The 115,343-nt window shown below is 49.6% G+C and carries 107 protein-coding genes and 5 tRNA genes (1 of these 112 running past the window's edge); 16 read left to right on the top strand and 96 right to left on the bottom strand.

Annotated features, from left to right (window positions below):
- The 24 genes from BLU99_RS10900 to BLU99_RS11020 form a co-directional block, all read right to left on the bottom strand.
- A partial coding sequence (locus tag BLU99_RS10900; RefSeq protein WP_144006142.1) for a hypothetical protein occupies positions 1-403 on the bottom strand: 403 nt, incomplete at its 3' end.
- 696 nt (positions 404-1,099) lie between these two features.
- Positions 1,100-1,621 carry a hypothetical protein gene (locus BLU99_RS10910; protein WP_144006143.1) on the bottom strand — a complete coding sequence of 174 codons (522 nt, stop codon included), beginning with the start codon at positions 1,619-1,621 and terminating at the stop codon, positions 1,100-1,102.
- A 242-nt stretch (positions 1,622-1,863) separates the two neighbouring features.
- On the bottom strand, positions 1,864-2,160 hold the full coding sequence (locus tag BLU99_RS10915; protein ID WP_144006144.1) for a hypothetical protein: 297 nt from the start codon (positions 2,158-2,160) through the stop codon (positions 1,864-1,866).
- A gap of 179 nt (positions 2,161-2,339) precedes the next feature.
- A complete protein-coding gene (locus tag BLU99_RS10920; RefSeq protein WP_091902072.1) occupies positions 2,340-2,723 on the bottom strand; it encodes a hypothetical protein in 384 nt (127 codons plus the stop codon).
- Between the two features lie 111 nt (positions 2,724-2,834).
- The gene (locus BLU99_RS10925; protein WP_144006145.1) at positions 2,835-3,509 is read right to left on the bottom strand and encodes a hypothetical protein; all 675 of its coding nucleotides are present in this window, start codon (positions 3,507-3,509) and stop codon (positions 2,835-2,837) included.
- A gap of 71 nt (positions 3,510-3,580) precedes the next feature.
- The gene (locus tag BLU99_RS10930; RefSeq protein ID WP_091902076.1) at positions 3,581-4,165 is read right to left on the bottom strand and encodes a hypothetical protein; all 585 of its coding nucleotides are present in this window, start codon (positions 4,163-4,165) and stop codon (positions 3,581-3,583) included.
- 53 nt (positions 4,166-4,218) lie between these two features.
- Positions 4,219-4,602, bottom strand: coding sequence for a hypothetical protein (locus BLU99_RS10935; protein ID WP_091902078.1), 384 nt, complete (start codon positions 4,600-4,602; stop codon positions 4,219-4,221).
- Positions 4,603-5,372: 770 nt separating this feature from the next.
- Positions 5,373-6,278 (bottom strand): TraB/GumN family protein, encoded by a 906-nt coding sequence (locus tag BLU99_RS10940; protein ID WP_091902080.1) that lies wholly within the window; start codon positions 6,276-6,278, stop codon positions 5,373-5,375.
- A 19-nt stretch (positions 6,279-6,297) separates the two neighbouring features.
- The gene (locus tag BLU99_RS10945) at positions 6,298-7,971 is read right to left on the bottom strand and encodes a DUF6377 domain-containing protein (RefSeq protein WP_091902082.1); all 1,674 of its coding nucleotides are present in this window, start codon (positions 7,969-7,971) and stop codon (positions 6,298-6,300) included.
- 300 nt (positions 7,972-8,271) lie between these two features.
- Positions 8,272-10,554, bottom strand: a complete 2,283-nt coding sequence (locus BLU99_RS10950; RefSeq protein ID WP_091902085.1) for a glycoside hydrolase family 3 C-terminal domain-containing protein — start codon at positions 10,552-10,554, stop codon at positions 8,272-8,274.
- A gap of 37 nt (positions 10,555-10,591) precedes the next feature.
- Positions 10,592-11,827: a glycoside hydrolase family 5 protein gene (locus BLU99_RS10955; RefSeq protein ID WP_091902259.1), complete on the bottom strand. Its 1,236-nt coding sequence runs from the start codon at positions 11,825-11,827 to the stop codon at positions 10,592-10,594.
- 6 nt (positions 11,828-11,833) lie between these two features.
- On the bottom strand, positions 11,834-12,928 hold the full coding sequence (locus tag BLU99_RS10960; protein WP_091902087.1) for a family 16 glycosylhydrolase: 1,095 nt from the start codon (positions 12,926-12,928) through the stop codon (positions 11,834-11,836).
- An 11-nt stretch (positions 12,929-12,939) separates the two neighbouring features.
- On the bottom strand, positions 12,940-14,841 hold the full coding sequence (locus BLU99_RS10965) for a hypothetical protein (protein WP_091902089.1): 1,902 nt from the start codon (positions 14,839-14,841) through the stop codon (positions 12,940-12,942).
- A 53-nt stretch (positions 14,842-14,894) separates the two neighbouring features.
- Positions 14,895-16,427 (bottom strand): RagB/SusD family nutrient uptake outer membrane protein, encoded by a 1,533-nt coding sequence (locus BLU99_RS10970; protein ID WP_091902260.1) that lies wholly within the window; start codon positions 16,425-16,427, stop codon positions 14,895-14,897.
- Between the two features lie 50 nt (positions 16,428-16,477).
- Positions 16,478-19,669 carry a SusC/RagA family TonB-linked outer membrane protein gene (locus BLU99_RS10975; RefSeq protein WP_091902091.1) on the bottom strand — a complete coding sequence of 1,064 codons (3,192 nt, stop codon included), beginning with the start codon at positions 19,667-19,669 and terminating at the stop codon, positions 16,478-16,480.
- 314 nt (positions 19,670-19,983) lie between these two features.
- Positions 19,984-21,210 (bottom strand): sugar MFS transporter, encoded by a 1,227-nt coding sequence (locus BLU99_RS10980; protein ID WP_091902094.1) that lies wholly within the window; start codon positions 21,208-21,210, stop codon positions 19,984-19,986.
- Between the two features lie 113 nt (positions 21,211-21,323).
- Complete coding sequence (locus BLU99_RS10985) at positions 21,324-21,986, bottom strand: ABC transporter ATP-binding protein (protein ID WP_091902096.1); 663 nt, start codon at positions 21,984-21,986, stop codon at positions 21,324-21,326.
- Positions 21,987-22,007: 21 nt separating this feature from the next.
- Positions 22,008-24,425 carry an FtsX-like permease family protein gene (locus BLU99_RS10990; RefSeq protein WP_091902098.1) on the bottom strand — a complete coding sequence of 806 codons (2,418 nt, stop codon included), beginning with the start codon at positions 24,423-24,425 and terminating at the stop codon, positions 22,008-22,010.
- 156 nt (positions 24,426-24,581) lie between these two features.
- The gene (locus tag BLU99_RS10995; RefSeq protein WP_091902100.1) at positions 24,582-25,319 is read right to left on the bottom strand and encodes a porin family protein; all 738 of its coding nucleotides are present in this window, start codon (positions 25,317-25,319) and stop codon (positions 24,582-24,584) included.
- A 140-nt stretch (positions 25,320-25,459) separates the two neighbouring features.
- On the bottom strand, positions 25,460-27,502 hold the full coding sequence (locus BLU99_RS11000) for a TonB-dependent receptor (RefSeq protein WP_091902102.1): 2,043 nt from the start codon (positions 27,500-27,502) through the stop codon (positions 25,460-25,462).
- Positions 27,503-27,600: 98 nt separating this feature from the next.
- On the bottom strand, positions 27,601-28,287 hold the full coding sequence (locus BLU99_RS11005) for a helix-turn-helix domain-containing protein (RefSeq protein ID WP_091902104.1): 687 nt from the start codon (positions 28,285-28,287) through the stop codon (positions 27,601-27,603).
- Between the two features lie 46 nt (positions 28,288-28,333).
- Complete coding sequence (locus BLU99_RS11010) at positions 28,334-30,172, bottom strand: MutS-related protein (protein WP_091902106.1); 1,839 nt, start codon at positions 30,170-30,172, stop codon at positions 28,334-28,336.
- A gap of 73 nt (positions 30,173-30,245) precedes the next feature.
- Positions 30,246-31,499 carry an efflux RND transporter periplasmic adaptor subunit gene (locus tag BLU99_RS11015; RefSeq protein ID WP_091902108.1) on the bottom strand — a complete coding sequence of 418 codons (1,254 nt, stop codon included), beginning with the start codon at positions 31,497-31,499 and terminating at the stop codon, positions 30,246-30,248.
- Between the two features lie 12 nt (positions 31,500-31,511).
- Positions 31,512-32,840, bottom strand: coding sequence for a TolC family protein (locus BLU99_RS11020; RefSeq protein WP_091902110.1), 1,329 nt, complete (start codon positions 32,838-32,840; stop codon positions 31,512-31,514).
- A gap of 218 nt (positions 32,841-33,058) precedes the next feature.
- Between BLU99_RS11020 and BLU99_RS11025 the strand changes: the two genes are divergently transcribed.
- The 3 genes from BLU99_RS11025 to BLU99_RS11035 are packed head-to-tail and all read left to right on the top strand — an operon-like array spanning position 33,059 to position 36,668.
- The gene (locus tag BLU99_RS11025; RefSeq protein WP_091902112.1) at positions 33,059-34,081 is read left to right on the top strand and encodes a YqiA/YcfP family alpha/beta fold hydrolase; all 1,023 of its coding nucleotides are present in this window, start codon (positions 33,059-33,061) and stop codon (positions 34,079-34,081) included.
- Positions 34,078-35,421: a sigma-54-dependent transcriptional regulator gene (locus BLU99_RS11030; protein ID WP_091902113.1), complete on the top strand. Its 1,344-nt coding sequence runs from the start codon at positions 34,078-34,080 to the stop codon at positions 35,419-35,421. The genes BLU99_RS11025 and BLU99_RS11030 overlap by 4 nt, the downstream gene beginning before the upstream one ends.
- Positions 35,418-36,668: a sensor histidine kinase gene (locus BLU99_RS11035; RefSeq protein WP_091902115.1), complete on the top strand. Its 1,251-nt coding sequence runs from the start codon at positions 35,418-35,420 to the stop codon at positions 36,666-36,668. Before BLU99_RS11030 ends, BLU99_RS11035 begins: the two co-directional genes overlap by 4 nt.
- Here BLU99_RS11035 and ald read toward each other — a convergent pair.
- From ald to BLU99_RS11055, 4 genes are all read right to left on the bottom strand, one after another.
- Positions 36,663-37,769, bottom strand: coding sequence for an alanine dehydrogenase (gene ald / locus BLU99_RS11040; protein WP_091902261.1), 1,107 nt, complete (start codon positions 37,767-37,769; stop codon positions 36,663-36,665). The two genes, BLU99_RS11035 and ald, sit on opposite strands and share 6 nt — an antisense overlap.
- Before the next feature lie 113 nt (positions 37,770-37,882).
- A complete protein-coding gene (locus BLU99_RS11045; RefSeq protein WP_091902262.1) occupies positions 37,883-40,879 on the bottom strand; it encodes a PEP/pyruvate-binding domain-containing protein in 2,997 nt (998 codons plus the stop codon).
- A 143-nt stretch (positions 40,880-41,022) separates the two neighbouring features.
- Entirely contained in the window at positions 41,023-41,595 is a 573-nt protein-coding gene (locus tag BLU99_RS11050; RefSeq protein WP_144006146.1) for a hypothetical protein, read from the bottom strand.
- A 7-nt stretch (positions 41,596-41,602) separates the two neighbouring features.
- Entirely contained in the window at positions 41,603-42,415 is an 813-nt protein-coding gene (locus BLU99_RS11055) for a carboxypeptidase-like regulatory domain-containing protein (RefSeq protein ID WP_176771129.1), read from the bottom strand.
- 273 nt (positions 42,416-42,688) lie between these two features.
- Here BLU99_RS11055 and BLU99_RS11060 point away from each other — a divergent pair, with 273 nt between their 5' ends.
- The 6 genes from BLU99_RS11060 (at position 42,689) to BLU99_RS11085 (ending at position 50,220) form a co-directional block, all read left to right on the top strand.
- The gene (locus BLU99_RS11060) at positions 42,689-43,210 is read left to right on the top strand and encodes a sigma-70 family RNA polymerase sigma factor (protein ID WP_091902121.1); all 522 of its coding nucleotides are present in this window, start codon (positions 42,689-42,691) and stop codon (positions 43,208-43,210) included.
- Positions 43,207-43,794, top strand: coding sequence for a DUF4974 domain-containing protein (locus BLU99_RS11065; protein ID WP_091902123.1), 588 nt, complete (start codon positions 43,207-43,209; stop codon positions 43,792-43,794). Before BLU99_RS11060 ends, BLU99_RS11065 begins: the two co-directional genes overlap by 4 nt.
- Before the next feature lie 9 nt (positions 43,795-43,803).
- Positions 43,804-46,341 (top strand): TonB-dependent receptor family protein, encoded by a 2,538-nt coding sequence (locus BLU99_RS11070; RefSeq protein ID WP_091902125.1) that lies wholly within the window; start codon positions 43,804-43,806, stop codon positions 46,339-46,341.
- 121 nt (positions 46,342-46,462) lie between these two features.
- Positions 46,463-46,996: a sigma-70 family RNA polymerase sigma factor gene (locus BLU99_RS11075; protein ID WP_091902127.1), complete on the top strand. Its 534-nt coding sequence runs from the start codon at positions 46,463-46,465 to the stop codon at positions 46,994-46,996.
- A 12-nt stretch (positions 46,997-47,008) separates the two neighbouring features.
- A complete protein-coding gene (locus BLU99_RS11080) occupies positions 47,009-47,668 on the top strand; it encodes a DUF4974 domain-containing protein (RefSeq protein ID WP_091902129.1) in 660 nt (219 codons plus the stop codon).
- A gap of 8 nt (positions 47,669-47,676) precedes the next feature.
- Positions 47,677-50,220 carry a TonB-dependent receptor gene (locus BLU99_RS11085; protein ID WP_176771130.1) on the top strand — a complete coding sequence of 848 codons (2,544 nt, stop codon included), beginning with the start codon at positions 47,677-47,679 and terminating at the stop codon, positions 50,218-50,220.
- A gap of 258 nt (positions 50,221-50,478) precedes the next feature.
- Here BLU99_RS11085 and BLU99_RS11090 read toward each other — a convergent pair whose 3' ends face one another.
- The 3 genes from BLU99_RS11090 to BLU99_RS11100 are packed head-to-tail and all read right to left on the bottom strand — an operon-like array spanning position 50,479 to position 52,521.
- Entirely contained in the window at positions 50,479-51,405 is a 927-nt protein-coding gene (locus BLU99_RS11090; protein WP_091902133.1) for a hypothetical protein, read from the bottom strand.
- Positions 51,395-52,030: a hypothetical protein gene (locus tag BLU99_RS11095; RefSeq protein ID WP_091902135.1), complete on the bottom strand. Its 636-nt coding sequence runs from the start codon at positions 52,028-52,030 to the stop codon at positions 51,395-51,397. Before BLU99_RS11095 ends, BLU99_RS11090 begins: the two co-directional genes overlap by 11 nt.
- Positions 52,027-52,521 carry an RNA polymerase sigma factor gene (locus BLU99_RS11100; RefSeq protein ID WP_091902137.1) on the bottom strand — a complete coding sequence of 165 codons (495 nt, stop codon included), beginning with the start codon at positions 52,519-52,521 and terminating at the stop codon, positions 52,027-52,029. Before BLU99_RS11100 ends, BLU99_RS11095 begins: the two co-directional genes overlap by 4 nt.
- 409 nt (positions 52,522-52,930) lie before the next feature.
- On the opposite strand from BLU99_RS11100, the gene BLU99_RS11105 reads away from it, so the two are divergent.
- The 3 genes from BLU99_RS11105 to BLU99_RS11115 all read left to right on the top strand — a co-directional run bounded on the left by BLU99_RS11105 (position 52,931) and on the right by BLU99_RS11115 (position 56,462).
- Entirely contained in the window at positions 52,931-54,214 is a 1,284-nt protein-coding gene (locus tag BLU99_RS11105) for an O-acetylhomoserine aminocarboxypropyltransferase/cysteine synthase family protein (protein ID WP_091902139.1), read from the top strand.
- Positions 54,215-54,327: 113 nt separating this feature from the next.
- Positions 54,328-55,662, top strand: coding sequence for an NADP-specific glutamate dehydrogenase (gene gdhA, locus BLU99_RS11110; protein ID WP_091902141.1), 1,335 nt, complete (start codon positions 54,328-54,330; stop codon positions 55,660-55,662).
- A gap of 137 nt (positions 55,663-55,799) precedes the next feature.
- The gene (locus BLU99_RS11115) at positions 55,800-56,462 is read left to right on the top strand and encodes a septal ring lytic transglycosylase RlpA family protein (protein WP_091902144.1); all 663 of its coding nucleotides are present in this window, start codon (positions 55,800-55,802) and stop codon (positions 56,460-56,462) included.
- A gap of 22 nt (positions 56,463-56,484) precedes the next feature.
- On the opposite strand, the gene BLU99_RS11120 is transcribed toward BLU99_RS11115, so the two are convergent.
- The 56 genes from BLU99_RS11120 to hypD form a co-directional block, all read right to left on the bottom strand.
- Positions 56,485-57,246, bottom strand: a complete 762-nt coding sequence (locus BLU99_RS11120; RefSeq protein WP_091902146.1) for a hypothetical protein — start codon at positions 57,244-57,246, stop codon at positions 56,485-56,487.
- 258 nt (positions 57,247-57,504) lie between these two features.
- Complete coding sequence (rplQ, locus tag BLU99_RS11125) at positions 57,505-58,038, bottom strand: 50S ribosomal protein L17 (RefSeq protein WP_091902148.1); 534 nt, start codon at positions 58,036-58,038, stop codon at positions 57,505-57,507.
- Positions 58,039-58,080: 42 nt separating this feature from the next.
- Positions 58,081-59,073: a DNA-directed RNA polymerase subunit alpha gene (locus BLU99_RS11130; protein WP_091902150.1), complete on the bottom strand. Its 993-nt coding sequence runs from the start codon at positions 59,071-59,073 to the stop codon at positions 58,081-58,083.
- 14 nt (positions 59,074-59,087) lie between these two features.
- Entirely contained in the window at positions 59,088-59,696 is a 609-nt protein-coding gene (gene rpsD / locus BLU99_RS11135) for a 30S ribosomal protein S4 (protein ID WP_091842887.1), read from the bottom strand.
- A 43-nt stretch (positions 59,697-59,739) separates the two neighbouring features.
- Positions 59,740-60,129: a 30S ribosomal protein S11 gene (gene rpsK / locus BLU99_RS11140; protein ID WP_091902153.1), complete on the bottom strand. Its 390-nt coding sequence runs from the start codon at positions 60,127-60,129 to the stop codon at positions 59,740-59,742.
- Positions 60,130-60,162: 33 nt separating this feature from the next.
- Positions 60,163-60,543, bottom strand: coding sequence for a 30S ribosomal protein S13 (gene rpsM / locus BLU99_RS11145; RefSeq protein WP_073207290.1), 381 nt, complete (start codon positions 60,541-60,543; stop codon positions 60,163-60,165).
- A 112-nt stretch (positions 60,544-60,655) separates the two neighbouring features.
- The gene (gene rpmJ, locus BLU99_RS11150) at positions 60,656-60,772 is read right to left on the bottom strand and encodes a 50S ribosomal protein L36 (RefSeq protein ID WP_009160995.1); all 117 of its coding nucleotides are present in this window, start codon (positions 60,770-60,772) and stop codon (positions 60,656-60,658) included.
- Positions 60,773-60,787: 15 nt separating this feature from the next.
- On the bottom strand, positions 60,788-61,006 hold the full coding sequence (gene infA, locus BLU99_RS11155) for a translation initiation factor IF-1 (protein WP_004341775.1): 219 nt from the start codon (positions 61,004-61,006) through the stop codon (positions 60,788-60,790).
- Positions 61,007-61,024: 18 nt separating this feature from the next.
- Positions 61,025-61,822 (bottom strand): type I methionyl aminopeptidase, encoded by a 798-nt coding sequence (gene map / locus BLU99_RS11160; RefSeq protein WP_091902155.1) that lies wholly within the window; start codon positions 61,820-61,822, stop codon positions 61,025-61,027.
- A 6-nt stretch (positions 61,823-61,828) separates the two neighbouring features.
- Positions 61,829-63,166, bottom strand: a complete 1,338-nt coding sequence (secY, locus tag BLU99_RS11165; RefSeq protein ID WP_091902158.1) for a preprotein translocase subunit SecY — start codon at positions 63,164-63,166, stop codon at positions 61,829-61,831.
- Positions 63,167-63,174: 8 nt separating this feature from the next.
- Positions 63,175-63,621: a 50S ribosomal protein L15 gene (gene rplO / locus BLU99_RS11170; protein WP_091902160.1), complete on the bottom strand. Its 447-nt coding sequence runs from the start codon at positions 63,619-63,621 to the stop codon at positions 63,175-63,177.
- A gap of 24 nt (positions 63,622-63,645) precedes the next feature.
- On the bottom strand, positions 63,646-63,822 hold the full coding sequence (rpmD, locus tag BLU99_RS11175) for a 50S ribosomal protein L30 (protein ID WP_091902163.1): 177 nt from the start codon (positions 63,820-63,822) through the stop codon (positions 63,646-63,648).
- Between the two features lie 15 nt (positions 63,823-63,837).
- On the bottom strand, positions 63,838-64,350 hold the full coding sequence (gene rpsE, locus BLU99_RS11180; RefSeq protein ID WP_091902166.1) for a 30S ribosomal protein S5: 513 nt from the start codon (positions 64,348-64,350) through the stop codon (positions 63,838-63,840).
- Positions 64,351-64,356: 6 nt separating this feature from the next.
- Positions 64,357-64,701, bottom strand: coding sequence for a 50S ribosomal protein L18 (gene rplR, locus BLU99_RS11185; RefSeq protein ID WP_091902169.1), 345 nt, complete (start codon positions 64,699-64,701; stop codon positions 64,357-64,359).
- 19 nt (positions 64,702-64,720) lie between these two features.
- Entirely contained in the window at positions 64,721-65,290 is a 570-nt protein-coding gene (rplF, locus tag BLU99_RS11190) for a 50S ribosomal protein L6 (protein WP_091902171.1), read from the bottom strand.
- A 14-nt stretch (positions 65,291-65,304) separates the two neighbouring features.
- Positions 65,305-65,700 (bottom strand): 30S ribosomal protein S8, encoded by a 396-nt coding sequence (gene rpsH / locus BLU99_RS11195; RefSeq protein ID WP_091902173.1) that lies wholly within the window; start codon positions 65,698-65,700, stop codon positions 65,305-65,307.
- Between the two features lie 111 nt (positions 65,701-65,811).
- Positions 65,812-66,129 carry a 30S ribosomal protein S14 gene (rpsN, locus tag BLU99_RS11200; protein WP_091902176.1) on the bottom strand — a complete coding sequence of 106 codons (318 nt, stop codon included), beginning with the start codon at positions 66,127-66,129 and terminating at the stop codon, positions 65,812-65,814.
- A gap of 5 nt (positions 66,130-66,134) precedes the next feature.
- The gene (rplE, locus tag BLU99_RS11205; protein ID WP_091902178.1) at positions 66,135-66,692 is read right to left on the bottom strand and encodes a 50S ribosomal protein L5; all 558 of its coding nucleotides are present in this window, start codon (positions 66,690-66,692) and stop codon (positions 66,135-66,137) included.
- On the bottom strand, positions 66,692-67,009 hold the full coding sequence (rplX, locus tag BLU99_RS11210) for a 50S ribosomal protein L24 (protein ID WP_091902263.1): 318 nt from the start codon (positions 67,007-67,009) through the stop codon (positions 66,692-66,694). The genes rplE and rplX overlap by 1 nt, the downstream gene beginning before the upstream one ends.
- 21 nt (positions 67,010-67,030) lie before the next feature.
- The gene (gene rplN, locus BLU99_RS11215) at positions 67,031-67,396 is read right to left on the bottom strand and encodes a 50S ribosomal protein L14 (protein WP_091902180.1); all 366 of its coding nucleotides are present in this window, start codon (positions 67,394-67,396) and stop codon (positions 67,031-67,033) included.
- Between the two features lie 2 nt (positions 67,397-67,398).
- Positions 67,399-67,665: a 30S ribosomal protein S17 gene (gene rpsQ, locus BLU99_RS11220; RefSeq protein ID WP_091902182.1), complete on the bottom strand. Its 267-nt coding sequence runs from the start codon at positions 67,663-67,665 to the stop codon at positions 67,399-67,401.
- A 2-nt stretch (positions 67,666-67,667) separates the two neighbouring features.
- Positions 67,668-67,862 (bottom strand): 50S ribosomal protein L29, encoded by a 195-nt coding sequence (gene rpmC, locus BLU99_RS11225; RefSeq protein WP_091902264.1) that lies wholly within the window; start codon positions 67,860-67,862, stop codon positions 67,668-67,670.
- 6 nt (positions 67,863-67,868) lie between these two features.
- Positions 67,869-68,297 (bottom strand): 50S ribosomal protein L16, encoded by a 429-nt coding sequence (gene rplP / locus BLU99_RS11230; protein ID WP_091902184.1) that lies wholly within the window; start codon positions 68,295-68,297, stop codon positions 67,869-67,871.
- Between the two features lie 15 nt (positions 68,298-68,312).
- The gene (gene rpsC / locus BLU99_RS11235) at positions 68,313-69,044 is read right to left on the bottom strand and encodes a 30S ribosomal protein S3 (RefSeq protein ID WP_091902187.1); all 732 of its coding nucleotides are present in this window, start codon (positions 69,042-69,044) and stop codon (positions 68,313-68,315) included.
- Between the two features lie 2 nt (positions 69,045-69,046).
- Complete coding sequence (gene rplV / locus BLU99_RS11240; RefSeq protein WP_091902189.1) at positions 69,047-69,454, bottom strand: 50S ribosomal protein L22; 408 nt, start codon at positions 69,452-69,454, stop codon at positions 69,047-69,049.
- A 45-nt stretch (positions 69,455-69,499) separates the two neighbouring features.
- Positions 69,500-69,766 (bottom strand): 30S ribosomal protein S19, encoded by a 267-nt coding sequence (gene rpsS / locus BLU99_RS11245; protein WP_013065476.1) that lies wholly within the window; start codon positions 69,764-69,766, stop codon positions 69,500-69,502.
- Between the two features lie 27 nt (positions 69,767-69,793).
- Positions 69,794-70,621: a 50S ribosomal protein L2 gene (gene rplB / locus BLU99_RS11250; protein WP_091902191.1), complete on the bottom strand. Its 828-nt coding sequence runs from the start codon at positions 70,619-70,621 to the stop codon at positions 69,794-69,796.
- Positions 70,622-70,626: 5 nt separating this feature from the next.
- Positions 70,627-70,974, bottom strand: a complete 348-nt coding sequence (rplW, locus tag BLU99_RS11255) for a 50S ribosomal protein L23 (protein WP_091902193.1) — start codon at positions 70,972-70,974, stop codon at positions 70,627-70,629.
- Between the two features lie 15 nt (positions 70,975-70,989).
- Positions 70,990-71,619: a 50S ribosomal protein L4 gene (gene rplD / locus BLU99_RS11260; RefSeq protein ID WP_091902195.1), complete on the bottom strand. Its 630-nt coding sequence runs from the start codon at positions 71,617-71,619 to the stop codon at positions 70,990-70,992.
- A gap of 2 nt (positions 71,620-71,621) precedes the next feature.
- Positions 71,622-72,236 carry a 50S ribosomal protein L3 gene (gene rplC / locus BLU99_RS11265; protein ID WP_091902197.1) on the bottom strand — a complete coding sequence of 205 codons (615 nt, stop codon included), beginning with the start codon at positions 72,234-72,236 and terminating at the stop codon, positions 71,622-71,624.
- Positions 72,237-72,546: 310 nt separating this feature from the next.
- Entirely contained in the window at positions 72,547-72,987 is a 441-nt protein-coding gene (locus tag BLU99_RS11270; protein WP_091902199.1) for an HU family DNA-binding protein, read from the bottom strand.
- A gap of 181 nt (positions 72,988-73,168) precedes the next feature.
- A complete protein-coding gene (rpsJ, locus tag BLU99_RS11275) occupies positions 73,169-73,474 on the bottom strand; it encodes a 30S ribosomal protein S10 (RefSeq protein WP_013064715.1) in 306 nt (101 codons plus the stop codon).
- 82 nt (positions 73,475-73,556) lie between these two features.
- Positions 73,557-75,686, bottom strand: a complete 2,130-nt coding sequence (gene fusA / locus BLU99_RS11280) for an elongation factor G (RefSeq protein WP_091902202.1) — start codon at positions 75,684-75,686, stop codon at positions 73,557-73,559.
- Positions 75,687-75,724: 38 nt separating this feature from the next.
- Positions 75,725-76,201 (bottom strand): 30S ribosomal protein S7, encoded by a 477-nt coding sequence (gene rpsG, locus BLU99_RS11285; protein WP_091902204.1) that lies wholly within the window; start codon positions 76,199-76,201, stop codon positions 75,725-75,727.
- A gap of 162 nt (positions 76,202-76,363) precedes the next feature.
- A complete protein-coding gene (gene rpsL / locus BLU99_RS11290; RefSeq protein WP_013063973.1) occupies positions 76,364-76,744 on the bottom strand; it encodes a 30S ribosomal protein S12 in 381 nt (126 codons plus the stop codon).
- Between the two features lie 203 nt (positions 76,745-76,947).
- On the bottom strand, positions 76,948-77,268 hold the full coding sequence (locus BLU99_RS11295) for a DUF3467 domain-containing protein (RefSeq protein WP_091902207.1): 321 nt from the start codon (positions 77,266-77,268) through the stop codon (positions 76,948-76,950).
- Positions 77,269-77,361: 93 nt separating this feature from the next.
- Entirely contained in the window at positions 77,362-81,693 is a 4,332-nt protein-coding gene (gene rpoC / locus BLU99_RS11300) for a DNA-directed RNA polymerase subunit beta' (protein ID WP_091902209.1), read from the bottom strand.
- Between the two features lie 46 nt (positions 81,694-81,739).
- Entirely contained in the window at positions 81,740-85,552 is a 3,813-nt protein-coding gene (rpoB, locus tag BLU99_RS11305) for a DNA-directed RNA polymerase subunit beta (protein ID WP_091902211.1), read from the bottom strand.
- 130 nt (positions 85,553-85,682) lie between these two features.
- Entirely contained in the window at positions 85,683-86,063 is a 381-nt protein-coding gene (gene rplL, locus BLU99_RS11310) for a 50S ribosomal protein L7/L12 (protein ID WP_091902213.1), read from the bottom strand.
- 49 nt (positions 86,064-86,112) lie between these two features.
- Positions 86,113-86,628 carry a 50S ribosomal protein L10 gene (gene rplJ / locus BLU99_RS11315; protein ID WP_091902215.1) on the bottom strand — a complete coding sequence of 172 codons (516 nt, stop codon included), beginning with the start codon at positions 86,626-86,628 and terminating at the stop codon, positions 86,113-86,115.
- 20 nt (positions 86,629-86,648) lie between these two features.
- On the bottom strand, positions 86,649-87,341 hold the full coding sequence (gene rplA / locus BLU99_RS11320; RefSeq protein WP_091842959.1) for a 50S ribosomal protein L1: 693 nt from the start codon (positions 87,339-87,341) through the stop codon (positions 86,649-86,651).
- Between the two features lie 21 nt (positions 87,342-87,362).
- Positions 87,363-87,803 carry a 50S ribosomal protein L11 gene (rplK, locus tag BLU99_RS11325; RefSeq protein ID WP_091902218.1) on the bottom strand — a complete coding sequence of 147 codons (441 nt, stop codon included), beginning with the start codon at positions 87,801-87,803 and terminating at the stop codon, positions 87,363-87,365.
- A 97-nt stretch (positions 87,804-87,900) separates the two neighbouring features.
- Positions 87,901-88,446, bottom strand: coding sequence for a transcription termination/antitermination protein NusG (gene nusG / locus BLU99_RS11330; RefSeq protein ID WP_091902220.1), 546 nt, complete (start codon positions 88,444-88,446; stop codon positions 87,901-87,903).
- A gap of 12 nt (positions 88,447-88,458) precedes the next feature.
- Positions 88,459-88,650 (bottom strand): preprotein translocase subunit SecE, encoded by a 192-nt coding sequence (secE, locus tag BLU99_RS11335; RefSeq protein WP_091902222.1) that lies wholly within the window; start codon positions 88,648-88,650, stop codon positions 88,459-88,461.
- A 16-nt stretch (positions 88,651-88,666) separates the two neighbouring features.
- Positions 88,667-88,739 (bottom strand) — tRNA-Trp (locus BLU99_RS11340).
- 71 nt (positions 88,740-88,810) lie between these two features.
- A complete protein-coding gene (tuf, locus tag BLU99_RS11345) occupies positions 88,811-89,995 on the bottom strand; it encodes an elongation factor Tu (protein WP_091902224.1) in 1,185 nt (394 codons plus the stop codon).
- Between the two features lie 61 nt (positions 89,996-90,056).
- Positions 90,057-90,128, bottom strand: a tRNA-Thr gene (locus BLU99_RS11350).
- A 76-nt stretch (positions 90,129-90,204) separates the two neighbouring features.
- Positions 90,205-90,277 (bottom strand) — tRNA-Gly (locus BLU99_RS11355).
- 17 nt (positions 90,278-90,294) lie between these two features.
- Positions 90,295-90,377, bottom strand: a tRNA-Tyr gene (locus BLU99_RS11360).
- Between the two features lie 114 nt (positions 90,378-90,491).
- Positions 90,492-90,565: transfer RNA gene (locus BLU99_RS11365), tRNA-Thr, on the bottom strand.
- 102 nt (positions 90,566-90,667) lie between these two features.
- Complete coding sequence (gene hpf, locus BLU99_RS11370) at positions 90,668-90,967, bottom strand: ribosome hibernation-promoting factor, HPF/YfiA family (RefSeq protein ID WP_091902226.1); 300 nt, start codon at positions 90,965-90,967, stop codon at positions 90,668-90,670.
- A gap of 36 nt (positions 90,968-91,003) precedes the next feature.
- Complete coding sequence (xerA, locus tag BLU99_RS11375; protein ID WP_091902228.1) at positions 91,004-91,882, bottom strand: site-specific tyrosine recombinase/integron integrase; 879 nt, start codon at positions 91,880-91,882, stop codon at positions 91,004-91,006.
- 74 nt (positions 91,883-91,956) lie between these two features.
- The gene (gene rpsU, locus BLU99_RS11380; RefSeq protein WP_013065274.1) at positions 91,957-92,148 is read right to left on the bottom strand and encodes a 30S ribosomal protein S21; all 192 of its coding nucleotides are present in this window, start codon (positions 92,146-92,148) and stop codon (positions 91,957-91,959) included.
- A 229-nt stretch (positions 92,149-92,377) separates the two neighbouring features.
- On the bottom strand, positions 92,378-94,183 hold the full coding sequence (locus tag BLU99_RS11385) for an aminopeptidase P family protein (RefSeq protein WP_091902230.1): 1,806 nt from the start codon (positions 94,181-94,183) through the stop codon (positions 92,378-92,380).
- A 43-nt stretch (positions 94,184-94,226) separates the two neighbouring features.
- Complete coding sequence (locus tag BLU99_RS11390; RefSeq protein ID WP_091902232.1) at positions 94,227-95,147, bottom strand: glycyl-radical enzyme activating protein; 921 nt, start codon at positions 95,145-95,147, stop codon at positions 94,227-94,229.
- A 1-nt stretch (position 95,148) separates the two neighbouring features.
- Complete coding sequence (hypD, locus tag BLU99_RS11395) at positions 95,149-97,551, bottom strand: trans-4-hydroxy-L-proline dehydratase (protein WP_255397558.1); 2,403 nt, start codon at positions 97,549-97,551, stop codon at positions 95,149-95,151.
- A 166-nt stretch (positions 97,552-97,717) separates the two neighbouring features.
- Here hypD and BLU99_RS11400 point away from each other — a divergent pair, with 166 nt between their 5' ends.
- Positions 97,718-98,704: a malate dehydrogenase gene (locus BLU99_RS11400; RefSeq protein WP_091902234.1), complete on the top strand. Its 987-nt coding sequence runs from the start codon at positions 97,718-97,720 to the stop codon at positions 98,702-98,704.
- Between the two features lie 56 nt (positions 98,705-98,760).
- Entirely contained in the window at positions 98,761-99,276 is a 516-nt protein-coding gene (locus BLU99_RS11405) for a gamma carbonic anhydrase family protein (protein WP_091902236.1), read from the top strand.
- A 391-nt stretch (positions 99,277-99,667) separates the two neighbouring features.
- Here the strand turns inward: BLU99_RS11405 and BLU99_RS11410 are convergent, their stop codons facing one another.
- From BLU99_RS11410 to gltX, 3 genes are all read right to left on the bottom strand, one after another.
- Entirely contained in the window at positions 99,668-100,783 is a 1,116-nt protein-coding gene (locus BLU99_RS11410) for a metallophosphoesterase (RefSeq protein WP_091902238.1), read from the bottom strand.
- 63 nt (positions 100,784-100,846) lie between these two features.
- A complete protein-coding gene (locus BLU99_RS11415; RefSeq protein ID WP_091902240.1) occupies positions 100,847-102,073 on the bottom strand; it encodes a 3-deoxy-D-manno-octulosonic acid transferase in 1,227 nt (408 codons plus the stop codon).
- A gap of 3 nt (positions 102,074-102,076) precedes the next feature.
- Complete coding sequence (gltX, locus tag BLU99_RS11420) at positions 102,077-103,594, bottom strand: glutamate--tRNA ligase (RefSeq protein ID WP_091902241.1); 1,518 nt, start codon at positions 103,592-103,594, stop codon at positions 102,077-102,079.
- A 106-nt stretch (positions 103,595-103,700) separates the two neighbouring features.
- Between gltX and BLU99_RS11425 the strand changes: the two genes are divergently transcribed.
- Both BLU99_RS11425 and BLU99_RS11430 read left to right on the top strand, forming a co-directional pair.
- A complete protein-coding gene (locus BLU99_RS11425; RefSeq protein ID WP_091902242.1) occupies positions 103,701-105,752 on the top strand; it encodes an HD family phosphohydrolase in 2,052 nt (683 codons plus the stop codon).
- Positions 105,753-105,932: 180 nt separating this feature from the next.
- Positions 105,933-107,492 (top strand): OmpP1/FadL family transporter, encoded by a 1,560-nt coding sequence (locus BLU99_RS11430; RefSeq protein ID WP_144006147.1) that lies wholly within the window; start codon positions 105,933-105,935, stop codon positions 107,490-107,492.
- A gap of 99 nt (positions 107,493-107,591) precedes the next feature.
- Here BLU99_RS11430 and priA read toward each other — a convergent pair whose 3' ends face one another.
- The 6 genes from priA to BLU99_RS11460 form a co-directional block, all read right to left on the bottom strand.
- Entirely contained in the window at positions 107,592-109,862 is a 2,271-nt protein-coding gene (priA, locus tag BLU99_RS11435) for a replication restart helicase PriA (RefSeq protein ID WP_255397559.1), read from the bottom strand.
- Between the two features lie 7 nt (positions 109,863-109,869).
- Positions 109,870-110,481, bottom strand: a complete 612-nt coding sequence (locus BLU99_RS11440; RefSeq protein WP_091902245.1) for a porin family protein — start codon at positions 110,479-110,481, stop codon at positions 109,870-109,872.
- A 116-nt stretch (positions 110,482-110,597) separates the two neighbouring features.
- A complete protein-coding gene (gldN, locus tag BLU99_RS11445) occupies positions 110,598-111,695 on the bottom strand; it encodes a type IX secretion system ring subunit PorN/GldN (protein ID WP_255397560.1) in 1,098 nt (365 codons plus the stop codon).
- A 40-nt stretch (positions 111,696-111,735) separates the two neighbouring features.
- Complete coding sequence (gldM, locus tag BLU99_RS11450) at positions 111,736-113,301, bottom strand: type IX secretion system motor protein PorM/GldM (protein ID WP_091902246.1); 1,566 nt, start codon at positions 113,299-113,301, stop codon at positions 111,736-111,738.
- Positions 113,302-113,304: 3 nt separating this feature from the next.
- Positions 113,305-113,994: a type IX secretion system motor protein PorL/GldL gene (gene gldL / locus BLU99_RS11455; protein ID WP_091902247.1), complete on the bottom strand. Its 690-nt coding sequence runs from the start codon at positions 113,992-113,994 to the stop codon at positions 113,305-113,307.
- 36 nt (positions 113,995-114,030) lie between these two features.
- On the bottom strand, positions 114,031-115,343 hold the 3' portion of the coding sequence (locus BLU99_RS11460; protein WP_091902248.1) for a T9SS ring complex lipoprotein PorK/GldK. 124 nt of this gene lie beyond the right edge of the window; the window shows 1,313 of its 1,437 coding nt (coding positions 125-1,437); the start codon falls outside the window, past its right edge; the stop codon is at positions 114,031-114,033.

Below are 115,343 nucleotides of genomic sequence, written 5' to 3' on the forward strand. Positions count from 1 at the left end.
GTAGTTTCTTTAGCAAATGAGGATCCGTTACCTTGTATAGCGTGTCTACCCAATGAAATTCATCATATGTTACAATCAAGAATGTATCATTCACAATGTTCAATTTCCAATTGAGGTCACCCATCTTAATTACAGAATCATTCACCAAAGACCATCTCGGAGTAACTACCACATCATCTATCTCATAGAGATAGCATTTCTTGTCGGCATACCTTTCTGCGAGAGTATACATTTTCCCCTTACGATCAAAGTACATGTAGAATTTTGTCTTGATATAAGGATCAAAATGCGCATAATACCAATACTGGCAGCTATCGCCAGCTATCAATTCTACTCTATCATATCCTTTTGAGCAGGACATGACACCTAACAAAAATAATGATATATATACAATCTGTTTCATCTGGTTTTCTTATCTAATTCATAACTATCAGTACCACCTCCGGTTCTTTCAAATACAATCTGTATCCCGGTTCCTTTAAGACCTTTATTTGCAGCGCTTATTAAAGATATAATGTCTTTATCGGTTGTTCCTTCTTTTATTGCCTTTTTCAGATATATCCCACATGATGCTGTTATACGTTGAAGCTAAGCTATCCTTCACTTCCATTATCTTATCTGTATCATCAACATATTTATATGCCGCTTTAATCGCACCTCGGGGCCTGAGAATATAAAAATAGTCTGTCAACCGAAGTTCGTGTATCTCTTTATTGTGTTGACGAACTATGACCTTTGACCCATAATCATCTAATACAAATATTACACGTTTAATCCTTTCCCACGGAACAAAGACTTCTTCATTCTTCTTACGGCATAGCAACATACCATTGTCGTCAATCTTTAAAACTAGAAAGTTTAAACTTTTCCTTAAGTACTTAATCAGATAAAACAATATATATGGTACTATGATGTAACTACTCACGAATGAGGAATAATTCCAAGAATAACCTTTTATGGCAATTAGAAGGAAAATAGGAATACAACATATAACGCTACACGCCATTCCAAAGAATACACATCTTTTATAATAAATATTTCTATATATAGTATACATATAAGTTATAGCTTCTCATTTAATCCCTTATTACATATTTGTCTAATTCTTCAACATCTTCATGAGGGCCCTCATGAAAGTATCTCTTTTCCATGAGTAACCCAATTCACCCAAGACCTCTTTCTCGAAAACACTCTTATAGTATTGGTTTTTCTCCTTCACTAAATCATCTGTATTTATCTCTTTCCACCGTAAAGACCTGATACCTTCCGACACGGATACAAGGGAAAGTTTCACCTCTGAAGAATCAGAGACAGACTCACTCATGTTAATTGCACACCTATATGCTATGGTGTCATTATGACTATCATGTATCTTAAAATGCATCATGTAGAAAGAAGATGAAAGCCCATCAATATTTGCTAATGTGTCCATCTCAGGAACTCTCTCAAACAAATCCATACCACGAATCTGCTTGAAAACCTTTATTCTATGTACAAGGCTATCTCTTGATGGAGAATCAATTATATAACTCTCCGCATATGTATACGATCCAGCAGCAACAAAACATGAAGTTAATGCTACCGACGATATAAATAATAATATGTGATAGAACTTCTTCATAACTAATTCTTCTCTAACACTTTTTTATAGAACCCACCTCGCGCCCCGTGCCAAGATGGTCCTAGTTCTGGTAGTAGAACGCATTCTTCAGGCGGTTGGCCACATCGTAGGTGAACTTATAGCTATTGCTTATCATCTTCCAAGCCATATGGTTGATATCGAGGGCAAATATAGGCAACTTGTTTTTCCCTGTTACTGTACGTAAGGCGGGTTGATGCGACAAAAGGACGATTCTCTTACTATTATGGAATTCGAACCTCACGTAGTTTCTTTAGCAAATGAGGATCCGTTACCTTGTACAGCGTGTCTACCCAACGGTCTTCGTCTGTCGTAATGATCAGGAATGTATCATTCACAATGTTCAATTTCCAATTGAGGTTACCCATTTTAATTACAGAATCATTCACCAAAGACCATGTAGGGATATATTCCACATCCCCTCCGTCATAGAGATAGCATTTCTTGTCGGCATATCTTTCTTCGAGAATAACGCGTTTCCCCTTACGATCAAAGTACATGTAGAATTTTGTCTTGACCATAGGATCTGAATTCACACAAAACCAATACTGGCAGCTATCGCCAGCTATCAATTCTACTCTATCATATCCTTTTGAGCAGGACGAGAATAACAATACTATAAATAATGATATATAAACTTTCTGCATAACTTATTAGAACTCTTTTTCAAATATAATTCCCATACCGTTTGCTGTGTTATTTATCGATAAGACTTCTTATCTACTCGAACAAGCTCCTCGTTCCATACGGCCTCGAATTCTTCTTTGCTGATATATTCGGCGTGCATATGCTCGATGTAATCATTTATTCCCCCATAAACATCAGTCCAATACCCATAATTCCTGTCATCAGGGTCTTTAACAATAACCCTTCCATAAGTGTCTCTTCCTACTTCACGGCAAACTCCATCATTTTCACACGTCTCATCGTATTCGATATACCATGTTTCGACTAAGTGGTATGATTGCCTAAAATCCGGATTCTCTTCTGGGATAATAATCCTTATTAACTTTATCAGAAGCTTTACGAAGAAAGAATACTCTGGGATAGGACCAAGATTATAATTGAATTTTAAATATTTCATATGACTTCATTTTACCACACAAAAAAAGTTTATTAGCAACCCCATGCGACATATGGTTGATATCGAGGGCAAATATAGCAAAAGCGTCCCAACGATCCAGCATAATAATTCCTATTTCACATCCATACTTTCTAATCCGACATAGATCAGAACACCAATAATCTTCTCTGGGAGGCTATCTCTTGAGAGATTGTACTGCTTGGCATAATCTTCGGCATCTACAGGAATGATCATATCTACGCTCATCATCTCTCCGACACACAAATGATATCTCTGCAGAATCCCTTCCAAATCGCTTTTGAGAGAAGTGTGATACAAAGCAGAGTCAACAGCTGAATGGTTAAACATATTCTCTTTCGTCAGTTGGCGACTAACAGCAATGGCAATGTCAGGAAGGTTGTCCAACAAAAGAATTTCCATAGAACCAACACGAGAAATATCAATATCATTCCTTGCCTCTTTTAAACATTCTCCGAACTGTTGGAGGAACTCTTGGTAAGTAGAGACCTTATACTTCCCTCCGCTCTTCTTTCTCCCTTGCTGAAAGTGCTTTATGTCTTGGTTAAAATCGACACTCAGTTGGAGACAATCTCCGCTCCATCGCTTAAAAGAGAAAGAAGCAGCCATGGTGTCATTATCAACAGACACGAAATATTCACGCCATTGTTTAAAACCTGTCGAAAGAACGTCTTCCTTATGCACCACATAATGCCTGTCACCTGTACAACAGACTATCATGAGTGGCATAAAAAAGGCACATAATAAAGTGATATAATTATTCTTCATAAATTTACCATACTTATGTTTTGATTTCTTTTCTTGACTGGTATATACAAAGTAATGATTAGGTGCAGCGATCACAGATAGACTTCCTCGCCATTAAGCTTTACAGGGATTTTGTCTCTTATCGAACCACGCTTAAAAGTCTTATCAATCAAGCTGTCTCCAAGGAATGTCAGATAGCAATTCTCAGGCTCATCTAGGTCTAACCACTTCCCTTTATTATTCTCTTCATATTCCTTTGGGAAGAGTATCTTTGAGAATTTGACATATGCCGTATCCGAAAGTATGCTAAACCTATTTTCTAATCGAACCTTCATAGACAAGATAGCATGTGAGAATATCACATGATGACCATTTACCTTGCACAGATCAAAAGGAGCAACAATCGGGAGTACCAACATGCCACGCACAGGGGCTAGATAATAACGATATATACTATCATTAACGTCTCTTGACCATACTCCCACATAGACTGAGTCACCACGCTCTATGTCTGCCTTTCTATCCTTATATAGAAAGTCCTGATATTCTGTAATAGCTTCTACCAGATCCTTGTTGTTTATCTCGATAGGATATTCAAGTTCTGCATCTTTGCTATCCGAAGACGTGCAGCACGAGAATAACAATACTATAAATAATGATATATAAACTTTCTGCATAACTTATTAGAACTCCTTCTCAAATATAATTCCCATACCGTTTGCTGTGTTATTTATCGATAAGACTTCTTATCTACTCGAACAAGCTCTTCGTTCCATACGGCCTCGAATTCTTCCTTGCTGATATACTCGGCATGCATTTTCTCGATAAAATCATTGAGCCCCATATTCGTGTCGTTCCAGAAACCATAGTTCCTTTTGTCAGGATCCTTGACGATAATCCTTCCGTAAGCGTCTCTTCCCACTTCACGAATTGTCCCGTCTTCTTCATACGTCTCATCGTATTCTATATACCATGTATCTACCAAAGAATATAATCCCCTAAAATCCGGATTGTCCCCCCAAAAGATGATTCTTAAGAAACTGAAGAGCACTCTTTCAAAAAAGGATTCTTTTAATACTGAACCAATATTATCTTTAAATTTTAAATATTTCATATTACTTCTTTTTAACACACAAAGATAGTCTATTTGCAATCCCGTGCGATATATGGTTGATATCGAGGGCAAATATAGGCAATTTGTCTGAAACGGCCAAATCTGGGAGATAAATTGTGAGGGGCGGTTCTCCCTTCGACAAGCTCAGGGACCGCAGTGGGGTGCTCAGAGAGCGGGGGGCGGTTCTCCCTTCGACAAGCTCAGGGACCGCTGGGGGATTGTAGGCTCAGGGACCGTAGATGGTGAGCGGTCCTTGAGCACCCTACCGCGGTCCCTGAGCCTGTCGAAGGGACTTACGAAGAGTCTGTGGTGATATATCTTTACAAATGGGCGCTCATAACTCGCGTGGTGGGCAGGAACATGGGAATGTGGGGCGTAGGCGTGAGTTTTGGGCCATTTTGATAATCAACTGATAATAAAGCAATTACGCCCATGCAAGAAAGGGGTAGGATTTTACAGTCGTGGAGATAGGGTCTATGAGTCGTGGAGATAGGGTTCACGAGAGAAGGAGATAATCCCTATACCCTATAAGAGATTATCTCCTTCTCTCGTAGATGCCATTCCTTTCGGTCGTGGAGATGATCTCTTTGACTGTTAGAAGGCACCCCTATCCAAAGTAGCCCACATCACGACTCCAGACAGGTCGAAAGTACACCATAATAAGACAAAAAGGGGACTAAAGAGCCCCCTTGGTTTTTCTGGTTCGCAACTTCAGACGAACGTTTTTTTAGGCAGTTTTTTAGGACAAAAGTCTGTCACGGGAGGGGTGGTTACTTGGTGACGCCCTCCACGGTGTAACCGGCGGTGCGGAGCAGGTGCAAGACACCCTTCTCGCCATATAGGTGGGCGGCGCCGACGGCAAAGAGCGTCGGTTTCTCTGCCATGATGGCGGGCATCTTCGTCAGCCAGTCGGCATTACGCTTGTCGAGGATCTCCGCATCCTCTTCCGGCGTGTTGTCGCAGCTGTTGTTCAGCTTCGCCTCCATCGCCTTCTGAATAGCGTCAAGGTCCTGCGCAAAGAAAGCACGGATGACGTTCTCGGCCATCTCGTCCATGAAGTCGGCATGATCGACCAGGCACATCAGCAGCTCCTTCTGGCGCTCGAGCGTCTGTCCCTGGAAGAGCGTCTTGATCTGGAAGGCCACCGTCTCCAGTCCGCCCACGCCCTTACCCTGAGCCCGGGCCTCCTTCTGGAAGTAGTCGTCGAAGGAGTTCTGCAAGTCTATGCTACCACTCTTCTTCATATAAGAGAGCGCCGACAGGGTCGTGCTCAGGGCCGACGGTGTCATCCTGCTCATCTGCTGGGCTATCATCGGGTTGGTCATGTCGAAGCCAATCAGTTGTTTCATATAGGCATTCAGACGTCCCATCTCGTCGGTATCCAACAGATTGTCGAGTGTCATACCCTCGGGCAGCAGCATCGCCAGCTGAATCTGCGCCAGACTGTCGGAACCAAGCAGGTCGGCCATCACCAGTTCGCCGTACACCTGCTGGCAGTCGGCCATGACCTGACGGATGCCAGGGATGGAGTCAACGAACGACACGGGGGCCAGATGATAGGTGCCCACGATATAAGAGGGTGCGGTCAGTCCACGACCAGAGATCTTGTACAGGATCTGTGCCTGTGCGCTCATGAGTGCCACCATGAGCGTAAGCGTGAAGATTATTCTTTTCATTATTGATAATATGGTTAAGTTATTGAATTATTCCCAACTGCTTGATGCGGCGCTCGAAGCTCTCACGGTTGTCGAGGGCACCGTTCTTGATGCGCGCCCGATAGTTATAGATTGTGTTCACGCTGTAGTGCAGGAACTCCGCGATCTTCGAGGAGTCCTCGATACCCAGACGGATCAAGGCGAAGATACGGATCTCCGTCGTCAGCCGGTTCTCCTCTTTCGGACGCACCTGCATGTCGGGCTGCAGCAGAGCATTGAAGTCGTTGACGAAGTTCGGGAAGAGATGCAGGAACACAGAGTCGAAGTTCTGATAGAGCTCCTCCAGCTCATGCTCCTTCAGCTCGGTCGACTTCGAGAGGCGGAACAGCTCGTCGAGCTCCTTGTTCTTCATCTTCTTGTTGACCATCTTCCGATAGTCGTCGATCTTGTCGATATACTGTGAGCAGAGACTCATGAAGCGTCCGATATACTCCTCCTTCACACGGTTGCTCTCGGAGAGCTGGGAGTTCAGCATCGACAGCTCACTGTTCAGTGCCGACAACTCATCCGTCTGGGCGGCCAACTGCTGATTGGCCGACGCCAGTTCGTCGTTCGAACCCTTCAGCGCCTTACGGGCGGCATTCAACTGACGGTTACGGCGATGGAGGAACAAGAGTACGCCCAGCAACAGCAACGCCAGTACACTGATACCCGCCAGGGCCATGCGCAGCTGAGACGTGGTACGCTCGCTCTGACTCTTATAGTTCTTCGCGATAGTGGTGAGCAACGGAGCTATCTGCCAGTTACGCTGTCGCGACCCGTACCTGTTGGCACAGTCGCTGGTAAAGCTGATATAGCTCGAGGCCTTATCGATATCGCCATTCAGCATCAACTCATTGGCCAGTTCCCACATCGACCCCTGGTCCATGGCGGCATGTCGGATATCGGCCAGCACCGACTCCACCAGCCAGTGCATCATCTGCACACTGTCGCGCCGCAGCTTATACTCAATATACCGATAGAGAGCCACCATGGCATACGGATGAGAACCGGGTTCCACGGTCTTCAGCCACTCGTCGTTGATATGCATAGACTCTTCCAGCCTACCCTCGCCCTGAGCACGCTGCTCCCTGCGCAGGAAGCACGACTCACTGGTCGGTGGCAGAGCGTCCATCATCAACTGCTCATAATGATAAGCCTTCTCCAGATAGTTCTGGTGCATATAGTCCAGATGAGTATAATAAGCCAGTTCGCTATACACGTTGTTGTAGGCCTCGTAATAGGTGCCCAGCGCCAAGGTGTCGACGTTCAGGTTCTTGATGGAGTCGAGGATGCTCAGTGCTTCGTCGTACATACCGATGTTCGAACAACGGATAGCCAACTGCGAACGACATTTAACAGCCGACGACACATCGCCCATGCCATCGGCCAAGGTAATACACTGACGAAGGAAATACATGGCGGAATCGCTCACGAAAGGCTTGTAAAGCTCGTACAGCTTATAGTTACATTGATACTTCCCTTTCGCTGAGGTCTCATACGCCAGTTCCCGTCGGGCCACGCCGATCTTCTGTTCATGAGCCGCCACATAGTCGGCAGAGTGGGCAATGGCCTCGTCTACCGCCTTGCAATAAGACGTCAGGTCATGATGGCGAGCCGCAGAGCCGACACCCACGACCGTCAGCAGCACCAAGAGCAACAGTATCTTCTTCATCGTTTCCACTTTCGTGGGACAAAGATACGAATAAGCGAGAGAAAAACCAAATTTATTTGGATTTTTCCGAGCGTGAGTGTCTTCGTGCTCGCAGAGCACAGAGATACGAAAAGTTGAGAGAGTTTATAACAAAAGAGACATCTCTCGAGACGGAGTATCTTCGCGATTAGAATCGCAGAGGTACGAATAAGCGAGAGAAAAGAAGTCCGGGAAAGTATTCTTCCCCAGACTTCCTCTTGTCAACTCCTAAAAACAATCTTCCAATTACCAACTTCTATCAATATATGCATTCTAAATTCATCATTCCAATCTGAATATATACTTGGCAGGCAAGCGGTCGGAGGCAGAGCCTACGAGAGCCTCGAACTCGCCCGGTTCGGCCTTCCAGGCCTGTGTAGTCTCATCATAGAAGCTCAGGGCATCACGCCCTATCGTGAGCTTCACATCGGTAGTCTCGCCCGGCTGGAGGAACACCTTCTGGAAGGCCTTCAACTCCTTCACGGGTCGGTCGACCGAGGCTTTCTTGTCAGCGATATAGAGCTGGACGGTCTCGCTGCCAGCCCGGCGACCGGTATTGGTGACACTCACGGTGAAGGTGATCTGCTCATCAGCGGTGAGACGCTGTCTGTCGGCGGTGAGCTTACCAAACTTAAACGTGGTATAGCTCAGGCCATGACCGAAGGCGAAGAGCGGACGCACCTTCTGCTTGTCGGTCCAACGATACCCCACATAGACACCCTCCTTGTACGTCTCGTCGATTACCTGATGGTCGTCGCGCCACGTACCAGGATAGGTGTTCAAGGCATGAGCACCACAGTCCTCCAGACGCTGATACCAGGTGAAGGGCAGTTTGCCGGAAGGGTTCACGTCGCCCATCAGCACAGAGACCAAAGCCTCACCTGCCTCAGAGCCGATAAACCAGCCCTGCACGACGGCAGGCACCTTGTCGAGCCAAGGCATGGCGACGGCATTACCAGAGATATTGACATAGACGATATCCTTGTTGACTGCGAGGAGCGCCTCGAGGAGCTCATCCTGTCCATAAGGCAGACCATACTGGCGACGGTCGTGTCCCTCACTGTCCTGATAGTCGCTCTTGTTAAGTCCACCGAAGAAGATGACCACATCGGCCTCCTTGGCCTTGACCACAGCCTCAGTCCTCAGTTCCTCGGCCGAACGAGCCTCATAGAGCGAGCGCCCCACGGTCACACCATCGTAGCTCTGGATGGTGTCACCGACATAGCCACGGGCGTAGGAACATTGAGCTTTGAACTTTGAGCATCTGGCCTGAATGGCATCAAGGGGGAGAATCTCACGCTGAACCTTCAACGAGGAAGAGCCTCCGCCGACCGTCATCATCTTGATGGCGTTCTCGCCGACCACGAGGATACGTTTCTTCTTTGAGAGATCAAGAGGTAGTAGCGGAGCGGTCTCCTTTTTCCCCCCAGCCTTGGCCACCCTATCATTCTTCAACAGTACGATTCCCTCCTGGGCAATCCTCAGGGCTGCGTCGTAATGACTCTCCGAGCAGAGGAAACCAAACGGTTTCTCGCGCCTCATCGTCGTACGATAGAACAGGCGGAGCACACGGCGCACCTTCTCGTCGAGCTCTTTCGTGGTGTATCTGCCCTCACGGATGGCCTGCTTATAGGCTTCGGCCAGATGATAACTATCGTAGGCATTGGTGCGCCCCATGGTCAGTCCGTCGGTCCAGGTTCCGAACTCAAGATCGAGCCCATTGGTGACGGCCTCGTCGGTATCGTGACAGCCACCCCAGTCGCTGATGACCACACCGTCGAAGCCCCAGTCTTGTTTCAGTATCTTGTTGAGCAGGATGCTATTATGACAATTGTGTTGGTTCCGATAGAGGTTATAGGCACCCATGATGGCCCATGCCCCACCCTCTGTCACCGCTGCCTTGAAGGCAGGCAGGTAGATCTCGTGGAGAGCACGGTCGCTCACGACGACATTCACCTGATGGCGATACTCCTCATCGTTGTTCAGGGCATAGTGCTTCACACAGGCGGCCACGCCCTTCGACTGGAGACCCTGCACATAGGGCACCACCATACGGGAGGCGAGCAGGGGGTCCTCACCCATATATTCGAAGTTACGTCCGCCGAGAGGCGTACGATAGATATTGACACCCGGACCGAGGATGACACTCTTCTTACGATAGAGGGCCTCCTCACCGAGGCTCTCGCCATAGAGACGGGCCATCTGAGGGTTCCATGTGGCCGCCAGACAGGTCAGCGCAGGAAAGGCTACGCACGAGTCGTTGGTCTGTCCGGCCTGCACCCACTCGTCCCAGAGCACATCGGGACGAACACCATGAGGACCGTCATCAGTCCAGAGGTCAGGGAAGCCCAGGCGCTTCACACCAGGACTGGAGAACTTAGACTGTGCATGGATCACGGCGATCTTCTCGTCGAGCGTCATCCGGGCCAGGGCATCCTCGATACGCTGCTCCACAGGCTTCGACTCGTCGAGATAGACAGGCACAGACTGTGCCTCGCCTAAAGAGGAATGGCCGATAAGGATTGTGCAACCGACCAGAATTCTCCTGTATGTCTTACTAATCATATTATCCTAACTTTTATTTCTTGGTTCTTAACTTCTGTCACTCCTTCATCCCCATCGTTCGGATATAATCCGTCTGAGGATGGCAGTTCTCAATGCGACAGTTCTCGGCGAACTGCATGAGCAGTTCACGGAAACGAGTCTGGTCGGGACGTGCCTCTCGCCATTCTTGATAGGTGTTACGCGAAGTCTCAGCGTATCTGACGACGATACCATCCCACCCGTCAGGGCGCTGGATACCCATCATACATGAGTTGTCCACCTTCTTATAGGGCCAGAAGGTATAGCCGATGTTCACCTCCTTAAGCACATGCACGAAGTCACTCTGCCACTCCATGGTATTATGCCCGAACTCACCCATATACATGGGGCGGTTGACCGAGTCGCGGAAGTGGATATAATGAGCGATGGCCTCCTTGGTGGCCGGTCCTCCGTAACGATGACAGGTATACATCAGCTTGTCGTCGTAACTGGTATCGTCGAGCATCCAGAAGAAACTGTTCCAGTGTGCGCCACCCAACAAGATGATATGATTCTTATCAACCTCCCGGATAGCCTTCACACAACGCTTGTAGAGAGGCTGCAACAAAGTATAGAGAGAATCCTTGTTGGCGAAATAATGTGCGATGGGCTCGTTCATGAGCTCATATCCGAGGATCGTGGGTTCGTCCTTATAGCGCCCGGCAATCTCGCACCAGATGTCACAGAACAGTTGCTGACTCTTCTCGCTCTCGAACAGCCAAGGATAGCCATGCCCGTCGTCGATATTATCACCCGTCTGTCCACCAGGACAGTCATGCATGTCGAGGATCAGATACAGATTGTTGGCCTTGCACCAGCTGACCACCGAATCAATGCGCTCATAACCATCCTTCTCACCCGTCTGTCCCATATAGTCCTCGTCGGTGAAGAGCTTATAGTTGAACGGCAGCCGAATGGTATTTGCGCCCTGACTGGCGATGAAATTGATATCAGCACGGGTCACGTAGTTATCCTTGAATCGCTGCCAGAACGCTGCCGTGAAGTCTGGTCCCACAGCCTCCTTGAACATCAAGTCTATCATCCAGGCCGAATTGGTGCGACTAAACCCGAACATATAGCCTTCAGGATTGAGCCAGTTACCCAGGTTTGTACCCTGAATAAAGAGCTTTTCGCCATTAGGTTTGATCAGGTCATGCCCTTTTATGGTTACAAATCCCGCATCGCCTTTCTGTCCGCTGCCAGCAGTACAAGCAGCAAGCAGAAGCACGATGAGGTATAAGAAAGACTTTTTCATCATCAATTACTTCTTTTGGAATACACGCACATAGTCTACTTCCATGGTGGCAGGCAGGGCACCCTCGTCAACGCCTTGAGCACCGCCCCAGTCGCCACCCCACGCCAGATTGAGGATCACATAGAAAGGCTCATCATAGGGCCAATCGTCTCTACCCAGTCCTCGGTTGTCGTAGCTGAGCTGAACCTTACCATCCACATAGGTGGTGATATTATTGGCCGTCCAGAGGATCGCATAAGTATGGAACTCACCCTCGGCACCTGCACACTTCATCTCGTGGGTAACCTGCGTGTTGTTCGAATGCACATGTGCATTGGCATGCAGGCTCGACGATACGTAGTCGGGGTGATAGCCCACCTCCTCCATGATATCGATCTCGCCATCGGCAGGCCACGAACGGAAGTTGACCGGCATCATCCAGAAGGCGGGCCATGTGCCCTTACCCTTGGGTAGTTTGATGCTGGCCTCGATATAGCCGTACTTCCATCCCTCCTTGACATGGGCATATACACGACCAGAGTAGATCTTACCGTTCTCCTTCAGGGCCGTGATACGCAGGGTACCGTTCTTCACTTGGGTGACCAGCGCACCATCGGGCGTCTTGTGGTTCACGTACTCTTGCAGTTCGTGGTTCACCCATCCCTTGCCTTTCACCTCATGTGTCCAGTCGTCAGCGTTCAGCGCTGTCCCTTCATCAAACTCATCCTGCCACACCAGCTTATAGCCTTCGGGGGCATTGTAGGCCGACTTCTCGGCCGCTGCCTGGGTGATGCGGATGCTCTTGCGGGCAGTGCCTGACATGATAACGACGTTACCGGTACGCTCTGTGGTGTTAGGGTTCTCGTCGACAGTCACTGCCACCGCGTTTGATGCATACTGGGCAGTGGCCTTTATGAAATCACCTTCAGCATACGCGCCCCACTCTTTGCCGGTGGTGGTAACACTGATGGTATAAGAGCCCCCAGTTGCAGGTGCACTGATGGACTCCACCGAAGTGGTGATTGACGGAGCAACGGGCTCCGGTTCATCGCCACCCCCACCGCAGCCCCAAAGGGCCACGGTGAGTGAGAGCAATAGCGTGTTAAGCATGCAACGTTTCATTAATTATTCTGTTATTGAGCTTCTATAAGCGTAATCTTACTGATCTTGATGTTGGTGCCTGCGGGCGAACCTCCGAAGTCGAAGAACAGTCGGACGGCATCGGCATCCTTGCCCTCTTTCAGAGTAGCACCCTTCAGAACGAACTCGAACGGTTTGCCGCCTTGGATATCGTGACGACCCTCGCAGAAGAAGTTGGTATCGCCAGCATCGGTCAGTTTGATGGTTACGCCAGGACAATCATCGTCGGCCTCAACGACCATCTTAAAGTGATAAGCCTTAGCAGCTGATGCCGTGAGCTTGGTATCGATATGGAACTGACCTTGCCACTGACTGCCACCCATGCCCTCGGGCAGTGTGATCTCGTAAGTGTCGCCGCTGTGCTTTGCCACAGGCTGTGTGGGCAGTGCTGTCCAACTGTCGTCGGCGAACCAATAGCCGAACTCACTGCCTACGGTTCCTTCGTCAACCCCCTTCCACAGGTTGTTGGCATCATCGTACTTGATGGCAACGTCCTCCTCGAAGTAAATCTTACTGATCTTGATGTGAGTACCAGCAGGTGCACCACCAAAGTCGAAGAACAGTCGGATGGCATCGGCATCCTTGCCTTCCTTCAGGGTCACGCCCTCGCGCTTCAGTACGAATGGCACGTCGGCCTTTACGTCGTTACGCTCCTCGATGAAGAAGTTGCTATCGCCAGCGTCGGTCAGTTTGAAGGTTACACCCGGGCAATCGCTGTCGGCCTCCATCACCAGATAGAAGTTGTAGGCTTTGGCTGCGCTTGCCGTGAGCTTGGTGTCGATATGGAACTGACCCTGCCACTGACTACCGCCTGTTCCCTCAGGGATGGTGAGTTCGTAAACATCGCCGTTGTGGGTTGCCTCAGGCTGCGTGGGCAGTGCTGTCCAACTGTCGTCGGCAAACCAGTAGCCGAAGGCCTCGAACAGTGTACCGTCGTCAACGCTCTTCCACAGGTTCGCACCACTGGCATAATCCCAGTCGGCACTTGGGGTGTCGTTATTATCAGGCTCATCCTCGCCGTTGGTCAGGACAAAGCGCCAGGCTATACTACGGTCGGGGGCGTCGTAAACCAATATCATCTTCTTAGCCGTCAACTCCTCGATACGGAACTTAGGATTCTCGTACTGAGCATCGCCAGAGATATACGGGAATAGTGTGTTGGCGGCCAACTGGATGTAGGTCTGCTTGGAAACGTTTCCATCCGCATCCTCCCAATCGTAAACCTCAAAGGTCCATGTTGAAGTCTGGTTGCCCAGAGCAACGTCGATATCGGCATCGGCACCTGCGCCCCACTTGGTACCCACGTTTACATAGGTCATACCGTCCTCGCCAGCACTGTAGGTATAAGAACCACCCTTGCGGGTATCGGCGGTGAAGGTGATGCGGTCGTCGTAGACACCGAAGTCCTTCTTATCGTCGGGCTGAGCACTCCACCAGCCAGCACCGTCGGTTCCGGCAGGACCACAACCCATGTGAGCCACCTCGCGGTTGGCGATGCGCCACTCCTTATCACACAGACGTTTGAAGTCGGCGCTATAGTCGATCTTGGTCTCATTGAAAGTGAAAGACTTAGACACGACGCCCTGACTGAAGCCATTGCGGTTACCCAGCTTCAGGTCGATGGTATAAGAACCAGCCTCAGGATTCTGATAACCGACCTCCTGCAAGGTAGAATATGTGGTGCCATTTATGATCCACACAGGGTATGTACCAGGCTGCGGTGTATATGTGGCAATCATCTGGTTGGTCTCCTGATCAACGTTGATGCTAAAGTCGACATCGCTTACTGACGGAATACCATTGGGGTCTGCGCCGTCGAAGCTTTCGGGCGAGCAGGCAGTCATCATCACACCTGTCAACAGAACTCCTATTGAATATATAAACAGATTCTTCATAATCTTTTTGCTATTTCAAATTTCTATTCTTTAATTCTTCCATTCTTCAACTATTAATAGTTGTTCTGAACAAGTGTGTTATCAGCATCGAGCTCACTCTGTGACAGAGGAATGTACTTCTTGCTGGGTGTCCATGAGTTCGTGCGATAGCCATAGCTGTCGGGCACAAGTATCGTTGATGCCTTCTGTGTGGCGCCGCTGATACCCTCGGCACGTACCAGGTCGAAATAACGCTTACCCTCACCGCAGAACTCCAGGTGACGCTCGGTCAGGATGTCATCGATGGTGACACTACTCAGGTTGCTCAGACCTGCACGAGCACGTACCTCGTTGACATAACCTGCAGCCTCGGCAGCACTGCCACCAGTCTGCAACAGTAGCTCGGCGGCGTTCAGCAAGGTCTCTGCATAGCGATAGATACGTTTGTTGTTGTTATAGTTCAGGTTCTTCGATGCAGGGCAGTCCTGATTATTAGCGCTCTGCGGACGATACTTACCATGCCAGATGTGCGTATCCTGATAACGCTCTGCGTAGGTGTAGCTACGTACGTCCCAACAGGTCACGTCACGGCGCTTGTCGTTCTCGGCATACATGTTGTAAGCCTCAAGTCGCATGGGCAGGAATCCCCAGCCGTCGTTACCAGTATCCCAACCGTCACCGCCAGCCCAACCGTTGGGCGAGCAAAGCGTTGGGAACACGGTACCACCTGCGTGCAACGGAGTGCCCCAGTCGCGCTGACCGTTATCATCCTCATAGTTGATCTCGAAGATGCTCTCGGCACACCACTCACCACTCTCATCAAACAGATCCTTGAAGTCGGGGTTCAGCTGATACTGAGAGTCGCTGATAATCTGCTTCATGTAGTTCAGGGCAGTAGGATAGCGGGCCGAGTCGTTCTGGTACATCACCATCTCAGCATACAGCATGTAGGCCATTGCCTGTGACACGCGACCGCTCTCGGCCACATCCCAGCGCATGGGCAGTATGTCCGATGCGATAATAGCCTCCAGCTCAGGCATCAGTTGGGCATAGATCTCATCGGCCTTCATCTGCGGAGCCGTATATGGCTCACTCAGGTTCTCAAGATAGAAGGGCACATTGCCATAGTAATGCCACAAGATATTATAATAGTAGACACGCAACAGTCGGGCCTGCATCTCATACGACTGGCGGTTCTTTCTGTCACCACCACCCCAGGAACAGTACTTGATCACGTCGTTACAACGCTTGACACCACTATAGAAATCACCCCAGAGGGTTCCCAGTGTGTTGTTGCCGTCGCCCTCAAAGTTGAAGAGCTTATGCCAGTGCTGGTTGTCACTGATGCTGGCGCCACCTACCCAGAAGTCATCGCCCATGATCTCAGCATCACAAGTCAGGTCGTTATAGGCACTGCCATCCCAGTCGGGCCAGTGCAGAGGGGCATAGGCCGAAGTACAAGCCTCGCTCAGATGCTCGTCGGTCATATAATATTCCTCCAGAGGCTCTCCGGTAGGATTCGTCACCTCCAGGAAATCGTCGCTACAAGCGGTCAGCGCTACTGCTACCACTCCAGCGCACATCACTTTATATATCTTCGTATTCATAATACTTCTTTTAATGTATTTCAACTTTAAATCCTTCAATCCTTCCATTCTTACAACGAGAGGTTAAATCCTACAGTAAAGATGCGTGCCTGTGGATAAACACCGTAGTCTACACCCATTGAGGTGCTGCCCGTACCAATCTCAGGATCGAATCCCCAGTACTTAGTCCAAGTGAACAGGTTCTCGGCACGTACGTAAACGCGGAAGCGTTCGATGCGAGCCTTTTGCGTAAGCTGACGGGGCAGCGTGTAGCCCAGTGCGAGGTTCTTCAGGCGCAGGTAGCTGCCATCCTGTACGTAGATGTCGCTAACCACCCAGTTCTTCGAGTCGCCCAGTTTCAGCATAGGTAACTTGTTCGACGTACCTTCGCCAGTCCAACGATTCAGCACCCAAGTGGGATAATTACCCGATTCAATGTCCTGTCGCCAGGTAGCGTCGAAGATATCGGCACCACTCACACCCTGGAAGAAAAGGTTCAGGTCGAAGCCCTTCCACTCAGCGTTGAAGTTCATACCGAAAGTCCAATCGGGTGTCGGCTTACCAATCTTGGTGCGGTCGTTGCTGGTAATGAAGCCATCGTTGTCCACATCAACAAAGATCAGGTCGCCAGGGTTAGAGCTCGTACCGTATTTCGCATTATAAGCATCGGCCTCGGCCTTGTTCTGCAGCACGCCCGCCGTCTTGTATCCATAGAAGTACGGGAAAGGCTGACCATTCTCGGCACGTGTGCCACCATCGCTGAACTGCGAGATACCGTAGTTCAGGAAACCGGTGTCGTTACCCAGGTTCTTCAGTTTGTTCTTCAGATAAGAGGCGTTACCCTTGATAGCGAAGTGAGCATCGCCCACGTTCCACTTGTAACCCAACTCAAACTCGATACCACTGTTCTCCATGTCGCCGACATTACCGATAGGCTTGGTCTCGCCGACATACGATGGGATAGGCATGGTCATCAGCATACCGTTGGTCTTCTTGATATAATAGTCAACGGTGAAGGTCAGTTTATTGTTCCAGAATCCGAGGTCGATACCCAAGTCGGTCTGCTCGCTCTCTTCCCACTTCAGGTTCTCGTTGGCCAGTCCATTGGCTTTCGAACCGTAGACCATGGCTGCCTGACGTCCGAAGTAGTAGTTGCTGGTGCCACCTGTGGTGGTCAGCACCGTGTAGCGGAAGTCACCGATATTCTCGTTACCGTTCTTACCCCAACTGGCACGGAACTTCAGGTTGGTCAGCCAGTCGCGTGTGCTCTCCATGAACTTCTCGTTCATGATGTTCCATCCAATTGAGAATGAAGGGAACACACCATATTTATTATTCGATCCGAATCGGCTCGATCCGTCACGACGGATCGTGCCTTGGAACATATATCTCTCGTCGTAGTTATAACTCAGACGTGCAAAAAGCGATGCAAGGTGATGCTCAACGTATGGACCGGCCCATCCATTGACCAGACTCTTCACGCCTGTGATATGTCCATCAGCATCGGTAGTCGTCTCAATGCTACCGCCAGTGGTATAGTCAACATATGGCTTACCTATGTTGATCAGGTTCCAATGCGATGCACCTACATAGCTACCCTTGTACTTCAAGGCACTCTGTCCCAGCACAACACCTATCGAGTGCTTGCCAAACTCCTTATCGTAGGTCAGGGTGTTCTCCACCTGCCACTGTGTGGCATTGGCCTTCTCGGATGAAGCCTGCGTATGGTCGGAGTTGTTGTTACCCGAGAGGTAGTACTTCGTAACCGTTGCAGCATCGCTGCCCCAGAACGACTGCTCTGCGCTCCATGTAAAATGATACTTCAGGTTATCCCACAGCTGCAGGTCAATCGCGAACTTAGGCATGAACTTATGACTCCAGCCCTTGCTGGGGTTGCCCTGCATCATGGCGATGGGGTTATTCTGCTCCTGATAGCTACCCACATAGTTCGGAATCGTATAAGGATCACCGTTAGCATCGCGGTACAGATCATACGCGCTATAACGGTCAATCATATCCTGAGCCACATCACCCGTGAGCGTTACTGGCAGCAATGGAGCCAGATAAAGGGCAGAACCCAGAGGCGAGCCCCATGTAGAGTTGGTATCGATGCCAGTACTATGCGTACGCATATAACTGAGGTTGGCGCTGATATCAAGTTTGTTCAGGAACGAACGTTCCTTAGAGTCGTCAAAGATATTGAACTGGTTGTTTGAACGTAGTGTCAGACGATCATAGTTCGAGCGGCCATAGTTTCCACCCACAATACCATCCTGAGTGTAATAACCCATAGAAAGGTAATAGTTAACCTTCTCGGATGCACCGCTGACAGACACGTCGTGTTGTACGACAGGGGCATTATCGTTAAACAACAGTTCCTGCCAGTCTGTACCGAAGCCTACGATCTTATTACCATTGGCATCGATCAGGTTGTAAGGGTCGGCATACAGGGGTTTCTGTCCTCCGTTCACATACTTCTCGTTCTGCAGGATGGCATAGTCGGTAGCGCTGGTCACATCACGGTGCTTCCATGCGCTCTGGCATCCGTAGCTGAAGTTATAGTTAATCTGGGTTTTACCTATCTTACCCTTCTTGGTGGTAACCAGAATAACACCGTTGGCGGCACGGGCTCCATAGATAGCGCCCGAGGCTGCATCCTTCAACACCTCGATACTCTCGATATCGTTGGGGTTTACGCTCTCAAGACCATACTGGTCGGCAGGCATACCATCAATGATATAAAGTGGGTTGGTGTCGTTGATTGTACCGGTACCACGCACACGTATCATCGACTGCGATCCAGGCTGACCATTGGCCGACGTGACGTTCACACCTGCTGCCAAGCCCTTCAGGGCATCATCGGCGCGCAGACGGGTCTTTCCTTCAAGGTCCTCTGAGCTAACCTTGGCGATAGAGGCGGTAACCACACTCTTCTTCTGCACACCGTAGCCGATGACGACCACATCTTGCAGTGTCTGTGCATCTTCCTTCATCGTGATGCGCATGTGACTGCTGGCCTTCACCTCTTGAGTGGTGTAGCCGATATAAGTAATAATAATAGGTGTACCCTCGTTGACCTTCAACGTGAACTGACCATCAAGATTGGTGATGGCACCGTTCTGAGGATTACCTTTTTCGACAACAGAGGCTCCGATTACGGGCTCTCCGCTCTCGTCGATCACAGTTCCCAGAATTCCCTGGGCAAAAGATGTCATCGACACCAGGAGTGCCAACAACATCATCATGAACCTGCTTTTTTTCATACTTTGTCTGATTATTGTTAATATTTAAGTTAGAATGTAGCCATCAGTTTTTCTCTTCCTCGACATGGGGGCCGGTCATTTTCAGGTATGTTATGAAGGCCTATCTCGTCTTGTAGCTTTCCGAATGCAAATTTATATAAAAAAGAGACTCTACTCATGAGCATGAATCAGAAAAGTGGATTCGCACGCCACACAAGAAAGACTAAGACGTTTATAATCAGACATATAAAAAGTCCACCCTTTCAAAAAAGAGTGGACGTAATATAGAGGTGTATAAACTACATTAATGATGCATTCTTTACAAATGCATGGTTTCAGACTTTATTCTCATCACGATGTACCACCAGTCCGAAGCCGAAGAGTCCTACAATGACATAACAAACCAGAGGGATGATAAAAGGGATGACGAGGTTCGTCGCATCGGCAATGATACCCACAAGCAGGAAACCACAACCGCCCACAGGGGTCATCATCAGAATCGACGAGGCACTCTTCGTCAGACTGCCTAAGTCGCGGATGGCAAGAGAGAAGATAGTGGGGAACATCACCGCCTCGAAAAGATAGATACCCAACAGGCCGATCATCGAGTACATACCGAAGTTCATGAGCACCAGCATGGTGCTGGCTACACAACCACAGGCACAGATCAGGAGCATGGTCTCGGCCGGGAGGCGACGCATAATCAGACTACCGCCAAAACGTCCCACCATGAAAAAGGCCAGAGCACCGGTCAGCACCATGGAGGCCGTACGATCGTCCATCCATCCCTGTCCGGTGACATAGTTAATGAAATAACTGTTGATGGATATCTCCGCTACCTCATAAGCGAGTAGTGCTATCAGACCATAGACGAAATAACGCTGCTTCCAGATTCGCAATAACGGCTCACGTCCATACTTTGCCTTCTCCTCCAGTCCGTCGTCATGCCGGATCTCCGGCAGGTTCACCCTTGAGAAGAGTAGTGCGATCACCAACACCACCATCCCGAGGATCACATATGGCAAGGCCACACTCCCCTGTCCGTTGCTACCAAACAGGAACTGTCCCACGGCAAACGTGGCGAAGAGGCAACCCAGTCCGTTGAACGACTGTGAGAGGTTCAAGCGACTGGAAGCCGTCTCCTTGGCACCCAGTTCTGTCACATAGGGGTTGGCTGCAGTCTCCAGAAAGACCAGCCCACAGCTGATGATGAAGAGGGCAAAGAGATAGGCATAGAGTGTACCTGCCTCGGTACAGGGTACAAAAAGCAGCGACCCGATAGCGAATAGTAACAGTCCGAAGACGACACCACGGCGATAGCCGAAACGGTTGATGAACAGACCGGCAGGTATTGCCATCAGGAAATAGCCCATGTAGGTTGTCACCTGTATCAGCGACGACTCGGTGATGGAGATATGCAACTGGTTCTGGAAGTGCTTGTTGAGCACATCAAGGATAGCTCTTGCAAACCCCCAGAGGAAGAAAAGGGTGGTAATCAGGATGAACGGTACCAGATAATTGATGCCGTTCTGACGGAACAATCCGTTTTTTTCGTCTCTCATGCTGCAAAGGTACGAAAAGTCGAGAGCAAAACAAAGAAACTTGTTTCTTTTTTACCGAGACGAAGTATCTTTGCGCTTTCTAAGCGCAAAGATACAAAACATAACAACAATCTTTATTTCACGATCTCTCCGTCGAACAGACGGATGACACGATGAGCAAATGAAGCATCGTGTTCAGAGTGAGTCACCATGATGACGGTCGTACCCTCACGGTTCAACTCCGTCAACATACTCATCACCTCGGCACCGTTCTTCGAGTCGAGATTACCCGTCGGCTCGTCGGCAAGGATCATTCTCGGATTGAAGACAACGGCACGGGCGATGGCCACGCGCTGCTGCTGACCACCTGAGAGCTGATGAGGGAAATGTCCGGCACGATGAGCAATATTCATCCGGGTCATGATGTCCTTGACCCGCTGTTTACGTTCTGCCTTCGGTACGCCCAGGTAGGTCAATGGCAGTTCGATGTTCTCTGCCACGTTGAGCTCGTCGATCAGGTTAAACGACTGGAACACAAACCCGATCTCGCCCTTGCGCACTTCCGTGCGTTCCTTTTCTTTGAGGCCTGCCACCTCACGGTCGCCGATGAAATACTTGCCACTGGTGGGGTTGTCAAGCAGACCAAGGATGTTCATCAATGTCGACTTGCCGCAACCGGAAGGTCCCATCACGGCCACGAACTCGCCGTCGTTCACCTCAAACGACACATTGTTTAAAGCAATCGTCTCCACCTCCTCTGTGCGGAACGACTTACACAGGTTTTCTACTTTAATCATAACTATTATTTCTTTATTATTTTATTCTGTTTTCAGATAATCTACAGGGTTACTATTGGCAATCTTATAACAATTGGCTACGACCACGATCACAATTACGATCAAGAGAACGAGGATACATAGCAAGAAATAGATCGGATTCAGCGACACTCTCTCAGAGAACGTCTGTAACCATTCTTTAGCAATATAATAAGCGATTACCGCTCCCATGACGAGTGCCGGTAGTGCCACCACCGTCACGTCCTTGATGAACATCCGTAGGACGTTGGTCAACGTGGCGCCGTTCACCTTACGGATAGCGATCTCCTTACGTCGGCGATTGACCTCGTCGATGACATAACCGATAAGTCCAATCAGCGAGATTAACAGAATCATCAAGCCACAGATCATCACGCCCTTACGGAAGTGGTTCTGAACAGTATACTGTTCCCACACATAGAAGCTATAGGCCGTCACGTCAACCTCATGATTCGGGTAGAGTTCCTCCAGACGATGTTTCACCGTCTCGATGTTCTCAGGTGTCAGCTTGTGGAATTTGACCATCTGATGCGTTGCTCCATTGCTTGAATAGAAGAGCACGCTTGGGCGCTGATCGGTATACATCAGCGAACCAATACGATAGTTTCTATACACACCACAGATCGTGTGGAAGACATCGCCACTGGTTAGTACATTGTCGTTGGCCAATGCCGCAGGACTCATGTTATGCTCCGTTATAGAGATCCGCTTGCCAACGATACTACCCGTCCAACCAACAGTTTTCTTCATTTTTTCTACAAAGCGCTCATCGACCATCACCTCGTGGAGAGAGTCGCTATGTGCCGTGAAGCCACGACCTTCTACGATGGGGATGTTCATCAACTGGAAATAATTGTCGGTGACTTCGTACTGATCGGCCACGTTGAAGAGTTCCTGGGCTTCACCAGGCAGATATATGTTATTGCCACTGGCTCCATGGATAGGCAAGCTATGAGCCGACGAGACCATCTCTACCTCAGGCATCTTACGGAGTTCGGTCTCTGCTCTCTTACGTGCGGCTCTATCAACACCATTGACTGTTACCACGGCCAGATTCTCGTAGTCGTAACCGGGATGATCGTTTACCATCATCTGATACTGACGATGCACCACCATCAGCAGACAGAACAACAGACCAACTGCTAGGAACTCGAAAGCCAACAGACCAAGTTTCCAACGATGCTTCGCCTCACTCACCCCACGGAAGGCTGCCGTCACGGGAATCCGTGCATAAAGCCAACCCGGTAGCACGCCACCAACGAGGATCACCACAAGAACCATCAGTCCCAACAGCCATGCACCACGGTTGAATATCAGTACCTTAAGCGGCGCTGAGATCAACTCCTCAACCGTACCCTTACAGAGAAAAAGTAATAAGGCAGCTACACCAATGCCAAGTACCACATGGACTATAGCCTCTGTCAACACAATCGCGTGGACGTTCTTCGGGGTTGCACCATAGCACTTCCTGACAGCCATTTCACGGAAGCGTCCGACCATATTACCAATCACGATGAGCAGGTAGTTCATCACCGTTGAGAACAGAAGGATGACCGCCAATAGCGACATGATCCAGCACATACGCTTCACAATATCCGATTGACGATAGGCATCCGAGATCTGGGTAAAACTGAAATCCATATCTACGCCCGCCTTCTTTGCTTCGGCAAACTCTCCATGAGCATCTTTCATCTTCTGTATATTCGGCTTCAGATCCTCGGGCTTCACACCTGACTGCAAACGAACATAGGAATGAAAACGGTCTGCTCCAATCCACATATTGCTAAAATCCCTACTGGCCTTGAAGGTATCAAAAGCAAGTATCACGTCTATCCCATGGAAGGACGAGCCGTAGGGGAAGTCCTCATAGACCCCGCCTATCGTCAGGTAATCCTCCTTTTTATTCTTATTGGTCAGATGCTTGCCAACAACATTTCCACCGCCTATCTTCTCGGCAAACGAGCGACTGACGACGCAATGCATTGGAGTGTCAAGCGACTTCTTGAGATCGCCATGCACAACACGATTGCCAAACACGTCAAAGAAGCCAGGATCTGCAATCGGGATGGTGAGCTTAAACTCTTTCTCATCATCGGTTATGAAGTACATGTCGTAGATTGCATCACCTATCTTTGTGGCAGCCTCGATCTGAGGACAGTTATCTTTCAATCCTTTGGCGATAGCGCCCGAGGTCTGGGGATACTCCTTATACTCCCCGTCATGAACAATCATCTCATTAACGAGGTATGTCCTCTCATGATTCGGGAACCATGTATCATACGTCTGTTCGTAATACACCTCGGCTATTATCACGGCACCCATCGCCATGCCGGCACCAAGACAAAGGATTTTCACGATGTTGTGCCGTCCCTTACGAGGGATATTCAGCACGGCCATTTTTAAATTCTGTAATAGTTTCATCTTTATCGTTACGTTTCTTTTCTTAACACTCTATCAAACGCCGTGCCAGAAACGTAACACACTGATAATCAACATGCGGTATAATTGACAGGCCAAAAACATGTCCAGAAATTAGACACTTGCTGTCTAACTTCTGGACAAAAAAACATAAAGCCATCAGAACTGATAGCCGAGAGAGAGTCCTACTGTAAAATTCTTGGGATGACGACCAAACATCAATGAGGTCAGGACATTGGCGACAGGATTTCCCATAAAGCCAGACCTACAGAGTGGTGTAAGACCATAAAAGAGATTCACACCTACTATAACATGGTTGAGCGTCAGATCGATGCCCTCTGCAACCCCCACATCCCAACGATTAAGTTTCGGATAGTCCACATGACGTTTCTCCTTATCGTAGGCATTACCATAGAAGTCGCATGACTTACTGAAGTGGTTCGCCTTGAAGGTCTCCTTGGCATCTGTGTTCATGACCTCCATGGTAGTCTTCGCATTCAAGCCGTACGCCACATAAGGTCCAAACTTAAATGTGACAAAACACTCCTTTCCTATACGCAAGCGGACCGCCAACGGCACAGGAAGTTCCAGATAATGTAACCGGGTACTATATTTTGCTTCCAGAATCTGTTCGCTACCATAATAGCCATCAAATGTCCACCCCTTCTGTGAGAACAGAAGAGAGGGTTGGATACGTAAGACGCCATCTTCTCTCAAAGCGATATCAGCCGTACCTCCGAGATGATATCCAAACTGGGTATCGATATTGGTCACGCCACCAATGATGGTGGCACAGTCACCTCCGCCCCTCACCTGCCAGTTAACATCCTGGGCTTTCACCACAAGGCCAACACACACCAACACCAGTCCCAACAGACCAACTCTCAATTTATTCATAATGCCTTTATTAACTACTTTTCTTACTAGAACCAAGCATGACAGGATTTCTTGCAAGATTATCCGTTAATTATCCTTAACTCCCCATGCCTCGCTCTCATCAGCCGAGCACTGACAGGAGTAAAAACCCTCGCATAGAATTAGTCGTTTTGCAAGATACCAGTATCTGTATCACGATGGTTCATCGTACGCTGGATATCCCGGTACTTACGACCAGACGAGATGGTCCATGAGAGGTTAAAGGTGATCATATTACCAAAGTCGCGGTTATGCATCGTTATCTCTTTCCGGATATAGCGATTGAACACTTCGGTCTTGTTGGAGAGTGGGCGCTTACAGAAGGGATGCTGGACATAAAGTGAGAGCGTAAGTTGACTGAGGCGGTATGAGGCTGTAAAATACCACGCGGGCGCTTGATGTCCCCGATGCTCCCCTTCCATGAAGTTCCACCCATTATCCACATCGGCCGTCAATGTCCACTGGCCCAAATAGGCCTCAAGACCGGCACCGCCGTTGAAGGTGGTATAGGTATGGCAATAGTCGTCGGTGAAGTTGAAGAAACGATAGAGTCCTCCATAGATAGTAGCAGAAAGGATTTCCGGCACCACATCCCAACGGTTATAATCCTGGATGAAAAAGAAACTGCATGAGTTGTCTGCGTTTGTCTGCGTCTGATAGAAATGACCATCCCGACGGGTATATCGTTCCATATTACAGTTGGCATTCAGACGATAATAGCCCTGCAGTTCCGTTGTCAGACGCGGTGTCGAATAAGTCAGACGCAGATCATGGGCCATCACACGATTCGGGCGGATGTCTGGATTGCCGACAAGTGTCTCCAAGGCATTCTGTTTGATGCTCACATCGCTCACAAGGGCTATCTGTGAGACATGCTGTGACATCACGAAGTCATATTTTACCTTGAGACCACTCATCAATGGATAGGCCACAGTAAGTTTCGGCCGGAACAACCAGAAACGTTGGTCGTTCGTGCCCTGCCGGTAATAACGGGTGCTCGCGCCAAGGCCTGCCATATAACCGAGTTTACCAAGATGACCTTTCAACTGACCGAAGAGATAGATACCTGAAGAACGCATATCGTTCAAGGCTTCGGTATCACCTACATACCGGTTGTGGACATTTTTTTGCTCGTACTGTATACCCGCAGAAAGAGTGAAGGGCTTCAAGCGGTTCTCGTAAATAGCCTCGCCCCAAAGACTATAAGTCTGTCCCTGTACCGTATAGTGGTAATCGCCGCCCTCGTTTCTCTCGGCATATTGATCACTATCAATATAGGTGCCTACGACATTGGCTGTTAACGACTGTTGATGGGCAAAGTCACGGTGAAGATAGAGATCAAGCACAGGAGAGGTAGTACACGAAGATGAATGTTCATCGTAAATACCATTTCCTGTCTGCATACGGCTATAGTCTCTATGGGGACTGATGTCTCGTTGAAGACTGAGTTTCGTTTGGAACACATAATCGGAGTCGCTCAGGTTGTAATTCAACTGGGTTTGATGACGCAAGCTCTTGTTCTGCCCCGCCAGCTGCTGGCGATGAATCTGTCGACATTCTCCCGACTCCAGTTCATAGGTCGCTAGCTCTTTATACTTTATCCCTTTGAAATTCTGATATTTCAATGAATAGCTGGCTCCAAGCTCGCTTTTGCCGCTGTTCACCTTTCCATAGACGTTCTCATTGCCATTCACCGTGGTAAGCGTATTCGTCAGGTCGGAACCTACCACATAGCCACTAACAGGTTTCTTCACAATGAAGTTCACCACACAGGCGATACCCTCTCCATAACGCACTCCGGGATTATCTAGATACTCAACACGCTCCACCGTCCTCACATCAAGCGACAGCAAGTCTTCCTGTGACGCAATCATATCATTGATACGCACCTGAACAGATCCTGTATTATTTAATGCCGTGATGGTATGCATCGTCGGGTCGATACGGAGATGGGACAATGCGAGCTTCGACAGCAGAGAATAACCATTGGTCGATCCCGCAATCTGTTGACGCGTAGGATAGAACCATTGGCCGTCCGTACGCTGTACCATCCGGGCACCCTGCACGGTCACCTCTTTCAACTCAATTTCTTTCGCTTTTTCCTCATTCTGTGCCGTGATGGTCAGTACGACCGTCAACAGAGGTAAAAAAAGTAATCTCTTCATATGCTTCACTGTTTTTTCCAGCAAAGGTATGAAGAGATTGTCTCTTAAGGGAAGAATCTGTCTGACATTTGTCTGACATTTACATGACAATCCAGCAACTATCTGACTTTCAATTCATAGGCACGTCCCCTTTCGGCCTCGATCTTCAGGTCTGAATGCTGTTCGAGGACGGGTTTAAGACGACGTACAAGGGTGTAGAGCGTCTCACTGGCATCCTCCTTCTTCGGCCAAAGGGTATCACAGATCTCCGTCTTCGAGAGCGTATGACCAGGAGCACGGAAGAAGAGTTCCATCAACTGCTGCTGCATCGGCGTCAGTCTGATACGCTCACCTACTTGGTTGAGGAAATGTCCGTCAGTCTCAGAATAAGTGATTCCGCCATAGCAGACTATAGGTTGAGACTGTATGGAGACCGGTTGTCTGCGATACAGACAGAACATACCCCATAGCAATGTCAACGTCCACAGCACCGTCGTCGGTCTCTGCTCCGATATAGAGAAGATGGTTGCCACCGAGCATCGGGCCTTCGGACAAAACCCCTTCTGACAGGTATCCACAGCCAACAGGGCCTTACCTCGCAGTTGTGAAATCTGCAAGTAACTATTGAACACCTGAATTGTGTCGCTACTGATAACATCGCTCCCCTGCGCTGCCAATGTCTTAGTCAGCGCCGTTTTCATATCATTCTCTACCAGACGCTCCGTCGCCCGATAACTACTGAAACTCGTCAACCCTGTCACCACGATCAGGGCAAAGAGAATAATTACTGCATGCTTCTGTGTCATCCTTTTATATCATAGATATGATGAATCATCGTTTCCTTGGTCTACCTTATACCTGTTCGATCCGCCAGAGGCCTTGCTCTTGCAATATATTCTTTAGCAAATACGTGGCGTTCTGATTGCGGGCAACCCCTTCGGTAATATGATAGGTATAGGTAATCTCATCGGAGAGCTGGATCTCAAAACAGAAGTTGTGGAAGCGCCCAGACTGACAGTCGGCCATCCGTGACAGTTCAAGGTCATGGGTAGCAACGATGCCTGTGACGGGGAGATCTGAGATTGACTGGAGGAACAGACGTGATCCGTTAAGTTTGTCAAGTGAGTTTGTACCTTTAAGGATCTCATCGAGGATGATAAGAGTATGATGATTCTGTTTACAATACCTTATCAGTTGCTGCAAACGTATCAACTCAGCATTGAAATAGGAGATGCCATGTGTCAGGTCGTCTGTCGTTCGCATGCTACTGAACAACGAGAATACCGACACCCTCAGCTGTTTAGCAAACACGGGCATTCCACATACAGCAAGGATATAGTTCACACCGATCGTGCGGAGGAAGGTACTTTTCCCCGCCATATTCGCACCTGTGATGATATAGTAATGACCATCACTCAGGTTAAAGTCGTTCGCAACAGCCTGACCACCGAGGAACGGATGCGAAATACTCTCTGCTTCATAAATCACCTTGTCAGATTCTACAATCTCTGCATCTATTGCCGATGGTTCGTTGTAACGAAATGTCGCCATAGACACCAAAGCATCGAAATGACTCACGGCACTAATCCAATCTTCTATCCGGAAAAGATCATGCTCCCGCCAACGAAGGAAGCGCCGTACCAGAAAATAGTCGGAACAAGCAAAGGCATCAGTCAGGAAGAGTCCCAGTTGGTTGCCTCGTCGATCCAGTCCGTCAAGGATACTTTGTAACTCCGCAAATGAGGTCAGCGCTCCATGCCCTTCTCCTCTCAACTCAGCAACAATATCCTTGTTCACCTTACTCTTTAGGTCGGAGTGGACAATGAGCAAGATCAGTGCGATATACTTGCTCAACTGTTGATGGATCTTGTTGACTGCCTTATCGGCCTCTCTCAACGTCCGAACATGAAGGACATAGACGATACAGAACTGAGCCACCATCCAGATAATCGGGATTTTTGCAGCAATGGTTCCAAGACCAGCCAATACGATGGACAGAAGGAGTCCTGCAATAGCCACGCATACAACCAGCCATGAGATTAACGACTGGGGCCATCTAGGCAGGCGCACCTTCCCTATCCCCTGCAGGGCTTTCAACACCTCGTCTGTGTTGATAACCGACTGCTGACCGTACGACAAGAAACGGGTACGCAAAGGTTCTGCCTCCGCCAACTCACGGATAGCCTCCCGTTTGTCTGATATCTGTTGACAAGACCAGTCATCCTGTTCATTCTTGAATTCACTAGCCAACCAGTCGCTACCCCCTGTCGTGATTGTGCGGTTAACGCGGTTGAATAACGAGTCACGCCCGAAAACATCCAGATCGAACGAATATGGATGCTGAGGATCAACATAGTCCTCTCCATCACCAAACACACTGAAATTCTTATCCAGATAAGCGAGTTCTTTCTGATAGACCCGATGGGTATTCTCCAATCTCTCCGTTCGGTCACTATTTCTTACATCCTGCCTGCGGATTACGATATACGCCATCAGCATCAGCACTGCCAGATACAAACAGGTGTACCCCGTATCTGTAGAGAGATATGCCACGACCGACACTATTATCAAGGCAAACGACACCAGTTCTGCGATGACGAATGTCGTGTTCCTTTTCCTAAGTCTCCGTATCTCTACAGCCAGATTCTCCGCCTGTTGCTGGTAGAACTGCTTTCTTTGCTCTTTGTCCATATTACAGACAAAGGTAATTATTTCCTCCGAAACATCTGCCCGGCATTAGGATAAGATACCGTTCTTTAACAATCTATTGCAGTTTGAGGATCTCGTTGTCCTTGTAAGCCTCGTAACCGCTGACAATCACCTTTTCACCAGGCTCCAGACCTTCGAGTACCTCATAGTACTGCGGGTTCTGTCGACCGATACGGATATTGCGACGGTAGGCACGCTCACCACTCCTGTCAAGCACGAAAATCCACTGTCCGCCTGTGACGCTATAAAAGGTTCCTTTGGGAATTATAAGGGCTTTCTTCGAGGCACCAAGCTGCAGGTCGACATAGTAGGTCTGCCCCGTACGGATATTCTTCGGGCGTTCACCATCAAAGACGAAGTCAACCTTAAAGTGTCCTTCACGCACCTCTGGGTATACTTTACGAACTTTCAGAGTATAACGCTTACCCTGTTGTTCGAAGGTGGCAGTGAGTCCTTGATGCACGCGGTCGATATAATGCTCGTCGACTTTCGCCTGCACTTTATAGTCAGAGAGATCGTTAACAACACCTATTTTCTGTCCTGGCTGAATATTCTGACCAAGCTCCACATCAAGCAAGCCCACCTCACCCGAGATCTGAGAGCGGATATTCAGATGCTCCTTACGCTCCCGAACCAACAACACATTCTTACGCATGGCATCAAGATTGTCCTGCATCTGATCCACCTGCGCTTTGCGGAACTTGTCGTCCTCAGCCAGTCGTCGGGTAATCAACTGGTGTTTCTTCTGCGAGAGCTCATAGTCCTCTTGTGATTTCAGATAGTCTTCCTTGGCCGTCAGCCGTTCGTCATACAACCGCTTTTGTTGATTATACTCACGTTGTTTGCGCTGCATATCCATCTCCAAGGAGAGTTTCTCATTCTGATTGTTCAACCGGTCCTGTTCCATCGAAATCTGTGTATTACGGAGCATATTCTGTTTCTCAGCCAACTCGCTCTCCGCCTGTAAGATCTGTAGGTCGAGGTTGGAGTTAGACAGACGCACAAGGATATCACCCTTATTCACATGAGCCCCCTCTTCCACGACACGCTCCGTCACGATGCCTCCCTCTTCAGGAGACAACTGTACGACCTGAATCGGCGCCACCTGTCCGTCAAGCGATACATAATCGTTAAACTGTTCGTTCTTCACCTCACCAATGCCTAGTCCGCGGCGATCAACTTTCAGCACCGAAGTATAGTTGCTGATGCCGAGCCATGCCAATAGAATCACGAACACCATTCCGCCAATGGCATAAGGCCCATACTTCTTGATGTAGAATCGTCTGTTTTTCTCAATAATCTTATCCATATCTGTTATTCTTTATATTCCTTCACCTTTATAATAGTTCACAAGTTTACGTTTGATAATATACATCATCTGCATCTGGAGCAGACGGATGCGGGAGTCGAGCAACGTATTCGACGAGGTACGTAGTTCAAAGGTTGAGAGCATACCTTCCTCGTACTTGCGATAGGAGAGATGATAGGCGAGAGAGTCGCTTTCAACCTTACGTGCCATCTTCTCCACCTCCTTCGCATATCCCTCACAATCGAGTACAGCCTGAGTGATATCATCGTGGAGCTGACGCATCGTCTCTTCACGTTCAAGCTGAGCAAGTTCAATATTCCGCTTCGCTTTACGCACATTCTTATATCGTGAGAACTCGAAAAGCGGCAATGATAGGGATGCCGCTAACCCCTCACCAACGTTATCCCAGAACTGCGTATGAAAGGGCGGGGCGGAGCCTCCACCAGAGATATTACGGAAATAGCCGGTGGAGACAGATGCCTGAAGGGAAAGAGATGGCAACAACCGCCCTTTTGCAATTATATGATCGAATTCAGCCTTGCGGACATTCATCTGAGCCGACACAGCTTTCGGGTTGTTCTGCAAGGCATAGGTATAAATATCATCAGAGATGCGAGGAACCTCTACTTCCCCAGAAGGGTGATACGACACCGCCAGACTGTCGTCCACAGGATAATTCATCACACTCTTCAAGGCAAGCATTGCGGTCTGGAATTGGTTCCGGCTATGTGTCAGGTTATAGTCATCCTCTGCCACCTGCGACTCAACCAATGCCACATCGGGCAGACTCTTGATGCCCAACTCCTCCATACGTTTCGTCTTCATCAGCAGACGGGTGCTCTCATCGTACTTCTCGCTGGCCAACTCCACACATCGCTGTGCATAGACGACATCCACGAATTTCTGCATCACCTCGATGGCTTTATCGTCACTCGCCTGCTGCAACTGAGTCTGTCCTTGTCGGCGAAGCAGTTTCGCCTGCCGGAATCGGTTAATAGTCTGTCCGCCGTCGAACACAGTAAGAGTGGCATAAAGACTATAGTAATTATTAAATGTGGTATAGTTATTGTAAATATTCGTTTCCGGATCGATATTACGCCCCCAGGAATACTGTCCGTTCACGTTACCCGTCACAGAGGGAAGGAAGTCACTCAACACGGTCTGCACTTCGGTTTTGGCAATTTTTTCCTCCATGACCTTCCGCCGTACATTGGTAGAATGAACGATGGCATAGCGGATACAATCATCCATCGTCCAACTCTTCTCACTTGACTCTGTCTGGGCATGACCCGATGCGATCATGGTCATCATAACAGACAAAACGATTATCTTTTTTCTCATATTGTTTCTTTTCTGTTTATACTATCAAAAGCCATGCCAAACAAGACGCTACACTGATATTCAGGCATTTACAAAATTCCGTCATCTTTTTGATGTCCAATAATTGGACACGTGCCGTCTAAATTCTGGACATCGTGAAAGAAAATACGCCCTTAGTCTCCCTTTATTCGTAAAATCTTCGTAACTTTGCGACATCAGTTGCAAACTATCATGATTTAATGGAACAGATAAACCAATATATCAAACAGTTTCCCGAGCTGATGAAAGGGAAGAAGATACTATATGTCCATGGTTTCGGAAGCAGTGGACAGTCTGGGACTGTCGACCGTATCCGTGAGGTTCTGCCCCATGCGATGGTCATCGCGCCTGACCTGCCGATCCGTCCACAGGAAGCAATAGACTTGCTACGTCGTATCTGCACCACCGAACAGCCAGACCTCATCATCGGCACCTCCATGGGCGGCATGTATACGGAGATGCTCTACGGCTACGACCGCATCCTTGTAAACCCCGCCCTGCAGATGGGTGACACGATGAAAGACCATGGAATGATCGGAGCACAACATTTCTCCAATCCCAGACAGGATGGAGTGCAGGATTTCATCGTCACTAAGGCTCTGGTAAAAGAATATAAAGAGATGACCGAACATTGTTTCGAGGGAATCACCCCCGAGGAACAGAGACATGTCTGGGGCCTCTTTGGCGACGAGGACACCACGGTGAACACTTATGACTTGTTCCACGCGCACTACAACACAGCCATCCGATTCCACGGAGAGCATCGTATGAACGACAACTCGTTCATGCATGCCGTCATACCTGTGATTCGTTGGATAGACGACCAACAGGAAGGACGTGAACGTCCGATTGTCTACATTGACGTGAACACGCTCATCGAGAAATGGCAAGGCGTTGGCGAGCCGATATCGAGAATGAAACCACAAAGTTCATCGCAGAAAGCTGTCCGACTGCTACTTGAGAACTACCAGTTGTTCTTTGTGTCTCCAGCCCCAGTAGAATCTCCCTACTATACTGAGATCAACCAATGGCTTTACCAATATATTAATGTACCAGCATATGGACATACCGTTTTTACCAATCAGAAGCATCTGCTCTACGGCGACTACCTGATAGATGCGGAAAAGACTGAAGGTATGGCGACACTGATCCAGTTCGGTTCAGACACATTCAAGACTTGGGATCATATTATTGACTTTTTTACCAGACTTAAAGGACAATGAAGAAGAAAGGAACATTACTCATCGTCGATGATAACCGTAACATCCTTACCACTGTTAAAATGCTGCTTGAAGATACCTTCCAAAACATCTTCATGCTGGCCAACCCTAATGCGATACCCGCAACACTCAGAGAGAAGCATCCCGACGTAGTACTACTCGACATGAATTTCCGTAGCGGCATCAACACAGGTAATGAAGGACTCTACTGGCTCCGTGAGATCAAGAAATTACAACCCGACACGCAGGTGGTCCTTTTCACGGCCTATGCAGACATCGAACTCGCCGTAAACGGACTGAAGGAAGGAGCCGCAGATTTCATTGTCAAGCCTTTCGATAATGCCAAGATGATACAAACACTTAGCGACGCTTATGCCAAGACCGCTCACACCCCACAGATCTCAGTCGTCAAGCATCAGAGTCAGATGTACTGGGGCGAGAGCGAAACGATGCAACAACTCCGTATCATGGTTGAGAAAGTCGCCATCACTGATGCGAATATCCTCATCACCGGCGAAAATGGAACAGGTAAGGAGATGTTGGCCAACGAGATCCATAGACTCTCTGCGCGTAATGGTGGACCGATGATGCCAATCGACATGGGTGCCATTACGGAGACCTTGTTTGAAGGTGAGTTGTTCGGACATATGAAGGGGGCCTATACCGACGCACATACTGATCAGCCAGGTAAATTTGAGCAGGCAGAGGGCGGCACGCTCTTCCTCGATGAGATAGGAAACCTCTCGTATGCCTTACAGGCCAAACTGCTGACCACCATCCAACGCCGCACCGTCGTGCGCCTTGGTAGCACGAAAGAGATTCCCATCAACGTACGTCTTATATGCGCCACCAACCGTGACCTACCGGAGATGGTACGTCAACAACAATTCCGCGAGGATCTGCTCTACCGAATCAACACTATCCACTTAAGACTTCCTGCCCTACGGGAACGTCGAAAAGATATCGTTCCTTTAGCAAAGTTGTTTCTCCAGAAATATGCTGAGCAATATAATAAGAACGACATCTCTTTTGATAAGGATGCAGAGGAGAAGTTGACTAATCACTATTGGTCGGGAAATATCCGTGAGCTTCAGCATACTATTGAGAAGACGGTCATTCTCTGTGACCACCCCGTCATTGCATCTGCCGACATCGAACTGATCGGACCATCCGAGAAAGTCGGACTATCAGGGGAGGGTGTTCCTCAGACCCTCGAGGAGATGGAACGCGAGCAGATAGCCCGAGCTATCCGCGAATGCGAAGGCAACCTCTCCTTCGTTGCCAACCGGCTGGGCATCTCCCGACAGACACTTTACAACAAGATTAAACGATACGGCCTATGATCATCACGATTGTCCTCGCCGTCCTGTGTCTGATCCTTGTCATCATGCTGCGCCATGAACGACAGCAAAGTACCAAGAAGACGAACTTCCTTCTTGACGCGATTTCAGCGGGCGACTATTCCTTTAAATTCTTGGAGAAACAACGAATAGGCGACTCCATATTAAGACTAGGCGGATCTTCCTCTCGTGAGATCGGCATGAATGCAGCCCTCAACCGCATTACTCGAATCATGCAAGATGCACGAACCGAGGCACTAGAACGTGAAAAGTATTATGAACTGATTATCAATCAGGTGAACACGGGCATCATTGTTGTCGACGAGAAAGGGAATATCCTTCAGAGCAACCACGAGGCACTGCGCTTATTAGGGATGGAGATCCTGACGCACACCAAACAACTCTCCCGTATCGGAGAACAGATAGAGAAAGTTATCAGCACCATCCAACCAGGTGAGAAGTCTCATGCCACGTTCCTTAACGAGCGCGGGAATGTAGAACTGAGCATCCGTGCCTCTTCTGCCACCATCAAAGGGAAACAAGTGCGTATCATCGCCCTCAACGACATCAACTCAGAGATGGACGACAATCAGATGGAGTCATGGAACAAACTCATCCGAGTACTCACCCATGAGATTATGAACACCGTCACACCAATCACCAGCCTCAGCGAGACACTACTTGGAAAAATCGCAGATGGCGAGGTAAAAGACGGATTAGAGGTCATCCACACCACTAGTGCCGGTCTGACGGCCTTCGTGGAGAACTACAGACGACTCACCCATATCCCGACTCCACAGCCAAGCCTATTCTATGTCAAACAATTCGCAGAACGGATGCGGCACATTGCTCAGGAACAGACTGGCGCTCAGAATATCGACATTTCCATCGACACCGAGCCACTGGACCTACTGGTCTATGCAGACGAGGGGCTCATCGGCCATGTGGTCACCAATTTATTCAAGAATGCCATCCAAGCCATCACCACCTCGGGCGAAGGATCTCATATCTGGCTTCATGCTTACAGCAACCAAGACGATGCTGTTGTTATCGACATCGCCAACGACGGCCCACTGATACCACAGGATGTTGCCGAACATATCTTCGTACCTTTCTTCACTACTAAGGAAAAAGGATCTGGTATAGGCCTCAGCATCTCCCGTCAGATTATGAAACTGAGCGGCGGCACGCTGACACTCAAGAGTGATAGTACGCACCGCCGCACAACCTTCTCACTTACATTCCTATAAGACGATTGGTTCGTAGGGCAGGCCGAACACATCGGCTACAGCCTTATAGGTAACCTTTCCGTTCACTACGTTTAGTCCTTTTGCCAATGCCGAATCATCCTTGCAGGCCTGTCGCCAACCTTTGTCGGCAAGAGCGAGCGCGTAACGCAACGTAGCATTCGTCAGAGCCAATGTCGAGGTATGAGACACTGCGCCAGGGATGTTTGCCACGCAATAGTGCACAATACCCTCCTCCACATAGACAGGATCGCTGTGGGTTGTTGGACGGGAACTCTCGAAACAACCGCCCTGGTCGATGGCCACATCGACAAGCACCGTTCCCGGTTCCATCAGTCGGAGCATATCCCTTGTTATCAGATGCGGGGTCTTGTCGCCCGGCACTAACACTGAGCCCACGACGATATCAACCGTCGGCAACAACTGACGGATATGATGTTCCGACGAATAGAGCGTGTGCACATTGGAAGGGGTTTCAAGATCAAGTTGACGCAGACGAGGCAGCGAGATATCGGCAATCGTCACGTCAGCACCAAGACCGGCAGCCATCAGTGCAGCCGCTTCACCGACGATACCACCACCAAGCACCAACACCTTTGCAGGCGACACACCGGGAACGCCACTGATCAGTTTACCCTTGCCACCTTTTGTCTTTTGCAGGTAATAGGCACCATTGAGGGTTGCCATACGTCCTGCCACCTCACTCATTGGCTGCAACAAGGGCAGTGAACCGTTCGGTAACTGCACGGTCTCATATGCCAGACAGACGGCACCGCTCTTCAACATAGCATCCGTCAGCTCCTTCTCACATGCGAAATGGAAATAGGTGAAGAGTAGCTGCCCCGGTTTCACAAGTCCATATTCAGGTTCAATAGGCTCTTTCACCTTCACAATCATGTCGGCTTCACGATACACCGCCTCTATCGTCGGCAGGATCCGTGCACCGGCAGCCACATAGTCGTCATCAGAGAAACCACTGCCTTCACCGGCCGTGTGCTGCACACTCACCTCGTGACCGCGACGTGCCAGTTCGGCCACACCGGCCGGTGTCATTCCCACGCGGTTCTCATTGTCCTTGATCTCCTTTGGAATTCCTACTTTCATATCTTTACGATTTTTGTTAAACACTCTATTCTGGGTGTAAAGATACGAAAAATATTCATATATTGTTCTTAAGAAGAAAAAAATTCCCTGCTTTTGCCAAGCAGGGAATTCTTTTATTCCGGCAGTAGGACAACGCCGTGTTGTTTCTTACCGTCCATCATAATCTTCAGCGGACAATCGAAACGCACATGACGCACATATTCCGTCTCTTCTACGGCAGGCATGGCATCAAGTACCTCCTTCTGGAACACGCCGTTACCCGTGTAGGTATTAATGGTGAAATAGCCGACACCAAAAGATGTGAGGTTCTGGAAAAAGTGTGTCCCTTGAGAAGGATCGACATGGTAGTTCTTCAAACCCGACTCCACGATAACACGAGCAGCAGAAATATGCGGCCACTTTACGGGGATACCCAGCCAGTAGTCGCTGGATCCCCAACGCCCCGGCCCAATCAGCACATAGTTCTTCCCCTCATTCAGGAACTTACGGTTGATCTGTTCTATATGGTCGGCTATGATTGGATTATTGACAGCCGTAAAGTCGTCATCGGTTTTTACATAGACCACATCCACTACATCCTCCGAGATACCATGCCCAAGCGAGTTATTCGAGCGGAGCAGGCAGCGTTCATCGGAAATCTGCAACAGATCCTCGTCAAGCATCTGCTTACTATCAACAATCGGGCGGATCTGTAGCAGGTAGAATTCTCCGGTACGATCGTTGTTCAGATTACATGCGAACTCAATCTCAACAGGTCGGCGCATCTCCTCAGAACCGAACTTCTGCACCATCTGGAGCAGTTCAGGCAGGGGGAACACCCCGTGTTGAAGGAGTCCGCAGAAGGAGATAATCTTACGCCCCCCCTCATAGATACCATCACGGATTACCTGATCTACCGGATCAAAGGTCGAGGCAATAAAAGTCAACGAGCCATCAGCATCAGCCTGCTTCACACGAAGCTTTTTGATATTGAAACCATCGTCAACCTTAAAATCATCGCCGACATGATTCATATCGAGGGCATAAAAGCGCGTCTGCGTCTCACTCAGTGCAGTTTCCATCTCGCTCGTCTGTAATACCTGAGTCGGATGGTAAGGCGAAACGCGCAAGGTCTGTCCGCCATCCACAATATACTTACCTAGTCCAAGGGCCAAAGATGCGATACCCTCCTCAGCCGTCTCTTCACCAATAGGATAGTAATTGAGTGAGCGGAGCACTCCCGAAAAGTTCGGATAGTAGAGGTCACCATATTGCTTGCCCACCACCTCTTGGAGGATCACCGCCATCTTTTCTTGATCGATAACGTTCTGTGTTGCGAGCATATAGGCTTTTGAGTCCTTATAGTAGACAGAGGCATAGACACCCTTGATGGCACAGGCCAACATCCTCAGCATCTCATACTTATCATCGAGATAAGGAATCATATAAGTAGAATAGATGCCAGCAAACGGCTGGTAGTGAGAGTCTTCAAGCAACGACGACGAACGCACGGCTATCGGTGACTTCACAGCATCGAAGAACGTAAAGAAGTCGGCAATCAAAGAATCAGGTAACTGAGCTTTCATAAACTGCTGCAATATCTCGTCATCAGACGCATCACTCAAAGCGATGGGATAGAGGTTGTTCTTCTCCATGAACTCATCAAAGAAATCGGTACAAAGTACTACTGTCTTCGGTATCGACACGCTCGCGTTCTCATACTGGTTAAGTTCCGGATGGCGTTTGATGATATTATCAAGGAAAGCCAGACCACGTCCCTTACCACCTAAGGAGCCTTCACCGATACGGGCAAAATGAGCATAGCGGTCGAACTTCAAACGGTCAAACACGGCTACCACACCGATATTCTTCATACGACGATACTGTACGATGGCGTCGAAGATAATCTTCCTATGGGCATCGACATCCTGCAGTTTATGCCAGGTAACATGCTTCAGGAAGGCCGAGACAGGGAAGATAGCACGGGCACAGAGCCAGCGACTCATATGGTTCCGCGACACATGGTAGAGCATCGAGTCACGCGGAATCTTGAAGATATTGTCCTGTAACTCTTTCAGTGAGGACACTCGGGCCACCTCCTCCTTCGTTTTCGGATCGCGGAAGATGAAATCACCGAATCCCATATGCTCCTCCATCAGCTTATGTAGGTCGACGTTCATCTTCGTCGAGTTCTTGTCAATGAAATGGAAGCCCTCAGCCTCAGCCCTGGCACGGTTAATGGTCTCCGACGAGTCGAGGATCAGCGGAACATACTCGTCGCGGCGACGTATCTCCCTCAACAACTTCAGTCCAGCCTCTGCGTCACCCTCCTCCACATGAGAGAGCCGACCCGGCACGCTCTTCATCGGGAACCGAGTATCACTGATGACACCAAGGGTATTCTCATGATATTTCTCAAACAGCGCCATCGCCTCCTCATAGTTCGTGGCCAGCACCACCTTCGGACGCCCACGTTTGCGCTGGGCGGCGGCATGGGGGTTCAGGGCCTCGGTAGAGAAGCGCTTGCTCTGTGCAAGGATATAGTTATAGAGGTTCGGAAGTACCGAGGAGTAGAAGCGGATATTATCCTCCACAAGCAGGATCATCTGCACACCAGCCTCCTTGATATCGTGCTCGATGTTCATCTTGTCCTCGATCAGCTTGATGATCGACATGATGAGGTTGGTATTACCAAGCCAACAGAACACGTAGTCGAACACCGACATATCCTCATTCTCGATACGTTTCGTGATACCATGCGAGAAAGGTGTCAGTACCACGCACGGGATATCCGGATGTGCAGCCTTTACCTCACGTGCCACGGTAAACGCATCGTTATCGGCATTACCTGGCATACAGATCACCAGATCGATATCCGTCGTCTGCAGTACCTCGTTGGCCTCCTCGGTCGTAGATACCTGCGTAAACGTGGGCGGATAGCGCATACCCAGTTCCATATACTCGTCAAAGATCTTCTCGTCGACTCGTCCGTCATCCTCCAACATAAAGGCGTCATAGGGATTGGCGACGATCAGTACATTGAAGATACGCCTCGTCATCAGGTTGACGAACGACACATCTTTCAAATAGAATTTATTCCACTCCTGTGGTATTTTGATTTCTTCGTCCATATCGCTCCAAAACATTCTGATGACAATGATACAGAGTTTTCTCGCCATCTTTGATGGCAAAGGTACGGAAAAACGAGAGAAATACAAAAGGAAAACATGTTTTTCTTTATATTCTCGAACGCAGAGTAACTTCCGGGCACTCCTTATTTACTGGCTATGCCAAGTGAGTCCCACTTCTCTTGAAGCAACTGTTCCTGCCTACGAACCTCCTTCAAGGCTCGTTTCCTACGAGCTCGTTCCTCAACAGATTTACGAAGAGTAGCATCATAAAGAAAGCCTATAAGAGCGACAGGATTGATGCCCTGCGGTACAAACTTCGGCAACTTGTCACGCTCTAGCTGCTGCGGTGAAGGTGTCATCATACTAGACATCCGCTCGTCAAACCGACGGTGCCCGTAGATGACTACCTCTTTCAAAGCATTGACATTCGGAATAAGGAAGATGGTATCGCTCTTCAACTCCGATGTGAGCACATAGCGTTTCACGTAGTCTGGATGGACAAACGTGATCCGCTTGTAACCATCACGAAGCGTGAACGTGCCATCCCAACGGCTTTTTGTCTCTTGTTGATTGTCGGTATAGATTTTGATGTCACGGACAGGAACATGCGACTCCATGTTCGCCACGACCAGCTGGCGCTGAGCCATCACTTTATGCGCCAACACAAAGAGGAACATCACATATAAAGGACGCGCCAACATTGATACAAATGCCATACAACAATTATTCTACTTCGTAGCCCTTGATCTGAATGGCCGGACAGATGGGGAGTTTCTTGGTCTTTCCCTTAACGGCATTACGATAAAGGCCGTTCTTCAAGTAACCTTTCATATACAGATATCCTTCTCCGTCGCTATCCACAACTGCAATACTGAGATAATAGTCGGTCTTGGGTTTCAACACAATATTTTCTTCTGGTCGGATATCCAAAGTGTGTGCCCCTGCCTCTTGCCTGATAATCTCATAGATTGGCTTCTGATGAATATTCACGAGCTGTCCGCCTTTTCTCTCATAGATGTTGACACTCAGCGTGCACTGTTTGTAGCTTAAGCCAGAGACATTTACCAGGATGTCGCTAATTACATAGCTCTTACTACAAGAGAAGGTGGGACCGCCCTCTGGACCGTCTGCAATGCCTCGCCCTGAGATGCCAAAGACCCCAGGAGCAGGAATACCCTTGCCTACGATGGTCTTGGGCTTGTTCTTCTTCCCGATGACCACCTCGGTCAGCTCCACGACTCTGTCTTTCAGCACAACTGTCAATTCCTTACCACCGGCATACTCCTGATAGGGGACATCTGTCGTCTGGTAAGACACATGACTAAACGACAGATCTTTGGTCCTACCCTTGGGGATCTGCAGCGTAAAATATCCTTTGGCATCTGAGATCGTACCCACGCTATCCTCCTCAAAGCCGATACTAACATACTCGATGCTCTCCCCCCGTTCATTCACTACATGTCCCTTGACAGTAGTCTGAGCAAGACATACCGTCTGCATGACAACCGTCAGGAACAGTACGCCTAATTTTCTCATGCCTAATTTTCTCATATAAAGTCTGTTATAGTTTAATTCGACCGCAAAGATAACGTCTTCGTTCTAATCTGCAGTTCTTTTTTAACATCTTGCCATAAAATCTAACATAATTAACCTTTTAAAGGGTAATAAAAAATTATCAAACAATAACGAATTTTATCTAACCACAGGCGTTATTCTATCTTTTTTTGTATTTTTGCATCATAATCCGTCATAAGGGGGTGATGATTTCCCCCACTCGTCTGTATATAAGATAAAAAAGCGACGAAAAAGATGCAAGAAAAGACAGTCGACCTTTGGTCGCCCGCAAGGCGAGAACAACAGTTTGAGCAACTCTTCTATTCGGAGTACGACAGGATGTACCGAGCAGCTCACATCCTATTGGGCAACGAAGACGAGGCGAAAGATGTCGTACAGGACGTCTTCGTCCAGCTATGGACAGGTACCAGTCCACTGCGTAAGGAGTCCATCACCGCGTTCCTGCTTACTTGCGTCCGAAATCGCTGCCTCAACATCATTGCACACCGTCAGACAGAACAGAAGGCCATGCAACTGCTGACTCCCGAGACCGTCGATGAGGGCAGCCACGATGACGAGCTCGTCGAGGTCATCAAGACCTACATCGACGAACAGCTGACCCCTCAGACCAGTCGCATCATCCAGATGCGCTACTACGAGGAGCAGTCGTACAAGGAGATTTCCCAGTCTCTCGGCGTCAGCCTCTCTGCCATCAACAAGCACATTGTGCAAGGAATGAGGAAGTTACGTTCAACCTTTAAAAACAAGGAAGCATGAAAGAAGAAGAACAACTGCGGATGCTCCTGCACCCCGAGAAGTATACAGACGAACAACTCGCCCAGATGCTGGATGAGACCAGAGTTGACATTCCTGACACCAACAAGGAATGGCAAAGACTTACAGGAAGAATAAAGGAAGAGGAAAGAAGTCCCTTCAGCTCTCCTACCCTCCGACTATTCACCCCCACCAAGAAGATCGCGGCCATCTTCATCGGACTGCTGATGCTCTCAGGCATCACCTATGCCGCCATTCATATCGTCAGAACCATCGACTCCAAGCCACAGACAGCCATCACAGAACGCAAGCCCGACGTGAAGAAGATCGAAAAGGTATATGGTGGTACCATTGCTCCGACACAGAAGACACCTGTCATATATAATAATGTGGAACTGGGTCAGATCATGCAGTATATCGCCGACGGATACGACGTCAAGGTGGAATTCAAGAATGAAGCCGCCCGTACCATTCGTTTCTATCTGCAATGGGAAGCAGACGACACCCTGCAGGATATCATTAAAAAGATCAACCACTTTGAGAAAGTCACCTTGACACTCAACGAGGATACTATCACCATCGAATAGAATACCACTATGCAACGACTTTATATACTCTTATTGTGCCTTGTCGTCATGAGCGCGAAGGCACAGCGACTGACGCACAACTTCCAGAACACCTCGCTCAGTGAGGCACTTATATGGATTGACAACGCTCAAGACAACTACAAGTTGAATTTCATCTTCGACGAGCTCGAGGACTTCACCGTAACCACCTCACTGAAGAATACCACAGTGCGCGATGCCGTGCGCCAGGTCTGCGGGTTCTATCCTATGCATCTGACCTTCGACGAACAGGACATCTATATCGAATGCACCCAGAAAGCCGATACGAAACTTTCTGGACGTGTCGTAGACGAGAAAGGACAGCCTATACCCTACGCCAGTGTCGCACTGCTGTCGCTAAGCGACTCGATGTTCCTGACAGGCGGTGTGAGTAATGAGGCAGGCGACTTCGTCATCCCCTGTACCCTGAAGCGTGTCATTGCCCGTATCAGCTGTATTGGTTACAAGACCATCGAGCAACCGTACGATGTAGGCCATATCGGTAAGATTCGTATGTATCCAGACCAATACATGGTAAAAGGCGTAGAGGTGAAGGGATCCAAGCGTATCGTGTACACCTCAGGCAACAACCTGATAGCAAACGTACAGGGTACTGCACTGGAACTGTTCGGTTCCGCCTCGGAGATGATCACTCATCTGCCATTGATGATGAGCGACGGCACCATAGCCGGTCATGGAAAACCCGTCATCTACATCAACAACAAAAAGGTACGCGACGAGGCAGAACTTGAGCGCCTGCGCTCTAATGAGATTCTGACAGCAGAGATTATCACCAATCCCGGATCGGAATACGGTGCGGAGGTTACATCGGTCATTAAGCTGAAGACCATCAGGCGTACTGGCGAGGGATGGAGCGGCAACTTCAGCGCCGGCTATCATCAGGGGAAGGGAGAGCAGGCCGACGGGAACATCTCGCTGAACTATCGCACCAGGAACGGCATGGACTTCTTCGGCGGGGTGAACATCAGCCATCTCAACCAGTTTCTCTGTGCCACTGCCGACGACCAACTGCAGGCCTCGAGCATCTGGGACTATCACCGCGATAATGAAGTCTTCTACCACTTTAACTATTTCTTCGGCAGCTTCGGCTGGAACTGGGACATCAACGACCATCACTCCGTCGGTATCAGCTACACACCATTCAGTTATCTAGGCAATAAGCCCGACCTTCGCGCCAGCGACGAGAAGACCTATCGCGACGGACAGCTTGTCGATGGCGGACACAGTGAGACGAACACCACCCGCAAGCCTCTGGTAAGCCACAGCATCAACGCCTACTATGCGGGAAGGATCGGCCAGTGGGGCATTGACTTCAATGCCGACTATTACAGGGCCCCGTCTGTCTCGGAGATGGAAGGCGGAACAGTAGGCGAACCGATCATCAGCAGCCGTAGCGACGCCATGAACAAACTGGTGGCAGAGAAGCTGGTCATCAAGGCACCGGTACCCAAAGGGAGCCTGACATTCGGAGAGGAGGTCTCTGGCGTGGACCGTACCTCCGACTTCACACAGAGTGGCTATGCGGAGGACAACCATATCCGTCAGCAGACCACCACCTGGTCGCTGTTCGCCGACTATTCCATCACGCTGGGCAAGTTCAGTATCAACGCAGGCTTGCGCTGGCAAAATGAGCTAAACAACTATGACGTCGATGGGCAGCGCAACGATGAGATGAGTCCGGACTACCACATCCTCATCCCCCGCGCATCGGTGACCTATCAGACACAGAGATGGAAGCATAAACTGGCATTCTTCACTTCACGTGTCAATCCGCAGTATCAGCTGATGTCGTCAGACATACACTATCGCAGCAAGTACGAATACGACATGGGTAACCCACTGCTGAAACCGACCACCAGCCGTCAGCTGTCATGGACCTCGCAATGGAAATGGATCTACGTCGAAGCCTTCTATCAGCATCTGAAACATGCCATACGATCACTCCAGTATGCTTACGACGATACGAACCATCCCGGTGTGATGATGATGGACTATCGCAACTCTCCTAAGCGACAGGTCTATGGGGTCAACCTAAACTTCTCGCCCAAGATCGGCTTCTGGCAGATGAACTACACCGCAAGCTTGTACTTCGACGATGAGGACCTGAGACCGATGGGGATCACCCACGACTGGAACGGTCTTTGCACGGACTTCGTGCTCGACAACTCACTCATGCTCCCGAAATCATGGGCACTGAATATCCAAGGCTGTGTCACACCATATCGGAAGTCGGGCTGCTCACAGATCGAGAGTACAGGTTTCCTGAATATACGTCTGAGCAAGCAGTTCCTGAAGGATAAGAGTCTCAGCGTGGCAGTCACCGCCAATGACATCCTGCACACGCAATACAAAGAGATGACAGCCTACGGCGGCATTAACATACGCACCCATTTCCGAGAGTACGATGACAACCGCCGCGTCGGCATCGATGTCTCATGGAAATTCAATGCCACAAGAAGTCGCTACAAGGGTAGCCACGCTGGTCAGAGCGAACGCGACCGTCTATAAAAATCCAATCCTCGAATCTTTCCCGATTCGGGGATTTTTTATATCTTTGCAACAATTTGTTTCTCCAAGGGGTTAGTAAAAACCACCTCAAGGGATATTAGGGATAAAAGAAACCCATTACATGACAAGCAAGGACGATTTGAAAGCGCTCTTCATGGAGCATTACGACAGGATGTATCTGCTGGCACGGGTCATGCTGCACGATGACGAGGAGAGTCGCGACGTAGTGAGCGACGTGTTCGCCCAGATTGCCGAACGGATGCAGACTGCTGATCAGGTCCCGGAGACGGACGGCATCGACCTGCGTCCCGAGACTGCCAAGAGCTATCTGCTGACCTGTGTGCGGAACCGATGCCTGAAGGTCATCCGTGCCAAACAGGTAAGACTGCGCGCCAGGAAACTTCTGCAACTGGATGACGGCATCGAGATGATACCCATCGAGGCACAGACCGATCATCTGACAGAAGTGCTCCGCTACAGCGAACAGACATTCACTCCGCAGACCCTCCACGTGTTCCGGTTGCGCTATCAGCAACGGAAGAAGTATACGGAGATTGCTTCGGAGCTGCAGATCAGTGAGGTGGCTGTCTACAAGCACCTCGCCCAGGCACTAAAAAAGATCAAACAGCATTTTTGCCAAGTCACAACACTTTAATCCCTAATAGCGATGGATAGAACAGAAAAACTTCTAAGGATGATGGAACATCCGGAATTGTATAGCGACGAGGAACTCCGCGAGTTACTCAGCGACGAGGAATGCCAGGAACTCTACGACGCCATGCGTCTCAGTGCAGATGCCTTTGAGATGGAAGATGCCAGAAAGAAACTGGCCGACGGTCTGAAGGAAGAGGAATGGGCTAGACTCGAAGGAAAGTTGAGCCCCCAGGACTCTAATACGAAGATTCGCCAACTCTTCAGTTCTACCAAGAAGATCGCGGCCATCTTCATCGGGCTGCTGATGCTCTCAGGCATCGCCTATGCCGCCATTCATCTATGGAGCACCGGTCAGCGCACGACATCCACAGAAGAGGAGAGTCAGCAGACCGTCGTCACGACAAGCTCCACCTCTATGGAGCACTCGGAAGAGGTTACCGACAGTATCTCGCAGACCCGTATCTTCGAGGATACATCCCTCGACGAGATTGTCAACGAGTTGGGCGCCTATTACAAGAAGGAGGTCGATATCCAGAACACCCAGGCACACGAGCTGCGGATATTCTACAAGTGGAACCGTAAGGACAACCTCGAGGAGATTGTCAGCGACCTGAACCACTTCGACCATGTGAACCTCGCCATTGAAGACGACAAACTGATTGTAAAGCCATGACAACCATGATGAGAAAGATCTTTTTCCTGCTGTCACTGTGCATAGCAGTCGGCACCATCCATGCCCAGAAGATAACACGTAGCTATCAGAGAGAGTCACTGAGTCGTGTCCTCGAAGACATCAACGCAGCCACAGGGCAATACGAGATATCATTCGTCTATAACGACCTCGAGGACTTCACCGTCACCTGCCACTTCGAGCGCCTCAGCCTTGAAGAGGCACTGATGAGGGTCGTGGGCTTCTACCCCGTTCGCATTGTCAAAGACGGCGCCAAGATATTCGTGGAGTGTACCCACAAGACAGAACGTCACCTGAAAGGACACCTTGTCGACGAGGGCGGACAACCGCTATCCTATGCCAACGTCTCTCTGCTCAATCCCGCCGACTCCGCCCTTATCGGTGGCGGCGTGACCAACGAGAACGGCGACTTCGTCATTCCCACCGAGGCCTACCGTGTCGTTGTCAAATGCTCCTTCGTGGGTTACAAGACCGCCTGGCGCAACTGCGAGGTGGGTGACCTCGGTACGATCCAACTACTACCGGCCCAGTACACCATCAAAGGCGTCACCGTCGAAGGCACACATATCATGAACTATGTCGACAAGTCCGTCCACACGTTCTCCCATGAGCAGATCAGACAGGCCCGCCATGTACACGACCTGTTGGAGCATGTGGAAGACCTGAGGATCGACCCCCTCAGTAATAAGATCAAGCGTATCGACGGCGGCAACGTGAAGATTCTGCTCAACGGCATCAGCGCCTCGGATATCGACCTCATAGGCATCCCAGCCAACAAGATCGCCAAGGTGGAATACTACAATATCCCCCCCGCCCGCTATGCCGACGCCGGCACGCTCATCAATGTCATCACAAAGAAACTGGATAATGGTGTGAATGCAGGTATTGATAGTAGGGCGGCCTTCACGACAGGCTTCACCGACGACGAGGCGTACCTCAACCTCACATCAGGTAACCACCAGTTATCACTCTCCTACTGGTTCAGTCTCAGGGAATACACCAAACGATTCGGCGAGCGGACGTGCGACTATCTCCTCAACGGAGAGCAGACCCACTATGAGAGTCTTTCGCGCGATAAGTTCGGCTATAGAGATAACAACCCTGTCATCAAGTACACTTACAACAAGCCCGACGATATAGCCGTGCAGATAACGGCCACCCCGTACTTCAATACATATCACAATCATGGTACTAAAGACATCGAGATCCTTTCTGCCAGCACCAGAACGAAAGGCGAAGGAACGTTCAATGGCAAGAGAAACACATTCGGTCCCAGTCTGAATGTCTATCTTCAGAAGACCCTTCCCAAGAATCAGGAGCTCGCCATCGACCTGCTAGGCACCTATTATCACGGTAAGTCTAAGGATGAGAAGGAGGAGATCGACCTCAGCGACAACAGCAGCCTACTTTCTGACAAGGTAAACCAGAAGAACAAGAAATACTCCTTCATCGGTGAGCTGGCCTACACCAAGAAGTGGGAACAGGGAAGCCTCAGCCTCGGTTATCGCGGAAGCTTTGGTCGTTCGAAGGCCACCATCAGTAACGTTCTGTCCGACTATGAGGACTATGACTACGCCTCGGCCAGCTATCAGCACTATATGTATGCAGAGTATAGCGGCACATGGAAGAAACTGATGTATCGCATCGGAGCCGGTGCCACGCAGGTGACACAGGACAATGACGATGCCCACGACTCCCACTGGCTCTTTACGCCGAAACTCATCCTGAGCACCAACCTCTCAAAGAAGATGAGTCTTCAGTGGGAAACCACATCATGGTCATCAATACCGACCATCTCCCAACTCAGCAACAATGCGAGCCTGTTCATCCCCGGTGTCATGAATGTGGGCAATCCATCGCTGAAGAGCTACAACAACTACTCGTCGGCACTATACCTCCGATGGAACCTCAGTTGGCTGAATGCCGTCATAGGCTTTTCCTACGATTACAGCGACTCGCCCATCAACAAATACTATACGGAGCAGGAGATCAATGGAGAGAAATACATTGTTGGAATGATGGAGAATGCCAACTATTCGTCGAACGCAGGTGGATTCGCCCGCCTGAACATCAACCCCTTCAAGAACGACCTGCTGACTATCTATCTGCAGAACGACCTCGTATACCAGACCGTGAGCAGCCCGATCATCGGACAGTATCACCATACGTATGCGCCATTCTACTATAGCATCAGATTCAGGAAAGGCTGTTGGGGAGCCAGCTATAGCGGCAAGATTGTGTCGAAGCAACTGTGGGGCTCAACCCTTGACGCGGGAGAGAATTTGTCTAACCTCACCGTGTTCTGGCAGAAGAAAGGCTGGCGGATCTATGCCACCGACATCTGGTTCCTCACCCGTTCACGGTACTCTTCCAACAGTCTGCCAACAAGCATCCTGCAAAGTACCAGCAAGACATGGATCAACGACAACAAGTCGATGTTTGTCATTGGCTTCAGTTACGACTTCTCCAGCGGTAAGAACCTGAAGCTGAACCGCAAGCTGCAGAACAAGGATACCGATACGGGTGCCTTCTAACCGAAGGGCACCGCCATATGATAACCCTGCGACATCGTCTTGATACCAGCCATCCGGAACACGAAAAGACCGGCGCCGGTAACGACGAAGAGACCAGGCCTTAAATAGTAAAACAACTTGTTTTACCTTCGTTAAGATAGTCTTTTACCAACAAAGAAGCTATCTCTTTCAAGGTAAAACAAGTTGTTTTACTGTTAAGAAGATTATCTCTTTCTCTTGATACCCCCTACTACATCATCGTTATCGATGCTATGTAGGTTACTTCTTGAGTCGTTCGATGCTCATCTCAAACAATTGCTGGACGAAATCATCCTTGGTTTTGTTTTTCAGTTTCCGGATCTCTTTGATGACCAGTTCCTTCTCCGCATCGTCCAGTTCGTCTGCTTTCTTGCAGAGATTGTAGATACGTGATGCATAAACGTTTGCCGCTGTCCCTTCGGGATTCTTCAGGAAAAGGTTCTTATAGTTATTGAAATTACTCAACCAGTCTCCGAAGACGACGTCGAAGGGGTTACCTATATTACCAACGTCGATACTGCGGTCGACGGGAACAGAGGTGATCGAATCCGATGGGGGCGTCGTTGTCAGAACGGAACGTAGTCGGCGTTCAAACATAAGTCTCGGGTCATCCACATTAATCTCTTTGCCATTGACGATGATCTTACTGATCCTATGAGAACGGCTCTGCTGGGAGAGTGCATATGTGATGGCCAAGCGAACTTGTGTTCTCTCGCCTTTCTCCACCCACTCCAGGGCATAGGCATAGCGATGCTTCTTCTCGGGATCGTCCTTGTCGAGGAAGCAGGCATAGATAAACTCTGAGCCGTCGATCGCTCCGATAGCTACAGGCTGGCTACCTTCGCCAACTGCCAAGGCAGTATAATTATCGCCGACTTTACTACCAGACCTGACATGATATGCCGAATCCTTGTCTTTCTCAAAAGCCTTCCGGACATCATTGATACGGCCGAGACCGGTAGCAGTGGATACTGTGAAGTCATAGACATCGGCCTGTTCGATCTTCCTACCCGTTTCAGAATCGACTTCCAGACTGTGCTGTGTCTTGATTTCAACCTTCTCTTCGTTCAGCAGTGCATCAAAAGCCTTTTGTATGTTCTGCTGCGCCATCATGGCTGAAGGCAGTGCCGTCAGCATGGCTGTGAGGATCATGACTTTACTCTTCATATGCGTAATAATCTGTTTGTTCGTTAATATATATAATGGTACCATCTTCTTGTGTTACTGGGATATAGCCGTAGGCGGCAAGCTGTGCCTCGATCACCTCCATCTGGCATTCGGTCAACTGCTGCTCTGCCTCCTGTTGCTCCTTGACAACCTGAGCCATCTGGGTGTAGACCTTGTCGTAGTCGTGGATGGTAGGCTGTACCTTACGCAGGCCTTTTTTCTTCGACTGCATCGGCTGCACTTCTTCCTGACGCAGAGAGGTCGTGTCGGTTTGCTGTATCGGCGATACCACCGCCGTATCCGTCTGTGCCACCAAAACCTGTTTATCAGGCGAGGCGGTCTGCTCGGACGGGATGGCCAGATAGAGCACGCCTGCCACGACGGCAGCTGCCACGCTCCAGCCTATCCACCGTCGACTGGCCCTCGACTGGGGTGCCACCGTCTCAGGCGAGACGGCCGAGGTCTGTTCGATCTCAAGGAACAGTTGCCGATAGTCTTCCCACTCCTGAGGAATGTCTTCGCCCCGGAAGTAGCCTACGAGGATATCCTCCTCTTCCAGTGTGGTCATGCCGTCCATATATTTGTCCAGCAGACTCTTGATATATGCCTTCGTGTAATGTATCATATCTGGTTCCTCCGTTTGATTTCTTCTAACATTGTTCGTCGAGCCTTTGCGAGCAGCGTACTGACTGAGGTGATCTCGATGCCCAGCAACGTGGCAAGTTCTTCGTGACTCTTACGCTCCACCTGTCTCAGATACAGTAAGGTGCGCTGTGTGGTGGGCAGTTGTTGGAGTCGGGCCGTCAGCCACTCGTCGTTCTCCTTGGTTTCCAGTTCCTCGTGCGGACTGGTATTGAAGCCTACCACGACGGCCTCGTTCAGTGTTTCCGACGGTCGCCGTCGCTGACGGTTCCTTAGCAGGTGTTTCGCCATCAGGACCACTATGGCCTCCGTCGAACGAAAGCGCTCCAGTTCGTCGTGCATCTGCCACAGACGGAGCATCACATCCTGTGCGATGTCCTCTGCCTCATCTGCGCCCGCCCCATAGTGCCGACTCACCTCAAGGGCCTTCTGCCGCCACGAGCGGGCTTCTTGTTCGAATGCACTTCTTTCCATTCTTTACTTACGCTTTACACTTACCAGACACACCGGTCCATAAAAACCAAACTCTAATTAACTTACCTTAACATATCTACCCTTTCTTCTCTATCATAGACATAGGAGGGATTATCGGTGTAAAATTACAAAATACATTCTATTATACCATTTATTATACCATGGTTTTTAGCTTTTTTATGTTTCTCTGCCGACAGCGACAGGGATGGTGGGCATCATAGAGGAAGGTTCAATAAATTTGGTACTACCGTTCGGAAAACACCAAATAAATTTGGTTTTTCGCTCACTTATTCGTACCTTTGAACTTCATTCGAAAGTACTACCGTTCGGAAAACACCAAATAAATTTGGTTTTTCGCTCACTTATTCGTACCTTTGTCGTCTGAAAAAAGCTAAACCGACATACAATTATGGAAAAGAAATTCAGACAGGGCACGCTCTGCGTGCAGGCAGGCTATAAAGCCAAGAACGGAGAACCGATCGAGGTTCCCATCATCCAATCGACCACCTTCAAGTATGACGACTCCGACGAGATGGCGAAGTTGTTCGATCTGGAGAAAGAGGGCTATTTCTATACCCGCCTGCAGAACCCGACGAACGACGCTGTGGCCGCTAAGATCGCTACCCTCGAGGGCGGCGTGGGTGCCATGCTGACTTCCAGTGGACAGGCAGCCAACTTCTACGCCATCTTCAATATCTGTCAGGCCGGCGACCATTTCGTGACTTCCAATGAGATCTACGGCGGCACATACAACCTCTTCGGCGTGACGCTGAAGAAGCTCGGCATCGACTGTACGTTCATCTCCCAGGATGCCAGTGAGGAGGAGATCCAGGCCGCCTTCCGTCCGAACACGAAGGCGCTGTTCGGCGAGACCATCTCGAACCCCGGCTGTGCCGTGCTCGACATCGAGAAGTTCGCTAGGATTGCCCATAAGAACGGGGTGCCCCTGATTATCGATAACACCTTCGCCACGCCCGTGAACTGTCGTCCGTTTGAGTGGGGCGCCGACATCGTCACCCACTCCACCACGAAGTATATGGACGGTCTGGCCACACAGGTGGGCGGTTGCGTCGTCGACAGCGGTAACTTCGACTGGATGGCTCATGCCGACAAGTACCCCGGTCTCTGCACGCCCGACGAGTCGTACCATGGTCTGACCTACGTAAAGGCCTTCGGTAAGATGGGTTATATGACGAAGCTCGTAGCCCAGCTGATGCGCGACCTCGGTTCGATTCCCGCTCCGCAAAACTCTTTCCTGCTGAACATGGGTCTGCAGACACTCCACCTCCGTATGGCGCAGCACTGCAAGAACGCACAGAAGGTGGCTGAGTTCCTGCACGACAACGAGAAGGTGGCATGGGTACACTACTGTGGTCTGAAGGATGATCCCCACTATGCTCTGGGACAGAAGTACCTGCCCAACGGCTCATGCGGTGTTATCGCCTTCGGCCTGAAAGGAACACGAGAGACTGCCGTCAAGTGGATGGACTCGCTGAAGATGATCAATATCGTGACCCACGTGGCCGATGCGCGTACCTGTGTACTCCATCCCGCCAGTCACACCCACCGTCAGCTCAGCGACGAGCAGTTGCTCGAGGCTGGTGTCGCCCCCGATCTGATTCGTCTCTCCGTGGGTATCGAGGACGTGGAAGACATCCTCGACGACATCAAGCAGGCTCTGGCTCAGATTTAACAAAATGTAACTTAACAGGAAAAATATTCGGTATTTCCCTTGGAGCATATCGATATTTTTCCTATTTTTGCGTCATCTAAGATAACATTTTGTAACTAAAGACGATTGACGCTATGGAAGTTGAGAAGATCATGCAAGCCTTGGAGCAGAAGCATCCGGGCGAGTCAGAGTACTTACAAGCAGTAAGAGAAGTGCTGGAATCAATCAAGGATGTGTATAACCAACATCCGGAGTTTGAGAAGGCAAAGATTATAGAACGTATCGTGGAACCCGAGCGTATCATCACGTTCCGTGTGCCCTGGGTCGATGATAAGGGCGAGATACAGGTGAACCTCGGTTACCGCGTACAGTTCAACAGCGCCATAGGACCGTACAAGGGCGGTCTGCGCTTCCACTCATCCGTCAACCTCAGCATCCTGAAGTTCCTCGGATTCGAACAGACCTTTAAGAACGCCCTCACGACGCTGCCGATGGGTGGCGGTAAGGGCGGCTCCGACTTCAGTATCCGCGGTAAGAGCGACAATGAAGTGATGAAGTTCTGTCAGGCATTTATGACCGAGTTGTACCGTCATATCGGTCCCGACGAGGACGTGCCGGCAGGCGATATCGGCGTAGGTGCCCGTGAGATAGGTTACCTGTTCGGCCAGTATAAGAAGCTGACCCACCAGTTCCAAGGTGTGCTCACCGGTAAGGGCATGGAATGGGGCGGCTCTATCCTTCGCCCGGAGGCGACCGGCTACGGAGCCCTGTACTTCGTGAACCAGATGCTCACAGAGCATGGACTCGACATCAAGGGTAAGACCGTTGCCCTCAGTGGTTTCGGCAATGTGGCCTGGGGCGCTGCGAAGAAAGCTACCGAGCTCGGTGCGAAGGTTATCACGATCAGCGGTCCCGACGGTTATATCTACGACCCGGCAGGTCTCGACGCAGAGAAGATCGAGTATATGCTTGAGCTTCGAGCCAGTGGTAACGACGTGTGTCAGCCCTACGAGGAGGAGTTCGACGGTGCCACGTTCTTCGCTGGCAAGAAGCCTTGGGAGCAGAAGGCCGATATCTACCTGCCCTGTGCTACCCAGAACGAGCTGAACGGCAGTGATGCCGACCAGATTCTGGCCAACAAGCCGCTCTGCGTGGCTGAGGTATCGAACATGGGCTGTACGGCCGAGGCTGTGAACAAGTTCATCGCCGCCAAGCAGTTGTTTGCCCCTGGCAAGGCTGTGAATGCCGGTGGTGTGGCCACCTCGGGTCTGGAGATGACACAGAACTCCATGCGCCTCGCCTGGAGCAGTGAGGAGGTGGATCAGCGCCTGCATCATATCATGTCGAGCATCCACAACCAGTGCGTGAAGTACGGCAAGGAGGCTGGCTACATCAATTACGTGAAAGGCGCCAACGTCGCCGGCTTCATGAAGGTAGCTAACGCCATGATGGCGCAGGGCGTTGTGTAGCTCGGCGAAGCCAAGGTACAAAAGACGCCAGAATCACGGCGTTGTGTAGCTCGGCGAAGCCAAGGTACAAAAGACGCCAGAATCACGGCGTTGTGTAGCTCGGCGAAGCCAAGGTACAAAAGACGCCATCAAACTGAATGAATATCAAACCATATATTGCATTCATCGCATTCCTATTCAGCTTTACCGCTCTGCAGGCCCAAACGCAGAGCGGTAATGCCTCGTTCTATGCTAAGAAGTTCACAGGCCGTCGCACGGCCAACGGTGAACGGATGCATCATGACAGTCTGACGTGTGCCCACCGCACCTATCCTTTCGGCACATTGTTACGGGTCACCAACCCGGCCAACGGCAAGCAGGTCATCGTCCGTGTGACCGACCGCGGTCCGTATGTCAAGGGAAGGATCATCGACCTCTCAGCACGTGCCGCCAGAGAGATTGGCATCCTTGCCCAAGGTATCGCCCCCGTCATCGTGGAGCGCTACAGTTCTCCTGTGATCCCCTTCAAGCCTGAGGAGAACATCGATCTGCCGGAGATGGAGATGGGCGCCAACGAAGGTGCCGACACGAAGCCTCTCTGGATGCTACTAAAAGAGAGCCGTGACCAGCAGGCCAAAGAAGAGGCCCTGGCTAAACAAGAATCACAAGCTAAACAGGAGAATCATGCCAGACAGAAGACGGTCGTCAAGCACGACAATCCGACGACACACGCCACCAAGGCCGGCACCCATGACGATCTGAAGGAGATCAACAACAAGCCCAACCGTTCGAAGGCATACATGAAACGCTATAGGAAATAAAAAGCAAGCAGGCAATAGGATTCTATCGCCTGCTTGTTTTAATGGTGAACTCCTGTGTCTGCGAGTTCACTTCTCTGTTACCCTGAAATACTCCGACGCGTATCACCGCGTCACCGTCGCGCAGACGGTCGTCGGCCTTAAGGACCGCCGTATAGCGGATGCCCTTTCCTGGCCGAATACTCTCAACAAGCACGTTCTCCGAGATACGTATGTGACGGTTGCCTGTCACCTCTGCTACCGACGGTTGTACTCGGTAGACTGTCTCAGACGAGGTGTTGAAGACCTCGAACACCACCATGGCCTCTTCGCCACGGTTCAGCACACCGTCACGGTTTTTGTCGATAACACGGGCATGACGAATCTCCAGTACAGAGGTGTTCGCGGGCGTTACCGTACTGCTAAGATCCTCGCCAAACCCATAGAGACAATCGTCCCCGCTGTTTGTACTGTCGAAGCCACTCTCATCCGTATAACCATCGTCATAGCGACGCTGGTCGGGGCGCGCCTCCTCATATCTCTGACGACGTGCCGCCCGGTAGTCCTCATAACGGCGCTGCTGCGCATCGTCGGCAGCCGCACCGATGACTGCTCCGACAGCCGCACCACCAGCCATACCAATCAGCGTACCGACATCACTGCCCCGGGGACCACCCGTGATACCACCGATAGCAGAGCCGATGATTGACCCGAAGGTGCCACCCGTATAGGCTCCCTCCGCCGTATAAGTACCACAACTGCTAAGCAGCAGCAAAGCACCAACCGATAAAACCAATGTCTTCCTCATGACCGATACAATTTAATAATTCACGATGCAAAGATAATCATTCCTCACCAATAGTTCAAAGGGAATTTCCCCATAAAACCATAGGGGAAACCCTATCATATACCTCTTGTCTCTCATCTTCATATACGATATTAGACGCACGAGGGCGAATAACGATCACGACTCGCCCTCGTCTGGATGACAACAGGAGCATATGTCACGGAACAAAAAAGCCCGCATCCTTGTGGGGATGCGGGCTTCTCTATAAAGAGTGTGAGATTATTCAGCCTTTGCCTCTTCTGCGGCAGGAGTCTCAGCAGCAGGTGCCTCCTCAACGGGAGCCTCTGCCTTTGCCTCCTCAGCGGCGGGAGCCTCTGCGGGAGCAGCCTCAGCCTTAGGAGCGGCCTTACGAGAACGACGGGTCGTCTTCTTCTTGGTCTCCTTGGCCATAGCCTCGTCGAAGTCTACGAGCTCGATGAAGCACACCTGAGCAGCGTCGCCCTGACGTGTACCGAGCTTAATGATACGGGTGTATCCACCGGGACGGTCGCCTACCTTCTGGGAAACGGCTCCAAAGAGCTCCTTGATAGCTTCCTTGTTCTGGAGGTAGCTGAATACGACACGGCGAGAGTTGGTGGAGTCTTCCTTTGCCTTTGTGATCAGGGGCTCCACATACTTCTTGAGGGCCTTAGCCTTTGCGACGGTCGTAGTGATTCTTTTGTGCATGATCAGAGAGACAGCCATGTTAGCGAGCATAGCGCTGCGGTGAGATGCAGTACGACCGAGATGGTTGAATTTCTTATTATGTCTCATTTTTGTTCTTTACTTTTATTGGGCATTCGGTAGTCTCAACGATTACTCCCTGTCCAGTTTATACTTTGAAATGTCGGTTCCAAACGACAGATTCAGACTCTCGAGCAAATCATCAAGCTCAGTGAGCGATTTCTTACCAAAGTTACGGAACTTCAAGAGGTCGGTCTTGTTGTACTGTACCAGATCGCCAAGTGTCTCAACATCGGCTGCCTTGAGGCAGTTGAGGGCACGAACAGAGAGGTTCATGTCTACGAGACGTGTCTTGAGCAGCTGGCGCATGTGCAGGATCTCCTCATCGAACTCCTGATTGCCCTCCGTGTCGTTGTTCTCGAGCGTAATCTTCTCGTCGGAGAACAGCATGAAGTGGTAGATGAGGATCTTGGCTGCCTCTTTCAGTGCATCCTTCGGGTGGATGGAACCGTCCGTCGTCACTTCAAGCACGAGCTTGTCGTAGTCGGTCTTCTGCTCGACACGATACGGCTCAACAGCGTACTTGACGTTGCGGATCGGAGTGTAAATAGAATCGATTGCAATTACATTCACGTCGGTGCAGAACTCGCGATTCTCATCAGCGGGTACATATCCGCGACCTTTGTTGATTGTAAGATCAATCTGCATCGATGCCTTGGAATCTAAATGACAAATCACCAAATCGGGATTCAGCACCTCAAATCCAGTCAGATACTTGCCGATGTCTGCGGCTTTGAATTCGGTAGAATTCTCGACCGTGATACTGACTTTCTCGTTCTCGAATTCTTCTACTACTTGCTTGAACCGAACTTGCTTCAGGTTCAAGATAATGTTGGTAACATCTTCCTTTACTCCAGGAACTGAAGAGAACTCATGCTCAACACCAGCGATACGGATGGTGTTGATGGCATAACCCTCCAGCGAAGAAAGAAGGATGCGGCGCAGGGCGTTACCGATGGTTACACCGAAGCCAGGCTCCAAAGGACGAAACTCGAACTTGCCGAATTTGTCGTTGGCCTCCAACATTACGACTTTATCAGGTTTTTGAAATGCTAATATCGCCATTAATTTAAATGATTTTAGTTCTTAGAGTACAACTCAACGATTAACTGTTCCTTAATGCTCTCAGGGATATCGGCACGCTCCGGCTTGTGCAGGAACTTACCGCTCTTAGAGTTCTCATCCCATTCGATCCAAGGGTACTTGCTATGGTTGAAACCAGCAAGGGCAGCCTCAATCACCTCGAGAGACTTTGACTTCTCACGAACAGCGACGACCTGACCGGGCTTCACACTATACGAAGGGATATTAACTACCTGGCCATCTACAGTAATGTGCTTGTGACCCACGAGCTGACGAGCAGCTGCGCGAGTAGGAGCAATACCCAGACGGAACACTACATTGTCGAGTCGGCTCTCCAGCAACTGGAGAAGCACCTCACCGGTGATACCCTCAGCCTTGGCTGCCTTCTCAAACAAATTACGGAACTGACGCTCAAGTACTCCATATGTATACTTGGCCTTCTGCTTCTCTGCCAGCATGACTGCATACTCCGACATCTTACGACGACGGTTGTTGCCATGCTGTCCCGGGGGGAAGTTCCTGCGGGACAAAACTTTGTCTGCGCCGAAGATGGGCTCACCAAAACGACGCGCAATTTTTGATTTCGGTCCTAAATATCTTGCCATAATTTAATAAAAAAATGTTCAATTGAATGTTCAATCCTGAATATTATACGCGACGACGCTTCGGAGGACGACATCCGTTGTGCGGCAGCGGAGTAACGTCTACAATCTCCATAACCTCGATTCCTGCACCATGGATGGCGCGGATAGCGGACTCACGGCCGTTACCCGGACCCTTCACATAAGCCTTCACCTTGCGAAGACCCAGGTCGTAGGCAACCTTAGCGCAATCCTCGGCTGCCATCTGAGCAGCGTACGGAGTGTTCTTCTTAGAACCGCGGAAACCCATCTTACCAGCTGACGACCAAGAGATAATCTGACCCTCGTCGTTTGCCAGTGAAACGATAATATTATTGAAAGAACTGTGTACGTGGAGCTGACCGATAGCGTTCACTCTCACGTTTCTTTTCTTGGAAGTGACTGTTTTCTTTGCCATAATTCTCAAATCTTTTAGATGTTCAACTTAGAATTACTTCGTAGCCTTCTTCTTGTTAGCAACAGTCTTCTTCTTTCCCTTACGGGTACGAGCATTATTCTTTGTGCTCTGACCACGAACAGGAAGACCATTACGATGACGGACTCCACGATAGCAACCAATATCCATCAGTCGCTTGATATTCAACTGGATCTCGCTACGGAGATCACCCTCTACTTTGAATTCAGCGCCGATGATTTCACGGATCTTGGCTGCCTGGTCGTCAGTCCACTCGCTGACCTTCAGGTCGCGGCTGACACCTGCCTTATCCAATATCTTTGCTGAACTACTTCGACCGATACCATAGATATAGGTCAATGCGATTTCGCCACGCTTATTCTGGGGCAAATCTACTCCAACAATTCTTATTGCCATTTGTTAATAAAAGAAATAAAAAAATTTAGTTTAAATTTCGAAATTCCGCTAAAAAGCATGCAAAGGTACGAAGATTTTGCCGAACCTCCGCCATTTTATGCTTATTTAACATTTAACCCTGACGCATCTTGTACTTAGGGTTCTTCTTGTTGATAACGAACAGGCGGCCCTTACGACGCACAATCTTGCAGTCTGGGGTACGCTTCTTCAATGATGCTCTTGTCTTCATATTAGTTCCTTTTGTTTATTTGTATCTGAATACAATTCGTCCCTTTGTCAGGTCATACGGACTCATCTCGACCTTGACCTTGTCGCCGGGGAGGATTTTGATATAGTGCATTCTCATCTTACCAGAGATATGCGCAATAATCTGGACTCCATTCTCTAATTCTACACGGAACATCGCGTTCGACAGCGACTCGACGATAGTTCCGTCCTGCTCAATAGCGGATTGTTTTGCCATACTTAACTTTAAATATCGTTATACTTGACCTTCTATGCTTTCTGCTTCCTCGAACGAAGACAGGATCTCAGCCTTGCCTCGGCGAACGGCAATCGTGTGCTCGAAATGAGCAGCGGGTTTACCGTCCTGCGTACGGATAGTCCAACGGTCCTGATCCATCCAGATGGCGCGGTCTCCCATCGTGACCATCGGTTCGATGGCAAGGCACATACCGGCTTTCAGCATGACACCATTCCCCCGACGTCCATAGTTGGGTACCTGCGGATCCTCGTGCATCTCCCGACCGATGCCATGACCTGTAAGCTCACGAACGATGCCGTAGCCTTGGGCCTCGCAATGGTCTTGGACCGCACTGCTGATATCGCCCAGATGTTTTCCTGCCACCGCATTCTCTATACCGAGATAGAGCGCTTCCTTGGTCGTCTTCAACAGTTGTCTCAACTCTTCGGAGACTTCACCGACACAGAACGTGTAGCAAGAGTCGCCATTGAAACCGTTGAGGAGTGTACCACAGTCGATAGAGATGATATCTCCGTCTTTCAGGATCGTCTCCTCGTTGGGGACACCGTGTACCACCACATCGTTTACCGATGTGCAGATACTGGCAGGAAACGGCCCTCCATATGGATTGGGGAAACCCTTGAACGTGGGAACGGCACCATGATCTCTGATGAACTCGTCCGCTATTCTGTCCAACTGGAGGGTCGTTACTCCAGGTTTTATATGCTTTCCTAATTCGCCAAGTGTCTTACCAACGAGTTGGTTTGCCTGGCGCATCAGGTCAATCTCATCTTCAGTCTTCAGGAATATCTTCATAGAAGATTAGTATGCAGCCATTCCGCGGCCGTGGATACGACCAGAACTGAGCAAACCGTCATAGTGGCGCATCAGCAGGTGGCTCTCGATCTGTGCCAGTGTGTCGAGCACGACACCGACGAGAATCAGCAGTGACGTTCCACCGAAGAACTGAGAGAACGCGTCTTGTACATTCAGCAGGCTTGCAAAAGCAGGCATAACGGCGATGAAGGCGATGAACAGAGAGCCCGGCAGGGTGATGCGAGACATCACGGTGTCGATATACTCAGCGGTATCCTTACCCGGCTTTACACCAGGGATGAAACCGTTGTTACGCTTCATATCTTCTGCCATCTGTGTCGGATTCAGCGTGATAGCCGTATAGAAGTACGTAAACGCGATAATCAGAATCGCGAAGATGACATTGTACTGCCAACTGTGATGATCCATCAATGCGTGGGGAATCAAGGTACTCTCAGATGTCAGCCACTGAGCGACAGACAGAGGAACGAACATGATAGCCTGTGCAAAGATGATTGGCATCACATTGGCGGCGAACAACTTCAAGGGGATGTACTGACGAGCACCACCCACCTGTTTGTTGCCTACAATACGCTTCGCATACTGTACGGGCACCTTGCGGACGCCTTGTACCAGAACGATAGCTGCGCAAACAACAGCATAGAGAATGATAATCTCAGCAAGGAACATCACCAGTCCACCACCTGTGATAGCTGTGAACCGAGAGGTCACCTCCTGGATGAATGCCTGAGGCAAACGGGCAATGATACCGACCATGATGATCAGTGAGATACCATTTCCTATACCCTTATCCGTAATGCGCTCACCAAGCCACAGGATGAACATACTACCTGCAGCGAGAATGATAACGGCGGGCAGCATGAAGGTCGACCAAGAAATACCCGAGGCAAGAGCCTGACCTGCCTGCATCTTCAGGTTAATCAGATAACCTGGAGCCTGGAACAGCAGGATAGCCACTGTCAGATAACGGGTATAGGCACTGATCTTCTTGCGCCCACTCTCACCCTCGCGCTGCATCTTCTGTACATAAGGCACAGCGACTGCGAGGAGCTGCATTAAGATAGAAGCTGTGATGTATGGCATGATTCCCAGTGCGAAGATAGACGCATTGGAAAATGCACCACCGGAGAACATGTCAAGCAGCGACATCAGACCGCCGGCAGTCTGCGACTGCAACTGGCTCAACATGGCCGGGTTGATACCTGGAAGTACCACAAACGAGCCAAAACGATAAATCGCCACAAACAGGAGCGTGATCAGGATGCGCTGGCGCAGATCCTCGATCTTCCAAATGTTCTTCAGTGTCTCTATTAACTTCTTCATCTTACAGTTTAGATTTTTGTTGCGTTACCACCTACTGCCTTGATAGCCTCTTCAGCAGCCTTTGAGAAAGCATTTGCCTCTACGTCGACCTTGGCCTTCAGCTCACCATTGCCCAGAACCTTTACCAGTTCCTTACCGTTAGTGAGACCAGCAGCCACGAGCTCTTCGATACCGATCTTAGTGAGGTTCTTAGCCTCAGCAAGCTTCTGAAGTGTAGAGAGGTTAACCGCAAAGAACTCCTTGTGGTTGATGTTCTTGAAGCCACCCTTCGGCACACGGCGCTGGAGAGGCATCTGACCACCTTCGAAACCAATCTTTTTCTTATAACCAGAACGAGCCTTGGCTCCCTTGTGACCACGGGTAGAAGTACCGCCCAGACCAGAGCCTGTTCCGCGACCGATACGACGACGTGAGTGGGTAGAGCCTTCTGCCGGCTTTAAATTATTCAGTTTCATATTCGAATCTTCTTTTAATTGTTATTACTCAACTACGGTCACCAGATGATGTACCTTGCGGATCATACCACGGATAGAAGGATTGTCCTCTACCTCAACAACCTGGGAGATCTTGCGCAGGCCGAGAGCCTCAAGCGTGCGCTTCTGGTCTACCGGATAACCGATCTTACTCTTAATCTGCTTTACCTTAATTGTTGCCATAATCAAATTCTCCTTTTATCCTCTAAATACTTTTTCCATACTGATACCACGTGTACCTGCTACAGTGTAGGCATCACGCATCTGGCTCAGGGCCTCGATGGTAGCCTTCACAAGATTGTGGGGGTTAGAAGAACCCTTGGACTTAGCCAGCACGTCCTTCACACCTACGCTCTCCAGCACGGCACGCATAGCACCTCCGGCCACAAGACCGGTACCAGCTGCTGCCGGCTTCAGGAACACCTGGGCACCGCCGAAGCGAGCCTCCATCTCATGAGGGATGGTGCCCTTGAGTACAGGAACCTTTACGAGATTCTTCTTGGCAGCCTCAACACCCTTGGCAATGGCTGCTGTAACCTCACCAGCCTTACCCAGACCCCAGCCGATGATGCCGTTGCCGTCACCGACAACAACAATGGCTGCGAATGTAAAGGTGCGACCTCCCTTTGTTACCTTGGTAACACGGTTGATGGCAACCAGTCTGTCTTTCAACTCTACGTCACTATTTACTTTAACTTTGTTCATTGCCATAATCGTTTAGAATTTAAGTCCACCTTTACGTGCTGCGTCTGCAAGAGACTTTACACGGCCGTGATAAAGATAGCCGTTACGGTCGAAGACCACGGTGCTAACACCTGCCTCCTGAGCCTTCTGGGCTACCAGCTCGCCGACCTTCTCAGCCTGCTGGATCTTCGGCATAGCCTCGAGACCCAGAGAGGATGCAGATGCGAGTGTTTTACCTTCCAAATCATTGATCACCTGAGCATAGATCTGCTTGTTGCTGCGGAAAACGCTCAGACGAGGACGCTCGGCTGTGCCGAATACGTTCTTACGAATTCTATATTTGATCTTAATTCGTCTTTCTACTTTCTTCGTTGTCATAATCTTCAATCAATTAAAGTTACTTAGCTGATGCTGACTTACCCGACTTACGACGGATAACCTCACCCTTGAACAAAATACCCTTTCCTTTGTAAGGCTCAGGCATGCGGAAAGAACGAATTTTAGCGCAAATCAGACCGAGCAGCGCCTTGTCGCAAGACTCCAGGATGATCTGAGGATTCTGGTTACGCTCAGACTTGGTCTCCACCTTAACCTCCTTCGGGAGTTGGATGAAGATCGGGTGAGTATAACCGAGCGCGAACTCGATGATGTTACCCTGGTTGGATACACGGTAACCTACACCGACGAGCTCCAGCTCTTTCTTGTAACCCTCGCTCACACCTACAACCATGTTGTTGACAAGTGCACGATAGAGACCGTGGAAAGCCTGCTTCTGCTTAATGTTCACAGGACTGTTCTCGTCAATCTCAAATACAATATGACCATCTTCGACCTTCATCTTAATCGAAGCGTCGACTTTCTGTGAAAGTTCTCCCTTGGGACCCTTGACGGTTACGATGCCGTCCTTATCCTGAGAAACGGTAACGCCAGCAGGGATACTAATTGGCAATTTTCCTATTCTTGACATATGCTATCCTCCAATTAATATACGTAGCAAAGCACCTCGCCGCCAATCTTCAGGGCTGCAGCCTCTTTGTCTGTCATTACACCTTTGGACGTGGAAAGTATAGCAATACCCAGTCCGTTAATTACTCTCGGCATGTCTTTGTAACCAGTGTACTTACGAAGACCTGGTGTAGACACTCTCGTCAGGCTCTTAATGGCGTTCTCACGAGTTGCGGGGTCGTACTTCAGGGCCACCTTGATTGTTCCCTGAGGACCATCCTCAATGAACTTGTAGTTCAGGATGTAACCCTTCTCGAAGAGGATCTTAGTGATCTCTTTCTTCAAGTTAGACGCAGGAACCTCAACGACACGATGATGTGCCATGATTGCGTTTCTGAGTCTGGTCAGATAATCTGCTATTGGATCTGTCATAAAAATAATGTTTTAATTAATCGGGACTGTCCCGACAATATTAAATAATATACTATTTGCCTCTTGTGCCTGGCTCTTGGCCTTTATTAACTGCTAACAGTTAACAGCCAATTACCAGCTTGCCTTCTTCACTCCCGGAATCAGACCGCTTGATGCCATCTCACGGAACTGGATACGAGAGAGACCGAACTGGCGCATGTATCCCTTCGGACGACCCGTGATCTTACAACGGTTGTGCAGACGGATGGGGTTCGCGTTCTTGGGAATGCTCTGCAGCTTGCGGGCAGCCTCATAGGCGGCCATTGCGCCCTCTTCAGTGTTCACATCAGCGGTAGCGATGATCTTCTTCAGAGCTGCACGCTTCTCAGCATAACGGGCTACGAGCTTGGCGCGCTTCACCTCGCGGGCTTTCATTGATTCTTTTGCCATATCTCTTAATCGTTTTTAGCGTTCTTGAATGGAAGACCGAAAGCCTTCAGCAGAGCATAACCCTCCTCGTCGGTCTGAGCCGATGTAACGAAGGTGATGTTCATACCCTGAATGCGGTCTACTGAATCGATATTGATCTCCGGGAAGATAATCTGCTCCTGGATACCCAGAGTGTAGTTTCCACGGCCGTCGAACTTGCTCTCGATACCCTTGAAGTCACGGATACGGGGCAGTGCGATGCGAACGAGCTTCTCAAGGAACTCGTACATGCGCTCACGACGGAGAGTCACCATCACACCGATAGGCATCTTCTTACGAAGCTTGAAGTTGGCAATATCCTTCTTGGAATAAGTTGCCACTGCCTTCTGACCACAGATGGCACTGATCTCATTGATAGCCACGTCGATGATCTTCTTGTCCTGTGTAGCGTCACCCAGACCCTGGTTAACGACAATCTTCTTCAGGACAGGAGTCTGCATCTTAGAAGAATAGTTGAACTGCTTCTGCAGAGCCGGAGCAATCTTCTCCTTGTACTCTTTCTTTAACTGTGCTGTATTTGCCATTACTTAATCTCCTCCCCTGATTTTTTAGCGATACGAACGACCTTCTTGCCCTCGCGCTTGATGGCGACACGGGTAGCCTTGCCACTCTTCGGATCAATCAAACTAATATTCGAGATGTGAATAGGAGCCTCCATCTTCACGAAGCCTCCCTGAGGGTTCTTGGCACTCGGCTTAGCACTCTTGTTGACCATGTTCACACCTTCAACAAGTGCACGCTGCTTGTCGGTCAAGACCTTCAGCACCTTACCAGTCTTGCCCTTGTCCTCACCGGCCAGGACGATAACTGTATCGTTTTTCTTAATATTGAACTTTGCCATTTCTTGTTTCATTTTAAAATATTAAAGTACCTCAGGTGCCAAAGAAACGACTTTCATATTAACGGCACGGAGCTCACGGGCAACGGGGCCGAAGATACGGCTACCACGAAGCTCACCGGCATTGTTCAGCAGCACGCAGGCGTTGTCGTCGAAACGGATGTACGAACCATCAGCACGACGAATCTCCTTCTTTGTGCGAACAACCAAAGCCTTTGATACTGCACCCTTCTTCACGTCACTTGTAGGGATCGCGTTCTTGACAGAGACGACGATGATATCACCTACGCTGGCATAACGGCGCTTTGTTCCGCCCAATACACGGATGCAGAGAGCCTCACGTGCACCGCTGTTGTCAGCTACTGTAAGTCTTGATTCTGTCTGTATCATAATTACTTAGCTTTTTCTACGATTTGAACTAATCTCCATCTCTTTGTCTTGGACAGAGGACGGGTTTCCATAATGAGCACGGTATCACCTACGTTGCACTCGTTCTTCTCGTCGTGTGCGTGATACTTCTTTGTCTTCTGGACAAACTTACCATAAATAGGGTGCTTCTCCTTGAACTTAGCGGCAATAACAATGGTTTTATCCATCTTGTTGCTGATAACAACACCCTGTCTTGTCTTTCTTAAATTTCTTGTTTCCATATGGACCATTGTTATTTTTTAAGTTCTCTCTGATGAAGTTCTGATTTCATACGTGCGATATCACGACGAGCAGCCTTAATCTGAGACGGATTCTCAAGAGGAGTGATGGCGTGGTTCAACTTCATCTGGTTGTACTTTGCTACCTCTGCCTCAATGCGCTCTGCCAAATCCTTGGTCTCGAGCTCTCTTACTTCTTTAATCTTCATACTCAATTAAGCGTTTTTATCGTAATCACGTCTAACAACAAACTTTGTCTTAACCGGCAGTTTCTGTGCGCCGAGGCGGAGAGCCTCCTTAGCAACCTCGAAAGGAACGCCTTCTACTTCAAAGAGGATACGGCCCGGTGTAACAGGTGCAACCCATCCTGCGGGATCTCCCTTACCCTTACCCATTCGCACGTCAGCAGGCTTGCGAGTGATTGGTTTGTCGGGGAAGATGCGGATCCATACCTGACCTTCACGGTTCATATAACGGTTGATGGCAACACGGGCTGCCTCAATCTGGCGGCTGTCGATCCACTTGGCGTCCATAGTCTTGATACCGAATGAGCCGAAAGCCAGCGTTGTACCTCTGTGGGCGTCGCCTTTGTTGCCGCGTCCGTCCTGAGGTCTTCTATATCTTACTCTTTTTGGCTGTAACATAATAAGCTTCTACTTTTAACGGTTATTATTCTTCTTATTACGGAACTTCCTGTCACCGCCACGGCCACCATTGCCACGACCGCCAGACTTCTCCTGAGCGAAGTTCGGAGCCAGGTCTACGTCTCCGTAGATCTCACCGCGGCAAATCCAAACCTTGATACCCAGCAGACCGACCTTGGTCAGTGCCTCTGCATGGCAGTAGTCGATGTCCGCACGATAAGTATGAAGCGGCGTACGGCCTTCCTTCAGCATCTCGCTGCGGGCGATTTCTGCTCCGTTAAGACGACCTGAGATCTGTACCTTGATACCCTCGGCGCCAGCGCGCATCGTATTCTGGATAGCCATCTTGATGGCACGACGATATGCGATCTTGCCCTCTACCTGGCGAGCGATGTTGTTGGCAACAATCGTGGCATCGAGCTCTGGACGCTTTACCTCGAAGATATTAATCTGGATCTCCTTGTCATAGAGCTTCTTCAGCTCTTCCTTCAGTTTGTCAACATCTTGACCACCCTTACCGATGACGATGCCCGGACGAGCCGTGCAGATAGTAATGGTAACCAGCTTCAACGTACGCTCGATGACAATCTTCGAAACGCTGGCCTTTGCCAGACGCTCGTTCAGGTACTTACGGATTTTCTGATCCTCTACCAGGTTATCTCCGAAGTCCTTGCCTCCGAACCAATTTGAATCCCAACCTCTAACAATACCAAGACGGTTGCTTATTGGATTAACTTTCTGTCCCATACTTATTCTTTTACGTCATTAGTTTTAGCGTCTACAAACAGAGTCACGTGATTGGAACGCTTGCGGATACGATATCCACGACCCTGCGGTGCCGGTCTCATTCTCTTCATTGTAACGCCCTCGTCAACGAATACGCGGGTGATGAACAGCTCACCGTCCTCAGCCTTGCGGTCATTCTTAGCTTCCCAGTTGGCGATAGCCGAACGGAGGAGTTTCTCTACTTGAGCTGCTGCTGCCTTCTTGGAGAACCTCAGCACGCCAAGGGCGCGATTGACCTCCATGCCGCGAATCATGTCTACGACATAGCGCATCTTACGAGGTGAAGAGGGACAGCCTTTCAGCTTGGCAAAATACTGTGTCTTAAGTGCTGCCTTTCTTTCTTCAGCCTTAATATGTTTTCTTGCTCCCATTGTAATTTCTAATTCTTAATTCTTAATTCTTAACTACCCCTGGGATTATTTCTTGTTACCGGCGTGACCACCGAAGCGACGGGTGGGTGCGAACTCACCGAGCTTGTGACCAACCATGTTCTCAGTAACGTAGACAGGGATAAATTTATTACCGTTATGAACTGCAACAGTGTGTCCCACGAAGTCCGGGGAGATCATTGATGCTCTGGCCCATGTCTTAACGACATTTTTCTTACCACTCTCATTCATAGCGAGAATCTTCTTCTCGAGTGAGACGTTGATGTACGGACCTTTCTTTAATGAACGACTCATAATTTACTCTTCTAATTAACTTCGTGATTACTTCTTGTTAGCTCTTTCAATGATGTATCTGTTTGAAAGCTTCTTCGGTGCACGAGTCTTAAGACCCTTAGCGTACAAGCCCTTGCGTGAACGTGGGTGACCTCCAGACTGACGTCCTTCACCACCACCCATCGGGTGATCATGCGGGTTCATAACAACACCACGGTTGTGCGGGCGACGACCCAGCCAGCGGCTGCGACCAGCCTTACCAGACTGCTCAAGTGCGTGGTCTGAGTTACCTACACTACCTACAGTAGCCTTACAAGCGGAGAGAATCTGACGAGTCTCACCTGAGGGGAGCTTGATCACACAATAGCTGCCCTCACGAGAAGTCAACTGAGCAAAGTTACCAGCCGAACGAACGAGCTTGGCACCCTGGCCGGGACGCATCTCAATGTTGTGGATGACGGTACCGACGGGGATGTTAGCGAGCGGGAGAGCATTACCCACCTCGGGCACTGCCTCAGCTCCTGACATCAGGGTTGCACCAACCTGCAGTCCATTAGGAGCAATAATGTAACGTTTTTCACCATCAGCGTAGAACAACAGAGCGATACGAGCCGAACGGTTCGGATCGTATTCGATTGTCTTCACTACAGCTGGAACACCATCTTTCTCTCGCTTGAAGTCGATCAGACGATACTTCTTCTTGTGGCCGCCGCCCATGTAGCGGACAGTCATCTTACCGGTGTTGTTTCGACCGCCGGTTGAACGCTTACCGAAGACGAGAGACTTCTCTGGCACGGATGCAGTAATATCCTCGAACGTGCCAATAATCTTGTGTCTTTGACCCGGAGTTACGGGTTTTAATTTACGTACTGCCATTTCTATTATTGAATATTGCTATAAAAATCAATTGTATCGCCCTCCTTCAAGGTAACGATAGCCTTCTTGAACGCGTTCTTCTGACCCTTGATCAGACCTGCCTTGGTGTAGCGAGAGCTACGCTTTCCGGCATAACGGCACGTGTTCACATCGATCACTGTAACATTGTACATGCTCTCGACCTCATTCTTAATCTCAAGCTTATTAGCCTCGGGACGAACGATGAAACCATACTTAGCCTCGGCCTTCTTGGTCCTCTCCTCACCCTTCACCTTATAAGTTTTCTCTACAGAAGACTTGTCTGTAATCTTGGTCATCTTCTCAGTGACCAGAGGTTTGATGATAAATGCCATATCTTATTGCCTCCTTTATTTGTTTAAGATACTGTCGATAGTCTCCAGAGACTTCTCGGAAATAACAAGCACATCGGCATTCAAAACTTTGTACGAATTGACCGTCGATGCCTCCATCACTTCTGCGCCCTGCAGATTGCGAGCCGACAAATATACGTTATTATTTGTTCCTGACAAAACGAAGAGGACCTTCTTACCATCCACTTTGAGATTTTTTGCAATGTTTATGAATTCTTTAGTCTTCGGAGCCTCCATAGTGAAGTCTTCTACAACCACGATTGCATTCTCCTGTGCCTTGTAAGACAGAGCGGACTTACGAGCAAGAACCTTTACTTTTTTGTTCAGTTTGAAACTATAGTCACGGGGTGTCGGACCGAACACGCGGCCACCACCACGGAGCAGCGGAGAGTTGATATCACCATGACGAGCGCCGCCGCCACCTTTCTGACGACCGAGCTTGCGAGTAGAACCAGAGATTTCGCTTCTCTCCTTCGACTTAGCTGTACCCTGACGCTGGTTGGCCAGATACTGCTTAACATCCAGATAAAGAACGTGGTCATTAGGTTCAATGCCGAAGATAGCCTCGTTCAGAGTCACCTTTCTTCCGGTCTCCTGACCTTTGATATTTAATACGCTAACTTCCATCTTTACTTGTTGATTATTACAGTTGAACCATTGTAACCAGCGCAGCTACCCTTCACAAGGATCAGGTTGTGCTCCGGTATTACCTTTAACACTTTGAGGTTCTGAGTTGTCACTCTGTCGCCGCCCATCTGGCCGCCCATGCGCATTCCCTTGAACACCTTGGCGGGATAAGAACAGGCACCGATAGAACCCGGCTTACGCAGACGGTCGTCCTGACCGTGTGTAGACTGGCCTACGCCACCGAAACCATGGCGCTTCACAACACCCTGGAATCCCTTACCTTTAGACGTACCGACCACATCAACAAACTCGGCACCTTCGAAGATGTCGACCGTGATGGTGTCGCCGAGGTTATACTCCTCGTCAAACTTGAACTCGGCCAAGTGGGCCTTTGGTGTTGTGTTAGCCTTCTTGAAGATACCCATCATTGGTTTGGTGGTGTTCTTCTCCTTCTTCTCTCCGAAGGCGAGCTGAACGGCCTTGTAACCGTCCTTCTCTACAGACTTAACCTGAGTTACAACACAAGGACCAGCTTCGATGACAGTGCACGGCACATTCTTACCGTCGGCACTGAAAACGGATGTCATTCCGATTTTTCTTCCAATTAATCCTGGCATTTCAGTTTAAAATTAATAATGATGTTAATATATAAAGTTTCTTTTTAAGTGTCATCTCGCTATTCCCGATGCATACAAACTCACTTAAAAAGGAACTTCAACTGCTTCATTTTTGAAGGCTAAGTCGCTCTTTACCAGAGTATTGATAGCATACAAGCCAGCGCAATACGCACTTTCGCGGGTGCAAAGGTACTACTATTTATTGGAACACGCAACATTAATTAGCTTTCCAAAGCAACTTTTAAGGTTTTTTATAATTTCCACACCCTATGGCACAAGAGGAACGACCTATCTGATAAGCATATCAGCATCACTTGGCCTTACTTCCGGAAGGTGCTTCTATGGCCTCGCACTCTTCCAGCAGGCCACGCCGGATATGGCCGGCCAGGGCACCGTCTGATGGCTTGTAGCGCTCACCGTGAGGGGTATAGTTGCACTTGAACCCAGTGATATGCCGGTCACGACGGAACTCCTTCGGGTTGTCCACGCAGACGCTTTTCACAGAGATTGAGAGTTTACCCATCTCTTTCAAGTCGACGACGTAGCCATTCTGCATGTAATGGCGCACGGTATCAAACAGCTCACGCAGCACCAGTCTCACGTCCGAGGCCTTTGCCGAGCAGTTCGTCTCGATCATCCTCTCTATCTCCTCGAGCGAGATTTCACCTTGCTTGACGGTGTGGGCATAGTATTTGCCGTAGTTCCGGTCGCTCTTAATCTTGTTCTGAACCAGTCTGTAATGAATAGCCATACTTCGTTTTTTGCTTGCAAATATAAGGATTATTATTCAAACTGCCAAACCTTACAGTCCAAAATCGGCGGAATTGCTGACCAAATCCGCCGGTTTTGACGACCAAATCCGCCGATTTTGACCAAAACAAAAACAGCGCGCCCGAAAGAGCACGCTGCCTATCATAAGGATGAGTACGATCCTATACCTTGATCTCAACCTCAACACCGCTGGGGAGCTCGAGCTTCATCAGGGCATCGACGGTCTTAGCTGTAGAGCTGTAGATGTCGATCAGACGCTTGTAGTCTGACAGCTGGAACTGCTCACGAGCCTTCTTGTTAACGAAGGTAGAGCGGTTTACAGTGTAGATACGCTTGTGTGTGGGAAGGGGGATAGGACCGCTGATGATAGCACCGGTAGCCTTCACAGCCTTCACGATCTTCTCTGCTGACTTGTCCACGAGTTTGTGGTCGTAGCTCTTCAGCTTAATACGAATTTTCTGACTCATTTGTTGAATTATTAATAATTGATTATGAAAAGTGGAGGCCGCTAAAGAGTCATTTACTCAGCGGCACTCCGTATTGTCTCTTTTACACGAGGTCGGCACGACCCTTCACCTCCTCGAGCACTGCCTTGGCGATAGAGCTTGAGAGCGGTGCATGGTGATCGTACTCCATAGAACTGGTAGCACGGCCTGAGGTGATGGTACGAAGAGCGGTCACATAACCGAACATCTCTGACAGGGGAACCTGAGCCTTCACGACACGGGCACCGCTGCGAGCCTCTTCCATGCCCTCTACCTGACCACGACGCTTGTTCAGGTCGCCGATCACGTCACCCATGTTCTCCTCGGGTGTCACCACCTCGAGTTTCATGATGGGCTCCATCAGCACAGGCTTAGCCTGAGCGCAGACAGACTTATAAGCCATCTGGGCTGCGATCTCGAACGAGAGCTGGTCAGAGTCAACGGGGTGGAACGAACCATCCACGACAACGACCTTCAGCGAATCCATCGGATAGCCACCGAGGATACCATTCTTCATGGCTGCCTCGAAACCCTTCTGGATAGAGGGGATAAACTCCTTGGGGATATTACCACCCTTGACCTCGTTCACGAACTGCAGGCCACCGTCCTTAGCGATATCCCAATCGTCATCGACCGGACCAACGTTCACGATGATATCAGCGAACTTACCGCGACCACCAGACTGCTTCTTGTAAACCTCACGGTAGCCCATGACGGTCTTCGTGATAGCCTCCTTGTAGTTAACCTGCGGCTTACCCTGGTTACACTCAACCTTGAACTCGCGCTTCAGACGGTCGATGATGATATCGAGGTGAAGCTCACCCATACCTGAGATGATGGTCTGACCACTCTGCTCGTCGGTACGTACGGTGAATGTCGGGTCTTCCTCAGCCAACTTGGCGAGACCGTTATCGAGCTTAGCCACGTCGGCCTGGCTCTTCGGCTCAACTGCGATAGAGATCACAGTATCGGGGAAGGTCATGGACTCGAGCACGATAGGATGTCCCTCGTCGCAGAGGGTATCACCTGTGCGGATATCCTTGAAGCCTACACCTGCGCCGATATCACCGGCATCGATGGACTCCATGGGGATCTCCTTATTTGAGTTCATCTGGAACAGACGGCTGATACGCTCCTTCTTACCTGAACGGGGGTTGAACACATAGCTTCCGGCAGTGATCTTACCCGAGTAAACACGGAAGAACACCAGACGGCCCATGTACGGGTCGGTAGCGATCTTAAAGGCCAGAGCCGATGTCGGCTCGTCCTCAGAAGGCTTACGATCCTCTTCCTCTTCTGTGCTGGGGTTGGTACCCTTGATCACCTCTACGTCGACAGGAGCCGGCAGGAAGGCGCACACATAGTCAAGGAGGGGCTGAACGCCCTTGTTCTTATATGAAGAACCAAGCAGCATCGGGGTGCACTGCATGGCGATGGTTCCCTTACGGATAGCGGCGATAATCTCCTCCTCTGTGATTGAGTTAGGATCATCGAAATACTTCTCCATCAGAGCCTCATCGTACTCGGCAGCAGCCTCAAGCAGCTTATTACGCCACTCGTCGCACTCAGCCTCAAGGTCTGCAGGGATATCCTCGACATCATACTCGGCACCCATGGTCTCATCGTGCCACAGGATAGCCTTCATCTTGATCAGGTCTACCAGACCCTTGAAGTTCTCCTCAGCACCGATGGGCACCTGGATAACAACAGGATTAGCGCCCAGGATGTCCTTCATCTGCTGCACAGTCTCGAAGAAGTCTGCACCAGAGCGGTCCATCTTATTAACATAGCCGATACGGGGCACATTGTACTTGTCGGCCTGGCGCCATACCGTCTCTGACTGAGGCTGTACGCCATCAGCTGCAGAATATGTAGCCACAGCACCGTCGAGCACGCGCAGTGAACGCTCCACCTCAGCTGTAAAGTCGACGTGTCCCGGAGTGTCGATCAGATTGATCTTGAATGTCTTGTTATTCCATGTCCAGTTACAGGTTGTTGCAGCAGAGGTAATTGTAATACCACGCTCCTGCTCCTGAGCCATCCAGTCCATCGTTGCAGCTCCATCATGTACCTCACCGATCTTGTGCGTCTTACCTGTATAGAACAGGATACGCTCAGAAGTCGTTGTCTTACCGGCATCGATGTGAGCCATAATACCGATGTTTCTCGTCAAATGTAAATCGCGATTTGCCATTCTTGTTTATCCTTTAACTACTTTACCTTAAACCTATCTTAGAATCTGAAGTGAGCAAATGCGCGGTTAGCCTCAGCCATACGGTGCATATCCTCCTTACGCTTAAAGGCGCCACCCTGGTTGTTATAGGCATCCATGATCTCGGCTGCAAGCTTGTCAGCCATAGACTTACCGCTGCGCTTACGGGCGAAAGAGATCATATTCTTCATAGACACGCTCTCCTTACGGTCAGGACGGATTTCCGTCGGAACCTGGAACGTAGCACCACCGATACGGCGGCTCTTAACCTCCACCTGAGGAGTGATGTTATCGAGGGCCTGCTTCCAAATCTCGAGGGCAGACTTCTCCTCGTTGTTCATCTTAGCCTTCACTGTCTCCAGTGCATTGTAGAAGATCTCATACGACTTGGTCTTCTTACCATCAAACATCAGATGGTTCACAAACTTCGACACTTTCTGGTCGTTGAACACGGGATCCGGCAGGATCACACGCTTCTTGGGTTTTGCTTTTCTCATTTTGTTTTGAATGATTAAATTCTGCTTGGGCTGTTCTTACTTGTTCTTCAACACTCACACGAGAGTATTTACTCAACCTTTTAACATCTGTCGGTAAAACCGACGCTCCAGCAAAACGATTTTTACTTTTCTTTGTTTGGCCTGACTAACCTTCTCCGGTCATTACTTCTTAGCCTTAGGACGCTTAGCTCCGTACTTTGAGCGACGCTGTGTGCGATTTGCGACACCAGCTGTATCGAGCGTACCGCGAACAATGTGATAACGTACACCTGGCAGGTCCTTTACACGACCACCGCGAACAAGCACGATAGAGTGCTCCTGCAGGTTGTGTCCCTCTCCAGGGATGTAAGAGTTAACTTCCTTCTGATTTGTCAGACGAACACGGGCTACCTTACGCATAGCCGAATTAGGCTTCTTCGGGGTTGTTGTGTAAACACGTACGCAGACACCACGACGCTGAGGACAGTTGTCCAAAGCCGGCGACTTTGACTTGTCAACAATCACCTTTCTGCCCTTTCTTACCAATTGTGAAATTGTAGGCATAATACTTTTAATTTAATAATTTAATATGTTTATTCTGTTTATATTCAGCACTTTACACGCCGCTTCTCGCTTAAAGAGGCGTTTCGGGCTGCAAAGGTACAACTATTTTCCGAAACCACCTAATATATAAAAAAGAAAAAGCGTTACACCCTGTCTGATTTAACAAGATATAACACTTTTTGAATTAATTAGCAATAATTACCCTACGACGCCTCCCCTTTCGAAAGGTCGAATGGGGCGATTGCCTGCGGTTCTTGAGTTGGGATTCTTATGGTTCCGAACTCAGCCTCGTAGCGCATGATATTCTCCTGAAGAGCGCCAAGCAGTCGCTTAGCATGTTCAGGGGCAAGTATCACACGGCTGCACACCTGAGCCTTCGGCACTCCAGGGAGCACCCTGGCGAAGTCAACCACGAAGTCACTTGAACCATGTGTAATGATGGCGAAGTTTGCATACTCGCCCTGTGCCACATCCTGCGGCAGGTCAATCTGCAGTCCCTGCTGTCTGTTGTTATTCTCGTTCATAGTATATCACGTTTTGCATACATTTAATCTTTGGGCAAAAAGGCGCTGTACAGCTAACTGTACAACGCCCTTTCAGTATTCATGAAAAGAAAATTATTTCTCGTCAAGCACGGTCTCCTCAGCGAAGTCAAGAACATTCTTGCGGTTAGCCTGAATACGCTCATACTCCTCCTTGGAACCAACAATAATCTTATCGAACTCACGCAGACCCGTACCGGCAGGAATCAGGTGACCGCAGATCACGTTCTCCTTCATACCCTCCAGATGGTCTACCTTACCACGGATAGCGGCCTCGTTGAGCACCTTCGTCGTCTCCTGGAACGAAGCAGCAGACATGAACGACTTCGTCTGGAGTGCGGCACGTGTGATACCCTGCAGAATCTGAGTAGATGTGGCGGGTACAGCATCACGAACCTGTACGAGACGGAGGTCACGACGCTTTAGCATCGAGTTCTCGTCGCGGAGCTTACGCGAGGTTACGATCTGTCCCTTCTGAAGATTCTCGGAATCACCGGCATCGGTCACCACCTTCTTACCCCAGATACGGTCGTTCTCCTCAGCGAAGTCGAGTTTGTCGACAATCTCCTGCTCAAGGAAAGAGGTGTCACCTGGTTCATTAATCTGAACTTTACGCATCATCTGACGAACAATGATCTCGAAGTGCTTATCGTTAATCTTCACGCCTTGCAGACGATACACATCCTGTACCTCATTCACGATATACTCCTGAACGGCGGTGGGACCCTTGATAGCCAAGATGTCGGCCGGTGTGATCACACCGTCAGAGAGCGGTGTACCAGCACGAACGGCATCATGTTCCTGTACCAGGATCTGCTTTGACAGGGATACGAGATATTTACGCTGCTCACCTGTCTTAGAGGTAACGATGATCTCACGGTTACCGCGCTTAACCTTACCCATGGTAACCTCACCGTCAATCTCGGAGACGACAGCAGGGTTCGACGGGTTACGAGCCTCGAAGAGCTCAGTGACACGCGGCAGACCTCCAGTGATATCACCACCCTTGGCGGCAGCGCGCGGGATCTTCACGAGGGTCTCACCGGTCTTAACAGTCTGACCGTCTTCAACGACCACGTGACCACCCACAGGGAAGTTATATGTTCCGATGACCTCGCCATCAGCGCCGATCACATCACAGGTAGGAACCTTCGACTTGTCCTTCGACTCAGTAACAATCTTCTCTGTCAGACCTGTTGTTTCGTCAGTCTCAGCACGGAAGGTTACACCCTCGATGACATCATTGAATTTCAGGCGACCAGCATACTCGGTAACGATGACCGCATTGAACGGATCCCACTGGGCAATTTTATCACCCTTAGCTACCTCATCGCCATTACGGAAATAGAGAGAAGAACCATAAGGCACGTTCACCGTAGAAAGAACAATCTTCGTGTTCGGGTCGACAAAGCGGAGTTCACCCAGACGGCTAACTACCATCTCACAGTCACGACCATCCTCATCAAACGGAACAGTACGAACTTCCTCCATCTCAATCATGGCACGATCATACTTCGATACGATACTTGCATTGGCAGCTGCGTTGGCAGCAACACCACCGGCGTGGAATGTACGCAGAGTCAACTGTGTACCCGGCTCACCGATAGCCTGTGCAGCAATCACACCGACAGCCTCACCCTTCTGTACCATACGACGGGTAGCGAGGTTACGTCCATAACACTTCATGCATACGCCCTTCTTCGACTCGCAGGTGAGCACAGAACGGATCTCAACGCTCTCAATGTCAGCCTTCTCAATTGCATCGGCTACACTCTCAGTAATTTCCTCACCAGCCTCAACAATCACTTCACCCGTCTTCGGGTTAATGACATCGTGTACAGACACACGACCCAGAATTCGCTCAGCCAGGCTAGAGATAATCTCGTCGCCGCTCTTTAAAGCTGTACACTGCAGGCCACGCAGGGTTCCGCAGTCCTCCTCAGTGATGATCACGTCGTGAGACACATCGACCAAACGACGAGTCAAGTAACCAGCGTCTGCCGTCTTCATAGCGGTATCAGCAAGACCCTTACGGGCACCGTGAGTAGAGATAAAGTACTCAAGCACAGACATACCCTCCTTAAAGTTCGACAGGATCGGGTTCTCAATAATCTGGTGTCCTTCAGCACCAGCCTTCTGAGGCTTAGCCATCAGACCGCGGATACCGGAAAGCTGTTTAATCTGGTCCTTAGATCCACGGGCACCAGAGTCAAGCATCATGAACACAGCGTTAAAGCCCTGATCAGCCTCGGTCATCTGCTTCAGCAGGATATTACCAATATCGTTGTTGACATGAGTCCAAGTATCGATTACCTGATTATAACGCTCATTGTCGGTGATGAATCCCATATTATAGTTGTCAGTAATCTGACGAACCTCCTCATTACCCTTCTTGATCAGATCAGCCTTCTCTTTCGGAATAATGATATCATCGAGATTGAACGACAGACCGGCCAGATAAGCCATACGATAACCGAGGTTCTTAATGCCATCAAGGAATTCACAAGCCTCTGCAAAGCCCACGTTCTTAATTACATCAGCAATGATATCACGCAGACTCTTCTTAGAGATAACCTTGTTGACAAAACCTACCTCGTTCGGGATGATGCCATTCACGATGACACGACCGACGGATGTCTCCACCATATGGCGCTCAGCCTTACCGTCAACAACATCGTCAACAACAACCTTCACCTGAGCGTGAAGGTCACATTTACCCTCATTATGGGCAATGATAGCCTCTTCGGGGCCATAGAAGGTTAAACCCTCACCCTTGGCACCCGGACGAATCTTCGTGATATAATATAGACCCAGCACCATATCCTGAGAAGGCACGGTAATTGGTGCGCCATTGGCAGGATTCAAGATGTTATGGCTCTGGAGCATCAGCAACTGCGCCTCGAGAACAGCCTCATTGCTTAGCGGGAGGTGGACAGCCATCTGGTCACCGTCGAAGTCGGCATTGAACGCCGTACATGCCAACGGATGCAACTGGATGGCTTTACCCTCGATAAGCTTTGGCTGGAAGGCCTGGATACCGAGACGGTGCAGTGTTGGTGCACGGTTCAGCAGAACAGGATGACCCTTCATCACGTTCTCAAGGATATCCCAGATGACCGGTTCACGACGATCAACAATCTTCTTGGCGCTCTTCACCGTTTTCACAATACCACGCTCGATGAGCTTACGGATGATAAACGGCTTATAAAGTTCGGCAGCCATCAATTTCGGCAGACCACACTCGCCCATCTTCAACTCAGGGCCGACGACGATCACCGAACGGGCTGAGTAGTCGACACGCTTACCGAGCAGGTTCTGACGGAAGCGTCCCTGCTTACCCTTCAGTGAGTCAGAAAGAGATTTCAGAGGACGGTTGCTGTCGCTCTTGACAGCCGATGACTTACGGCTATTGTCGAAGAGAGAGTCGACAGCTTCCTGAAGCATACGTTTCTCGTTACGAAGAATCACCTCAGGAGCCTTGATCTCCATGAGTCTTTTCAGACGGTTGTTACGGATAATCACACGACGATAGAGGTCATTCAAGTCGGATGTGGCGAAACGACCACCATCCAGTGGCACCAACGGTCGGAGCTCGGGAGGTGTGACAGGGATAATCTTCATAATCATCCACTCAGGACGGTTGATTCCCTTCTCCACACTCTGACGGAAAGCCTCAACCACCTGCAGACGCTTCAGGGCCTCGTTCTTACGCTGCATAGAAGAATCGCTATTGGCACGATCGCGTAACTCATACGACAGAGAGTCGAGGTCCAAACGTACGAGCAAGTCGTAAATGGCCTCAGCACCCATCTTAGCGATGAACTTATTAGGATCGCTGTCGTCCAAATAGTCGTTCTCAGGCGAGACATGATTATCCATAATCTCGTTATACTCATCTTCAGAGAGCAGGTCGTACACATTTGAGCCGATGACATCATTGCCTTCAGCATCCTTCTTACCAGCCATAACACCCGGCTGAATCACAACATATCGCTCGTAGTAGATTACAGCGTCGAGTTTCTTGGTGGGAAGGCCGAGCAAATAACCAATCTTATTGGGAAGGCTACGGAAATACCAGATGTGTGCGACAGGTACCACCAATTCGATGTGACCAGCACGCTCACGACGGACCTTCTTCTCCGTCACTTCCACGCCACAACGGTCACAGACAATGCCCTTATAACGGATACGTTTATACTTTCCGCAGGCACATTCGTAATCCTTCGTCGGACCAAAGATGCGTTCACAGAACAGACCGTCGCGTTCCGGCTTGTACGTACGATAGTTGATGGTTTCAGGTTTGGTAACCTCACCGAAGCTACTCTCGAGGATTTCTTCGGGCGAAGCAAGTCCAATGGTAATTTTCGTAAAATTACTCTTAACTTTTGAATCTTTCTTGAAAGCCATATATATTATCTTTCTCTTAATTCGTAACTTTTAATACTTAACTCGCTTAATCGAGCGTGATGCTCAGACCGAGACCGCGCAACTCATGGAGCAGCACGTTGAGAGACTCAGGAATTCCCGGTGTCGGCATCGGCTCACCCTTGACAATAGCCTCATAAGCCTTGGAACGACCAACAGTATCATCCGACTTGATAGTCAGAATCTCCTGAAGAACATGACTGGCACCAAAAGCCTCCAGTGCCCAGACCTCCATCTCTCCGAAACGCTGGCCACCGAACTGGGCCTTACCGCCGAGAGGCTGCTGAGTGATCAAACTGTACGGACCGATAGAACGGGCGTGCATCTTATCCTCTACCATGTGACCGAGCTTAAGGAAGTAGGTGATACCCACCGTTGCAGGCTGGTCGAACATCTCACCCGTCTCACCATCATAGAGGTGTGTAGAGCAGAGACGCGGCAGACCTGCCTTGTCGGTCCACTCGGCGAGGTCATCTAGTTTGGCACCGTCGAAGATCGGCGTAGCAAACTTCACGCCCAAACGTTTACCGGCAGCACCGAGGATAGCCTCGAAGATCTGACCGAGGTTCATACGTGAAGGCACACCCAGCGGGTTCAGCACGAGATCAACGGGACGACCGTCCTCGAGGAATGGCATATCCTCCTGACGCACCACCTTAGACACGATACCTTTATTACCGTGACGACCGGCCAACTTGTCACCCACACCAATCTTACGTTTCTTAGCTACATATACCTTAGCCATCTGCAGGATACCAGAAGGCAGCTCATCACCAATAGTGATGGCAAACTTCTTACGCTTCATCTCTGCATCCAACAGCTTATATTTCTTCATGAAGTTGATGATCAGCTTAGCGATCAACTCATTCTTATGTTCGTCATTCGTCCAGTTGCTGATCTGGATATCACCATACTCTAGATTTCTCAGAGCAGCCGCAGAGAACTTACTACCCTTGGTGATGATTTCAGCACCAGTATAGTCCTTGACACCTTGAGAGGTCTTGCCCTTGGTAAGTTCGAGTAACTTATCGATAAGAATGTCCTTCAGGTCGTCTACCTTTGCCTCATACTCTTCGTCAATCTTAGCCAGCACAATCTTATCTTGCTGCTTTGACTTACGATCCTTGATAGCACGTGCAAACATCTTCTTATCGATAATGACACCAGTCAGCGAAGGATTTGCCTTCAATGAAGAGTCCTTCACATCACCAGCCTTATCACCAAAGATAGCACGAAGCAGTTTCTCCTCAGGAGAAGGATCGCTCTCACCCTTCGGTGAAATCTTACCAATCAGGATGTCGCCCGGCTCTACACGTGCACCAACACGAATCACACCATTCTCGTCAAGATCCTTCGTAGCTTCCTCACTGACGTTAGGAATATCTGCGGTAAACTCCTCGACACCACGTTTGGTCTCACGAACGTCAAGCGAATACTCATCCACATGAACAGAAGTTAGGATATCCTCACGAACGATGCGCTCGTTAAGAACGATGGCGTCCTCATAGTTATAACCCTTCCAAGGCATGTAAGCCACGAGCAGGTTACGACCCAGAGCCAATTCACCATTCTCGGTGGCATAACCCTCAGTCAGAATATCACCCTTCTTCACACGCTGGCCCTTCTCACAAATAGGACGCAAATCGATGGTCATATTCTGGTTCGTACGACGGAATTTAGCGATACGATACTCCTTCAGAGCAGGCTCAAAACTTACAAACTCCTCGTCCTCAGTACGGTCATACAAGATACGAATGGTTGTCGCATCAACATACTCAACGACACCGTCACCCTCAGCGGTCACCATCGTGCGAGAATCCTCACAAACCTGCTTCTCGATACCAGTACCCACGATAGGAGCCTCATTGTGAAGCAGAGGCACAGCCTGACGCATCATGTTCGATCCCATCAGTGCACGGTGAGCATCATCATGCTCCAGGAACGGAATCAGAGAGGCTGCGATAGAGGCAATCTGCTGCGGAGAGACGTCCATCAGATCAACATCCGTCGGTGGAACAACGGGGAAGTCGGCATCTTGACGACACTTCACGACCTCACGGATAAATGTACCGTCATCGTTCAACGGTGCATTACCCTGACCGATGATGTGATCGGATTCCTCCTCTGCGGTAAGATAGACGATCTCGTCATTATTCAGGTTGGCAACACCATTCTCTACCTTACGATACGGAGTCTGGATGAAGCCGAGTTCATTAATCTTGGCATATACACACAGCGATGATATCAGACCGATGTTCGGACCCTCAGGGCTCTCAATCGGACAAAGACGACCATAGTGTGTATAGTGTACGTCACGCACCTCAAAACCGGCACGCTCACGAGACAGACCGCCAGGACCGAGAGCCGAGAGACGACGCTTATGTGTCACCTCTGCCAACGGGTTCGTCTGATCCATGAACTGCGACAGTGGATTCGTTCCGAAGAACGAATTAATGACACTAGAGATTGTCTTGGCATTGATCAAATCCGTCGGAGTGAACACCTCATTATCACGCACATTCATGCGCTCACGGATCGTACGGCTCATACGTGCCAGACCGATAGAGAACTGATTCGACAACTGCTCACCCACTGTACGCACTCGACGGTTTGACAGGTGGTCAATATCATCGACGGCAGCCTTGGAGTTCACCAACTGAATCAGGTACTTGATAATCTCAATAATATCCTCCTTCGTCAGGACACGGACATCCATATCAGTATTCAAGTTCAGTTTCTTGTTGATGCGATAACGACCCACATCACCCAAGTCATAGCGTTTGTCAGAGAAGAACAGGTTCTGGATGACCTCACGAGCACTGGCATCATCAGCAGGGTCTGCATTACGTAACTGACGATAGATATATAGGACAGCCTCTTTCTCTGAGTTACTGGGATCCTTAGCCAATGTATTGAAGATAATCGAGAAATCCTGGGCGACAGCCTCATCTTTATGTACGAGGATGGTCTGGGCACCACTCTCAAGAATCTCCATCATATTATCTTCGGTGATCTCCGTCTCACGCTCCATGATCACCTCGTTACGCTCGATAGAAACAACTTCACCGGTATCCTCATCAACGAAATCCTCGTTCCAACTCTTCAGCACACGTGCAGCAAGCTTACATCCAAGCACCTTCTTCAGGGCACTCTTGTTCACTTTCACCTCCTCGGCAAGATTGAAGATCTGGAGGATGTCCTTATCCGTCTCAAACCCGATAGCACGGAGCAAAGTCGTTACTGGCAATTTCTTCTTACGGTCGATGTATGCGTACATCACATTGTTGATATCCGTAGCAAACTCAATCCACGATCCTTTGAACGGGATGATACGTGCGGAGTACAGCAGTGTACCATTGGCATGTACGTTCTGACCGAAGAATACACCAGGAGAACGGTGCAACTGAGATACAACGACGCGCTCAGCTCCATTGATAACAAAAGTACCGTTGGCCGTCATATAAGGAATCGGGCCCAGGAACACGTCCTGGATTACTGTTCCGAAGTCCTCATGATCCGGATCCGTACAATACAGTTTCAACTTAGCCTTCAAAGGCACGCTATATGTTAGTCCGCGCTCCAGACATTCGTCAATAGTGTAGCGGGGAGGATCAATATAGTAATCCAGGAACTCAAGAACGAAATTATTACGTGTGTCGGTGATAGGGAAGTTCTCCGCGAACACCTTATACAAACCGTCATTCTTGCGTTCCTCAGGCGGAGTGTCCAACTGCAGGAAGTCTTTGAACGACTTTAATTGCACATCAAGGAAATCCGGAAACGGCATTGGATTCTTGACGCTGCCAAAGTTTACTCTGTTATCTACTAATTTTGAAGCCATATTCTTTTGTTGTTGAATCTATGAACCGGTCTATTCCCGGAGTTATCCGGAAGAACCGGATTATAAGACAGAAAATGGTCGGGAACCCTCGACTGGAGAGTCCCCAACCACATCAGTATTGTTGTGCGAATTACTTCAGCTCAACCTCGGCACCAGCGGCCTCGATGGTCTTCTTCAAGTTCTCAGCCTCTTCCTTAGACAGGCCTTCCTTTACAGTTGCGGGAGCACCGTCAACCAGATCCTTAGCCTCCTTCAGACCAAGACCACAAGCCTCCTTAACGGCCTTCACAACCTGAAGCTTTGCAGCACCTGCTGACTTCAGAACAACGTCGAATGAAGACTTCTCCTCAGCAGCAGCGGCCTCACCACCAGCTGCAGGACCAGCAGCTACAGCAACGGCTGCAGCAGCAGGCTCAATTCCATACTCGTCCTTCAGGACTGTTGCCAACTCGTTAACTTCTTTTACAGTAAGGTTTACCAACTCTTCTGCAATAGCTTTAATATCTGCCATTTTATTTAAAAATTTAATTGTTTTTTAATGATAATGTTACTTCTTTCGCTTATTTATTACGCTCAGCGATAGCGTCAAGCAGTCCATGCACCTTGCCACCAGCATTCAAGCCAGAGACAACATTCTTGATCGGAGACTGCAGCAGAGCTACAACATCTGCGATCAGTTCGTTCTTGCTCTTGATTGCAACCAGCTCATCAAGTTTGTCAGCACCAACGAAGAAGCTCTCCTCTGCATATGCACCCTTCAGGGCGGGGATACCTTCTTTCTTGTACTCCTTAATCAGCTTAGCAGGGACATTGGCCGTCTGTGCGAACATGATAGCCGTATTTCCCTTCAGGCAGTCATACAACGGAGAGAAATCAATCTCTGAAGCCTCAAAGGCCTTGTGGAGAAGTTTGTTCTTCACAACCAGCAATTTGATCTCGCTCTTGAAGCACTTCCTACGGAGCTCACTGGTCTTCTCTGCATTCAAGCCGGCGATATCCACCAGATAGAAATGCGGGAATGCCTTCAGTTTCTCTCCAAGTTCTACGATGATAGTATCTTTTACTTCCTTTTTCATTTGTCTAATCTTTTAACGAGTTATTCAACTGATTTAGGATCTACCTTGATACCCATACTCATAGTGCTTGAGAGGAAGATACTCTTGATGTATGTTCCCTTTGCAGCTGCAGGCTTCAGCTTGATAATGGTAGAGATGAACTCTTTAGCATTTTCAAAGATCTGATCAGCAGTGAAAGTTACCTTACCGATTGACGTATGCACGATACCTGCCTTGTCAACCTTAAAGTCGATCTTACCCTGCTTCACCTCCTTCACAGCCTTAGCAACATCCATTGTTACAGTACCGCTCTTTGGGTTAGGCATCAGGCCACGGGGACCGAGTACACGGCCGAGAGGACCGAGCTTACCCATACAAGACGGCATCGTGATGATTACATCTACATCTGTCCAACCGCCCTTGATCTTTTCGATATACTCGTCAAGACCAACATAGTCGGCACCTGCTTCCTTAGCAGCAGCCTCCTGATCAGGAGTACAGAGAGCGAGCACGCGTGTCACCTTACCAGTACCGTTCGGCAGCGAAACAACGCCACGAACCATCTGGTTAGCCTTACGCGGATCTACGCCCAAGCGTACATCGATATCGACAGAAGCCTCAAACTTGGTGGTGGTAATCTCCTTCACCAGCGCAGCGGCTTCTTTCAAAGAGTATGCTTTCCCTGCTTCAACCTTATCAGCTACCAACTTTTGATTTTTTGTCAGTTTACTCATTGTCTTAATTGAAGTTATTAATTATTTACCAGGGAACTCCCCTTCTACAGTGATACCCATACTACGCGCTGTACCAGCGACCAACTTCATAGCCGACTCAACGGTAAAGCAGTTCAAGTCCTTCATCTTATCCTCTGCAATAGCACGAACCTGATCCCAAGTTACCTTGGCGACCTTCTTACGGTTGGGCTCAGCAGAACCGCTCTTAACCTTTGCAGCCTCCTTCAGCTGAACAGCTGCAGGAGGAGTTTTGAGCTCGAACGAGAATGACTTGTCGGTATAGTAAGTGATAACAACAGGAATAATTTTTCCTGCCTTATCCTGGGTTCTGGCGTTGAACTCTTTGCAGAATCCCATAATATTAATACCCTTAGAACCCAATGCAGGTCCTACTGGGGGAGAAGGATTCGCAGCGCCACCTTTAATCTGTAATTTGATTAATCCAGCAACTTCTTTAGCCATTTCTGTTATTTATTATTTGAATTGTTATATAAGCCTTAGGAGTGGAAGCCTCCTGCGACCGTATATAGAGAATCGGGCGAACCGTAACATTAACGCCCTATTCTTTTTCTACCTGATTATAACTCAGTTCTAATGGAGTTTTACGACCGAAAATCTTAACCATGACCTTCAGTTTACGCTTCTCGGCATTCACCTCCTCAATGACACCGCTGAATCCACTAAACGGACCGTCGGTCACCTTCACAGCTTCATCAACAGTGTAAGGAACAGCAATTTCCTCACTCTTGATGATAGTCTCCTCTGCAGTACCGAGAATCCTGTTAATGTCAGCCTGACGTACCGGTGTAGGATTATCCAAACCACCCAAGAAGCCCAACACATTAGGCATGAAGCGCAACGTGTGAGCAATTTCGCCCTGAAGATTTGCCTCTACGAGGACATATCCCGGGAGGAACAGTTTCTCCTTAACAACACGCTTGCCATTACGAAGCTGTGCATATTTCTCCGTAGGAAGTAAAATCTGACCTACATTCGCAGCAAGCATCGTATCATTCTTCATAAGAGCCTCAAGGTATTCTTTAACCTTAGCCTCTTTTCCGCTGACAGCGCGCAGCACATACCACTTCATTCCCGTCTGAGCCATCTTATCTGATTATTATCCTGGATAAACCAGGCTCATTACTGACTTGAAAACGAAATCCATTGCCCAGACCACAAGTGCAATAATCAGGGAGGCCGAAAGAACCACCACTGCACTATGGGTCAACTCCTTGCGAGTCGGCCATGTAGTCTTATGAGCCAACTCGTCATAACAAGCTTTACAGTAATCGAAAAACTTCTTAAACATATCCTTTGTTATTTTGCACGGGAAGGAGGACTCGAACCCACGACCCTCGGTTTTGGAGACCGATGCTCTACCAACTGAGCTATTCCCGTAAGTAAGCCCCCACCACCTAAGTGTGGGGGCTCTTATCTATTCTTATAGACAATCTAAAGAGTAGTGAGGATTAGTCCTCGAATACCTCTGTGATCTGACCAGAACCTACGGTACGACCACACTCGCGGATAGCGAAACGAAGACCTGGGTTCAGAGCCACAGCGTAGATCAGCTCAACAGTAATCTCCACGTTGTCACCAGGCATCACCATCTCAACGCCAGCAGGGAGTGTGATCTCACCTGTGCAGTCCATGGTGCGGAGGTAGAACTGAGGACGATACTTGTTACCGAACGGAGTGTGACGACCACCCTCTTCCTTCTTCAGGACGTAGATAGAAGCCTTGAACTTCTTGAAAGGCTTGATCTGACCCGGATGGCAGAGCACCATACCGCGCTTGATCTCATTCTTATCAATACCACGGAGAAGCAGACCTACGTTATCACCAGCCTGACCCTCGTCAAGAATCTTACGGAACATCTCAACGCCAGTAACAACCGACTTCTTGTCCTCACCAAGTCCGAGCAACTCAACCTCGTCACCTACGTGGATCACACCAGTCTCAATACGACCAGTAGCAACAGTACCACGACCAGTGATAGAGAACACGTCCTCAACAGGCATCAAGAAAGGCTTATCGGTAGCACGAGGAGGCTCCTGGATCCAAGTATCACAGGTGTTCATCAACTCCATTACCTTCTCCTCCCACTTAGCAACACCGTTCAGTGCACCAAGAGCAGAACCACGGATAATAGGAGTATCATCCTCGAACTCGTACTGAGCGAGAATCTCCTGAACCTCCATCTCAACGAGCTCCAGCATCTCCTCATCCTCAACCATATCGCACTTGTTCAGGAACACAACCAGACGGGGAACGTTCACCTGACGAGCGAGCAGAACGTGCTCACGAGTCTGAGGCATAGGACCGTCAGTTGCAGCAACAACAAGGATAGCACCATCCATCTGGGCAGCACCGGTTACCATGTTCTTCACATAGTCAGCGTGTCCCGGGCAGTCAACGTGAGCATAGTGACGAGTAGCTGTCTCGTACTCAACGTGAGCGGTGTTAATAGTAATACCACGCTCCTTCTCCTCGGGAGCGTTGTCAATCTGATCGAATGACTTAACCTCAGAGAGACCCTGCTTAGCCAGTACGGTGGTGATAGCAGCAGTCAGAGTTGTCTTACCGTGGTCAACGTGACCAATAGTACCAATGTTTACGTGCGGTTTGGTGCGCACAAAATTCTCTTTTGCCATTTTTCTTGTTATTAACTTTATGAATAATTCGAGTTTCCTGCTCCTCCTTACCATCCAAGAGAGCTGTAACTGAGAGTTGAACTCAGGACCTCTTCCTTACCAAGGAAGTGCTCTACCACTGAGCTATTACAGCAAGTTGCACTTCAAAGTGCGAAACTGCTCGTGCTCGGCATTAGCGAGTTTCCTACTCTCGCGTCATCGCAACTTTGAGCGGAAAACGGGGCTCAAACCCGCGACCCCCAGCTTGGAAGGCTAGTGCTCTATCAACTGAGCTATTTCCGCGAAACATCTCTTGAGAGTGGGTGCTGATGGATTCGAACCACCGAAGTCGAAAGACAGCAGATTTACAGTCTGCCCCATTTGGCCACTCTGGAAAACACCCATTTGCCATTAGCTGTAGGCTGGTAGCGATTAGCTATTAGCTGTTAGCTGTTAGCTTTAGCCGTTCCCGATCATTTAGACTTTAGGCGATTTTGCTCACCCTCTGGTCTCCTTGAGCCTCTTGTCGGATTCGAACCAACGACCCCGAGATTACAAATCACGTGCTCTGGCCAACTGAGCTAAAGAGGCTTTTCTAAGCAGCCGCTCTCTGTTTCAGATTTACGACCTGTCGGAAAACGGCTGCAAAGTTAGGCATTATTTTTGAATTACCAAAACTTTTCCAAGTTTTTTTTATCTATTCCTTAATTTTTCCTTGAATTTCTGGAGTTGAGCCCGCATGGAGTCAACACAAAGGTCTGTGCTTTCCTCAAATGTGTCACTTATCTTTTCCACGAACAATGTACTTCCTGGGACTGCCACAGACAGGCTTACTTCTTTATTCTGGGCAGTAGCGGGCTTCACCACTTTCAATTGCACCTCTACTTTCTGTATATCTTCAAAAGACTTTTCCAACTTGGCGATCTTCTTTTCAACGAACGCCTGTAACTTCTCGGTAGCGTCGAAGTGAATCGACTTAATCATAATCTCCATAGTTACCTCCTATTTTAAAATAGTTATTAATAAGGTTCAGGCTCTTGGGTGAGCCTCTTTATAAACTCGCTTCAGCTGTTCAAACGTAGTGTGTGTATAGATCTCTGTCGTACTGACACTCTCGTGTCCCAACAGGCTCTTGATACTCTCTAATCCCGCCCCGTTATTCAACATCGCAGTTGCAAATGTGTGTCTGAGTACGTGGGGAGAACGTTTTTTCAGAGAAGTGACTGTCGTCAGATATCGGCGTACCAAAGCATACACCTGACCACCTGATATCCTTTCGCCCTTATCATTCAAGAACAGCGCATTACTATTGCGCTCTATCTGACCACGGATCGTCCGATAACGAACCAAGGCTTCCGACAATTCCTCCCCAAAGGGAATCACACGCTGTTTGTTTCGCTTACCTGTCACTTTAAGTTGCCTGGCAGTCAAGTCGACATCCTCATCGTTCAACCCAACAAGTTCTGAACGCCTAAGGCCTGTCTCATAGAATAATAATAATATTGTACGCGCACGTACATCATTATAACTATCCCCCCATTCCTGCATGTCGAGCAACTTGTCCATTTCCCCCTCTCGGAGGAACTGGGGCAGCGGTTTTGACTTCTTCGGTCCTGTCACACCATGTGCAGGATCCTTGGCAACCAACTTCCGTTGAAGGGAAAAGCGATAAAAGGAACGCAATGCACTCAATTTCTTATTCATCGTTGAAGCAGAGTTTCCTTTATCCATCAGACTCTCCATCCAGTCACGGATCAGATCGGCATCTGCCGTCTCTAAAGAGAGTCCGTTATCCCTAAAAGTCAGATACGATTCAAATTCCCGAAGGCTTTCCTCGTATGTCTGCGCTGTCTGCGGAGATGCGTTCCGTTCATAGCGCAGGTAGTTCAGAAATTGGTTAATCAGCATAAACCGCGCCAATAAGTCTTTCGGCTACGAATTTACGGAAATTATTCGAAACTACCAAATTTTTGAGGATCTTTTTACTCCTCGTTAGCGCGAAGCTGCTGTACGTAAACGGCGTGCTCCATCTTCAGGCGCTTCAGGACAGACGGCTTGTCAAACTGCTGACGACGACGCAGCTCCTTAACAACACCTGTCTTCTCGAACTTTCTCTTAAACTTCTTGAGGGCCTTCTCGATGTTCTCGCCTTCTTTTACCGGTACAATAATCATTTGCTTTTGACTTTTAATATTTTACGTTAAACTTAATGCCTTCGGGCACAGCGCCACGAAAAGCGGCTGCAAAGTTACGACATTTTCACGAAACAAGCAAATCTTTTGCCGATTTTTATTTATTTTTGCCCAAAATTGGAGTCGTCAAAGTCATCATGAGCTCATACAAGCACCAAGAAAGAGAGGATACTGGCATGCAAATCACGAGCATGTTTTTCCAAACAGCTGATTATGAGAGCGGAGAGGTCGAGTCGATTGGAGCACAGGCCTCACGCAGCCAGACAGTCTCATCGGCATCAAGATGTGGCGAAAGGGTGTCGAACACATGCTGATGATAAGCATTGAGCCAGTCGATCTCCTCTGGCAGGAGCATGCTCCTGACGATAGGAGTCTTGTCGATGGGACAGAGTGTGAGCGATTCGAACTGCAGGAACTTACCGAACGCCGTCTCCTTGTAAGGGATCATCAGCAAAGTATTCTCGATACGCACGCCAAACTTCCCTTCGAGATAGATGCCCGGTTCATCTGTGATGGTCATGCCTGCCACAAGCGGAGCCGGCTTCCATTCCATACGGAACTGATGAGGTCCCTCATGCACATTCAGATATGTACCGACGCCATGCCCCGTACCATGTAGGTAGTTCAGTCCCTCCCGCCACATATCCTTGCGAGCGAGAATATCTATCTGCGTACCGCTGGCACCAGACGGGAACTTACAGAGTTCGATCTGTATATGTCCCTTTAACACCAATGTATATGCCCTTTTCTCCTCGTCCGACAGTGGACCGAGGGCGATGGTCCGGGTGATATCTGTTGTACCGTCGAGATACTGCGCACCACTGTCGAGCAAGAGCATTCCCTTGGGTTGCAAGGGGACATCCGTCTCCGGTGTTGCCTCATAGTGCACAATGGCGCCATGAGGACCATAACCTGCTATGGTATCGAAAGATATGTCACGATAAAGTGGCTGTTCGGCACGGAAGGCCTTCAGCCTCTGGTCGATGGTGATCTCTGTGAGTTGGCCGATCTCGGGCTTGCCGACATAGGCAGAGAGCCACTTCAGGAACTTCACCATAGCGATGCCATCCCTCAGCATCGCATTCCTGAAGCCCACGATCTCCGTCTCATTCTTCACGGTCTTCATCCGTTTCACGGGAGACTCCTCTTCTACCCTCTCACGGACAACGGTCTTATACAGGGCATAGTTCACCTCGTCGGGGTCGAGAAGGATATTGTATTCAAAATAATCATTCAGCCCTTTGGTCACATTCTCATAGCTATCCACCATCACCCCCTCTGTCTTCAGGTATGCCATAACCTCCGGCGTGAGTTTCTTCTGGTTGACATAAAGAGTAACATCCTTTGAAGAAATCAAAAGATAAGCCACGAAGACAGGATTGCAGTGGACATCCGTTCCCCGCAGATTGAGTGTCCATGCAATATCGTCGAGGGCAGCCATCAGCATTCCGTCGGCATGACGTTCACGCAAGGCCTGACGAATTCGACCGATTTTCTCATGAGCAGACTCCCCCGCATACTCCACTGGGAATATCTCCACAGGATTCTCTGGGATTACAGGGCGGTCGGACCATATCAACTTCAGTGGGTCCATATTCGTACGCACAGTGATGCCCCCCTCCTTACGCAGTTCGACTATCAAGTCCTTCACGGCATTGGCTGAACTGCACCAACCGTCGATACCGACCTCGGAACCGGCCCCACATGTCCTGCCCAACCATTCCGGAATGGTCGGAGTACCCTCCATCTTCAACCTCATCAGCCGGAACTCCGTCCCTTTCAGTTGTTCCTCGGCAGCAATGAAATAACGGGAATCTGTCCAGAGGGCGGCAGAAGTCATCGTGACCACCGCCGTGCCTGCCGAGCCGTTAAAGCCCGAGATAAACTCACGACCCTTCCAATGGTCAGGGACATACTCGCCCTGATGAGGATCCGTACTAGGGAAGATGAACGCCGCCAGATGCTCACGGCGCATCACCTCTCGAAGGTTTTCTATTCGTTGGTTGACATCATTCATATCACGTTCCAGTTTATGTCATTATATCCATACCCTATTTTACCTATCCACCAACGACAACATGGAGCCCATGGGCTTCCATCTGTGCGGCACAACGCTGCAGGGTCTCCTCCGACGGTGTACTCATCGAATACCCTTGAGGGTTGTAGGTACTCCACATACGGCGGTGTTTGTCTTTGCCCACATCATGATAAGGCAACAGGTTGACAAAGCGCCCGCACTTGTCTTCTGACGAGGGAAGTCCCCTCAAGAAAAGAGCCGTTTGTTCTATATTCTCCTCGTCGGCATTGACGCCCTCAATCAAAGGGATGCGGATGCGGAAAGATTTCCCCATCTCAGTCAGGAGACGGATGTTACGTAGGATCAGTTCATTGGGAACACCCGTATACAGACAATGCTTATGCGAATCCATCAGCTTCAGGTCGACGAGGAAGAGTTCGCACAAGTCAGCAACGGCTCTCACGACATCAGATGATGCATAGAGCGTGGTATCAACAACACGGTGCAGGCCACGAGCACCCAACTCCCTCAAGAGAGCCACCATATAGTCAGGATGCATCAGCGGCTCTCCACCACATAGCGTCACGCCGCCGCCACTCTCCTCCATCACTGCACGCTCTTTCTCAATCTCCGTCATCAGGAGATCCATCGGCCATTCTTTGCCACACACCTCTAGAGCTTTCGTAGGGCACTCGTTCGTGCATGTCTCACAGAGGAGACATGACCTCTCTCTTATACTGATGCCATGAGAGGTTAACGAGAGGAGATGTTGCGGACACACATCAACACAGGTACGGCATCCGATACACCTTGATGCCTTATACAGCAACTGCGGCTGGGTCGTCCACCCTTCTGGGTTATGACACCATACACACCTGAGGGGGCATCCCTTCAAGAACACGGTGGTCCGGATACCTGGTCCATCATTGATGGCATACCGTTTGATGTCGAAAACCAGTGCCATCTTACATCTCGTCGTTTTCCGTCCGTGCGATAATCTCATTCTGCAGCTGTTCCGTCATATCATTGAAATAGTCGGAGTAGCCTGCCACACGTACCAACAAATCCCGGTATTCATCGGGATGCTGCTGTGCATCATGAAGTGTCGCCGTATCTACGATATTAAACTGGATATGGTGACCGCCAAACTTAAAGTATGCCCGGATGAGTGAGGCCAGCTTCTTCTGATCCTCCTCCCGTCTCAGCAAAGCGGGTACAAAGCGCATATTCAACAGGGTTCCACCGCTTTTAGTCTGGTCCAGTTTCCCCAGCGACTTAATAACAGCCGTAGGACCGTGACTATCGGAGCCATGAGCAGGAGAGGTTCCATCACTGATGGCGAAGTGGGCAAAACGCCCGTTGGGCGTGGCACCACACACGCTACCGAAATAGTTATGGCATGTCGTACTAAGCATATTCAGTTGTGTCTTACCGCCTCTGGTATTCGGCCGTCCTTCGATAGCATCCACCAGATCATCATAGACACGCACAGCAACCTTATCAGCAGTGTCATCATCGTTGCCAAAGAACGGTGTATGATTACGGATATACTGACGCATCTTCTCCTCACCCTTCCAGTTAACGGCACAGGCTCTCAGCATCTCGTCCATCGAATAACGATGATCCTCGAACACATGCTTCTTCAAGGCGGTGAGACAGTCGGTAATCGTCCCCAACCCTGTACACTGGATATAGGTCGTGTTATACCTGGCCCCACCACTATAATAATCTTTCCCTTTCTCGATGCAGTCGTCTATATAAAGACTGAGGAACGTTGCCGGGGCATAGAGGGAGAACATCCGTTCGATGTAATTATTAACCGAGAGTTTCAGGTTCACGAAATAGACCATCTGACGATGCCATGCCTCATAGAGTTCATCGAAAGACTTGAACAGGCGTGGATCACCTGTCTCCAGACCGAGCTTCTTGCCCGTCTCCGGATCAACACCGTTGTTCAGCGTTATCTCCAAAATCTTTGGCGTATTCAGATAACCAGTCAGCAGATAAGCCTCCTTTCCGAAAGCCCCCACCTCGATACAGCCAGAACAACCACCCTCACGGGCATCCTCCAATGTCTTACCAGCACGCACCATCTCTTTCACATAAGCGTCAGGGTTGAACACCGACGGATAGCCATGTCCCTGACGTATCACCTTAATACCTGCGAGCAGAAACTCTTCAGGCGTATTCTCAGCGATATGGATGCTCAGACCTGGTTGTAGCTCATGCAGTTCCTCCTGAACCTCGAGGATCATATATGAGAGTTCATTCGTGGCACTCTTTCCGTCACGGTCGACCCCACCGATATTAATGTTCGTAAAGTCATTATAAGTACCCGACTCCAAGGCTGTCACACCGACCTTCGGGGGTGCGGGTTGGTTATTGAACTTAATCCACAGACAACAGATCAACTCCTTCGCCAGATCGCGGGTCAGTGTCCCCTCATGAATACCCTTCTGATAGAACGGGAACAGATGCTGATCGATATGACCTGGATTCATCGAATCCCATCCGTTCAATTCCGTCACCGTACCGAGGTGTACGAACCAGTACATCTGGATGGCCTCCCACAAGTCTCGCGGTGCATGGGCAGGGACCCATCGACACACATCAGCAATCTTCTCCAACTCCGCCTTGCGCTGCGGGTCACTCTCCTTGGCGGCCATCTGTTCCGCCAGTTCGGCATGTCGCTCCGCGAAGAGAATAGCCGCATCACAAGAGATGGCCATAGCCTCCAGCTCCTGTTGTTTGTCCGTTGCCTCAGGATCATGAATATAGTCAAGACTGTCAATCCGCCGCTTTATCCGAGCCTTCACGTCTAGCAGTCCCTCACGATACATCTTACCATCCATGGCCGTATGCCCGGCAGCACGCTGCTCCATAAACTCCGTGAACACACCGGCATGATAAGCCTCCTCCCACGCCTTGGACACATGGCCAAAGATACGTTCCCGTTGTGTCTTACCCTTCCAGTAGGGAATCACCACACGCTCATAGGTATCGATATCCGCCTGACTGATCGAATAGGGCTGCAACGGTCGCTCATTCAGCGTATGCAAATCCGCCACACTATGACAGGTCAGCTCTGGGAATGTAGGAACAGCCTTGGGGAGCGGTCCACGTTCACCGACGATCAGTTCGTCATCGCCGATATATAAGGTCTTCTTTTGGCAGATCTCATAGAAATTGCGGGCACGCAGCACTGCGATGGGCATCGTCCCGTAGTGTTCCTCATAAAAAGCTGTCTCGATAAGGGCCCGTTCTATACTCAACGTCGTGGGGGTGTCGAGAGACAACCGACGCAGTCGTCTGATACGCTCATTCATACCTCCGTCGTTCTCCGGATATCTGAGATTATTATTAATCATTTTAGTTATCTTGGTTGTTTTGCAATATCGAGTTGGCAAAGATATAAAATAAGTGGCACAAATTACGTGGATTAACACAGATTAATAATAAAAAAAGACTGAATATTCGCTTTTTTTGTACCTTTGCAGCACTTTTTGATATAACAAGGATTATAATAATACAATTATGGCATTCTTAACAAACGAAAAACTGGTTATCGTCGGTGCTGGCGGTATGATCGGTTCAAACATGGTGCAGAGCGTTCTGATGCTCGGCCTCACTCCAAACATTTGTCTGTACGATATCTACGAACCCGGCGTTCATGGCGTTTACGACGAGATGTGTCACTGTGCTTTCCCTGGCGCAAACATCTCATACACCGTTGACCCCGCCGAGGCTTTCACTGGTGCTAAGTACATTATCTCTTCTGGCGGTGCTCCTCGTAAGGAGGGTATGACCCGCGAAGACCTGCTCAAGGGCAACTGCAAGATCGCTGCCGAGTTTGGCGAGAACATCAAGAAGTACTGCCCCGACGTGAAGCACGTGGTGGTGATCTTCAACCCCGCTGACGTTACCGCTTTGACAGCCCTGATCCATTCAGGTCTGAAGCCCAACCAGCTGACCTCTCTGGCCGCCCTCGACTCTACCCGTCTGCAGCAGCAGCTCGCTCAGGAGTTCGGCGTTCGTCAGGACAAGGTTACCAATGCCTACACCTACGGCGGTCATGGTGAGCAGATGGCAGTATTCGCCAGCAAGGCTCTCATCGACGGCAAGCCCCTCTCTGAGCTCCCTCTCACCGACGAGCGTTGGGCAGAGATCAAGCACATGACCACACAGGGTGGTAGCAACATCATCAAGCTCCGTGGTCGTTCTTCATTCCAGAGCCCGGCTTATCAGGCTGTGAAGATGATCGAGGGTGCCATGGGCGGTGAGCCCTTTAAGTGGCCTGCAGGTTGCTATGTCAACGCCTACGGCTTCAAGAACGTGATGATGGCTATGCCGACCGTTATCGACAAGGACGGTGTTCACTTCACTCAGCCCGAGGGTACTGCTGAGGAGATGGCTGCCCTTCAGGCTTCTTACGAGCACCTGCAGAAGATGCGCGACGAGATCATCAGTCTTGACATCATCCCAGCCGTGGATGACTGGAAATCTGAGAACCCGAACCTCTAAGCGGTTTCATCATAGAGCAGTATGGTTCGCCATACTGCTCTTTTTTTTTGTTCACTATGGCTTTAATAAAGAGTTACAGAGGTCTGACGCCTAAATGGGGCAAGGGCTGTTATTTCAGTGAGAACGCCACGATCATCGGTGATGTGACGATGGGTGACGAGTGTTCCGTATGGTTCAACGCCGTTGTCAGAGGCGACGTGGCCCCTATCACGATAGGTAACTGCACGAACATCCAGGACGGCAGTTGTGTTCACGTGACCCATGAGACCGGTCCCACGCATATCGGCAACTATGTCACTATCGGACATAATGTGACCGTTCATGCCTGCACCATCCACGACAATGCGCTCATCGGCATGGGGTCCACCCTACTTGACAACTGTGAGATCGGCGAAGGCAGTATCGTGGCCGCTGGGGCTCTGGTGCTCCAGAACACGAAGATTCCCGCAGGCGAGATCTGGGGCGGTGTTCCTGCCAAATACATCAAACCGGTCCGCCCTGGTCAGACCGACAACGCCAAGCACTACGTAGAGTACGCCAAGCACTACTTAGAAGAAGGGAAAGATTCTTAACAAACGGGCTCGTAATACGAGCATATTCGTCAGCTAACGGTCCAAAGGTCGCAAATATGCAAGTTTTGGACCGTTTTTATAACACACTAACAATCTGCAAGTTACGCAACCATCTCATATAGGTGGCATCTTTGGGTCATCGAGATATCGTCTATCACTCATCGAAACGGCATCTACGACTCATGGAGACGTCATCTTTCACTAGACAGATGACGTCTCCATGAATCGTAGGTCCTATCCGAATGACCCGTAGATGACGTCTGAACGAGTGAAAGATGCCGTTGGTACCACAACAAGCCCTCATCAGGCACAAGAAGAGCCAAAAAGTGCCTCTCCGTTGCTCTGGATGGTGCAGTCGGAGAGGCACTTTTTTTAGCACATAATCTTTACATTAGTTACTGATGGTAGCCACGACATATTCGCTCTGTGTACCGATACGGAACTTGCCGCCCCAGATACCGAGACCGGAAGAGACATAATACTGGGTGTGTCCACGGTGATAGGTCCCCCACGAACATTCATAGACGGCATCAGTAATCCATGAGATCGGCCACACCTGTCCACGATGGGTATGACCACTTAGTTGGAAGTCGACACCTGCCGCCTCACTATGCTCCAGATGGTATGGCTGGTGATCGAGTACGATGATATAGGGCGACTGCCGGCACATGGTCGTCAGTTGCACACTATCGGCCATCAACTCGCGGACAGACATACGATTCCTGTTGGTACGATCATCACGGCCAATAATAACGATAGAGCTATCGACAACAGCAGCCTCATCGATGAGCAGACGGATGCCGGCATCCTGATAGAATCGCCGTGCCTGAGACTCGCCTGAAAAATACTCATGATTACCCAGACAGGCGTATACGGGCGCCTTCAGTCTACGGAACTCCTCGGTCATTCTCTCTTCCATGAGCGGACGGATACTGCCATCGATAATATCACCTGCTATCAGGATGAAATCCGGTTTCTCCTCATTGATCATGTCAACCCATCGGGCCAGTTCTTTCCGGGTGTTGTGATAGCCCAGATGCAGATCGCTCGCCATCACGACCTTATATGTCCTCGCCAACGACTTTGACGATTTCAGTTCCAACGGCACACGGACCTTGTTCTTATAATGCATATTCCCATAAAGGAACAGACCAAAGAGCAAGATAAAGACAATCAGAGAGGTATAGCCATTGTGGCAGACGACGGTCTTCGGTACCAGACGGAACAATCGTCCCAGATCAAAGACCAGGAAGACGACGACCAGATATAAGATGACGAAGAGCGATGACGTTCCGATCTCATAGGCCGCCTGAGCTACGGGAAGCGGCAGATGCTCGAACGACCGCCGGAAATGCAGGAACAGCAAGACTATACAGAAGACACCTGCTGCAATAACCATCGATTTCCAAAAAGTCGATAAGGGAAGCAACACCCATATATGCCATGCTATATAGGCGACAGACAGAACGGGCAAGACCCAGAAAAGAAACATCCACATATTTCTCACTCTTTAGTCGGTGAATTCCCTCGACGGAGAAGCTTTATCGGGCAACAGACGACACGATCAGGTCTACAGGCCTGCCGCAACACTCGCAAGCACCTTTTCCGTGGCACCGGCCTGACCCTTGACATAGCTGCCGGCACGCTGGCCTGCCTCTTTCACAGCAGACGGGTCGGCGACGAAACTGTCCATCTGTTGCTGGAAAGCTTCATAACCGGATATCTCGAAGCCACCTGCACATGCCTTAAGTTCCTGGGCCTCCTGGAACTTCTGATTGTTCGGGCCAAAGAATACTGGCACGTCCCAGACGGCAGCCTCCGGCAGATTATGGATGCCGACACCGAAACCACCACCGACATAGGCCACCTCACCATAATGATAGATACTGGAAAGCAGACCGTAGCAGTCGATGATCAACACCTCGGCATCACGAACGTTCTCTTCCGAAGCCTTCGTGTAACGGACGACGGTACGCCCTTCCAACAACTTCTCTATCTGCTGGAGATGATCTTCACCGATAACATGTGGTGCGATAATCAGTTTCCAATCGCGGTGCAGATTAAAATATGGAATAAAGATCTCCTCATCAGGTTGCCAAGAGGAACCGGCAACAAAGGTCTTCTTCCCGTCTACGAATGCCTCAACAACAGGCAACTGCTTGGCTGCTTCCTTGATCTGAAGGACACGGTCGAAACGGGTGTCACCCACGATCGTGACGGACGTAATGCCGATCTTCGCCAACAGGTTCTTGCTCTCCTCGTTCTGCACAAAGAAATGCGTAAAACAGTTGAGCACCCGACCGTACTGAGAGCCATACCACTTAAAGAACACCTGATCCGGACGGAAGATGCTCGACACACTATAGACGGGTACATGTCTGTGCTTCAGGATATGCAGGTAGTTGTACCAGAACTCGTACTTGATGAAAAACGCCATGACTGGCCGTATCGTCCGAAGGAATCGACGTGCATTCGTGATCGTATCCAGTGGCAGATAGGTGATGATGTCGGCGCCCTCATAATTCTTGCGCACTTCGTAACCCGACGGTGAGAAAAATGTCAACAGGATCTTGTATTCCGGATGGTCGCGGCGCAGCTGCTCCATCAGCGGGCGCCCCTGTTCAAACTCTCCGAGCGAAGCTGCATGGAACCACACGTACTTCGCCTGGGGATCAACCTTCTCACGAAGAATGCGGAAGGCGTCACGCTCACCGCGCCACATCTTACGCACCTTCGGATTGAAGCGGCTATAGATAGCCACACCCAGAAGATAGAGATATATAATCAGATTATACATTTATTACCCAAGTACATCGATGGCACGTTTCATTCTACGGATTGTCTCCTCTTTACCGAGGAAAGCAGAGATGTCGAACATACCCGGTCCCTTACCCTCGCCAACGAGCGTGAGGCGCCAAGCGTTCATCACATTACCAAGCTTATATTCTTTCTGCTCCACCCACTCATGGACGATACGCTCCTGATTCTCCAGAGAGAAGTCATCAATGCCTTCCAGAACTCCTATCAACTCTGTCATCACCTGAGCCGAGTCGTCCTTCCAACGCTTCTTGGCCGTCTTCTCATCATACTCAGTAGGAGCTACGAAGAAGAACGAGCACAAAGGCCAGAGCTCCTTGACAAACGATACACGATCCTTCATCATAGACGTAACGGCTACAACACGCTCCAGAGTCTCGTCAGGACAGTGTTCCTTGACGATCGGGAAGAACAACTGAGCAATCTCCTCATTAGACTTCTTCAGGATATACTCATGGTTGAACCAGATGCCCTTCTCGTAGGCGAACCGTGCGCCGGCCTTTGAACACTTTGAGATATCGAAAAGAGGAACCAACTCATCAAGTGTAAACAACTCCTGCTCCGTACCGGGGTTCCATCCTAACAAGGCCAGGAAGTTGATGACGGCCTCAGGGAAATAGCCCTGCTCACGATAGCCACTCGACACCTCACCGGTCTTCGGGTCGTGCCATTCCAAGGGGAACACAGGGAAGCCAAGACGGTCGCCATCACGCTTCGACAGTTTTCCCTTACCATCGGGCTTCAGCAGCAACGGGAGATGCGCGAACTGCGGCATCGTCTCTTCCCAGCCAAAAGCCTGATACAGGAGCACATGCAAAGGTGCACTAGGCAACCACTCCTCACCACGGATCACATGAGAGATCTCCATCAGATGATCGTCCACGATATTCGCCAGATGATACGTAGGCAACTGGTCTGCGCTCTTAAAGAGCACCTTGTCGTCGAGGATATCCGTCTTCACACGAACCTCACCGCGGATCAGGTCGTTTACCAACACCTCCTGACCGGCTTCTATCTTGAAGCGAACCACGTACTGATGACCTTCGGCAATCAGTCGTTCCACCTCATCCTTCGGGAGGGTCAGTGAGTTACGCATCTTGCCACGGGTATGACAATCATACTGGAAGTTCGTTATCTCCTGACGCTTTGCCTCCAGTTCCTCTGGCGTATCAAAAGCGATATAGGCCTTGCCGGCATCTAACAGCTGCTGCACATACTCTTTGTAAATAGCACGACGCTCACTCTGACGATACGGCCCCTTGTCGCCACCGAAAGAGACGCCCTCGTCGAACTGAATGCCCAACCACTTGAACGACTCGATGATATATTCCTCTGCTCCGGGAACAAAGCGGTTCGAGTCGGTGTCCTCGATACGGAACACCAGATCGCCGCCATGCTGACGGGCAAACAGATAATTATACAGGGCGGTACGAACGCCACCAATATGCAAGGCTCCAGTAGGACTAGGAGCAAATCGGACTCTTACTCTTCTTTCTGACATTGTTTCGTTAATTTGCCTGCAAAATTACGAAATAATTATGAATTATGGATTATGAATTGTGAATTATTTCTTATCTTTGCATCCATAATGCCTAAAATACAGCAAAATGAGTAGCTTCAATATCAAAAACGACTTGACGTGGCACGATTTTCTCATCCGGTCGGCGCTCATTATCGTTACGGTAGCCTTGATCGTATGGCTGATGCCCAGAAACAGCAGCAGCAACTTCAAGATAGAGAAGGGGAAGCCCTGGGTCTATACCGACCTGAAAGCGCCATTCGACTTCCCCATCTACAAGAGCGACGAAGCAGTGAAGGCCGAGCGCGACAGTCTGATGCAGCAGTACGAGCCCTACTATTTCTTCAACAATGATATTGTAACTACACAACTACGACAGTTTGCCAAAGATTACAACAAGGGCATTCCAGGACTGTCTGACGACTATATCAGTATCATCGCCAACCGATTGCGGAGTCTATACACACAAGGAATCATGAGCAGTTCGGAATATGCTGCTTTGAAAAAAGACACTGCAAGAACAATTCGGGTCATCAACGGAAAGAACGCCATCAGCGTACCAATCAGTAAGGTCTATTCTGTCGTTTCGGCCTATGAGCAGATATTCCTCGACGAAACGCTTGCCGCCCACCGGGAGATTCTGCAGAAATGTAATCTCAACGATTACCTCACTCCTAACCTCATCTACGACAAGGAACGGAGTGAGGCGAGTCTGAACGACCTGCAGAACAGTATCCCATTGGCTAGCGGACTCGTACAAAGAGGACAGAAGATCATCGACAGGGGCGACATCGTGGACACCAAGACCTACAATATCCTCATGTCGTTCAAGAAGGAAACAGAGCGGAAAGAGGAGAACAAGCCGAAGATTAGTCTGACGATTATGGGACAGATCCTATATGTCGCTATCCTGATTACCTGCTTCACCGTCTATCTGACGCTCTTCCGCAAGGATTATTTCGAGAAGTCACGATCTATCACCATGCTCTATGCCCTGATCGTCTTCTTCTCCGTCCTCTGTTCACTGATGGTCGGTCACAGTATTCTGCATGTTTACTTCCTACCCTACGCCATGGTACCCATCTTCATCCGGGTATTCATGGATTCAAGAACCGCCTTCATGGCTCATGCAACGATGGTTCTCATCTGCGCCAGCATCCTACAGTATCCTCTGGAGTTCATTACCGTAGAACTGGTTTCCGGTCTGGTGGCCATCTTCTCGCTCCGCGAGCTATCCAGTCGGTCACAGCTTTTCTGGACTGCCGTTCTTGTCACCTTTGCTGCTACGGCCACCAACCTCTCACTCGACTGGATCCGCAACAACGACCTGACCAAGATCAGCTACAGCGAATACAACTACCTCATCTTCAACGGTCTCCTTCTGTTCTGTTCATACCCGCTACTCTATCTGATTGAGAAAGCATTCGGTTTTACGTCGAACATCACGCTCATCGAGCTTTCAGATATGAACAAGACATTGCTGCGGAAAATGAGTGAGGTGGCCCCAGGCACGTTCCAGCACTCCATCCAGGTAGGCAACCTGGCAGCAGAGATAGCCAACAAGATCGGAGGAAAGAGCCAACTGGTCCGTACTGGAGCCCTCTACCATGACATCGGCAAGATTGTCAATCCGATCTACTTCACCGAGAACCAGTCGGGTGTCAACCCGCACGAGAAGATGGGAGCCATTGAGAGTGCCCAGATGATCATCAGTCATGTAACCGAAGGCATCAAGCTCGCAGAGAAATACGACTTGCCTGATATCATCAAGGCCTTTATATCCACACACCATGGACAAGGGAAGACACGTTATTTCTATGTGCAATATAAAAATGCACATCCCGACGACAAGGTGGACGATCTTCTCTTCACCTACCCCGGTCCGAACCCGACAACCAAAGAACAGGCCATCCTGATGATGGCCGACACTGTCGAGGCCGCATCGCGCTCTCTTCCCGACTATACCGAGAAGAGCATCCGGGAGTTGGTCAACAAACTGATCGACGCACAGGTGGCAGAGGGATACTTTAAGGAATGCCCAATCACTTTCCGTGATATCGCCTATGCCAAGACTGTTCTCATCGAGAAGCTAAAAACGATTTATCACACAAGAGTTAGCTATCCCGAACTCAAGAAATAGACGTCTTATTGCACACTCTATAGCCTATCTGTGCAAGAAATTATTGCACAAATAGGCTTTTTTGTGCAGAAAACGCCTTGTTTATAGTTAACGGTTGTTAATACAACGCCCCTAATTGGGGAAATACAGAACAATCTATCTAACTTTGCAGCCGATTTTAGCAAAAAGATGTTTAAGGATATGAAAAAAAATCATGCTTTGCTTGTCAGCCTCATGCTGACTGTAGCAACAACCGCCACAGCAGGTGGCATCTTAACCAATACGAACCAAAGTATCGACTTCCTGAGGAATCCAGCACGTGATGCCGCCATCGGCATCGACGGTGTCTACTCGAACCCGGCTGGTGTAGCATTCATGCCCGAAGGTTTCCATCTTGGCTTCAACTGGCAGTACGCCCACCAGACACGCACCATCGACTGTACCAACCCGGTCTTCGCGTTGGGTCGCAAGAACGGTGGACTGAGCACTAAGACATTCGAAGGTGTGGCAGATGCTCCGTTCATCCCGTCTATACAGGCTGCTTATAATAAAGGAAACTGGAGTGTACAGTTCAATTTCTCTGTTCCCGGCGGTGGTGGAAAATGTGAGTTTGCCGACGGTCTCGGTTCCTTCGAGAGCGTTGTTGGCAATATCGCCCACCAGCTCTCCGGACTCGACCAGATTGCGACCGCTCTCGGACAGCCGGCACCTGGTGTCAGCGGCTACGACATGGACGGCTACATGCAAGGACGCCAGTATTACTTCGGGTTCCAACTCGGCACGGCCTATAAGATCAATCCTAACCTCGCCATCTACGGTGGTCTGCGTCTGCTCTACGGAACAGCCACCTACAAAGCGAAGATCAGCAACATCCAGGTAAAGACCGCTGCAGGCTACGTCGACTTCGGCAGCTTCCTTCAGTCGGCCACAGCGATGGTCGACGGTGGTATCACCTATGTGGGTAACAGTCTGGCACAGGTCAATGCTGGCATCGCTCAGTATGAGGCAGCAGGTGCTCCGGTACCGGCTGAGCTGACCGCCACCAAGGCCAAGCTCGAAGCATCCGGCACAGCACTCCAGGGAACAAGCAACACGCTCAACTCTCTCCAGAAATACTCTGAAGGTGTCAACCTGCTCTGCAACCAGTCAAGCGTCGGTATCGCACCTATCATTGGCATCGACTATAAGTTCGGACGCTTCAACCTCGCCGCCAAGTACGAGTTCAAGACACAGATTCACATGAAGAACGAGTCGACCGTTAACGAGGCCAGTGAGATTCCCGCAGTCAATAAGTTCCGTGATGCAGAGAAGATCGACGAGGATTCACCGGCGCAACTTGCTCTCGGTGCGATGTGGAATATCAGTGATGATGTACGCCTCAATCTCGGCTACCACCATTTCTACGACAAGAACGTCAACTGGTATAATAACACACAGGATCTGCTCGACGGTGGCACCAACGAGTACCTCGGTGGTGCGGAGTGGGATATCACAGACAAGCTCACTGCCAGTGCCGGTCTTCAACTCACCCGCTATCAGTTGACCGACGAATATATGAACGACATGTCGTTTGTTGTCAACAGCTACAGCTTCGGGTTCGGATTCAACTATAAAGCATCCGACAAGGTTACCTTGAAGGCTGGCTACTTCCAGACCAACTACGAGCATTACGACCGGGTGACCTCTACAGAGCCGCTGGTCAGCGACTCCTTCACCCGTACCAACCGTGTTCTCGGTATCGGCTGTGAGCTGAGCCTGTAAGGAAACAAGGACACCATAGACAATACAAGAGCCTCCACAGAAATCTGCGGAGGCTCTTGTATTATCACGTGTATTCGATATTGCCCATACGCTTCTTCTTTATAATGGATCGACATCGTAATAGATCTGGAGGGAGGCATAGCGCTTGTCCTGAAGCATCTGCTGTTGGGCGAGTGTCAGGTACTTACGCACATCGGCCATGTTCAAGCCGAGCTCAAGCTTGAGCACAAGCTTACGGATGGAGAGCGACTTCACCTTTGCCACGGAGGGCTTATCAGGACCGAGAACACGACTGCCAAACCACTGGCGCAGACGACTGCCCAGTTCGATGCCTGCCGTCTCGACGAGGCTGTCGGAGCGATGCTTCAGATAGACATCCACCAGTCGGTAATAGGGCGGATAATGAAACTGTCGGCGCTCGGTAACCAGTGAACGGTAAAAGGCCGAATAGTCGTTGTGCACAACCTGCTGGATGACGGGAAGGTCGGGACTCTTGGTCTGGAGGATCACAAGACCGCGCTTGCCCTTACGACCGGCACGACCGCTGACCTGTGCCATCATCATGAAAGCATGTTCGTAGGCGCGGAAGTCGGGATAGTTAAGCATCGTATCGGCATTAAGGATACCCACCACGCTGACTTTGTCGAAGTCTAGTCCCTTTGAGATCATCTGTGTACCAATAAGCAGATTGGTGCGCCCGGCGGAAAAGTCACTGATGATCCGTTCATAGGCATGACGACTGCGGGTCGTATCAAGATCCATACGGGCAATACGGGCCTCCGGGAAGATGTCACGTACCACATCCTCAATCTTTTCCGTACCGTAACCACGTGTCTGCAGTTGCGTACAACCACAGTTCGGGCATTCTGTCGGCACCTGATAGGTATAGCCACAGTAATGACAAGTCAACTGGTTCATATTCCTGTGCAACGTCAATGAGACATCACAATGCTGGCAATGAGGGACCCATCCGCATTGCTTGCATTCTATCATCGGGGCATAGCCACGACGGTTCTGAAAGAGGATTGCCTGTTCTCCGCGCTCCAGCGCCTCACGAACCCTCGCCAACAGTACGGGAGAGAAAGGGCCGTTCATCATCTTACGATGCTGCAGATCCTTGATATCTACAATCTGGATCTCGGGCATCTCGATGCCCTTATAACGCTGGGACAATTCCACAAGACCATATTTCCCGGTCTTGGCATTGTGGTAGGTCTCCATCGACGGGGTTGCAGTACCGAGCAGGGTCTTTGCTCCAAACATCTGAGCAAGGATGATAGCGGCAGAACGGGCATGATAACGTGGCATGGGATCCTGCTGCTTATAACTGGTCTCATGCTCTTCGTCGACGATCACGAGGCCGAGGTTCTGGAAAGGTAGAAGGACGGCACTACGGGCACCAAGGATCACATCATAGGGGTTCTGGGAGAGTTGTTTCTGCCAGATCTCCACCCGTTCCGCATCAGAATACTTGGAGTGATAGATACCCAATCGATTACCAAACACATGTTGCAATCGCTGCATGATCTGTACCGTCAATGCTATCTCCGGAAGCAGGTAGAGCACCTGCTGATGCCGTTCAAGAGCCTGACGGATCAGATGTATATATATCTCGGTCTTTCCACTGGAGGTCACTCCATGGAGCAACGTAACGCTCTTCTTCAGAAAAGAGAACTGTATCTGATTAAATGCCTCCAGTTGCGGTGCATTGAGTGGTTTGACATTCTCAAGATGAGGTTCTCCACCATGATTCAGGCGCCCCACTTCACGCTCATAGGTCTCCAGAAGGCCACGCTTCACCAAGGCATTCAGCGTCTGGAGCGTTGCATGACTGGCATTCATCAGTTCGTCACGTGTAATCTCGACAACAGACTCCCGACATTCGGAGCCCTCCAACGTGTCCCAGTGAGAAAGGGCGAGATAGTCGACAAAGGCAGCCAACTGGCGGTCGGCTCGATGAAGCATATTAAGTGCCGTATGGAGTGCGTTCTCATTCCGGAACTGTGGAGTCAGGCCGATATACAATTCCGTCTTCGGCTTGTAACCGTCTTCGGCCTTCAGTCCTGATGGCAAGGCCGCCTTATAGACCTCACCAATAGGAGACATGTAATAGTCGGCGACCCATCTCCATAGTCTCAGTTGACTGTCGAGCAGCACAGGAGAATCATCAAGCACCTGAAGGATTTCCTTGGTCTGATATCCTTCAGGTGCCCGCTGATGTGTTTCAGAGATAATACCGACGTAGGTCTTGTTTCGTCCTAGCGGGACTAACACACGCACACCTCGCCGTACCTGTCCCTCCAACGGCTGTGGAACGGAATAGGTAAACACGCCGTCAAGCGGCAAGGGCAGGATAACGTCGGCGAACAATGTCTGTCTAGAAGAAATAAGCAGCGGAGATCTGCCATGATTTCGGCTTGGCGTCGTCGGTCTTGATGGTTGAGTCGATTGCATCACTGAATGTTGCATCAGCCGTCGACCCCATGGCGATGTTATAACAGAAACCTATCTCCAGATGCTTCGACAGATAGACACCAGCTCCAAGGTTCACACTGAAACTCGACTTTTTCAGCTGGAAGGTGTTACGACGACTCTCACGATCAGTCCACTCGAACTCATCGTCACCCACATTAAAGCCAAACTGAGGACCAGCGGCAAAGTAAATACCGGCCTGACTACCAAGCCCAAGCTTCCAACGAAGATTCAGAGGAATGAGAATATTCTTCTGGGTAATGGTCTCATCATTCACCTCTGATTTCTTCTGATCATAGAAAGCAGAGATATCGACACCCAGTCCACTGACAGGAAGCGACACCTGAGCCGTCGGACCGAAGAACCAGCCGGTCTTATTGGATGTGTCAAACACGCTCTTATTGAACCTCATCTCTGTCACATCAAGGCCACCTTTGAAACCAAACTTCAAACCCTGTGCCTGCACTGCCGTCATGGCGGCCGAAAGCAGAACCGATAAAATAAGAATTCTCTTCATAATTGAATACTGTTAAAGTTTCTCTTTACCAAGACGACAGTTATTTCGTCATCTTTGATGGCAAAGATACGAATTAATGTCCGATTACCAAAGTTCTTCAACCGTATTTAACACATTTAATGTCTTTGCCTACGAACGGTAACACGGGCGGAACCACTGTCGCTAGCACGTTTTGAGGCCGAAGACTTTGTCTTTTTCACCTGCGTACGACGAGGTGAGGTGGTCTTCGTTTTCACAGCTTTATCAGTCTTCACACTGAGGGCTGCCACACTGTCAAGCGAGTCTTTCTTCTCCTGACTGCCAAAGATGGTCTGATGGAACGCCGCCAACTCTGCCTCGATGCGTTTCTGTTCTGCCGTCATCTTATCCATGTCACCGCCACAGAGCTGCAAGAGTGTCTTTCCCTGTGCGTTGTTTGTCTTATAGATCTTACCACGGTACATGTTCAGCGTAAAGTAGTCGTCCATAGAAACCATAGCGGCGTTATTTAGACTGCTCGCCATCACGTTCTGTCGGTTCAGGAAAGGCTCCAGATCACTATACTTCACCCAGAAAAGCGGATATGGCGTTGCATTCGTATCATCGCCAAGACTGAAGTCATCCTCCCGCATCATCACCGGACAGAGAGCCAGTACCTTGACATGAAGTGACGAATTTGCCTGATCATAATAGGCACTCTCCTTCAGATAGAACTTCTTGACCTCTGCAGAAGGGATGTCGCTGTTATCGACCTTTAGCTTTCCATCCTGTTCCTCATAGAAGATATGATAATTGTCGAGCACGGTCTTCATACTAACCCTTGCCTCATCGGAGAAGTTATCGCTGCCATCTGTCGGATACTCATAGATAGGAATATAACCGTTCTGGGCCAACTTAAAGATATAAGTAAACAGGTTTACCTGACGACCCTGCGGCTCTACTGGATAATAGAGACCGGTATTGGCATCCTGCGTCAGGTCTATCTCTCGGTAGATATCACGACGCCAGACCACCTCTTCCGGCATCTCCAAGGCTGTCGGGAACGAGATCTGTGCACGCATGGACATGGCCTGAGACGGACTCTTCTGACGGTCTGTCTGTTGTCCCTGACGCTGCTTAGGTTGCGCCGAACAAGTTGACAACTGAACATTGAAGACTGAGAACTGCAGGCAAGCAACTACGATTATCAGTCTCAGCACTATATTCCCTTTTGTATTCATTATCGTCTGTTTCATATGTTATACCATTTTCAACCATTCAATCCTCGGTGTGCAATCACTTCACAATCACCTCCATCGGATTCTGTAGTGTTCTCGTCAGACCGTCGGGACCCACCACCGTCACACGAGAGACATAGAAGCGACGGTTTCGAGACAGTTTTCGGAACGTATCTTTCTGTCGGGCGGAGAACGAGGCACCATCAGATACCATCGGCACTGCATTTCCCATATTGTCGAAGAACACCGTTTCAAAGCTCTGTACGCGGAAAGCGATATCAAGTATCCCATCGTCGATAGCAGCCCCGATGGCATCGGCAGCCACCAACTGCCCCTTTGGCAGAGCACCACCTTTATAACGGGCAGGATTACCATGCTCATCCCGCATGGTGATATACGGGGTCGGATCAGGCAACTTACGCACTCGGAAGGAGAACTGCCCCATCTGCTGGGTTCGTCCGGTGTTGGTGGAGAAAACCGTAAAGGTCACATTCTGTCCCACCTTCGACGGTCGGGCGATATAACGTCCTGGTCCTACCGGCTGTAGCGTTCCGCCCGTCATGGATGCCTGTACCTTGCTCAACGGCACACCTGGAACACTGATACTGATTGGGTTATTATATCCAGCATAGAGAACATTCATCAGATCAGCCGACACTGTTGCACTCGGATCAACCACCGTATATTTCTGCGAGAAATCACGACGGATACGGTCGCCATTGCCGTTCACAGTCTCCATATAACCTGCTAGCGTAAAATCGCCTGTACGATTGCATGTGGTCTCATAGAGCCCGTCGTGAAGATTCACCTTCTGATTACCTATATAAATGTCCGGTGTCTGTGTCGTATCCACTGCTGCCATCACAATGCGCGCCGAGAAACGGTCACCTCTCACGATTGTCTGGGAACTTGGAATGACAAACGCATCAAGCAGGTTCACGCGGATATCCTTCACATCAATATTTGACACTAACGTATGCAGCACTTCGCCCTCGGCATAGCGTACGTCACTCTGCAACTTAGAAAGCAACGTAACAGCTGCGGCGGCTGGCATCGACTCGAACATATACTCCTGCCAGTTTTTGCCCATTGTGACAGCGTCCTTTGGGATTTCCGTCGTTAAGTTACTGGCAATAATCTGCTTCTGTCGCTCATCAGTCACCATCATCAGCATCCGCTGTCGGAACGAATTGATGGCCCGGAACAACTCTCCGCCCCTACCGCTGCCTGGAGCCAACATCACCTGACTGGCAGCCTCGAGGTCTTCCTTGTTCTTGATACGACGGACATCTCCGTTACGACCATCGGCCTCCTTGACAATAGCCATCTTCAAGTCTGCGGCAAGGTTAAAGAGCGAGTCGCTCATCTGTCTGACCTGCTGTGCCTTATCATACCACATGCCCACCTTTTGAGGATTCGACTTCATCTGGGCCTCAAATGTCTCATAGATAGTCTGATTCTCCTTAGAGGAATTACTGGTCGTACGGTTCAGACTATCCTCTACAATAGAGAAACCATTGAGCACCTCGCTGGACACGTTGAGTGCCAACAGCGCCATCAGAACGACATACATCAGATTGATCATCTTCTGACGGGGGGATACGGGTCGTTTCTTGATTGCCATGTGCTATCCGTTCATCTTTGCCGTCATCGCCTCGATCATACGGGCATAAATCTTATTGAGCTCTGCGATCTGGGATGCCATCTTACGGGTCTGCTCATTAACCTCGTCGATGGTGCCAATCTGTGAACTGGCACTCTTCAGCTGCATCTCATAGACCTTACTGATACCTGTCAACGTACGGTTCAGATTCTCCATCTCCTCAGAGTCCTGTGTCAGTCGTTCACTCTGTGTCGACACTTTTGAGAGCATCTCCGTCAGTCGTTTCAACTCATCCACATAATGAGATGTTGCTTCCTCCATATCCGGACTCACGACCGGTATACCGCATGTGCCAGTGGCCACTACTGGTCCCGTAGCCTTGGACTCCACAGGGGTAGCAACCACCGCAGCATTAACAGATATTGGCTCTGCGGTATCCTTACCAATCTTCATATGAGTATCCAGATCCATGCCGTCGGTCGTCTTATCAAAGGGACGGTCAAAGGCTGAGATGAAGAACACAAACACCTCTGTTCCCATGCCAAGGAACAGGAAGAAGTTTGCTCCCGGAAGATGGGTCAACTTAAAGAGCGTACCAAGAATCACGATTGCAGCACCCCAACTATAGGCATAATTCAGGAACGTCTGCCCCGGCACGCTGTCCATCCACTTTTGTAAGCGATAGACGAAATTATATTTACTATATGTAGTCATCGGAACAAAAACTATTTATTATTTTCCCGTTAATGATTATTTCTTCTTGCGTTTGGTCTGCTTCGCCTTCTCACTGGTTGTATTGGCGAGACTGCGCACACATCGGAAGCCGATATATGATCGCGGCTGGTTCTGGTACTCTGACGAACGCCAGGCTGAGCGGATATACGACTCAGGGTCTTTCCAGGAACCACCACGCACACTCTTTCTCTTCAGACGATACGGATCCTCCAGTGCCGCATTGTATTTCAACTGCGGATTGATATCATTCATCGCCTCGACACCTGCCTCGGTATAAATGGTGCTTGTCCACTCCGCCACATTGCCTGCCATGTCATAAAGTCCATTGGAGTTGGCGGCATAGATACCCACCTTACTGGTAATCAGGTTTCCATCCTTGGTGTAGTTTCCGTCGTCGGGCTTAAAATTGGCAAAGTAGCATCCCTTACCACTGGCCACATCCTCATTGTCCCACGGGAACTCATTCTGATCCTTTCCACGGGCCGCATACTCCCATTCGGCCTCTGTCGGCAATCGATAGCGTTGTACGTATCTTGCCGCCGGCCCCAGTCCCTTCAACAGATACTCTGTACGCCAAGCACAATAGGCATTCGCCTGTTCCCAAGTGACCCCCACAACTGGATAGTCGTTATAGGCAGGATTAGAGAAATAATAGCGCAAATACATCTCATTGTCGGCATTAGGAAAATCGTTGACCCAACAGGTCGTATCTGGAAATACATTGACGATATAGGTGTTCAGGAAATCCCACGGTCCCGACAACTGACGGTTGATGGTCTCACGAATGATACGTCCTTCATCATCGACATAAGCTGTATCTTTGGATATCCACACCTGTTGTTCCGGATCCACTGTGATATCCGTGTTCAGGTTACGCTCCTGCGGATCTAGACGGTTACGACGAAGGGCAGCTGCGGTATAATCGTAGATCTCATAGCGGTAGTTCAACTGACGATAGTCGAGCATTTTGTCGCCGGTCACTGGATTCGTCACATACATCGCATCAATGATCTCCTGTTCATCCTCGTTCGGCTTACGGGGCAAAGGTTTCTTCCAGTTCAAGCGCGAACCAATCTCCTCACCATCGCGATCTGTCCTGACGGTCTTGTAGGTCTCGTCAATCTCGGCCAGCCGCTCACGAAGGATGGAGTCACGCACATAGTTTACGAACTGACGGTATTTCGAGTTCGTCACCTCCGTCTCATCCATCCAGAAGCCTTCCACAGAGATGTCACGCAACGGGGTCTTCTTACCCCAAAGTGTATCCTGCTTCTCAATACCCATCTTCAGATGTCCACGTTTCACCAGCGTCATCCCATATGGAGTCG

This window comes from Prevotella sp. lc2012, from assembly GCF_900107065.1.
Taxonomy (GTDB): domain Bacteria; phylum Bacteroidota; class Bacteroidia; order Bacteroidales; family Bacteroidaceae; genus Prevotella.

Coding starts and splice junctions, on each gene's coding strand:
- BLU99_RS11070 (WP_091902125.1), top strand. CDS start 43,804: ATGCAACGACTTTATATACTCTTATTGTGCCTTGTCGTCATGAGCGCG.
- rplO (WP_091902160.1), bottom strand. CDS start 63,621: ATGAAACTGAATAATTTAAAGCCGGCAGAAGGCTCTACCCACTCACGT.
- BLU99_RS10985 (WP_091902096.1), bottom strand. CDS start 21,986: ATGATTAAAGTAGAAAACCTGTGTAAGTCGTTCCGCACAGAGGAGGTG.
- rplA (WP_091842959.1), bottom strand. CDS start 87,341: ATGAGTAAACTGACAAAAAATCAAAAGTTGGTAGCTGATAAGGTTGAA.
- rpsK (WP_091902153.1), bottom strand. CDS start 60,129: ATGGCAAAGAAAACAGTCACTTCCAAGAAAAGAAACGTGAGAGTGAAC.
- BLU99_RS11130 (WP_091902150.1), bottom strand. CDS start 59,073: ATGGCGATATTAGCATTTCAAAAACCTGATAAAGTCGTAATGTTGGAG.
- BLU99_RS11025 (WP_091902112.1), top strand. CDS start 33,059: ATGGAACAGATAAACCAATATATCAAACAGTTTCCCGAGCTGATGAAA.
- rplE (WP_091902178.1), bottom strand. CDS start 66,692: ATGGCAAATACAGCACAGTTAAAGAAAGAGTACAAGGAGAAGATTGCT.
- BLU99_RS10980 (WP_091902094.1), bottom strand. CDS start 21,210: ATGAGAGACGAAAAAAACGGATTGTTCCGTCAGAACGGCATCAATTAT.
- gltX (WP_091902241.1), bottom strand. CDS start 103,594: ATGTCAGAAAGAAGAGTAAGAGTCCGATTTGCTCCTAGTCCTACTGGA.
- BLU99_RS10940 (WP_091902080.1), bottom strand. CDS start 6,278: ATGAAAAGAATAATCTTCACGCTTACGCTCATGGTGGCACTCATGAGC.
- ald (WP_091902261.1), bottom strand. CDS start 37,769: ATGAAAGTAGGAATTCCAAAGGAGATCAAGGACAATGAGAACCGCGTG.
- rpoC (WP_091902209.1), bottom strand. CDS start 81,693: ATGGCTTTCAAGAAAGATTCAAAAGTTAAGAGTAATTTTACGAAAATT.
- rplN (WP_091902180.1), bottom strand. CDS start 67,396: ATGATACAGACAGAATCAAGACTTACAGTAGCTGACAACAGCGGTGCA.
- BLU99_RS10955 (WP_091902259.1), bottom strand. CDS start 11,827: ATGAAAAAGTCTTTCTTATACCTCATCGTGCTTCTGCTTGCTGCTTGT.
- BLU99_RS11010 (WP_091902106.1), bottom strand. CDS start 30,172: ATGGACAAAGAGCAAAGAAAGCAGTTCTACCAGCAACAGGCGGAGAAT.
- gldL (WP_091902247.1), bottom strand. CDS start 113,994: ATGACTACATATAGTAAATATAATTTCGTCTATCGCTTACAAAAGTGG.
- rplK (WP_091902218.1), bottom strand. CDS start 87,803: ATGGCTAAAGAAGTTGCTGGATTAATCAAATTACAGATTAAAGGTGGC.
- rplW (WP_091902193.1), bottom strand. CDS start 70,974: ATGGCATTTATCATCAAACCTCTGGTCACTGAGAAGATGACCAAGATT.
- BLU99_RS11045 (WP_091902262.1), bottom strand. CDS start 40,879: ATGGACGAAGAAATCAAAATACCACAGGAGTGGAATAAATTCTATTTG.
- BLU99_RS11440 (WP_091902245.1), bottom strand. CDS start 110,481: ATGAAGAGAATTCTTATTTTATCGGTTCTGCTTTCGGCCGCCATGACG.
- BLU99_RS11430 (WP_144006147.1), top strand. CDS start 105,933: ATGAAAAAAAATCATGCTTTGCTTGTCAGCCTCATGCTGACTGTAGCA.
- BLU99_RS11015 (WP_091902108.1), bottom strand. CDS start 31,499: ATGGATAAGATTATTGAGAAAAACAGACGATTCTACATCAAGAAGTAT.
- hypD (WP_255397558.1), bottom strand. CDS start 97,551: ATGATTAATAATAATCTCAGATATCCGGAGAACGACGGAGGTATGAAT.
- rplR (WP_091902169.1), bottom strand. CDS start 64,701: ATGACAACGAAGAAAGTAGAAAGACGAATTAAGATCAAATATAGAATT.
- rpoB (WP_091902211.1), bottom strand. CDS start 85,552: ATGGCTTCAAAATTAGTAGATAACAGAGTAAACTTTGGCAGCGTCAAG.
- BLU99_RS11075 (WP_091902127.1), top strand. CDS start 46,463: ATGACAAGCAAGGACGATTTGAAAGCGCTCTTCATGGAGCATTACGAC.
- rpsM (WP_073207290.1), bottom strand. CDS start 60,543: ATGGCAATAAGAATTGTTGGAGTAGATTTGCCCCAGAATAAGCGTGGC.
- rplF (WP_091902171.1), bottom strand. CDS start 65,290: ATGTCAAGAATAGGAAAATTGCCAATTAGTATCCCTGCTGGCGTTACC.
- map (WP_091902155.1), bottom strand. CDS start 61,822: ATGAAGATATTCCTGAAGACTGAAGATGAGATTGACCTGATGCGCCAG.
- BLU99_RS11080 (WP_091902129.1), top strand. CDS start 47,009: ATGGATAGAACAGAAAAACTTCTAAGGATGATGGAACATCCGGAATTG.
- BLU99_RS10970 (WP_091902260.1), bottom strand. CDS start 16,427: ATGAATACGAAGATATATAAAGTGATGTGCGCTGGAGTGGTAGCAGTA.
- rpmC (WP_091902264.1), bottom strand. CDS start 67,862: ATGAAGATTAAAGAAGTAAGAGAGCTCGAGACCAAGGATTTGGCAGAG.
- rplC (WP_091902197.1), bottom strand. CDS start 72,236: ATGCCAGGATTAATTGGAAGAAAAATCGGAATGACATCCGTTTTCAGT.
- BLU99_RS11415 (WP_091902240.1), bottom strand. CDS start 102,073: ATGTATAATCTGATTATATATCTCTATCTTCTGGGTGTGGCTATCTAT.
- BLU99_RS10965 (WP_091902089.1), bottom strand. CDS start 14,841: ATGAAGAATCTGTTTATATATTCAATAGGAGTTCTGTTGACAGGTGTG.
- rpsG (WP_091902204.1), bottom strand. CDS start 76,201: ATGAGAAAAGCAAAACCCAAGAAGCGTGTGATCCTGCCGGATCCCGTG.
- BLU99_RS10945 (WP_091902082.1), bottom strand. CDS start 7,971: ATGAAGAAGATACTGTTGCTCTTGGTGCTGCTGACGGTCGTGGGTGTC.
- hpf (WP_091902226.1), bottom strand. CDS start 90,967: ATGGAGATTATGATTAAGTCGATTCACTTCGACGCTACCGAGAAGTTA.
- rpsU (WP_013065274.1), bottom strand. CDS start 92,148: ATGATTATTGTACCGGTAAAAGAAGGCGAGAACATCGAGAAGGCCCTC.
- BLU99_RS10935 (WP_091902078.1), bottom strand. CDS start 4,602: ATGAAATATTTAAAATTTAAAGATAATATTGGTTCAGTATTAAAAGAA.
- BLU99_RS11115 (WP_091902144.1), top strand. CDS start 55,800: ATGAATATCAAACCATATATTGCATTCATCGCATTCCTATTCAGCTTT.
- rplX (WP_091902263.1), bottom strand. CDS start 67,009: ATGGCAAAGTTCAATATTAAGAAAAACGATACAGTTATCGTCCTGGCC.
- BLU99_RS11020 (WP_091902110.1), bottom strand. CDS start 32,840: ATGAGAAAAAAGATAATCGTTTTGTCTGTTATGATGACCATGATCGCA.
- xerA (WP_091902228.1), bottom strand. CDS start 91,882: ATGCTGATTAACCAATTTCTGAACTACCTGCGCTATGAACGGAACGCA.
- rpmD (WP_091902163.1), bottom strand. CDS start 63,822: ATGGCAACAATTAAGGTAAAGCAGATTAAGAGTAAGATCGGTTATCCG.
- BLU99_RS11005 (WP_091902104.1), bottom strand. CDS start 28,287: ATGACACAGAAGCATGCAGTAATTATTCTCTTTGCCCTGATCGTGGTG.
- BLU99_RS10990 (WP_091902098.1), bottom strand. CDS start 24,425: ATGAAACTATTACAGAATTTAAAAATGGCCGTGCTGAATATCCCTCGT.
- rpsH (WP_091902173.1), bottom strand. CDS start 65,700: ATGACAGATCCAATAGCAGATTATCTGACCAGACTCAGAAACGCAATC.
- secE (WP_091902222.1), bottom strand. CDS start 88,650: ATGTTTAAGAAGTTTTTCGATTACTGTAAAGCTTGTTATGACGAGTTG.
- BLU99_RS11295 (WP_091902207.1), bottom strand. CDS start 77,268: ATGAACGAGAATAACAACAGACAGCAGGGACTGCAGATTGACCTGCCG.
- BLU99_RS11270 (WP_091902199.1), bottom strand. CDS start 72,987: ATGGCTATTCATTACAGACTGGTTCAGAACAAGATTAAGAGCGACCGG.
- BLU99_RS11120 (WP_091902146.1), bottom strand. CDS start 57,246: ATGAGGAAGACATTGGTTTTATCGGTTGGTGCTTTGCTGCTGCTTAGC.
- BLU99_RS11050 (WP_144006146.1), bottom strand. CDS start 41,595: ATGGCATTTGTATCAATGTTGGCGCGTCCTTTATATGTGATGTTCCTC.
- BLU99_RS10975 (WP_091902091.1), bottom strand. CDS start 19,669: ATGAAAAAAAGCAGGTTCATGATGATGTTGTTGGCACTCCTGGTGTCG.
- rplD (WP_091902195.1), bottom strand. CDS start 71,619: ATGGAAGTTAGCGTATTAAATATCAAAGGTCAGGAGACCGGAAGAAAG.
- nusG (WP_091902220.1), bottom strand. CDS start 88,446: ATGGCTCAGACGGGAATGAAGTGGTATGTGCTGCGCGCTGTCAGCGGA.
- rpsC (WP_091902187.1), bottom strand. CDS start 69,044: ATGGGACAGAAAGTTAATCCAATAAGCAACCGTCTTGGTATTGTTAGA.
- BLU99_RS11095 (WP_091902135.1), bottom strand. CDS start 52,030: ATGATACATTACACGAAGGCATATATCAAGAGTCTGCTGGACAAATAT.
- tuf (WP_091902224.1), bottom strand. CDS start 89,995: ATGGCAAAAGAGAATTTTGTGCGCACCAAACCGCACGTAAACATTGGT.
- rplV (WP_091902189.1), bottom strand. CDS start 69,454: ATGGGAGCAAGAAAACATATTAAGGCTGAAGAAAGAAAGGCAGCACTT.
- BLU99_RS10930 (WP_091902076.1), bottom strand. CDS start 4,165: ATGCAGAAAGTTTATATATCATTATTTATAGTATTGTTATTCTCGTGC.
- BLU99_RS11385 (WP_091902230.1), bottom strand. CDS start 94,183: ATGAATGATGTCAACCAACGAATAGAAAACCTTCGAGAGGTGATGCGC.
- BLU99_RS10925 (WP_144006145.1), bottom strand. CDS start 3,509: ATGAAGAATAATTATATCACTTTATTATGTGCCTTTTTTATGCCACTC.
- BLU99_RS10920 (WP_091902072.1), bottom strand. CDS start 2,723: ATGAAATATTTAAAATTCAATTATAATCTTGGTCCTATCCCAGAGTAT.
- rpsS (WP_013065476.1), bottom strand. CDS start 69,766: ATGAGTCGTTCATTAAAGAAAGGTCCGTACATCAACGTCTCACTCGAG.
- gldM (WP_091902246.1), bottom strand. CDS start 113,301: ATGGCAATCAAGAAACGACCCGTATCCCCCCGTCAGAAGATGATCAAT.
- BLU99_RS11030 (WP_091902113.1), top strand. CDS start 34,078: ATGAAGAAGAAAGGAACATTACTCATCGTCGATGATAACCGTAACATC.
- BLU99_RS11425 (WP_091902242.1), top strand. CDS start 103,701: ATGAGTAGCTTCAATATCAAAAACGACTTGACGTGGCACGATTTTCTC.
- rplB (WP_091902191.1), bottom strand. CDS start 70,621: ATGGCAGTACGTAAATTAAAACCCGTAACTCCGGGTCAAAGACACAAG.
- BLU99_RS11100 (WP_091902137.1), bottom strand. CDS start 52,521: ATGGAAAGAAGTGCATTCGAACAAGAAGCCCGCTCGTGGCGGCAGAAG.
- rpmJ (WP_009160995.1), bottom strand. CDS start 60,772: ATGAAGACAAGAGCATCATTGAAGAAGCGTACCCCAGACTGCAAGATT.
- rplQ (WP_091902148.1), bottom strand. CDS start 58,038: ATGAGACATAATAAGAAATTCAACCATCTCGGTCGTACTGCATCTCAC.
- BLU99_RS11000 (WP_091902102.1), bottom strand. CDS start 27,502: ATGAAGAGATTACTTTTTTTACCTCTGTTGACGGTCGTACTGACCATC.
- rplJ (WP_091902215.1), bottom strand. CDS start 86,628: ATGAAAAAGGAAGTAAAAGATACTATCATCGTAGAACTTGGAGAGAAA.
- gdhA (WP_091902141.1), top strand. CDS start 54,328: ATGGAAGTTGAGAAGATCATGCAAGCCTTGGAGCAGAAGCATCCGGGC.
- rpsQ (WP_091902182.1), bottom strand. CDS start 67,665: ATGGTCCATATGGAAACAAGAAATTTAAGAAAGACAAGACAGGGTGTT.
- BLU99_RS11090 (WP_091902133.1), bottom strand. CDS start 51,405: ATGAAGAGTAAAGTCATGATCCTCACAGCCATGCTGACGGCACTGCCT.
- rplL (WP_091902213.1), bottom strand. CDS start 86,063: ATGGCAGATATTAAAGCTATTGCAGAAGAGTTGGTAAACCTTACTGTA.
- BLU99_RS11055 (WP_176771129.1), bottom strand. CDS start 42,415: ATGAGAAAATTAGGCGTACTGTTCCTGACGGTTGTCATGCAGACGGTA.
- BLU99_RS11085 (WP_176771130.1), top strand. CDS start 47,677: ATGAGAAAGATCTTTTTCCTGCTGTCACTGTGCATAGCAGTCGGCACC.
- BLU99_RS10910 (WP_144006143.1), bottom strand. CDS start 1,621: ATGAAGAAGTTCTATCACATATTATTATTTATATCGTCGGTAGCATTA.
- BLU99_RS11060 (WP_091902121.1), top strand. CDS start 42,689: ATGCAAGAAAAGACAGTCGACCTTTGGTCGCCCGCAAGGCGAGAACAA.
- fusA (WP_091902202.1), bottom strand. CDS start 75,686: ATGGCAAATCGCGATTTACATTTGACGAGAAACATCGGTATTATGGCT.
- secY (WP_091902158.1), bottom strand. CDS start 63,166: ATGAAGAAGTTAATAGAGACACTGAAGAACATTTGGAAGATCGAGGAT.
- BLU99_RS10960 (WP_091902087.1), bottom strand. CDS start 12,928: ATGAAACGTTGCATGCTTAACACGCTATTGCTCTCACTCACCGTGGCC.
- rpsL (WP_013063973.1), bottom strand. CDS start 76,744: ATGCCTACAATTTCACAATTGGTAAGAAAGGGCAGAAAGGTGATTGTT.
- infA (WP_004341775.1), bottom strand. CDS start 61,006: ATGGCAAAACAATCCGCTATTGAGCAGGACGGAACTATCGTCGAGTCG.
- BLU99_RS10950 (WP_091902085.1), bottom strand. CDS start 10,554: ATGATTAGTAAGACATACAGGAGAATTCTGGTCGGTTGCACAATCCTT.
- rplP (WP_091902184.1), bottom strand. CDS start 68,297: ATGTTACAGCCAAAAAGAGTAAGATATAGAAGACCTCAGGACGGACGC.
- rpsE (WP_091902166.1), bottom strand. CDS start 64,350: ATGGCAATGAACAAAGTTAAAGTAAATAGTGACGTAGAGTTGAAAGAC.
- BLU99_RS11390 (WP_091902232.1), bottom strand. CDS start 95,147: ATGGCACTGGTTTTCGACATCAAACGGTATGCCATCAATGATGGACCA.
- gldN (WP_255397560.1), bottom strand. CDS start 111,695: ATGAAACAGACGATAATGAATACAAAAGGGAATATAGTGCTGAGACTG.
- BLU99_RS11400 (WP_091902234.1), top strand. CDS start 97,718: ATGGCATTCTTAACAAACGAAAAACTGGTTATCGTCGGTGCTGGCGGT.
- BLU99_RS11035 (WP_091902115.1), top strand. CDS start 35,418: ATGATCATCACGATTGTCCTCGCCGTCCTGTGTCTGATCCTTGTCATC.
- BLU99_RS11405 (WP_091902236.1), top strand. CDS start 98,761: ATGGCTTTAATAAAGAGTTACAGAGGTCTGACGCCTAAATGGGGCAAG.
- BLU99_RS10995 (WP_091902100.1), bottom strand. CDS start 25,319: ATGAATAAATTGAGAGTTGGTCTGTTGGGACTGGTGTTGGTGTGTGTT.
- BLU99_RS11065 (WP_091902123.1), top strand. CDS start 43,207: ATGAAAGAAGAAGAACAACTGCGGATGCTCCTGCACCCCGAGAAGTAT.
- rpsN (WP_091902176.1), bottom strand. CDS start 66,129: ATGGCAAAAGAATCAATGAAAGCCCGCGAGGTGAAGCGCGCCAAGCTC.
- BLU99_RS11105 (WP_091902139.1), top strand. CDS start 52,931: ATGGAAAAGAAATTCAGACAGGGCACGCTCTGCGTGCAGGCAGGCTAT.
- rpsD (WP_091842887.1), bottom strand. CDS start 59,696: ATGGCAAGATATTTAGGACCGAAATCAAAAATTGCGCGTCGTTTTGGT.
- rpsJ (WP_013064715.1), bottom strand. CDS start 73,474: ATGAGTCAGAAAATTCGTATTAAGCTGAAGAGCTACGACCACAAACTC.
- BLU99_RS10915 (WP_144006144.1), bottom strand. CDS start 2,160: ATGGTCAAGACAAAATTCTACATGTACTTTGATCGTAAGGGGAAACGC.